We start from the raw sequence: 106,036 nt of genomic DNA on the forward strand, positions 1-106,036 counted from the left end.
TCCGGACCGCACTACCCCTACCCAGCAGCGTGGGGTATATACAAAGAACCGCCCGCCGATGAATTTTTAGTACATAATTTGGAACACGGTGGGGTGATTATTAGCTACAACCCTAAGCAAATTAAAGATCAAGAGTTGACCCAGCTACAGCAGCAGGCGCGATCTTTGAGCTACTTTAATGGACGTATTATCCTGACACCACGGCTGAACCTCGACACAGCAATTGCACTCACCGCTTGGAATTACTTGCAGAAGCTTAACCGTTACAACTCTACAGCAGTAAAGGTCTTTTATGATACGCACATTGTTCGAGGTCCTGAGTGCCAGCAAGGGCTATGTCCGGGCTAATGCTTTGTTCCATGAATGAGGCAGGGCAAACGCATCTAAATATTGACGAGTCACCCTAAGAGTGAAATGAACCAAGACTGTTATCAGATATGACTTTCAGGAAATTAAATATCTCCCTTTCTGGTAATGATAATCATTAGAATAGGGTAGTTTAGAGGCAAGGGTCGGTTGTAAGTCACAAGAAGGTGACTTTTGCCGTGATCTTTTTCTCAAAGAGCGATTGCTTATAATGTCCCATTACCCACCCGGATTTCTCGTAGCCCATTATCATTAAATAAAAATTGTTGATAATTTATAGGAGCTTAAAACCCTTACTATAGCAGTGGTCAGACAGATTAGGACATTGGCAAATCTAAGAGAGCGACTGTCACAGCTATTCATAGCAGACTTGTCCTAACCAAGATGGCAGCGGCTATATCCCGCTTTTGTCACTCTCCGAAAACAAAAATCAAAAGGAATGTTTAAAACTTTGACTGGGACTGGGTTTGTGACTTTATTTCCTAATATGATAAACGTTATCATTGCTTTAGACTGAAACCCTTGTGCAGCAAGTATTTCAGATTTTTATCTATGGAAAGTGACAGAAGAGGGATATTTCTATGATTCCAGACATCATGGCAAAAATCAGGTCAAATAACGCGGTATTTTCAGACAAGCAGCAGCAAAAAGAATAATTACGTTCTGATTTTCCTGTTTATGAAGCTCAAACCGAAAATCACGATTGCTGACCACTTTAGTGTGATAGAAGATCCACGCATAGATCGTACCAAACGACACATGTTAAAGAAGTTATACCTGTTGTGCTGGAGCGAGGCGATCAGTATTTTCGAGAATTATGGACGAGTTTAGCAGATAGCGATGTCTACAACGGGCTACGCCTACGCAATTTACTTCGGCGTTTAATCTCACGGGGAAACTCCCACACAGCAAGACAAAGGCGTTGTCCGCAAACTAACGCGAAAAGAAATCTTGACTCAAGAAGGCAATGCTTTTCAAGTGCCTTTGGTGCAAAAATATGTAGAACAGTTGCTAGAAGAAGAGTAATATAACAGTCCTATTCAAAATTTTCATCGTTATGTGGCAACCGACATCGCTACAGGAACAACGGATGTCACTACAGGAACAACGGATGTCACTACAGGAACAACGGATGTCGCTACAGGGATGACGGATGTCACTACAGGGACGACGGATATCACTACAGAGACGATGGATGTCACTACAGGGATGACGGATATCGCTACAGGGACAACGGATGTCGCTACAGGGATGACGGATATCACTACAGAGACGACGGATGTCACTACAGGGACGACGGATGTTGCTACCGTTGCAGCTTCGTGCTGTAGTAGCTTTTTAAATTAAACTTAACTATGAAATATCACAGCTACTAGAGGCAATAACGCCAAAAGAAAACCATGCCAGGACTGCAATTGAGGTTCTTGGATTGGTTCTGGTGGCGCTAATAGAGCTTCGATTCTCTGTTCTAAGCGATCGCCTGCACCAGAGGAATCCAATGCAGCACAGCAAATTTCCGATAATACTGGGCTGGTACTAACTACTAATAAAAGTGATTCTGCTAACACCAAAGGATCTACCTGCAAAGCTGCATAACTGTCGGCACGGAGTTCGCGCAAAGCTAACAGTTCTTCCCACAAAGGCTCTGTATTCGGCAACCATGCAGTACAGGAACGCACCCAACCCAGCCAAAAAAACCAGAACGTATCCCTATAATAGTGATGCCCTTGCTCATGCGCTAAGACGCTTTCTAAATGATCTGGTGAGAGAGTTTGCAGTAATCCCTGGCTAATCACTAATTCTGGTTGCCAAAAACCAATTTGACCCGCAAACAACGCGTCTGTTTGCAGTAACCTGGCTCGTTTATCCCCCAAATTCACCAGAGGACAGTTATGTGCAGATTCCACAGACTGCCAACCTTGAAAGGCAAGTTTAATGCATAAAATGGCAAAAAATGCCAAATAAATTAATGCCACTACATAGCTGACCGAGCCTGTATACATCCCGCCCATTTCTCCTTGAGGCCCCATAAACAGCACAGCGATCGCGGTCATGAAAATTAGCAAGGGGGGGAAGAGGAACAAAAATAGCGATCGCTGCCACCGCCGACTCCAACTGCCTTGGTGTTGATTCCAAGAGGATCTTAACCACCAGGCAACTGCCAAAGCATTCAAAATCATTATGAGATGCATCATTTTTCCTCTCTGGCTTGGCGTGCAGATTGAATACGTTTGGCGATCGCTGCTATTTGCTCACTAGCTGCTTCATCCAGACTATCGGCGAAGGCAGCAACAACATCGGGGTTTCCCACCGCTAGAAATCGCTGTAACTGCTCGTGAGCTTTGATCACATCTGATTGCTGTTTACTCAGCAAAGGTCGCCAATAGAATGCCCGCTCTTTTTTGTCGCAGGCTAGCCAACCTTTATCAGTAAGGCGACGTAAGACGGTGGTTACTGAAGTATACGCTAATTCGCGGTTGGGATCAGTCAAAATGCGATCGTGTACATCTTTTACTGTGGCTGAACCAAGTTCCCAGATGATATTTAAAATTTCCGCTTCCAACGGGCCTACAGATAGTTGTTTAGGGCGGTAGTCGGGTAAAGGTGCCATAGCGATTTCGATTTGAGATTTGGGATGGGCAAAGTAGAGGTGAAAATTTCGGTTTCTGTTTGACAAGCTTAGTCAGTATGCGAAGTGGTGCTAACTTGGAATGCCAAATACAGCTTTAGAAGGTCTGTTCTTGTTTTAGATTACAGGATAGTGCAGCAAATCTGAAAGTCTAAAAGCATAAAAATGGACTTTTTGAGTATTTATGTATTAAATGGGTTAAATCGGGCATTTTGATGCTACAAAATTCTCTAAGAGCAATTGTAATTATAGTTAGTGACCCCAACTAGGTAGAATGTTATTTGCGGCAGTAGTATTAAAGCAGGTGTATCCAGCGCGTGAAGCTATTCGTATACCACACTCCTGAATTGACTCCAACGGATGAAGCGCCAGAATGTGCGATCGCAGTCGATGTCTTGCGAGCCACCAGCACAATAGCGACAGTTTTGGCAGCTGGAGGCGAAGCTGTACAAGTATTCAGCGATTTAGATCAGTTAATTGAAGTTAGCGAAAAATGGCCCCCTGAAAAACGTCTACGGGCTGGAGAACGCGGCGGCGCGAAAGTAGCTGGCTTTGAGTTGGGTAACTCTCCCCTCGACTGCACACCAGAATTAGTGCAAGGGCGTCGCTTGTTTATCAGTACCACAAATGGTACCCGTGCTTTACAACGGGTGCAAGACTCCCCAAATGTACTAGCAGCAGCCTTGATTAACCGGGCGGCGGTGGTGCAATTTCTCCTGGATAAGCAACCAGAGAGAGTGTGGATTGTCGGTTCCGGTTGGGAAGGCAGTTTTTCCTTAGAGGATACAGTTTGTGCAGGTGCGATCGCTCATAGTCTTTTGGAGCAAACCACGTTGTCGTCAGAAGAACTAGCTGGTAACGATGAAGTAATTAGTGCGATCGCTCTTTACTCTCAATGGCAAGATAACTTATTAGGATTACTTCACCAAGCTAGTCACGGTCAACGATTATTGCGTCTTGACTGTCAAGAAGATTTAAAATATTGTTCCCAAACTGATATTTTAGATGTCTTGCCTATACAACAAGAAACGGGAGTTTTAAAAAGTCAAAGAAAATAGGGAGTAGGTACTGGAGACTGGAGGATGAAGGAGACAAGGGGAATAATCAATGCCCAATGCCCAATGCCCTATGCCCTATTTTCAAATCTGTGAGCATTTGTCGGAGTCTTTGTCGCCAATGGGGAGGATAAGTCCCTAGAATTGCTGAAATTTTTCCATAAGCAAGGACGGAATAGGCAGGGCGACAGGCTGGCGTGGGATATTCGGCGGTTGTAATGGGAACAATACGTTCAACTTTCAAAGGGAAGCCTAGCTGTTGGGCTTCTTCAAAAATGGCGATGGCAAAGTCATACCAACTAGCAACGCCGCTATTAGTGTAGTGATAAGTGCCGCTAATTTCTGCGGTTAACTGGGGAATCATCTGGGCTATGACTGTGGCTATATCTTGCGCCCAAGTCGGGCTACCAATTTGATCAGCGACAACACGGAGTTCTTGGCGTTCTGCACCTAGTCGCAGCATGGTTTTGACAAAGTTACTTTTGCCAAAGGTTCCATAAACCCAAGCAGTGCGGAGGATGAGATGATGGGCGCAGGTTTGTTGAATAGCTTCTTCTCCAGCAAGTTTGGTTTTACCATACACACTTAACGGATTAGTCGCATTGGTTTCCTGGTAAGGGCTACACCCATTCCCACCAAAAACATAATCGGTCGAAATATGAATTAGAAAAGCTCCTAATTTTTGGCTTTCTTGGGCAAGAATTAGGGGTGCAGTAGCATTAATAGCGGTAGCAAGTTCGGCTTCGCTTTCGGCTTTGTCTACACCAGTGTAAGCAGCGGCGTTAATGATGATTTGCGGCTGCTTTGATCTGATAACACTGCACAGAGTATCAGGCTGAGTAAGGTCTACTGTCGGGCGTGCCACTGAGATAATATTGCCGTAGGATGGGAGAATTTGTTGCAGTTCTTTACCCACTTGACCATTGCTACCAATTAGCAGAATTGATTTAGTCATCGTGATTAGTTCTCAATCCTACTTGAAGAGTAAAGTATTTTTGAATCGAGTCGTCATGCGATCCGCTCTGAACTGACCTAGTATTAGAAGTTTAAGTTTTTAGCTCTTAACGCTACAGCTTTAATTAAATTTAATTTGAAAGTACTTAATCAAATATTTCAGCAGTTTTCAAAGGTTTACCAGCTTGGTCTTTAGCTGATAAAATCGGTGGCGCACTCAGAGGCCAATTTATAGCTAAATCTGGATCGTTCCATAGGATTGTGCGATCGCTTTGGGGCACGTAGTAATCTGTAGTTTTGTAGACAACTTCAGCTATTTCTGAAAGCACGAGGAAGCCGTGAGCAAAGCCTGGTGGTATCCACAGTAGGCGCTTGTTTTCAGCACTGAGTTCAGAACCTACCCACTTCCCAAAAGTAGCCGAGCTTTTTCTAATATCTACGGCTACGTCAAAGATGTTACCAACAACAGCACGGATGAGTTTACCTTGAGGTTGTTGGATTTGATAGTGCAATCCACGCAGAACGTTTTGTTTGGAGTAAGAGTGGTTATCTTGAACGAAATTCGTAATAATACCTGTCTGTTGAGCAAATTTTTGATGGTTGTAAGCTTCAAAAAACAAACCGCGATCGTCTGCAAATACTTGGGGTTCAAGTTGTATAACTTCGGGAATTTTGGTATGTACAATGCTCATTAATATTATTTATAGGATGTGCCGCAGTGTTCTGATTGTTAGATGAATTTAGCATTTAGATTTTACAAGCACTGTGCTCAAATTTTGACGATGGCTTGTCCTATTTTTAACAAATGAATCACGTTAGTTCAATTTGACAGTCATCGCCAATCAGAAATCGCAAGGCTTTGGGGCGACGGGGTGCAAGACTCAATTGTGCCCTTTGTCCAATGACACTATCAATAATCCGCTGATGGATTCCGGCAATTTTAGCACCTTCTAAAATAACACTGTGTTCCAAATCGGTATCAATGAGTGTGGCATTGTTAGCGATACTACTATAAGGGCCAATAAAGCAGTTTTCTAAATGACAATTGCTACCAATGACTACTGGCCCCCGAATTGTGCAGTTAATTACTTGAGATTTTGCACCAATTTGGACTCGTCCAATAATCTGACTTTGGGTATCAACTTCGCCGACAACTGATGTTGTTAAATAGGTGTCGAGAATCAATCGGTTAGCTTCTAATAAGTCATCTTTTTTACCAGTATCTAACCACCAACCTTGGAGATTGTAGGCTAAAACTTGCTTTTTCTGATTAATTAGGTATTGAATGGCATCAGTAATTTCTAGTTCGCCTCTGGTGGAAGGTTGGATATTTGCGATCGCATCATAGATGAGGTGAGAAAAGAAATAAACCCCTACCAATGCCAGATTTGAAGGAGGAACTTTGGGTTTTTCAATTAACTCTAATACCCGTCCTGTTTCATCTACCTGAGCCACACCAAAGGTGCTAGGATTGGCAACCGAACGTAAGAGAATCAAAGCATTTGGCTGTTGTTGGCTAAATTGTTGCAGAAAGTAACCTAACTCACCTAGTTGAATCAGATTATCGCCCAAGTACATAACAAAGGAAGAATCACCTAAAAACGGACGGGCCACTTGGACGGCATGAGCAAGTCCAAGTGGCTGGTCTTGTATGATGTAGGTGATGTTCGCTCCAAAGTATTCTCCATTTCCAGTTTTTGCTTGGACTTCTGCCCCAGTTTCCGGGCTGATGATGATGCCAATATCAGTAATACCAGCAGCGACCATTTCTTCAATGCCATACCATAAAACAGGTTTATTAGCAACTGGTACAAGTTGTTTTGCTCCGCTGTAGGTGAGGGGACGTAGGCGTGTACCTTTCCCACCAGAGAGAATTAGTGCTTTCATAGGGATTGAGGATTAGTTATTAGTCATTAGTCAAGATAATCTTAAATCTGGACAAAATCCCAAATCCTTGAACCCAATTCTGGCGTTAGGTTATCTTTTATAAGTCAATACAGTTCAGTTAAGGCTTAACTCTTTATCAAAGTCAATTTTTTTAACGAACCGCCTTCTCTACGAGAGGCTTCCGCCAACGCGCAGCGTCTCGTAGAGAAGGGCGCAAAGAACGCAAAGGAAGAGAAGAAAGAGAAGGAAGAAATGCTTAACTCAACTGTATTGTTTTATAAGTAGCGGGATAAAACTTCGCTGGTTGCCTTTCCTGTTTTTTCCCAACTGAATTGTTGAGAGTGAGTAATACCTTGGCTAGAAAGGCGCGATCGCAACTCCAAATCACTTGCAATGGCCTGCATCGCCTCTGTAATTTCTCCGGTGTTGTAGGGATTGATCAGAATTGCCGCATCACCAGCCACTTCTGGAAGGGAGGAGAGATTGGAGGTAATGACGGGAGTACCACAAGCCATTGCTTCGAGAACAGGTAAACCAAAGCCTTCCCAGAGACTGGGGAAAACCAGAGCGATCGCCTGATTGATGATTTTTGGCAATTCGCCATACGGTACATAGTCAAGGAACTTTACCTGATTAGTTACACCCAATTCTGCAACTTGCACTTTTAAAGTAGGGGTGTAACGCGAATCAATTGGCCCTACTAACCATAGTTCATAGTCTTTGCAGTTAGGTAACGCAGCAAAAGCACTGATGAGTCGCTGGATGTTTTTGTATGGGTCTTGGCGACCAATGTAGAGAAAGTAATTGCGGGTAGCTAGATTGAGAGGACGGAAGTGAGTGCGATCGTGAGCCAGAGGTATAGGAGTAATTTTGCTGGCGGGAATTTTGTAAAAATTGGTGATGTCTTTAGCCGTAGTCTGGGAGATGCAAATAATGTGTTGTGCTTGATTAAGGACTTGGGGAGTGTAGTAGCGGTGGTAGGGTGTGAGTGGTGAGAAGCGTTTAGCAAAGCGCAACGGTATCATGTCAAAAGATGTGACGACAAAACGACAGTTGCTATAAAGGGGTGCTTCGGGTAGCGGGGAGAATAAGAGACTCGATTTGAGCTTTTTATATATTTGTGGTAGTTGAAATTGTGTCCAAAGCAGGCGGTTAAAATGACCTTTTCTGCCGTAGTCTGGTGTTAATTTTGACGGGATTGGATAGCAGTCAAAATCGGGATATTTTTGCGCTACTAATAAAGTGGGTTGGAAAGATTTTAAATAAGGAAAAAGGTTTTGAGCATAGTTGCCTATACCCGTTGGTTGAGACAAGAGAATAGATAAATTAATAATTAATTGTTTGGCAGAGGTATTATCCACTATTTTCATTAAATAATGGTTCTGTAAGCGTTTAATGTTTCTTTTGCCGTTCTTTCCCAAGAAAATAATCTTGCTCTGGCTTTCCCTTTATTAATTAATTCTTGGCGTAACTGGGAATCACTGATTACTTTCAGGATAGCTTCGGCTAGTTGAACAGGATTATTGGGGTCAATCAATATAGCAGCATCTCCTGAAACTTCTGGTATTGACGAAGTGTTAGACGTGACGACTGGAGCGCCTAGCGTCATTGCTTCCAATACAGGCAGACCAAACCCTTCGTAGTGAGATGGATAAACGAAGACATCAGCTTTTGAGTAAAATAATGCTACTAATTCATCAGATAAGTAGTCAAGATGATGAATTTGGCTTTTCCAAGGTGAACTCTCAATGTCAAAAAATATTGGTTTGTAGTTCCAACCTTTTTTTCCAATTAATATTAATTGATGAGCAATCTTATATTGTTTTTTTAATAAATTAAAAGCAGAGATGAGAGCATTAATATTTTTCCTCGGTTCTATTGTACTAACAAAAAGTAGATACGGTTTTGAAAAATCGTAATGAACCTGGTTTTCTAAAACCTGAATATTTTTTTTATCAGATAAATAATTAGGACTGTAGCGACTAGCTAAAGGAGTAACATAGACTTTTTTGGGATCTACTTGTAAATACTCAATAATGTCTTTTCTAGAGCTTTCTGAAATTGTCAAAACTAGGTCTGTCCATTGTAAACATCGTTTAACTTTTTCTGCGTATCTTTTCACAACTGAATTTATATAATTTGGATATTTAATAAAAGTTAAATCATATATATTCATTACCTTTAGACTATTATTATAAGGATAAACAGAGTAATTTGTTCCATGTAATATATTTGGGTAATCAAAACATTGTTCCAAGTATGTTTGAAAATAATATATAAATAAATTTGAAATTTGAGTTGATGTCAATAATAAATCCGAGACTCTGACAGGTATAGGCAGCATATAAATATGAGAATACTCATTCAAACAATTAGGTACAGCTACTTTGCCTACAAGCCAATTTTTAAAGCCTGGTTGATAGGTAATACCCAGTTGAAACTCTTCTTGAAACTGTAAAGCATTAAGTGAGCGAATTAGATTAGCAACATAAAAGCCAACTCCACTAGGTTTTGGAAATACTGGGGTGGCATCAACTACAATTTTTAGCATCAGAATATTTAGGCTCCGTTTTTGCTCAATCTTTTCAGATCATAATCAACCATAACCTCAACCAATTGCTCAAATGAGTACTGAGGCTGCCAACCTAACTCCGTCTTAATTTTATTAATGGAACCAACTAACTGCACTGGTTCATCAGAACGATAAAAAGCGGGATCAATAGAGACATAATCTTGCCAGTTTAGACCAACGCAGTTAAAAGCACACTCAACGAGTTCTCTGACAGAGTGAGTTTCACCACTGGCGATGATATAGTCATCAGGTTGCTCTTGCTGCAACATCAGCCACATAGCGTAAACAGCATCCTTGGCGTAGCACCAGTCACGACAGGCATCTAAGTTACCTAATTTTAGTTCGTTTGCCAAACCTAGTTTAATTTGAGCAGCTGCGGCCGTGATTTTGCGAAATACAAATTCTGTCCCACGTCGAGGCGATTCGTGAGTATAAGTAATACCACAGCAGTTGTAAAGGTTGTATTTTTGCCGATAGTTGACAGTCATCCAATGAGCGTAAGCTTTGGCAACACCATAAGGATTCCGGGGACGAAAGGCAGTGCGTTCGGTTTGGGGCGATTCATCAGGTTGACCAAAAACTTCACTACTAGAGGCTTGATAGAATCTAACATCAGGTTTGCAACGACGAATGGATTCTAAGAGGCGGGAGACACCTAGAGCTGTATATTCAGCAGTGAGAGCAGGTTGTGTCCAAGACAGAGGAACGTAGCTTTGTGAGGCGAGATTATAAATTTCGTCAGGTTGAGCTTCGGCAATCACATCCATTAAAGAGGACTGATCTAAAAGGTCGCCAGATACAATTTGAATTTGATTAAACAAATGGTTGATACGTTCTAGATTGCTGGTGCTGGAACGACGGACTAGGCCGAAAACTTGGTAGCCTTTTGATAGAAGGAGTTCGGCAAGGTAGGAACCGTCCTGTCCTGTTAAACCTGTTATGAAAGCTTTTTTGGTCACAGTAATAACCTTTGAGAAAGCTAATAATATACGGGAATAATTAGTTATAGTGGCATAACACGACTAAAATAGTACAAATTTTAATTAGGTAACTTAAGTTTTATTAAAGCTTTATGCTCTTCCTCTGATGGACCAATTTAGCTGTGTCATGCCATTAGGGTCAGAAAATAAGTTTGATCACCATTGAGATATCCAGTTAAAAGAATAATTTCGACCAGCAGAGCATAAGTTATAATGCAAAAATCAGGCAAAACAAAATTCTTGCTTTTCACTCTTTCAAGATATTACAAAAAGCCTCTTTATGCTACAATTCGGCTTTTGAACCTAAATATAAACGGCGGAATACTTAGTAAGTATAGTTGATTGTAGTTGTTAGATTCGTTCCCATCTAATTGATAGTTCAGCAGGGAATTAATTACTAATAAAGTATATAGCTTCTGCAACTTTTTTTATCTGCATATCCAGTGTTTTGTAATCCATCCAATTACTTAGTTCTTCTCCTATCTTATCTATCAATTTATACGCTACTCCACTACGTCTAAACCTTTGAATCTTTTGTCCAAAGCTCATGATCGCTTGAGCATAAATTTCTGGGTTATGTTGCTTTTGTAAAAGTTGCTGACCATTTTCTCCTATTTTTGTATAGTGTTGGGGATTCGCCAAAAAACTTTTGAGGTGCTGCTGGATATCCTCAATTTCATAATTTGGACGCACAAATGCAACAGTGTCTTCTGATTGTTCTGCATACCAACCAATCTGTGTAACTAGACTGGGGAGTGCGTGACTCCAAATCCGAAGTTGACTCAGTGATGCTTCTCCCATAGTCGGATAGCGTAGATTAATGGCTAAATTAGCATTTGCCAAAGCCAAATCTAACTCAGCATCTGCAACAAAACCATGTAGTTTTACTAGTTTAGTAAGTCCTAATAGTTTAATTTGCTGCTCAATATAACTTTTATTCCAAACTTGCCCATATATATCTAAGAAAAACTGATTTTTTTCATAAAGACTAGATAGTGCATTGAACAAAAAATCTAACCCACGGTTGGCACCAAGATAGCCAAATATGACTAAGCGATAGGGTGCTTTATTATTTTTACTTTGTGAATTTGCTTGCCATTGACTTATATACGGTAGTGGTGCATAGCCGACAAACCATCGCTTTTGTTGCTTAATAGTTTGGAAATCCGCTTTTGTATGTGTGACAACTCCTACTGCATTCTCTAAAGCTAAAAATGTTAGTGGATAGAGTTCAGCCATGTACTCAGTTGAAATATTACCCCTCAAGAATTTCACGACCGCTTGCTCACCCTGAATACCGTAGTATTTTTTCATCTGAAATAAATAAGCATCTACATTCGACTTTTGTTCTCGATGTAGATAGATACTAGCAAAAAAATGCTGTAATTTAACATCATGTAAAACAACTAAACCTGGGCATTGACAACTAACTTGCCATATTGCGAAGTGAAAGTCTGAATTATTGCCTATGTGATATACATTTAAATCAGCTTGGTTAATTTCAATCCAAGGAATATTAGCCAAATCATAATGACGCACTATAGCGTACTTCTCCAAATATGAACTCCAGTGCTGTTGATCTGTCCACAGCACAATTTCAGCATGTTTTTGCAAAGCAGGAATCAATCGAGATGTATACTCAGCAATGCCGGACTTTGCAGGCGATAGTGGGGAAAACCAGTTAATTTTCATGAAACTAGCTTTTGAACAACTATAGACCATGAAATACTGAAGCTATCATAATAATCTCGTGCTGCCTTACCAAGAGCTTGTGCCCAAGAGCGATTTTCCCATAACTGATCCATAGCTGCGGCAAGAGATGTAGAAGTAGGTTCAGCAAATAAACCCGTTTCTTCGTGACGGACAAATTCTAGGGAACCTCCTGAATCTGTACAAGTAATAATTGGTTTAGACGCTAGCATTCCTTCCAGAGTGACATAACCATAGTCTTCGTCCAAAGGTGGGTAAATAACTCCTATACTTTTTGCATAGGTTCTAATTTTTTCTTCTTCACTAATTTGACCTAAAAAAACTACTCTCTTGGCAATATGTAATTCTTTAGCTAAATCCTTTAAGTGTTCACCATAGCTTACTGTATCTGGTTTACCTGCAAAATATACCTTTACAGGATTCTTTGTTTCTGCAAGAGCTTTAATTACAAGTTTCTGTCGTTTAATAGTTGTAAGCCTACTGGGAAAAAACAAATAATCGTTTATATCTTCACAATAAAAAAGCTCTGAATTTTGAGGAGGGTGATAAAGTGGGATAGAATCTACTTGATTAAATATCTTTAATCTTCGAGAAACATTTTCAGCAATAGTAAAAATAGACTTATACTCTTTTAATGCTTGATTATCAGCATTGATAATTGCTTCACGAACCTGTAGTCCATTGGGAAATTCAATTAAATCGCAATAATTTGTATCCCATAAATCATAAGCTGTGCGATGCTGATGCAAAAGCCACATAACTTTATTATGATGAGGTATTAGGTATGCAGGAAACTTTAAACCTATAATTTGGTCTACTGCTTGACCACAATATTCTGAGAGGTCTAATAATCTACAAGCCAACATATGATCCAGAATCCGCTCTGGAGGATACCATTTAAAAGGAATTGCAACTATCTCGGCCTCATGACCGACAGCAGATATAGCTTTGAGCAGACCTTCTGCTAGTATCTCTGCACCTCCTCTAATAAAGGGAACTTGAGTCGTAACTATCAATACTTTCATGGTTTAAATCCTACAACTGCATAATCTTGTGGACCATAAAAGTAATCATTGAAACGTTCAGCTAGTTCTGATCCAGTTAATTTAGGTTGAGTAGTATCAGGATGAAGTTTGATACATCTAACTCTGGATAGACCAAATGATTCTGCCACAAATTTGAGCATAGAACTTGGCAGTGGATTACGATGTGTCGGATCTAAATAGAATGTGTTACTACCCACTAAGACATTATCTGGATTTGGTGTTTCAAAAATAACCAATCCTCCTGTCTTAAGCACTCTCATACTTTCAGTAAATAACTTTAGCAACACTTCAAATGGTAAATGTTCAATGATATGGAAACCAGTTACTGCACCTAAACTGGCATCTGGTAAAGATTGCAAATAACTAATTACATCTCCTTCTATAACCTCTAGTCCTCTAATTCGGCATTGCTCTATCATCACTCTGTTGATGTCCAAACCCCTAGTGATGTATCCTGAATCTTGCAGAAGTTCTAGCCATTCACCCCGCCCACAACCTACATCTAAAATGGGCGATTCTGGCTTACCAGTGTTTGCTTCTGCAATCAATGGCAAATAAACTTTTAACCTATTTAAAATGTCTTCACGACTCCCTCGGAACTGCTCTTCAAAAGCAACATAAAAAGCATCTAAAAAATGCATATCTTCATTAACAAAAGTTTGTAATTGCTCTTGAATAAAAGGCTCTGGTAAACGTTTTTTTGCCTCTTCCAGAAACACTGTTATTAGACGCTTCTGCTGCATTAGATCACTTTTGAGGTAACTATCGTTTCTGATGTAACGCTCATTTATTTCTTGAATCCGAGTATTTGCTGTAATTAAATCCTCACTCACTCTTTCAATACGAGCATCTACAATACTTTTATGTTCATCTATTGCTTGTACTCGATTATTCACAGTATCTAAACCTTCTTGAATGCCAGTTAGCCAGTTGCCAATTAAAGTATCAATAGCATTTAAGCTGTCATCTATTCCTTGGATACTGCTATCCATAGCAAGCAGGCGCTCATCTAGCCCTTGGATGCGATTATCTACAGCAATCAGGCGCTTATCTAATCCTTGGTTCCTGTTATCCAGAGTAACCAAGCGCTCATCCAGCCCTTGGATGCTGTTATCTACTTGCGCTTTTAAAGTTGCAATTTCTTCTATTAGCTGGTGATTAAGGGCTACAGACTCTTTTAGAGAATTAATTATATTGAAATTGACTTCTCGTTGATCTTTAAAGAGAAAATTGATGACTTTTAAAACAAGTTTTTGTAACTTAGCACTGAGATTCAAAGGAAAGAAATTAAGTTTATCTGGCCACTTTGTACGTACAATTGAACGAGATTCTGCATTTTTAAGAAAACTTTCAATATAACTAATACTTAACTTCAGTGTTGATGTGTCTAGATTAGATTGTAAATTTCCTAACTGAGAATGAACTTGACTTTTGCTCACCTGTTCAACAATTTTTTGTATTAATTCATCAATATTGATTTCAGGATCATTAGATTCAATCATTTTTTACCACTTAAAATAAATGAAAATTTGCTGTATATCTTAAATTATTGATTATATTTTTTCCAATCTTGGTACTATGCCATCATATTCTTGGCTACTAAATTTAATTTTAGAGTGCAAGTCTATTAAGCCATCACAAGAGATACTGTTGTTAACTTCAAAAACGATTAATTCATCAATCCAATCATAACTTAAACCTTCTTCAGAATGTATACCTATTGTTACTGTGCACACACCTTTATTCATGTAACAGGGTACTTGAAATATAACTGTTAATTGCTGTCTTTTTTTTAAGTCTGGTAATTTAATATTGAGTAACTGGGTATTGGTTCCATAAATTACCAATCCCATTAAATTTCTAATGGAAATACCTACAATTAAATCTGATAGTTCAGCTTGTGCTTCTAGAAAGACACTAATCTGGAAAGTTTTCCCTGTTTCTAACTTGGTAATTTCTTGACCTTCTAAATCATTAATTTTAACGTGTTTAATAATAGCTAATTTATTTCCATGCCTATGCATAGAATTATCTTCTTTATTTTTGATGAAATCCTCTTCATTGTTGAAAATTTCTATTTCTTCTATATTTTGTTTTTCCATCTCCGGTTCATTTTGCGCTGAACTTAATAAAGCAATATAATGATTTACCACTTCTTTAGGATTACCTATTTCTAGCATTCTTCCATGATTCATGAGTACTGCACTTTCACACAGCATCTTGACGCTTCCAGAATCATGAGAAACAAATAAGATAGTTACGCCTTGTTCTTTCAGCTGACGAATTCTCTTCATACAGCGAGCTTGGAATTTTACATCACCTACAGCTAAAGCTTCATCTACAATTAATATACTGGGTTCCGTATTGGCAACGACTGCAAATGCTAGTCTTAATACCATGCCACTGGAATAAGTTTTCACGGGATGCTCTATAAAATCTCCAATCTCTGCAAAAGCAGCAATATCATCAAATTTAGCTTGTATCTCATCTCGGCTTAACCCTAAAATTCGCCCATTAAAAAATACATTTTGCCTTCCAGTAAATTCGGGATTAAATCCGCTACCTAGTTCAAGTAAAGCTGAAACTCTGCCGTTAATCCTTACTTCTCCTGTAGTTGGTGTCAAGGTTCCAGCAATAATTTGTAGCAATGTACTTTTACCAGAACCATTTTGACCAATAATTCCTAGTGTCTCTCCTTTAGGAATTTCCAAGTTAATATCCCGCAATGCCCAAAACTCTTGAGCGTGGCTCTTACCAGGTAGTAAAATTTCCTTGAGCCTATCTACCGGACGAGCGTAACGCTTATAGCACTTTGAGATATTCTTCAGCGAAATTGCAATCTCCTCACCCATAACACCGCATACTTAAACTACTAAAGAATTTCACACGCTACAACTTTATCAATTAAAAATTAATTACGTCATTAAAATTTTGACTTTTTGTTGAATCATATCGCTATCTACTATACAGTTCACATTAGCATTTGTTTGTATTAAGAGCAGTTGAATAGTGATTGGCTACAACACATCGGCAAAAGCTGGACGCAAACGCTTGTACATTGTAAACCCACAACAAAATATAATTGTTGCTACGACACAAGCAACTCCCCATTCACCCCAATGCTTCACCTCCCCAATTAAAACTATGTCGCGATAAACTTCAGCGATCGCTGCTATTGGATTCAACCAGAATACCAAACTCCGCCATTGCTCTGGAATTGCTGATGCTGGATAGACAAGCGGTGTCGCATAAAACCAAATATTTAAAATTACTCCTAAAGTTTGCGGGATATCTCGCAAAAACACCGTTAGTCCTGCCACTAAATAGCCCAACCCTGCTGTGAGCAATAACTGCGTTAGCCAGACTAAGGGTAATAGCGCCAAGGTAGCATGTAAAGTATGAGCATTTACCGCCACAAAAAAAATCAACGCCATTAAACCAAAGGAACTCTCAATGAATGTTGATAAAATTGGCACGAGCGGTAACAAAGCTAGGGGAAATACAACCTTCTTGACTAAATTCGGCTGTCCTACGACTGAACTAGCAGACTGCATCAACCCCCCGGAAAAAGCAATCCAGGGAAGTAAACCCGCAAATAGCCACAAACCAAAGGTTAAATTATTTTCTGGTAAACTATTAATACTCAACTTCACTCTTAGCACAATTGAAAACACATAGGTGTAAATAAGTAATTGTGATAGCTGATTTAACAAAGGCCACAAATTACCTAAAATAGAACCTTTATACCGCGCTTCTAAATCCCGCCTAACCAAAGTTCTCAACAAGTCAAATTTTGCCCACAACTGTTCATTTATCGGCAGTATGCGCCTTAGCCTTCCCCCTTTACGTACAAATCCTCGCATTCTTCGTAACAATTCCTGCTTCCTGGTTCACTACCTACACACCCAATTTCGCTTTATAAATAAAGCTTAATAGCGATCAAAGTACCCTTGTGTTCTTTGGAAAATACATCATTATTATAAAATCGTACCCCAATTGTCTTGGTGATTATACAATAAATCGGCTATTGCCAAGTGTATTTTTACTACAAATATAACTCCTGTCGGTAACGCTGCTTTGTTTGTGAAGGGAATAAGTTTTTGCTTAACTCAAGCTATCTAAATCAACTCTGTGCGTTCACAAATACTCTGGCAATCGCTCTGCCCATTGATGTTCTTCAGCCCGTTGGCGCTCTGGCTGTGCTTGTTCTGCTCGCGTCGGCACCCAACCCCCTGCGTTATACCAACGCAACCACAAACCTGTTGTCTGCTGATAAGTGCCTTGCCAAAGACCCAATCCTAGTTCTAACTCTTCCAACCATAAGCGGTTCTCTGGTAAAAATAATGCAACGAAGTTTCCATTTCTGGCTGCTCACTTAACAACCGAGTTGCATCGGGCACCTGATGTTCTAGCGGTTGCACTGTGACAAACATTGAGTATATACCTGTTTGGTTGTTGATTTAATTTTAAGCTGTTAGATCAGGAGTTAGAAGTTAAAAGTTTGAAATTTTCTCCCTTATCTTCCCTTACTCCCCTCAAGCCGAGGCACTCGTGAACTCTCCCTGAATCAGTGACCGTTGAGTCACGGATTCCGCTACACTGAGACTTGGTTTATTTGAAATCAGGCATGGAAATCGGACAAAAGGTTAAAGTTTTTCGTTTGCGCGATCGCGTTTCCCCCCCAATTGTAAAAAAACTCGGACAAGTGGGTATCATCCAAGGCTACAAAGTCACCGATGGTGGGATCGGTGTAGTGGTAGCGTTTGACGACAATTCTTCCACTTGGTTTTTTGAAGATGAAATCAAACCTGTGTAGTAGGAAGAACTCAGATCAGGTTTTTCTTTGACTCTGAAGTTGAAAGCACAGGCTGAGATTCTTTATTGAGTGCTAAGTTGGAGTTGAAAAGCTCGGCGGTGAAAAGAGGAATCAAGTAATGGCTCTAATATTGACATTTTTGGGCAAAGGCGGCACCGCTCGTACCAAAATTGCGATCGCCGCCGCCAAATTATTGGCAAGTCAAGGCAAGCGCGTACTTCTAGCAGGACATCCGGAACCAGCATTACCAATTCTGCTGGGTACTCCCATTGCTTCCGAACCCCAGGAAATCGCTCCCAATTTGCAAGCAGTCCAGTTTCAAGCATCTGTACTGCTAGAACGCAACTGGGACGAAGTGAAAAAACTTGAGGCGCAATACCTCCGCACGCCCATCTTCAAAGACGTTTTTGGTCAAGAACTGGTAGTACTACCGGGGATGGACAGCGCCCTGGCCCTGAATGCTATCCGCGAATATGATGCCAGTGGCAAATATGATGCGCTCGTCTATGATGGCACGGATGACTCTTTAACGTTGCGGATGTTGGGTTTACCAGAATCTCTGAGTTGGTATGTCCGGCGATTTCGGCAATTGTTTGTCAACTCAGATTTGGGGAAAACGATTACTGAATCGCCCTTGATTCAACCGCTGATTAGCAGCTTTTTCAATATCAATTGGACAGCAGATAACTTTGCAGGGCCCACTAACCAAGTCAATGATTTCTTAGAAAAGGGGAGAGCCGCTCTTGCTGACCCTAAACGTCTGGCTGCTTTCTTAGTGACTACGGGAGATCCGATTGAGGTAGCAAATGCCCGTTATTTTTGGGGTAGCGCTCAACAAATCGGTTTAACTGTCGGTGGTGTTCTGCTTGTGTCTACTCAGACCAATGTCAACCTATCAGAGGAATTTATACCCCTAACAGTGAGCGTCGTTCCCGACTCGCCAACAGGTGACTGGCAACCCCTAATAGATGCCCTACCCAACTTTGAAGCACAAGCGTTACAGGCTCCTAAACCAATTGAAATAGACATCCACAATCGTCAAGTACGCTTATTCTTGCCAGGATTTGACAAAAAGCAGGTCAAGCTCACCCAATATGGACCAGAAGTCACGATAGAAGCAGGAGACCAGCGACGAAATATTTCCCTACCCCCTGCTTTGAGTGGCAGACCCGTTGCTGGAGCAAAGTTTCAGAATAATTATTTGATAATTTCGTTTTAAGTTAATTAGGAGAGACGCGATTAATCGCGTCTGTACAGGAGTGAGGAGTTAGGAATAAAACAATAATTCATAACTCCTAACCGGAGGCGGAGCGTCTCCGGCTTTGCTCCTAACCTCTCACTTTGAAAAAATACGCCTTATGTCCGAATCAACTCCCATTATTCCAGACCCCAACCCATCTGAGGCACTAGACTCAGTGGTAAACAATCCCAATGAGCAAGCGAAGGCATCTGCCGATCGCAGTGCGAAAACTAGGCAGCTGCTGGGGATGAAAGGTGCAGCGCCTGGAGAAACTTCAATTTGGAAAATTCGTTTGCAGCTAATGAAGCCCATCACCTGGATTCCCCTAATTTGGGGTGTAGTCTGTGGTGCGGCTTCTTCTGGTAACTATACTTGGACACTGGAAAATGTGTTGAAGGTAGCAGCCTGTATGTTACTAGCTGGGCCATTGATGACAGGTTACACCCAAATCCTCAATGATTACTACGATCGCGAAATCGATGCTATCAATGAACCCTATCGCCCCATTCCTTCTGGGGCAATTTCCCTATCCCAGGTAATTATTCAAATTTGGGTATTACTGATTGCTGGCATTAGTTTGGCATTTGTGCTGGATGTGTGGGCTGGTCATGAATTCCCTACAATTACAGCGATCGCGATCATCGGTTCTTTCATCGCCTACATTTATTCTGCACCTCCCTTAAAACTCAAGCAAAACGGCTGGCTAGGCAGTTACGCCTTGGGTGCAAGCTATATCACCTTACCTTGGTGTACAGGACACGCTTTGTTTGGCGATCTCAATTCCACAATTGTGATTTTGACAATGTTCTACAGTTTAGCTGGATTGGGTATTGCGATTGTCAATGACTTTAAGAGTGTGGAAGGCGATCGCCAGCTAGGATTAAATTCACTACCTGTAATTTTTGGCATCACCACTGCGGCTTGGATTTGTGTAGTGACGATTGATGTATTTCAAGGATTGATCGCAGCTTATCTCGTCAGCATTCATGAGAATTTGTATGCAGCAATATTAGTACTGTTAATCATCCCGCAAATAACCTTGCAGGATATGTATTTCCTACGCGACCCCGTGAAAAATGATGTTAAGTACCAAGCCAGCGCTCAACCCTTTCTTGTTCTGGGAATGCTGGTCACTGGTTTAGCGCTCGGTCATGCTGGCGTTTAACTTATACTTTTCTATAGTCAGAAGTTAGGAATTAGGAGCAAAGCCAAAGACGCTCCGCCTTCGGTTAGGAGTTAATATACTTCTAACTCCTAATTTGTATAAGGAAATACTGTGTTAGAACTGATCTCTTTCCTGATTCATGGGATTCAACCTTTTTTAATCCCGATTTGCTTTCTGGTTGCTTGGACTGTAATTATTCTCGTTGTTTTGAGTCTCTGGGCAGCGGCGCGAGATAGTGTAACTACAGCCAAGCAAATGCATCAAATTCCCTGTACTGGTTGTCAATTTTTTACCGACAATTACCGTCTTAAATGTACTGTACGCCCATCTATTGCCAATACAGAAGAAGCGATCAATTGTTCTGACTATCAACCGAAAACGAATCCTTATCTGTATTAGGGAGTGGGGAGTGGGGAGTAGGGAATGGGGAAAATAAGGTAGATGAAGAAAGGATGAATTATCCTAACTCCTAACTACTGACCAATCTCTAACAATATCTTCAAAACACCCCGACTCTGAGCGTGTTCAAAAGCCGCAAGCCCTTCACTCAGGGGGTAAGTGGCATGAATCAGGGGTTGCACGTCAACTTGTCTTGTGGCTAGTAGCTGGAGGGCTGGAGCAAAGGGGCCACAACGAGAGCCGATGAGGGTGATTTCATCTACTACTAAAGAAGAAGCATCAAGGCTGAGGTTGCCAGCATAAGTACTTTTAAGCACTAATGTACCACGGGGACGTAGGGCGCGGCGGGCGATCGCAAATCCTTCTGGGTTGCCAGTACATTCTACTGAAATATCGAAATATCCATCTGTAACAGTGTCGGCTAGACTCGTTTTTATCCCTTGTACATCTAAGTTAGCCAGTTTGTCTCGATGACGCCCCACAGCTAAGAGTTCACAGCCAGTTAAGGCTAATGTCTGGGCTACTAACTGCCCTAGTTTACCATCTCCAACCACTAGCACTCGGTCATTTGGATGCAATGGCACTTGCTGCTGAATTTCCAAAGCTGCTGCTAAAGGTTCAGTAAAAGTTGCTACTTCTGTTGGTACATTATCAGGTACGGGATGCAGGTTCTCTATCGGCAAACAGAGATATTCACCAAAGGCTCCGTGACGGTTGACAATACCCAAAACTGTGCGATTTTCGCAGTGAGTTGGTTGTCCGCTGCGACAAAACCGACAATGCCCACATACAGCGTTGATTTCTCCAACTACGCGCTGGTTCACTAGGTGTTCTGGTCCTTGTTCGACGACACCGACAAATTCATGACCTAAAATACCAGTGTAGGGATAATAACCTCTAAGTAGTTCTAGGTCAGTATTACAAATACCAGCACGCAAGACGCGTACCAACGCTTCTCCCGGTGGCGGTTCAGGTATAGGAATGTCTGTGCGTAATTGCAACTGGTTGTTTTCGAGCCAAAGTCCTTTCATTTTTCTTCACGTCCTTTTACTACAAACTTTTAATTATTTACGCCTACTTACTTAGATATTTCTTTAATTTTAGGAACTTACATCAATTTTGCTTAACCAAGTAACCAGGTCATCTGAGTCAAGTGCTATCTCGCTTCCTAAAGTTTTGATATAAAGAAGTCCATCGCTAATAATTAAATCTCTAATTGGATACCATGAATCTCGTGCCCTGATCAGAAGTTCTAACGGAATCCCTGGTCTTAAAGTATACTTGCGATATTTCCACCAAGCTCGCCATAGAAGCACAGATTTAGTACAGTGCATCCGATAGCCTTTGGGAACTTCGCAATATTGATATTGATAGAAACCCCGACTATTTACTTCTCCTTTGAGGAGATAACTATATTCTGCTAATGCCTGATTTATCAATTCCCACTGGGATGATTTTGGAGAAATCGAGAATTCAGATAGTGTGTTAGATAGTTGGACGCTAGCAATCATACCTTCGGCTTTTGCTGTCAGTTGGTTAGTTTTGTACACTGTTTGCGCTGTCAAAATAGGATTTGACAACAAAACATCTTTTTTCTGGATAGAGTTTTGCACAAACTCTCGAATTAAATCTAGATTAGACAACATAAAATTATTTATACTAAATTAACCAGTGTAATCGAAGCTACAACACTACTTAAATTAGTAACTACACTGGTCTTGCACTAAAATCAGGATTATCACCAGCTTTATTTATACTCAATTCTTTGTTTGACTAGAGTTTTGTTAAGTTTAATATCGGGTATGTCGCCGCCTAATAAGGTTAGTTGACAAAATCACTGTTTCCAGGCACCAAAGCGGCAGCTTAGATTAAATTTTTACGCCTCCAAGAAAAGGTTGAAATACCGGAATCAATTCGGGACGACTGACAACAAGGGTAGAAAAAGAGCGATCGCTATAATCTTCTCCTGGTAATAAAGGAAACGGTTCTGAATTGAGCGATAACCAGACGCCGCCAGCAGCCTGGACAATTACCCAAGCCCCCGCTAAGTCCCAAACTTTGGGTGTCGCCTCAATACCTCCTAGAGTAGCCCCAGTGGCAACTGTCAAAAAGTTATAGCTAGCCACACCCAACATCCGAATTTTGCAGGGAAAGCCGTTTTGAATAACTGCGGTACTACGGGAACAGAGGTTAAAAAAGTGATTATTGCTGGGACTATCAACACTGGTGTAGATCGGGTGATAGTTGAGAAATGCTCCTGTTGGTGTTGCTAAACCAGATGAACCTGCCCAAAAACCATGAAAAGCTTGATTCAATGGTGGTGCGTAAACATAACCAAAAATGGGTATGCCTTGATACAGTAAACCCAGAGAAATTGTCCAGATGGGAATGCCCCGTGTGAAGTTGGTTGTTCCGTCCAGAGGGTCAATTACCCAACACCACTCCGTACCGGGAAATAACTGATCGCTCTCTTCGCTCAAAATGCCGTAACCAGAGAAATTAGAAGCGATCGCATCCCGAATTTCCTGATCTGCCCATTTATCTGCTTGCGTCACCAAACTACCATCAGCTTTCTGGGAAGCCTGTACTTGCCCAAAATCTTGCATAAGCTGCTTGCCCACTCTAGTAGTGGTAATTTGGGCAAAATCAAGAATTGTTGTCCAAAAATCACTCATTGGTTATTAGTCATTTGTCATTTGTCATTTGTCCCATGCCCCATGCCCCATGCCCTATACAGTTTAATCTAAATCGCTTTCTAAAACCGAAGCGATCGCAAGCTTTGTACTTGTTTGAAATTCTGTAATGTTCACCCGATTCAGAAACCAAATCGACAGCACCATTCCCACGGCTTCTAGAACGAATACCAGTCCATAAGCTAGTTCTAGGCTTGGTAGCAGCTTGCGTCCAATATCCAAAACTGTACCTCCGATTACCACCGCGATTCCTCTAGAGAGGGATTGCGCTAACCCCCATGCCCCAATAAACGTACCTGCGGCTTCTGCTGCTGTGAGATCCAACATCAAGCTAATTGCTGCCGTTGTTAAAAAACCTGTGGCTAAACCGAACAATACCAAACCTAGTTTGAGAACTGCTGCGTTAGCTGTAAATCCTGATATACCTAGCAATATTGCACAGAATGCTACTAACATACAGCCTAGACGTGCAGTTCTGCGCTTACCCAAACGTGGGACAATGTAAAAGCCAGTAACCCCGTAGGCAATCAGTAGACCCGTTCCATAAAAAATATTTAATTTGGTACTTTCCGCTAGGGGCATTTTAAACACTTGACCGGCATAAGGTTCCAAAATCGGGTCTTGCATAAACAAACTGATAGTCATCACCAATAAAAAGGTGAAAAATATACCTGTTTGTGGGCTAGCTGTCAATATTTTCCAAGCATTGCCTAGAGTAATGCTGTCTTCCCGGTTCACCAGTGTGGAACGAGTTGAGTATTGGGAGTACTTTTTTTCTACGCCCAACGTCGCTGCGATCGCCAAACCAAATACAATTGCTGGAACGATAGTAAACAACCTGTTGATTGCTGCTTGTAAGGTTTCTACTGTTGTTTCTGGCGTTAACTGTTTCAGCAAGCTGGCACTGATAATTGCCCCAACAATAATCCCCACCATTAGCATCGACCAGACCACACCAACTACTTTGGAACGGTTATCTTCTTCAGATATATCCACCAATAAAGCAGCGAAGGCAGTACTACTAGCAGAAATTCCTAGACCGTATACAGCGAAAACTAAAGCCAAAAGTGCTGTCCAGCCGATTGTTTGGGTTGTCCATACCCAGCCACCTGTATTAGTATCGGCAAGATTCAGCTGCCACATCACTTGTACAGCTAAAAATGCTGTGATCGCAAATATTGCCGCACCCACCCAAACATAAGCTGTGCGGTGGGAACCCCATAACGGCTTGGCATCGGAAATCTGGCCGAACCAGACACGGGAAGGAGCAACAAATAAAGGCAGTGCTAGAACTACTGATACCAGCGTCGCCGGAATTGCTATTTCTTGAATCATGACTCTGTTGAGTACGCCCAGAGTCAAAATGGACATCATGCTCAACCCCATTTGAAATAAACCCAGCCGAAACATGGTCAGTAGGTTTACCCTTGGCACAGATAGGGATTTTGTTTTGGTATCAAATACTTCACCGCTTGCCATAGCTATTTTTCGTATCGTTTATGGAATATAGTCTCTCTTTAAATAACAATAAACTGTTCGATAAAACTTAAACCCACATTCAAAAAAAAACCCCCACTAAGTTAGGGGTATCAATTTTTGGGTTTGGTGATAGAAGCAGATGCTGATGACTTCGCCAGAGTTGGAATTTGGTAGCAGGGGAATCCAGTCCCTCTACACTTTTTCCAAAAACTCCCTAAACGCGGCAGCATAACGTACACAATACTTTTGGGGATACCCTGAAAAAATTTACTCAAAGATCCTGCTATTTGTAACCCATTGTTAGTGACAAGCCTTTCACCTGTGCCATCTGTAAAAACAGCTACTCCTGTAACATTCTGAACATCAATAAAACCATAGTGAATATCCTTATCGGTCAGATTTTCAGTCAAAAAAGTAGTTTGATTTGCAAAATCACCTTTACCTCAAGACCCAATCAATTCCAGATTATTTGCTTTTTAAATAACTATAAAACCATTAGAAACTTTCAACTAAAATAATTAATTTTCATCAATTATTATTATTAGCAATTCATATTTAAATAAATCAAAAGAATATTTTTATTCTCTGACAAATCTTTAATGATTTCAATGGCATATTTGAGAAAACGATTAGCATATTTTTTTCAAGTTCTATGTCTTCTTGTGTATCTTTATCTAATATTTATTGGTTAATATCTTCTATAGATGCTGTAAAACGATTAAGTATCTAACTACAGCACTTGAGCCAAAATGAGACAATCTTGCGCTTCCAGCGCCATCTGCGACAAAAATAGCAGGTCTTGAAATCAATACAGATAATGCTGAATCTTGGCAGGGGATAGGAGGATCGACCCGTAAATGCGAACTTCCAACAACAGCATCAAAGACCCTTCGCCATTTCTTCCAAGCTGTCAATTTCTCTTACTATAAACTCTTCTGACGCAGCTAATGCTTGCGTAATGCTTGCAGGCTATGTGTTTTATGTTTGATTTCTAGCCAGTTGCGGCGAAGTGGTGACAATCGCGCTATGAAGATACTGCATCAACCATTCAAGGTTATTCTACAGGACGGGCGTTAGTATCTGGCAATTAATTGGGTAGAAGTTCTGAAATTATGGTATTGCGCTGTAACTTTATCAGACGCAATCAAGTCATATAAAAACATCAATGTGAAAATGTGGTTTTAACTACGCTATTGCATTGAATTAGTAAGATAAACTTGCCGTATGTATGTCATCAAACTACTTACCTTCATCTAGTTAAAAAAAGGCATAAGCAATGAGTAAAGAATCAGTCAAAGTAATATTATGGGAAGAAAATCAAAAAGATTTTCTAAAAAAGTTCTATGATCTCCAATTTACTCCCAGAGTAGGAGAGGAAGTCTACCTAAAAAAGGAAAGATGGAAAGTAACCAGGGTTGAGCATGATGTAGAAATTAGTGAGATTAATGTCTATATGGAATTAATCAAAAAAGCCAAACAGGATAAATCATCTAGTTCATAAATACAAGTAAATACACTCAATTATTAGAAAAGGGAGGTTATTAGCCTCCTTTAATTCTGAGAATAGTAGATTCTCAGGTGTAATTTGTAAATCTTTATGCAAGCCGCGATGTCTACGACGGGCTACGCCTACACACAACAAAAGTTACGGCAAAGTGGTGATGATCACACCGTAAAGACTACATCAACTTCTCCACACCCAATCTTGTCTGTAACGATACACTATAAAAGTAAAGAAATGTAAATAAATTAAATTTTGTAACCGTGGAAACCATCACGTTGGGGCAAAATGGCCCGGCTGTTACACCTTTATGCATAGGCACTTGGGCTTGGGGTGATAAACTATTTTGGAATTATGGCAATGCCTATGGCCCAGAACAGTTACAAGAAGCCTTTACAGCAGCCTTAGAGGCTGGTGTTACCTTCTTTGATAGTGCCGAAGTCTACGGAATGGGACTATCAGAGAAATTTTTGGGACAATTTTTGCAACAGACACAACAACCTATACAAATCGCCACAAAATTTGGTCCCTTACCGTGGCGATTTACAGCCCAATCCGTCTCTGATGCTTTAACTCAAAGCCTCAAACGCTTACAATTAGAACGAATCGCCCTGTACCAAGTGCATTGGCCTTTTGCCTTCTTTTTAAGCCAAGAAACTTTGATGAATGCCCTAGCGGATGAAGTGAAGCGAGGCAGAATTGCCGCAGTTGGTGTGAGTAATTACTCAGCAGAGCAAATGCGAGACGCGCATCAAATATTGGCAGCCCGTGGAGTTCCTTTGGCTGTAAACCAAGTACGCTATTCTTTACTCAGTCGCCAAATTGAAAGCAAAGGTATTATCACAACTGCGCGTGATTTGGGTGTGACTATCTTGGCTTATAGTCCTCTAGCACAAGGATTACTTACAGGCAAGTACAGTATTGATAGTGCTGAAACCCCCACTGGTCCGAGGAAAATAGACCCGCGATTTAAAAAAGAAGGTCTGCAAAAAATTGCCCCAGTCATATCTTTGCTACGCAACTTCGGGGAAAAATATGATCGCACCCCTGCCCAAGTTGCTCTCAACTGGTTAATTGCTCAGGGGAACGTTATTCCCATTGCTGGGGTGAAGACAGCCGAACAGGTGCGTCAGAATGCTGGTGCTTTGGGCTGGAGATTGAGCGACGATGAAATTGGAGAGTTAGAACAAGTTAGTCGTCCTTGGCTGTAGTATTTTTGAACTACTCAAACACAGGAGGCCAAATTTCTGACACTACTACCTCCCAACCTGGTAATAAGTCTGGTAGTGTCAGTTTGTCGTTATCCTGCAAAACTATTGGTTCTTGATTGAGTCGATAAACGGTGAGCGTTAATTTGTCAGGATCAATCAAGACACCAACCGTAGACCCAAGTTGTAAGAATAGCTGAATCTTTTCTACCAGTGGTTTGATCCGGTCTGACTTAGATTTGACCTCAACCATCAAGTCAGGCACCAGTTCCACAAAGTCGCGCTTACTTGTTTTTAGTCTATCAGCCCGAACAAAAGATACATCAGGAGCGCGGAGATTTCGTTTTTCGTTATCAGCTTCTTTTCCGTTTTCAGTTTCTAGTGTAGGCAAAATGAAACCCGCGCTAGAACCAGTTACCCGTCCTAGACGCTGTGGGCGCACCCAGTTGCCGAGTAATCTAACTAACTCAGCACTTATTTCCTCTGACTCATAATCTGATGGGCCCATAACAACTATATTTCCGTCTACTAGCTCCATCTGCCATTCTGGATGCTCTGCTTGTAGTTGCTCTAAGTCTGGGATAGTGAACATAAAACCACGAAGAATGCATCTTTAATTTATCTTTCTACAAACTGGTAGAAAAAGTTACCCAAAAAGCCAAAAAGTCAAGAGCCAAAGTCAAAATCTTGACCGGAGGCGGAGCGTCTCCGGCTCCGCTCTTAACTCTCAACTCTCCCATTTTAGATTTGGATTTCGGATTGAAGAAAAAATCTAAAATCTAAAATCCAAAATTGATTAACTTCTAACTATTGACTAAGAAGCTGATTCCCTAGCTGTGGGTGAACCTAGCTTTTGATTGGTAGTAGGTGAAACAGAAGAATCACGACGGCTTGTCCGCAGTTTGGGCTTGGGAGAAGCATTTTTTTCTTCTTCCCCAGTACTACTATCTGATTTCCATGCAGAACGGGGGCGATCGCTGGAAGATTCACGACGTTTGCCGAGTCTGGGTTTGGGAGTGGGGCTTTCCTCTTGAGGAATTTCCACGTCTGAGTTCAACCAAGCGGGACGAGTTTGATCGTAAGCAATTTGCAGTGCAGCTGCGGCGATCGCCTGAGGATCGTATTCTTCAATCAGTTCGCTGACAATCGGTAAGAATGAAGCCAAACGCTCACCTGTTAAAGCTTCTCGCACCTGTTCTTGCAATTTCAGGATGTGTCGCGCTTCAATCTGTGCCTTTGTGGGAATTGTCAGCACTTGCCAAGTTTGGCGGTTATGACGTTCAAATGTTTGCTGCTTGCGCCGCTCAAATGGCTGTACTAAAGAAATTGCTGTTCCTTCTTTACCAGCACGACCAGTACGACCAATGCGATGGACGTAAGTTTCTACGCTATCGGGTAAGTCGTAGTTGATCACATGGGAGAGTTGATCAACATCTAACCCTCGTGCCGCAATATCAGTTGCTACCACCCAGCGGACTTGACGATTACGGAATCGGCTCAATAAACGTTCCCGTGCTTGTTGGGACAAGTCACCGTGGTATTCATCGACACTGTGACCAGCCCCTTGCAACTGACTGGTGAGTTCTGCGGCTGTGCGTCTGGTGCGGACAAAGATTAAAGCTGTTTCTGGATCTTCCATTTCCAGAATCGGCTGTAAAGCTTTGGCTTTTGTCCAGTGGCGGGGGATCAGGTAAGCTACCTGATTTATCTTGTTGGGAGCGGCTTTTGGTTGCTCAACGGTGACAGTCGCAGGCGATCGCAAAAACTTGTTCACCAACATCCGAATCGATGGTGGCATTGTTGCTGAGAATAAAGCTGTTTGGCGATCTACAGGCGCTTGGGAAAGAATTTTCACCACATCGTCGATAAAGCCCATGCTCAACATTTCATCGGCTTCATCTAACACAAACCACTTTACTTGATCGAGCTTTAAACAGCCGCGCTCCAGCAAATCTATCACCCGTCCTGGGGTGCCCACTACCATGTGAACACCACGTTTGAGTTGTAACATTTGACGGTCAATTGATTGACCACCGTAGATTGCTAACACCCGCAATCCTTCATTGCCGATGAACTGAGCGATCGCATCATGAACTTGCATCGCTAATTCACGAGTTGGAGTTAAAACTATAGCTTGTACGGCTTTTTGATTAATATCTAGCCGCTCTAAAATGGGCAGTGAAAATGCTGCTGTTTTCCCTGTTCCAGTTTGAGATTGACCTACGACATCACGACCGGCAAGCAATTGGGGAATTGCTTGCACTTGAATGTTAGTTGGTTCGGTAAAACCGATTTTTTCTAGTTGTTCGACACGTTCTTGGGAAATGCCTAATTCTTGAAACGAAAGAGTCATTAATTCTCCTAAATTTTATCTAAGGATTTTTGGATTAGTCATTAGTCATTAATTATTAGTCATTAGTCATTGGTTATTGGCTATTAGTGAGCCAAGGGCGATAGCGGAGCCTCAACTCTTGGAGAGGCTATGCCAACGAGTCCGCGTTCGCGTAGCGTCTCGTAGAGAGCGTCTCAGGAAACTCCCATGAAAACTGCCATTAATGCAGCGTTGACCTCAGGATAAGGGCGAATCCGTAAGGGTCATTTAACAAAGGACAAAGGACAAAAAACAAATGACAATTTAGTTATTGACTACTTGACCATAGAGGTCATATGTATCAGCGTGGTGAATCGCTGTTGGTACGATGGTTCCTAACTTTGCCTGACCTTTGACATACACCAGACCATCAACCTCGGGGGAAAATCTACCTGAACGACCGATTAATTCACCACTTTCAGGATTTTCTTGCTCAATCAGGACATCAACTATTTTGCCTACTTCCTGTTGATTTTTCTTTTGAGAAATCGGTTGCTGGAGTTCCATAAGTTGGTATCGGCGCTCGTCCATCACCAATTGGGGCAACTGATTTGGTAACTTGTAAGCTGGGGTTCCTTCCTCAGAGGAAAAGGTGAAGACACCAACATGGTCGAATTCATGCCGCTGGACGAACTCTAATAGATGCTCAAAATGCTCGCTTGTTTCTCCTGGAAAACCAACAATAAATGTTGTCCGCAGTACGGCTGTTGGTAGCGCCGTTTTGATGCGATCTATAATCCCATCATTTACACGTCCTTGCCAAGGACGGTTCATGGCGCGGAGAATCTCTGGATGAGAATGCTGCAAGGGCAAATCCAGGTAAGGCAAGACGTTGGGTGTTTCTTGGATCGCCACGATCACATCTGGGGTTAGTCCCGTGGGATAAGCGTAGTGCATTCTGATCCACGGTATATCTACTTTCCCCAAAGCGCGAAGTAACTCGGCTAATTTTGGCTGACCGTAAATATCTAGACCGTAGTTAGTGGTGATTTGGGAAATTAAAATAATTTCCTTTACCCCTTGACTAACTAATTGCTCCGCTTCGGCGACTATAGATTCAATAGTACGCGATCGCTGGTTCCCTCGAAGATGAGGAATTATACAAAATGCACAACGATAATCACATCCTTCCGCAACCCGTAGGTAAGCTATCCCCTCAGTTGTAGTGCGATAGCGCGGTGTAGTTTCGTCGGCAATGTAGGTTGGCTCAATACTAACCTGTTTGACCCGCTCGCCTTGTTCTACACGCTCAATTACATTTACAATTTTGTGATAATCGCCTGTGCCTACAACAGCTACTGCTTCGGGTAACTCCTCCAAAAGTTGTTCTTGGAAGTGTTGCGCCATACAGCCAGTGATTACGATCTTTTTATTTGCCTCTGCCAGTTCTACTAAAGTTCTGACAGATTCTTGTCTAGCTGCTTCAATAAAACTACAGGTATTAACAATAACGTAATCTGCTAACTCTTCATTTGTATCTACACCGTAGCCTGCTTCCACGAGCATTCCCAGCATATGTTCTGTGTCAATTCGATTTTTCTCGCACCCCAAGTGAGAAATCGCAATTGTTGGCTTGTCACCCATATTTTGAAAAAATCTTCATTTTTTTTTCCAGTAGTCAAACATTCCGGCGCTAACTTTGCTTTTTTGCTATCAACATCCTCATGAAAACAGTACAGTGGCAAATTCTCACTGTCAGCAACTGTCCGTGGAACTATCACCCTATTAATAATAAAAATAGAGGTCATGTTATGATATTCCTATCAATCTGTTCCCCAGGGAAAATTGAAGTGCCTTTGAGTCCATTTGACACTTGTAATCTTTTTTAACAATTCGCCTATTGGTATTTTACATTACCGCAGCCTGTGCGTTGTTAATTTACCCATCGGGAAGCCGCCCAAAGGGCTTGTTGTGAGAAGTCGCTACCCTCAGGGAAATCGACGAAAGCGACTACGCCTATAAAGCAGTAATGCTAGCCTGGCGATTGGCAAGTCCTACGACTGTGCGCGGACGAGATGCCTAAACCACGGAAAGCTGCCTCGCGTCTAGTGAGTGGCAAACTCCTCTTGTAGCCAAGTTTTATCTTAACATATCTTATGAGAGGTTTGAAGCCAATTTCCATCTGACGAAGGAAGCAGTAAACCGACTATCATAAAACACATTTGACTAGTTAATGAAAAGTCAAGAGTCAAGGGTCAAGAGGAGCGAGTCACGTGCGTATTTTCCTCCGTTGAAGAGACACCACCGTGCGGTGAGGCAGTCCGGTCTTCTCCCAAAAGGAGACGCTTTAGCGCATAGGGAGCCGACGCGCTAAACAAGGGGTTTCGACGCTACTTCCTTCTCCTGTCAAAGACGCTGCGCGAACACCGGAGGGAAAATACGCAACGGAGTAGCTCCCCATTAGCGACTGGCGTCCGGCTCTGCCGACAGCCAAGCAAGTTGCGTGGTTTCCCCGATGAAGAACTGCCTTACCCGTTCGCGTAGGTCTTTGCCAGGAGAAGGGAAGTTCCTCCCTTAAGGGAGTAGCGTTGAACTGGCGTTCAATAGTCAAAAAATTCTGGACTCTGGACTTTGCCAGGCGGATTAAAGACGTGGAATTATATCAGATATTTAAAACTCGCTCACCGATTATTGGCGTGGTTCACCTGCTACCACTGCCTACCTCACCCCGTTGGGGAGGTAGCCTCAAAGCGGTAATTGACCGCGCCGAACAAGAAGCTGCAGCCTTGGCAAGTGGAGGGGTTGACGGCATGATTGTGGAGAATTTTTTCGACGCGCCGTTTACCAAAAACCAAGTCGATCCAGTGGTTGTGAGTGCCATGACCATTGTGGTGCAGCGGATACAGAATTTGGTGACTTTGCCTGTGGGCTTAAATGTTTTGCGAAACGATGCCAAAAGTGCAATGGCGATCGCTAGCTGTGTACAGGCACAATTCATCCGCGTCAACGTTCTCACAGGGGTAATGGCAACCGACCAGGGATTAATTGAGGGAGAAGCCCATCAACTACTCCGCTATCGACGGGAGTTAGGCTGTGATGTTAAAATCCTGGCCGATGTGTTGGTGAAGCACGCCCGTCCTTTGAGTTCTCCAAATCTCACAGTCGCCGTGAAAGACACCATTGAAAGGGGTTTAGCAGACGGAGTTATTTTGTCTGGTTGGGCTACTGGTAGCCCTCCTAACTTAGAAGATTTGGAAATAGCTTGTGGTGCAGCAAATGGTACACCAGTGTTCATCGGTAGTGGGGCCAATTGGGAGAATATTGATACATTGATGCAGGCAGCAAATGGTGTAATAGTTTCCAGTTCCCTAAAACGTCACGGACGAATAGAGCAACCAATTGACCCAATTCGCGTCAGTCAATTTGTGGAAGCTACACGTCGCAATTGGAACTCCAAAGTTGAAAGCAAATCAGCAGAACAAGTGAAGTTACATTCTTAAATGGAGCATGGAGAGAAATAAATAATACTCAATACCCAATTATCAATCCCCAATCTCCAATGGGGAGAAATAACTAATCCCCAATCCCCATTGCCCCTTATCCTCAGAGGGGGCCCCGAGTTACCCAATGCCCATTAATCAATAGCAGTTTATGATTCGCCGCCGTTCTACTCCTTGGATTCATAGATGGTCACGTCCATTGATTGCCGCGATCGCTGGATGTGGTGCCCTGACAACAGGTTATCTTGCCATAGAAAAGTTAACAGGAGGCAGTGCAGCTTGTGTGGCACAGGCTGGTGTCAAGGGCTGTAATGATGTGTTTTCCAGTCCTTGGGCAACGGTTTTTGGTCAGCCATTAGCTTTGTTTGGATTTTTGGCATACACCAGTATGGTGATATTTGCTTTGGCTCCCTTGGTATTCAACTCAGGGCAAAACAATAGCCGCAAACAATTGGAAAATTGGACGTGGTTGCTGCTGCTGGCCGGAGCGATCGCGATGTCTGTCTTTAGTGGCTACTTAATGTACCTGCTGGCATCTCAAATTAGAGCTATTTGTCCTTACTGTATTGGTTCAGCTTTCTTCTCCCTCAGTCTTTTGGTACTGACGATTATCGGTCGGACTTGGGAGGATATTGGACAAATCTTCTTTACCGCCATTATTGTGGGGATGGTGACGCTGATTGGCACTTTAGGCGTATATGCTGGCGTGAACAAATCAGATGTTACATCGGGAACTCCTGGACAACCCGTAAAAATTACCTTCACTCCCAAGGCAGACCCTAACCCAGCATTTGGTTGGGAAGTTACCACTACTTCTGGTGAGGCAGAAATAGCCTTAGCACGCCAGCTGGCGAAGGTAGGCGCGAAGGAATACACTGCTTACTGGTGTCCTCACTGTCATGAACAAAAGCTGCTTTTTGGTAAAGAAGCCGAGGAAATAATTAATAATGATATTAAGGTAGAGTGCGCTCCTGATGGACTTAAAGCTCAAACACAATTGTGTAAAGCCGCAAAAATTGAAGGCTTCCCCACTTGGATCATCAATGGTAAAAGCTATAGCGGAGTCCAAAGCTTAGAGGAACTAGCGAAAGTTTCTGGTTACACGGGTCCTCGTAACTTCAAGTATTTCAAGTAATTGACTTGAGTCAGTCTTAGCGACGCTTTTCATTAATTGGGTAGGCTACACCGACCTAGCCGTACGGTGTAGTTCACACCCCATAGTCAATCAATTTTGGATTTTGGATTGACGATTTTGGATTTGTTCCGCCCACTAGTAGTCTGTCAATAAAAATTTGAGAGATGAATTAATTTTTCAATTTCTCTTCCTTGGCGTTCTTCTCTACCAGACGCTGCGCGTAGCTTGCTTCTCCGTAGGAGTATGCGTCCTTCCTGGTTCGTTCCTTTACCCCTCAAAACTAAGTTGACAGACTAATAGGGACGGGGCATGAACCAAAAAAATCTAAAATTGGTACGGTCAACTGCATGAATGCAGCAAAGTCTGTTTCCAGTTAGCTTTTTTGTTTTTGGTAATAGATAATAGGTATTTTCCAATAGGCTTTTTCCCAATTTTCCTGCGGCTTTTATCCGCAAATATCTCAAGCAAAAGAAAATCAATTAAGCATAGTTACTGATATAAAATGTATAATTTAATTGATTTTTTAGAGCACTTGGAAGCTACCTTAGGATGTAATAATGTCAGCGCCGAATCAAGACAATAGTGGAGATTTCCACCAATGAGATGTTTGTACAAGTGTGTGAACTTGCCAATTTGGGTCTGGCTGAGGATAATCTAAACGGTAGTGTCCGCCTCGGCTTTCGGTTCTAAAAGCAGCACTTTTGAGAATTAAATCAGCCACATCTAATAAATTGCGGGTTTCTGCCCAAAGTCCCAATTGCCGTTCAACATTTGGTAGGTCAAAACTAGCTGGTTCTGTGGGATGTAAAGCAAGTAAGAATTGACTTAAAGGCAATCGGGCGAAATCTTGCTGCCAAGATTCAACAGTAGCGATCGCACTTTCTAACCTTGATTGCTCCCGACAAATACCAGCACTTTCCCACACTAAACGTGGTAACTTCTCTCTGAGTGCTTCTAGCTGTGCTTGCTGGATGTGCCATTCACTCGCATCAGCACTAAATTTCCGTAATGGCAGCACTGCTATTTCTGACGGCAGCCCAATATTTTCCAACTCAATATTAGCCATCTGGGCCCCAAACACAATACATTCCAGCAGGGAATTACTGGCAAGGCGATTTGCGCCATGCACCCCGGTACTAGCGGTTTCACCCACCGCATACAAACTCTTAATATTTGTGCGATTCATCAGATCCGCAACAATCCCACCCATCCAGTAATGGGCAGCAGGGGCCACAGGAATTGGTTCATGGAAGACATCAACGCCCCAATGCTGACAAACTTTGATGATGTTGGGAAAGCGGTTACGAATCTTGTCGGCGGGGATGGGGCGCATATCCAACCACACATGGGCAGTTGCCAGATCAAGGGCGGTATGTTGTAAATGGCTGAAAATTGCTCTACTGACTACATCTCTGGGTGCGAGTTCACCCGCAGGATGGTAGTCAAAGGCAAAACGCCGCCCTTCGTTATCGACAAGGTGTGCCCCCTCGCCGCGTACAGCTTCGCTAATTAGAAAGCGATCAGCACCAGGTTTAGTCAGGGCAGTGGGGTGAAATTGCACAAATTCCAAATCGCGGAGGATAGCCCCAGCCCGAGCTGCGATCGCTACCCCATCACCCGTACTCACAGCCGGGTTAGTGGTTTGGGCAAATACCTGACCGCCGCCGCCAGTTGCCAAAACCACAGCACCAGCTCTTACCCATGTGATTTCACCTTGATAAAACAGGCTTATTCCCTGACAGCGACCACTTTCAGGTTCAATCCATAAACTCAAAGCCAAAGCTTGCTGAATGACTTGAATATTCTGGCGACGTAATACTTGGGTGGTGAGGGTAGTGGTAACTTCCCTTCCTGTGGTATCAGCGGCGTGGAGAACGCGGTTGCGAGAATGGGCAGCTTCTAAAGTTAAAGCCAAGGCTTGACCATGACGGTCAAAAGCAACCCCCAAGTTAACTAAAGATTGAATACAGTTAGGGGCAAGTTGGGCGAGAAATTCTACAGCGGTGCGATCACATAAACCCGCACCTGCCCGGATTGTATCTTCAATATGCAGCTTGGGAGAATCTTCCGGGGAAACGGCTGCGGCAATGCCACCTTGCGCCCAATCACTGGCGGACAAAGCAACAGTTTCTTTGGTAATCAAGCCGACTCGCAAGGACTCTGGTAGACACAAGGCTGTGTATAGTCCAGCCGCACCAGCGCCGACTACTAAAACATCAAATTGGCTAGGAATATCTATCTGAGGCAAGGTAATGGGGGAGAGAAGTGAGGAGTTAGAAGTGAGGAGTTAGGAGTTTTGAATTTTTAACTCATAACTCCTAACTCATAACTCATAATCGTATCCCACTCCCTAGAATCAGGAGCGGGCTGCTATTTGCTACATTGACTGTAAGGTGCAGTTATCTGTAGATGCCATTGTTAAAGCGATCGTCTCCCTCGTTGAAGGCAGGCTCTAGGTCTGTCACGGTAAATTTATCGAAGTTGGCTTGCAGGGTTTCTTTTTGGCGATCGCTCAATCCTGGAAGATCCAATACATCCTCTACATTTTTGTAGGGAGCATTCGTGATGATTTTCTTAGCCAGGGTGGGATAAAGCCCTGGAAACTGTTGAAAAGCTCGGACGTTGGTATTATTTAAATCAATTTTTTTACCAAATTCCGTTCCTAGTTTAGCGTCTGCCCGATTCTGCCGCTCAATTGCCAGAACTGGGATTTGAGGAAAAGCAAAACTGTTGAAACTAGCAGCTTGGGCTATCTGAGTTGTTCCCAACCATCCCCAGCAACTAAGTAACAAACTAAACACTGTTAATAAACGCACCAATCCTTTCACGATTTTCTACCTCTTTCCATCAAACAGAAATAAAAGTTTTAAGCTAACAGCCGTCATTAGTCATTGGTCATTGGTCATTCGTTAGAGGACAAAGGACAAAGGACAAAAGACGAAGGACAAAACCTGATAGCTTAATCAACACAGCAGTCATCAGAAACTAATATACAGCGTATTAATATCCACAATATTTGCCGTTACTGGGTTTGACTCTACTTTTGCCAAAAATTTTCATAGTGGTAAGAGTGCCTGCATCAGCCTGGTAGCATTCCCAGCTAGACGAAATCTTTTCGGAGTGGCTGATTCTACCTCCCAAGCAGACATGAAACCATGCGATGTCTAATACCGAAAACCTAGCAAGAAGATTTGATGCCGATGGATTGTTATGTAATATTTCTTAACTAATTAATCATCTACACCATCATTCTTGATGTAACCTAGACTGGGCTGGAAAAAGTTTCAGTTTTGACATTACACAATTTTTTAATATTTAGGCTGCGATCGCAGCTAATAAAAATAGGCTGTCTACCAAAATTGTGCTTAAAACTGCGCCACCAAAGGCATACCAGTGTCTTTGCTTTCTAGCTAAAGGTAAAATCCCAACTATTGACAGCACTAGGGCGAGAATTATTGCCCAAGTTTGTCCCCAAGGTGCTTGTACTTGCATTAAAGCATTTTGTAAGATTTGTGGTGCTAGATCTGCATCTACTATCATAATTTGCCGCCAATAAGGCATTAAATCTACTAGATAAAAATATACATCTGTTAAAACTGTACCGAGTAAAGAACCTAAATAAAACCAGCTACCCACCTTACCCCAATTCTTCGCCAGACACCAGCAAGCAAACGGTAATCCTATACATTCCACTGGCAGATGCCATAGAGGTTCCCAACGTAACCAGCCCCAGTAAATCGCTCCTGCTAACCAACTCCAGCTAAATCCTAAGAACAAATCTCCCCAGACATAAGTTGCAGTTCGTGACATTAAAGTAAAACTTAGCCACACCCAAAATGCTGTCAGCGCTAAACTTAGACTTGGTAGCGATCGCACTATTGGCGCTTCTACAAATACTGGCACTGATACCAAAAATACCGCCGCCGCAAACACTAACCAAGTTTGTTGGGAAGAGATAGCCACGGGGAGCGGGAAAGGGGCAGATGAAGAGAGTATTGACTCTAATTCTTGGATATTCGTCTGTGCCACTTTAGCTGAAGACGATTCGGTATCAATTGAGGAGGTAGAACCGGTGTAGGAGAACAATGTATTATTAAGCAAAGTTTTTAAGATTTGTTACTAAACTTTATTTTATTTAAGATATCACATTTGAAAATCCCCCCATAGGGCATTTTGGTTTGACTGGAATTTTCTCTGGCTTGGATGTCACTTAGATAGTAACTGGGGCTTTTGGGGAAGCAGCAGTGATAAATTAGTGACGCGCCTTTGTGGGGATGAACAAAAAACCGATGTTTTTTTCAACTCTCATCCTGGTAAGTTCCCCAGGCAGTTGTTTGTGTAATTAGTTGAAACAACAGCGATCGCAGGTAAACTGATGACTCTATCAAAACGTCAATGGTTCGGGCTTTTAAGCGCAGCATCTGTAACTTTTTCGGTGGTTGCATTTGATCTCAAAGTTCTCGGCACCCAGCCGAATGTCGGGGAAAATGGGGTGCAACAGATGAACATTTTGCAGGCCATTGTTTTAGGCTTTGTGCAAGGAATGACAGAATTCCTGCCGATTAGTAGCACGGCGCATTTAAAAGTCGTGCCTGTAGTTCTTGGGTGGGGCGATCCGGGAGTCGCTTTTACCGCTATTATTCAGCTCGGTAGTATAGCAGCCGTGCTGTGGTACTTCTGGAGGGATTTGACGCGAATTTTTAAAGGAGCGTTCAAAGCAATCACCCACAAAGATTATGATGACTACGACTTTCGCTTGTTCTTAGGGATTATTTTGGGAACTCTGCCGATCATCTTCTTTGGACTTTTGATTAAGAAATTTATCCCAGACTTTGATAATTCACCGATTAGAAGTTTAGGAGCGATCGCAATTGCCTCCATAGTCATGTCGCTGTTGCTGGGGTTAGCAGAACGATTAGGTAAGCGTCAACGCGACTTTGAACACCTGTCGATGCAAGATGGGGTTTTGATGGGTTTAGCCCAAACTTTGGCATTAATTCCTGGTGTTTCTCGTTCGGGTTCCACCCTAACATCAGGGCTATTTATGGGATTAAAACGGGAAACGGCTGCGAGATTTTCCTTTTTGCTGGGCATTCCTGCCATTACTCTAGCGGGGTTAGTCGAGTTAAAAGATGTTATCGGAGCAGGATTAACCAGTGCAGCAATAGTTCCTATAGTCGTAGGAGTAATTTCTGCCGCAATCTTCTCATATATATCGATCGTTGGATTGTTACGCTTCCTCAAAACCCAAACCACTTGGGTATTTATTTGGTATAGGCTGGCATTTGGTGTAGCAATACTGACGGCAATTGGAACTGGGGTGCTAAAAAATAGTTAGTAACTGTAAGTTGTCAATAACCCAATACGCTTCAGTTAAAAGTATAGGACTTACGCAAAAACCTTCTCAAACTCTCGTTTCTCCGTGACCTCTGTGTTCTCTGTGGTAGCCTGTCTTGAAAAGTTCAGATGCCTGCGGCGGGCTGCGCCAACGGCGGGAAACGACGCGATACACTTTTCGCTGCGGCAAGCCGAGGAAGCGTCTACGTTTTCCGTTAACTGTGCGTAAGTCCTAAAGTAATAGCTGTACAGCAAAGATGAAAATTGAGAAGATCAATTTGTTGTCATGTTCTTGTGTCCTAACAACAACTTGAACGTTTATAACTACAACTCTAGCAACTATAATCACAACTTAAGTCGTAGTAACTACAGCTTAAGCGTTACTTATGACAACTTGAACGTTTATAACTACAGCTTCAGCAACCATAATCACAGCTTAAGTCTAGTAACTAAAACTTAAGCGTTACTTATAAAAGTTGGAACATTCATAACTACAGCTTCAGCCGTAGTAACTACAACTTAAGGGTTACTTATGAAACTTTGAACGTTTATAACTACAGCTTTAATTTTTTGAGTGACAGCGTTTAGTGTAGTGAGAACTGATGAGCCAATATTAACGGTACTTACTTATGAAATCGCCATAGTGCAACCTGATTCTTAACCAATACGGCAATTGTGCGATCGCGTGGATGTTGCCGAGGCTTGCTGCTAACGCACCATGTTATCTAGCGGTGCGTGATAGCAAAGCGTAACACAATGACAGTTATGATGCCTGCGGCAGGATGCACCCTAAGCGTAGCTATGTCGCAGGCTTTACGCCAAAAGTCGGCGCTCATCCTGCCTTCCCTACTTAAGATTTACTTTATAAATAGTCTGTTATGAGTGTATTAGCTATTAATCCTGCCCGAATTACCAAAGTATTACCTGATTCCATAGCCGCAGAAATTGGCTTTGAGGCGGGGGATGCGATCGTTGCTATAAATGGTACACGTCCCCGCGATTTAATTGATTATCAGTTTTTGTGTGCTGATGAAGTCTTGGAATTAGAAGTTTTAGATGCTGCTGGTAAAACTCATAGCCTGGAAATCGAAAAAGACTACGACGAAGACTTGGGGCTAGAATTTGAAACTGCCTTATTTGATGGCTTAATTCAGTGCAATAACCGTTGCCCATTTTGCTTTATCGACCAACAACCACCAGGTAAGCGTTCCAGTTTGTACTTGAAAGACGACGATTACCGCCTGAGCTTTTTGTACGGTTCTTACCTTACCCTGACAAATCTACCAAAAAGAGAATGGCAGCGGATTGAACAAATGCGCTTGTCTCCGTTGTATGTTTCTGTTCATGCTACGGAGCCGGAAGTGAGAATTAGACTGCTAAAAAATCCGCGTGCGGGACAAATCTTGCAACAGCTCAAGTGGTTTCAACAAAGACGACTACAAATTCATGCTCAAGTAGTTGTTTGTCCTGGTATAAATGATGGCGAACATCTGGAACAAACTCTCAACGATTTAGCGTCTTTTCATACTGGTGAAATACCTGCTGTGGCATCGGTGGCAGTTGTGCCAGTTGGGTTGACACGGTTTCGGCCTCCAGAAGACGAACTTACACCTGTAACTACGGAAAAAGCCCAAGAAGTGATTTCTCAAGTACGATTGCTCTCGCGGCAATTTCGCCAAAAGTTTGCTTCCAGCGTTGTTTGGTTAGCCGATGAGTGGTTTTTGATTGCAGGTGAGGAATTACCCAGCGAATCTGAATATGAAGAATATCCCCAAATTGATAACGGAGTTGGTTCGATTCAATTATTTCTCAAACAATTTGCCACCGTTGCGGCAGAATTACTACCGCCAAAAGTTTATCCTCAGAGAAAGTTGACTTGGGTAGTAGGCAACGCTGTAGAAAAAGCATTTCAACCCATTTTGGAACGCTTAAATTTTGTTGAAGGTTTAGAAGTCAATATGCGTGCTTTATGTAGTGATTACTGGGGACAAAATATTAGTGTAACTGGATTATTAACTGGTCATGATTTGCTTTTAAACTTAGAAGGGCAAGATTTAGGTGACGGGATTTTGCTACCGAATGTCATGTTAAAAAATGGTGAATTAGTATTTTTAGATGATATGAGTATTGAGGAATTAGCTGGCAGACTTAACACAAAAATTTTTCAAGTTGCAGGAATTGAAGATTTAATCAATACCTGTATTGCTAATTTTATGAATGCTTAATGAAAAAACATCAGTTGTTTTTCGGAGGTAATTTATTGTTATGCTAGATGATAAATAAGAAGTAATGCCTAATAATTAATCCACTAAGGAGCAAGTAGTGAAGAATCGGGAAGACTATCATAAAAAGGTAAATTTACAAATAAAAAAAGCCGGATTCTTCATTTTAAGTTTTAATTTTTTAATTTTAAATAGTTTTAATATTTTGCCAGTAACGGCGGCAACTGAAGAACCTGTATTGAGCGTAGTGCAGAGCCCAGAAAATGCGAATCAATGGATAGGGATAACTGACCGCTTACAGGCAATAGGGGTGAAATATTGTGTAATTCCCCTAACAGATGTCAAGAGTGGGGCAGATTGGGGCGATCGCCGGATATTATTTTTGCCAAATGTCGAGACATTAACGCCAACCCAAGCGATCGCCTTAGAAGATTGGATGAGTAAAGGAGGGCGCTTAATTGCCAGTGGGCCTGTAGGCAGTCTCTCAGCGCCGGGAGTGCGCCAATTATTGCGATCGCTTTTGGGAGGTTATTGGGGATTCAGCCTCAGTGACATAGAACAGATCAAACCCACAAAAACCAATATCTCAGAATGGGCAAATCAAACTGAACTCTTTGGCAAAGTGCGCGGCGGCGTTGTGATTCCTAATGATATAGGCACTCAATCTGCTGCTGTTTGGAATTCTAAAGATAATCCTGCCGCAGTAGTGACAACTGAGCGTTCCACCCTTTTGGGCTGGCGCTGGGGAACAAATGCAGCAACAGCTGCCGAGTTAGATAATGCCTGGTTAAAAGCTGCTGTCAATCACTATTTGACAGCGCTACCGCCATCGAGTCGGATGAAAAAAATAGCAGGAGGTTCGCAAAACTGCTCAACAACGGTGGCGGCTGTGTCAAGGGAGCAGGGGGGCAGAGGGGCAGAGGGGCAGGGGAGCAGGGAGGCAGAGGGGCAGAGGGGTAGTTCATCTCCCTCATCTTTTCCTGCTAAAACTGCCACTGCTCCCATATCTAGACCGCTAACTATAGTCAAACCCCCGAGTTCCCAAGAGGCTATTGACCAACTGGAACAAGCGGTGCGTCTAAATGTTGCACCTAACTCCAATGAGCCGATTGACAACAACCAAGCGATTGCTCTCCAGCAAGAGCTAGAAAATCTGATTGGTAGGGTGGAAAGTGCTAATTTAGCGGTATCAGCCGATGCAGCTAATCAAGGCGTTGGGATATCTGAGGAAAAGCAGTCCTCTAGGCATCTGGACACTTATACCCCCCAATTTGTCAAGGAGCAGACGACGCAATTGGCCTCAACTCAATTGGGGGGGCTAGTCATAAGTAAAGACCAAGCCTTGGCACAGGTAAGGGTAATTGCCAAAAACTTACCCCAATTGATTGCACAAAAAAACTACGCTCTGGCTCGTCAGCAGTGGCTGGCAGCGAAGACGATTTTGTGGCAGCAATTTCCTGTTGATCGGAGACTGGCTCAACCAGAAATTCGGGCAGTTTGGTTAGATCGGGGGACAATTGTTCGTTCTGGTAACAAGGCGGGATTAGCCCAGATTTTTGATCGCCTAGCCCAAGCTGGGATTAATACCGTCTTCTTTGAAACTGTTAACGCTGGCTATACCATTTATCCGAGCCAAGTCGCAAAAGAGCAAAACCCATTAATTCGTGGGTGGGACCCACTGGCAGATGCAGTGAAATTAGCCCATGAGCGAGACATGGAATTACACGCTTGGGTTTGGACTTTTGCTGCTGGTAACCAACGCCACAATGAAATTATCAACGTTAATCCTGATTATCCAGGCCCAGTACTGGCGGCTCATCCCGATTGGGCAAACTACGATAACCTTGGCAAGATGATTCCCGTTGGGCAGACTAAGCCATTCTTCGACCCAGCCAACCCGGAAGTAAGGCAGTACTTGCTCAAGCTGTACGACGAAATCGTCACTCGCTATGAGGTGGATGGTCTACAGTTAGACTACATTCGCTACCCCTTTCAAGACCCATCAGCAGGTCGAACCTATGGCTATGGCAAAGCTGCAAGAGCGCAGTTTCAGCAACTTACTGGTGTAGATCCGATAAATATTTCCCCCAGCCAACCAGAACTGTGGCAAAAGTGGACGACATTTCGCACCGCGCAAATTGATAGCTTTGTTGCCCAAGTTTCACAGCAGTTGCGACAAAAACGACCGAATTTGATTTTGTCGGTTGCAGTATTTCCTCTGCCAGAACTAGAGCGGATTCAGAAAATTCAACAAAACTGGGAAAATTGGGCAAGGCGGGGAGATGTAGATTTAATCGTTCCTATGACTTATGCTCTGGAGACATCTGGCTTCCAACGACTAGCCCAACCCTGGATTGCCTCTAAACAATTGGGAGCTACATTGTTAGTGCCGGGAATTCGCTTACTTTCTTTGCCAACAGTTGGAGCATTCGATCAACTCCAGTTGGTAAGGGACTTGCCAGTTAGTGGTTACGCACTTTTTGCCGCAGAGAATTTTAACAACGAGCTACAAAAACTCTTTATTAGCACCCAAGGTAGGGTTCAATCCACAACAAGTGAACCGATTCCTCACCGCCAGCCTTTTCAAACTGCCGCCATCCGTTACACGGCGCTGCAACGGGAATGGAAATTTGTTTTCCAAAATTACCAACTACAAAAGCCTGCTCAGACAATATCAGATTTTAACAACCAGGCAGAAGTTTTACGCAGTGCTTTAAATGAGCTTGCTGCTTCCCCTTCTCCTAGTAAGTTATTAGTGGCAAGAGCCTCACTAACTCGGTTCCAGTCTCAATTTCGGGTATTGATGAGCCAAGAGCTTAAGTCAAATTCCTATCAAGTCAAAGTTTGGGAAAATCGGCTTGTAACTATAGAAAGGTTATTACGTTACGGCGAACGGCGGGTGCAGTTCCGTCCTTAGTGAAGAGGCAGGAGAGCAGGGGAGGCAGGGAAAGAAAAAAAGCTTAACCCAAGCGTATTGCCCCATATCCGATTTCCAATTAGCTGGATATAAGCTGCTTTGTATTTCTTAACACAATTTTTGCTCTATTTATAACCCAAATTATTACTACTTGTTTGGCGTCAAAATATTGGAAAATGCTTAAGTAAGAAGTTTTAGATAACTATTTTTTTATAATAGCTATCAAAAAAATCTATATAAGCCTTACTTCAGCTTCTAAGGCTATAAAGCTTAGAATCAATAATTAACCGTTCGCTGCTGATGGTTGTGCCGTAAACATCACTATTAGATGCGATCGCACTGATGACAGCACAGGGCAAGAGTGTCTTAGTTTTTTATCTTCGCAGTTAGCGTGGTGCGTCTACCAAACTGATATGGTAATGCTTGTAGCTTCAGGAACTAGCTTGAAACAGCCAATATTTTTGAAGTTATGCATACCTCGTTCACGATATTCAATATGTCATAATTATTAAATTATTTATCAGTGTTTTTACAGTTAAAATAGCAGTTGTATCTACCGCCAGTTGTAAATAACCAATATCAAGTTGTTGGTCTTGTCAACCTGAAAGTATTTGTCAAGCACTAGCATAATAAAACAGAGAAAACTAGAGGTAACGCTAGTGTTTGTTCCTTTGAGGTAGCACATTAGATTCTCCTTGAGAGACAATTATCTGAGTACAAATGGTTACTAGCACACGCTATAGTACTGACAGACACAACAAACTAGCTCGTCTTACTGGAGTTTCTGTGGATAGTACCTCTTCTGTACAAGCAGAAGTATCATTGCATGAGAATGAAAGACAATTCCGCGCTATCTTCAACGGCATCTTCGAGTTTATTGAGTTGCTGACAACAGAGGGTATAGCGCTAGAAGTTAACCAAACAGGACTCGACTTTAGGCAATTACAGCCACAAAATGTAGTTGGACTTCCATATTGGGAAATATGGTGGACGATTTGTGAAGAAACACAACGTCAATTAAAAGCAGCAATAGCACTTGCTGCTAGAGGTGAATTTGTCCGTTACGAAGTTGATGTAATTAGTGCACAGCAAACATTAAGAATCATAGACTTTTCTTTGAAACCGTTTACAGACGAAACTGGCAAAGTCGTGCTGCTGATTTTTGAAAGACTCGACATTACTGGTCTTAAGCAGCAATATACTAGCCACTGGTTTAGGAATAGCAATTTTAAAAAAGTGTATAGATATCCAAAGCAAGCGCATCTTGTCAATAAAAAAGCCCCAATCTCAATAAACACCTAAATAATCGCATTAAGCCCTGCTTATTGATAATGAAATAGGTGATCACTATTAACCTGTAGAAATCAACCGAACCATAAATCCCTATTCTCTCGTCCATTCATTGAATGTAAGTTTTGTCAATCCCATTTGAGATGCGTTTACTCTGTATAGATATCTAACAAGATAAAATATTTCTCACAATTGCGTTGGAATTTTGGACAAACTTTGTTGTCATTTTTTCATAAATAATCAAATATAAATTGAGGAAAATTATGCCGAAAGTTTTAATAATAGAAGATGAAGAAGCCGTTCGTGAAAATATTTTAGATCTGCTAGAAGCTGAGGATTTTGAAACTCTTGCTGCGGCTAATGGCAGAATCGGGGTACATTTGGCTATCTGCGAAGTTCCCGATTTAATTCTCTGTGATATGATGATGCCAGAAATTGACGGTTATGGCGTGCTAACAGCGTTACGCCAAGATCCATCAACGGCAACAATTCCTTTCATTTTTCTCACTGCAAAATCTGCTAAATCTGACTTCCGTCAAGGTATGGATATGGGTGCCGATGATTATATAACTAAGCCATTCACTCGGTCTGAGTTATTAAGTGCGATCATCAACAGGTTGGAAAAGCACGCTACCTTAAAAAGGTATTTATCTCCTCCGACTGTAATTAACAACTTGTCTCCAAAAATGCAGCTATTAGAAATTAGCTTACACCGGGCTATCAAACAACATAATTTTCAAGAATTTGAAATTTATTATCAACCAATAATCGATATTTATTCTGGTAAGATAGTAGCTGCTGAAAGTTTATTGCGCTGGCAAAGTCCGGAATTAGGGATGATTTACCCAACAGAATTTATTCCGTTAGCAGAGTCTACAGGTTTAATTGTGCCAATTGGTAAATGGGTATTAAAGAGGGTCTGTAAACAAATAAAAAGCTGGCGTGATGCTGGAATTAATTCCTTGATTTTTACTGTAAATCTGTCAGTAATAGAATTTAATCAACCAGATTTTATTCAGAAAATAGTCAATTTTATAAATATCAATAATTTGGAACCAAATTACTTAAAGCTAGAACTCACTGAAAGTATGATTATGCAAGATGTAAATAGGGCGATCGCTACTATGAACAAATTGCGTTCTTTGGGTGTGAAAATTGCGATCGATGATTTTGGTGCGGGCTTCTCTTCTTTAATTTATCTGAAAAACTTACCCATTAACACATTAAAAATTGACCGTTATTTTATCCACAATGTTGCTAATGATAAACAGAAATCAGCTATTACTAAACCATTAATTCAAATGGCTCACAATCTCAATCTAGATGTAATTGCTGAAGGTGTAGAGACAGAGGCAGAACTGGCTTTTTTGCGCCAACACAACTGTAATTATATGCAAGGCTTTCTATTTAGTCATCCATTGCCGGCAGCAGAATTTGAAAAAATTTTGTTAACTAATAAATAGCTTATATATGTCAATATTTGACTAATACTAATATTGGGCATTGGGAAGAGAATTTAGTCCTCAGTCCGTAATCCCCAGTACCTTAGTAGTTTAACTAACCAAGAAAAATCAAACTTTAGACTGGCGACAATTATTAAGTCTCAAGTCTAGAGTAAAAAATTGTGTATAGTGTCTATCGCCATGAAAGTCCCTGCGCGTTTCTTGCTGCCAGTTTTTTTACTGACCTTGATAGCAGCCTGTAACCAGACTCGCGCTTCCTCAGATAATCCCATACCACAAACATCTGTACATTCTGCTAAACTGACACAGAATCCTACACAGCCAAAAGATATCGTCCGGACTGAAACACTTTCACCCAAACCCATCCGGATCAATCTGAAAAATTTACCAGCACCCTTCGCAACAGAAAGTGCCTCCAAGCGACCTGAGGTTGTGCCCATTCCGCAAAATCCGGTGCTGCGCGTACCACCAGGCTTTACAGTTAACGTATTTGCCGAAGGTCTAGATGCCCCACGTTGGCTAGCTTTAACCCCCAGTGGTGATATCCTAGTAACTGAAACCGAACAAAATCGGATTCGTCTGTTGCGTGATAGCAACGGTGACGGCGTAGCTGATGTTCGAGAAACCTTTGCTAGTGGGAACAACGGACTCAATAGACCCTTTGGGATGGCTTTTGTAGGTAATTCCTTTTTTCTAGGGAACACAGATGCTGTGGTGCGTTTTCCCTATACTCAAGGTCAAAATAAGATTACGGGTAAGGGGAAAAAAATCGCCGACTTGCCTGCTAAAGGTTATAACAACCACTGGACGCGCAATGTCGTTGTCTCACCTGATGGCAAGAAATTATATGTTTCAGTTGGTTCAGGAACCAATGTGGATGAAGAACCTCTACCACGGGCTTCGATACAGGTGATGAATTTGGATGGTTCCCAGCAGCAGACTTTTGCTTCCGGCTTGCGTAACCCTGTTGGATTGGACTTTCACCCTATTACTAAACAACTTTACGCCACTGTTAACGAACGGGATGGAATCGGTGATGACTTGGTTCCTGACTATTTGACACGTGTTCAGCAGGGGAAGTTCTACGGCTGGCCCTATGCTTACCTAACGCCAAATAACCTTGATCCTCGTCAAAAGACTAATGGCAAAAGTAAACGTCCCGATTTAGTAGCCCGTACCCAAACGCCAGATGTGCTGTTTCAGGCGCATTCAGCAGCATTGGGTTTGCAGTTTTATGATGGTAAAACGTTTCCAGAAAAATACCGGAACGGTGCTTTTGCTGCTTTTCGTGGTTCTTGGAACCGCGATCGCGGCACTGGTTATAAAATTGTATTTGTTCCCTTTGATGCTAAAGGGCGATCACAAGGCTACTACGAAGACTTTCTCACAGGATTTTTGCTAAATTCTTCTGTACCAACCACTTGGGGACGACCTGTTGGTTTACTTGTGTTGCCAGATGGTAGTTTACTACTAACAGAAGAAGCCAATAATCGTATTTATAGGATTCAGTATACGGGAAGGTGAACAATTTAAAATTCACGCATTCAAAATTAAGAAATTCAGAGATAGAATCTGTTACCTGGGGTCAAGTTAAAGCAGTTGTCATCAATAAAGATATTATAACCATCTTTGTCTCCAGGTTTATTGGGTTTAAGCTTAGATTACTAGGATTTACGCAAAACTAAACCCGCTCTGAGGCAATTTATAAATTGCTCCTACCTGAAAATCCTTCTTTTCGGTTATTGTTTGCGTAAGTCCTGATTACTTAAAAATACTGATAATCATCTGGTTGAAAAATTAGTTATGGCTCCGAATGACAATAATACTCAGTCGAATATCAACGAATTGTCTGCACATTCAGGTACACGATATTGGGGTGAGGTGGAAGTGATTGAGGAGGGAGAAACCTATAGAATTAGTCGTGTTGAAATCAAGCCCAGGCACGGCATTAAACCACAAATCCATTATCACCGCAATGAACATTGGGTCGTAGTCTCCGGTGTGGCGAAGGTGACTTGTGGCGATGCGGAAATATTACTGAATCGAAACCAATCAACTTATGTCCCCGCAGCAACATTACATAAGGTAGAAAATCCTGGACATATCCCGCTAATTATTCTAGAAATTCAAAATGGTGAATATTTGGGTGAAGATGATACTGAGCGTCCTTATGACTTAAATTTGCTCAAACCTGTAGCTGAAGGACAGTAATAATTTTAGATTTTAGATTTTGCGGAAAGTCTGAGCGGAGGTTTCCGACGCTCTCTACCAGACGCTCTTGCTAGCTAGCTTCCCCGAAGGGGTACGCGGACTCGCTCTAAGCGAACGCGTTAGCGTCTCTTCGAGAAGCTATGCCGTTGGCGTTCGCGAACAGCGTGTTGCAGACAAGCCTCTCGTTCGCTGTCTTCGTCTCTGAAAGAGAAGAGAAGGCTTTACGCTGCGCTATCCGTTGGCACAGCCCGCCGTAGGCATCAGAACTTTCCAAGACGGATTAAAGAATTGAAATTTAATCCAAAATTGAATTGCCCAATGCTTAAATCAAAACCACCCTTCTTGTTCCAGGGTTTCAATCAACTGCAAGCCACGGGGATCACCTACTCCTAACAGTGAGGCTTTGGCGTCTTCCCGTACTCCCAAATCTTGGTCTTCGGCAAAGGCTTGAATTAGGGCGTCGATCGCTGTGGCATAAACTACATTAGAAGGCAGTTCGCGGCACAGTTGACCAATTGCCCAAGCACTGTTACTCCGCACTGCTGCCACGGGATCTTGGACTAAGGCTTCAATTAATGGTGGTATTGCTCCTATAACTGCTTCGTAACCCACTTCTGCCATCTGTGCTAAGGCGCTAGCAGCCCACAAACGCACTGCGGAAATGTCGGTTCTTAAAGCGTCTGCCAAAGGTGCTAAAGAACGGCGATCGCGACAGTTTCCTAAAGCCCAAACAACACCTTTACGCACATAGCCATTCCAATCACTGTTTAGTTGAGTAATTAATGGACTCACTGCTTCTGAACTGGGATTGCGTCCGATGCCATAGGCTGCACTCACCCGTACTAAGGGACAGGTATCAGTTAATAGGCGAATCAGATGGGGGGTAGCACGCGCATCTTCAATATCACAAAAAGCACGCGCTGCTAACATTCTTTGCTGGGGCTGGGGATTTTCCAGCAAGGCTAGCATCACTTCTGGATCAGGCTTCGCCACATCTGATTCGGCAGCTAGCGGCTCTATTTTATCTAAGGGGCTTTCTAGCTCCTCCTCAATATCGAGTAGGCTTAGATCGTCTTCGTCATACATAATTTCATTTCAATCCCTTTTCGGGATTAACACATAATCCCCCGCGCCAATAAGTTAAAGCTTTATATATACTTTATATATATTAGTTGGGTTCTTATACATTTTCCCTTCTTCCTCGTTGAGTTTTATCCAAACGAGAACCGCCATAACTCAGACGTTACAGTATGTTACCGCTATCCTCTAGTTTATTTTTCTGCACTCAGGAATTTTACCATCCACAGGGATTGGGTTTGATAACCTAACTGATTGTAAAGATTTAATGCGGGTTTGTTGGATTGAAACACTTGCAGTCCAATCTGGCGATCGCCTCTTTGAATAGCCCAATTTTCCACATATTGCATCAAGGCTCTACCAATACCCCGTCGCCGATGTTCTGGCACAACGTAGAGGATAAAGATGTGAGCATGACGGTTACTCTGCACTTGATCTATAGCATTGCCCACCCAGAGGCAGGCTATGGGAGGATGGAGGGATGGGGGAGCAGAAGGGATGGGGGGAAAGAATTGCTCCTCTGCCCCCCCGTCCCGCGTTAGGGATTTTTGCTCTAGACCTCTGCCCCTCTGTCCCCATGCCTCTTCTTCGATCCACCACAAGGGCGTATCGCTGGAAAAGTATTGTTTAACTGTTTGTTCTAGGTGAGAAAAATCATCATTGGGAAAAAGATCCTGGTAAGTTCGCTGCATGAATTTAAGCAGCAGCGCCCGATCCAATGTGGAACCACGGCGAATAATATACCCCGGTAGTAGTTGCTCAGACACTTCTGACGTTTATTGATTTAGCTAGCTGAGTTATACGAAATTGGGGAAGGATGTCTTGTTTGACTCCCACAGGATAACGGATTGGAAACCGCTTCTATCAAGCATTTTTCTGTGTGTCCTAATTAGGAATTAGGTGGCTTGCTTCTCGCCATTCGCGTAGCGTCTCGTAGAGAAAGCGAGTATTACGAATTAGTATGTACTACTAGTAGTAAATCAGTTGGAGTCGGTTGATAACTTACCTCTACCTCTTCAATTGGTGCGGGTGCTGCCATATCGGAGGGTAAAAAGATGCGGGCACTGACTGCCACTAGCGCCAAAACAAATACTAATACTGCAAGCAAGGGGGCGATGTACTGACGAAAAATAGCCATATTTTAGATTGCAAACAAGCTCGGAACTTTTATGAGAACTTAGCTGAAGATTTGTGAACTATTCTGGAATTATTTTAGCGATTTTCTGTGCATGGGAATGGGAAATGGGGCATTGGGCATTTTTATTCTTCTTTTACTCCTCTGCCCCTTTGCTTGTGCAGTATTATTGGGGATCGCGCTCCAAATCATCAAGCACTCTCTCGCAATACCAATTCTCCGGCATCCCAGGATAAGTCTCCTTTGCCTGTTCAATTAACCGTTCAGCAGCGGCAGCGTCACCGGATAACTTAGCGATTAGCCTGTTTTTGAGATAGCTATCAGATACACCATCCTCTACCTGGTTTGGTATCCTTTCATTTATAGTTGATGGCCGGGACTGCTCTCTCCGCAACTGCCAAAATAAAACGTAATAAAGTGTACCAAAAATTAATATTAGGCTGAGTGTTCCGAAAAAAGTTAGGAGGTTAAATGGTAGAAATCCCAGAACTAACTGTGAGAGAACATACCCAAGTAATAAACCAACGAGTAAGAGAATAAATGTGCCGACAGCAATAACTACTTGATTCCCCATATATCCTCTTCTTCGTTCTCCAATCCTGGTCTGGATAATACTACCACTGGCTTTTGATTCCAAGGGGCAAAGAATGGCAATAATAGTAATCCCGGTAAAGCAGCTATTGCTGTCAGTAGAAAGAATGTAGACCAACCAGTGGCTTGTGCCCATGTACCTGCTGGAGCCGTAAGAATATCTCTACTAAAAGCCTGCAAACTCGAAAGTAAGGCGTACTGTGTAGCTGAAAAGCTTTGGTTACAAAGACTCATCAAAAATGCAACAAAAGCAGCGGTTTCTAAACCAGCACAGAATTGTTCTATATTAACGGCAGCTAACATTAGAGAAAAGTTTTTACCGACTACTGCCAACGCGAAGAAAGCCAAGTTGCCGACAGCTTGCAATATGGCGAATATCCAGAGCGAGCGATTAACACCAATTTTGGTCATTACCGCTCCTGCTGCCAAAGTGCCAACAATAGTGGCGAAAATTCCTAGCGCACCAGGAAATGCGATGTCGGTTTGAGTGAAATGTAAGCCTTTATCTAACAAAAATGGGGTGGATACATTCTTTAGTAAAGAATCCCCCAACTTGTAGATCACAATGAATATTAGGATTAAAAGTCCTTGTAGCCGGCCACGACGCTGAAAAAATTCAATAAAGGGTAATTTGACTGCGGCAGATAAAGTCTGAGGTGGGCGATCGCGTAGGACTGGTTCTGGTGCAAAAATAGAAGTTACCAAGCCTAAGAGCATTAACAGCGACATCAATAAGTAAACAGCTTGCCAAGGGATTCTATCTGCTAAAAATAGGGTAACGTAACCAGTTACGAGAATGGCAACGCGATAACCCAATAAATAAATAGATGCTCCAGCACCTCTTTCTTCTACTTCCACTACATCAGTGCGGTAAGCATCAACTAAAATGTCTTGGCTGGCGCTCAAAAAGGCAACGATAACAGCAGCAATTCTTAAAGATTGTAACCCTTGGGATGGGTGTTGTAGAGCCATTGCAGCTATACTTAACAGTAATGCTACTTGTGTAATTACCAGCCAACCTCGACGCCGCCCCAAAAAAGGCGGTACAAATTTATCTAGTAAAGGCGACCAGAGAAATTTTAAAGAATAGGGCAGCTTGACTAAACTAAAAGCGGTAATCGCTGCCAAGCTGATTCCTTCTTTAGTCAACCATGCTTGTAATGTTTGACTGGTTAAATATAACGGCAACCCTGATGAAAAGCCAAGAAATAACAAAGCTCCCATCTTTGGACTGCTAAAAATTTGTAGCAGCGATTTATTTACTTGCACAATCTTAAAGATTCCTTTTTATTTAATTGAATTGCAGTTATCTTGCCATAACTACTGTCTAATTTCGTGTAAGCACACAAATCTGCTAAGATTTACTTTATTTAAGATACATATCAGCAATACTCTAACAGTGTGATTATTCCTTAATTTTCCTTAATTAAATAAATCTGATGTGCCCTGATTTCTACCCCGTGGGCAGCAAGGCATTTTTTCCAACCTTCACGAGTGCCAATGTCGCTTTTTTGGTTCAGCAGCCCTAATTCCAGTTCTTTTTGGGTGAGTTTAGCAAATTCTTCGTAGCGTGGGTAGTTGCTAGTAACAAATGTTTCCTTACGGTGTAAAATCGGCGGATTTGCCCTAGTTTCGTAGTCTCGATGAGTTATGAAGAGGGTTTTTAAATCAATACCGATACTAGCTTTTAATGCCGGATGGGGATCAGTGTCGAATTCTGGGTAAGACAGATAGGATATTTGCGGCTTATCAGTGTGATATTTGATCAATGTGGCTTCATCGACACGCCCAATGGTACGGCTAGCGCAACCTTCACAAATTCGGAGTATGGGGTCAAGTGCAGCAAGTGCGGAAACATGGACGTACAGCGCACCGCGTGTATGTTTACCAACTTTACTTTTTTCGCACGCAGTTTGAATCACCCCAAGTTTACCTAAGCTGAAAAGCTTTTGGTCGGCTACTTGACAAGCTTCTTCATAGCAACTAAAAAAGGCTTTGATATCGTGACGCATTTCTGGCGCTAGCTTTTGCCATGCAGGACGTTTATCAAAGTGAGTGAGGGCGAGATAAACTTGGATATCTAGAGAACGACGGTAAGCGATCGCATCCCATTCTGCTTCATCAGTGGCTTGCAAAACTACACCAAAGGCCCGGCGGAAGTTACCAAATTCGCTCAGTAATTCCTGTTCATTTTCTAATTCGCCTTTCACAGGTAGTCTACCGCGTTTGGTAAAAAAAGCCATTAATGGTTGCAGTTGTTCTTGATAGTCTTCAAACCGTTTAATGGGGATGCGGACTCGCGGTATAGAAGTTGCAGAAAAGAAGCGGATTGCTTTGTAACTTTCTTTTTCAGCTTCATCTCGAAAAACAAAGTAGACACCTAAAGCGATTGGTACTGCATCGACATTTAGCACCTGATCAATATAAGTTTTGAGTTCTTCTTGTTCGTAATATTTCTGAAAAGTATTGCGGCGCGTCACAATGCCATCATTGTAAGCAAGTTGAGTTTTGCTGGGAGCGTTAATCAGTATTTGAGCAGCGACAATTAAAACTTTCCCGGTGAGTTCCCAGGCTTGACGAAGGCTTTGACGGCGTTCTTCTGGGTCTTCAATAACGTTGAGGACGTAACCCAGATTGACCACATCAGCGGCGGTGAGTGGGACATCAGGATGGTAGTAAGGGTCCCAGCCTGCACTGGTGTAGCCTAAGTTGCCTACTCGCTGCACATCACCACCATAGCCACAACCGTAGTCAAAAAAAGTGGTGTCTTGATTTAGGATTGCCCATTCTATTGCCAATCGCACGGGGCGAGATAAATCAGTCCGAGCGATCGCAGCTCTGTGACGCTCGATTTCTAGCGCTTCAGGCATAATACTAATTCGTAATTCGTAATTAAGACACCAGTAACTAATATTCTTTCAAGGTTTAATCGCCAGTTCAATTAAATCTTCAATTTTCTTGATATTTGGATCGCCTGCTAAGTAGCCAATACCGCGATGCAAATGTAAGCGAAATTGAGTGGCGAGGGTTTCTTTGTCGGTGGGATAGCCGTCATTGTGACAGCGTTGCTTGAGGGCGAGGAGGAGAATATCGGACATTTCGCCGCCAAAGACGCGCCAAGTCATTTCGACGTTGCTATCCTGGGGAATTGGAACGGGGGAGGGTGCGGCTGCTTCTGCTAGGGAACGACAAAACGCCCAACGGCATAAAATATTCCATTGGTCGATTTTGGTACTGCGTCTGAGTTTGGTAAGTTGGTCTTTGGCTGTTTGGGAAAGTTTTATTCTTTCGATTGGGGATTCCATGATTAAAGGTTATTTGAACGAGAAAATGGGACTTGCTGGCGTGCTGAGGCTAAAGGCAGACGCGTTACAAGAATAACTAAATCATTTGGCGGGCGGCTATCCCTCTCTATCCACTCTTAGGTAGAGTTTACCGCCGACTTTTTATGAAACCGAACTGGTACGTATAGCTCAACAACCATAACCATTTCAGGTGAAACTATTTATCTTCCAAAATGATAGTTATGTCATCTATTTCGGGAGTATAAATAATTCTCTTCACTCGCCATGTTTTGTTTTTTAATTGTACTTCTTCACCTATTCTCGGAATACATTGTAAGTTATAATACTTCCCTAAAAATTATTCTGCATTCCCTTTCCAAAAAATTGTTCTTGTCAGTTCACCAGTTTTGTTACTCATTTTTCTTCTTCCTCATATTATTTATTTATTGCAGTTTGTTCGTACTATGAAAAACTGTTTAAGCAGTTTCACTCAATAATCGCAGAATAAATTTGAGTGGAATTTCTACCCAATCAGAGCGATTATTTAGTTCATTGCCTAGTGCATCAATCGCTTGCTCTAGAAGATAGGCAAAAAGCAGCACATCTAGTTCTTGTGTTGTCTTTGGCAGGAAAGATTCTTGACTAGCAGTTTCTAAATAAGAATTGAGAAAGCTAGTACTAACCCAGATATACCAAAACTGTCCCCATTGTTCTATAAGGGGTAAATTTTCCGGCAGGATCATCCCAGATTCTTTTTGATAGACCAGAGCTTCGTTAACTGCATAGTTGAAAGATAGCAACATTCCTGCTACATCTCGTAGAGGCGATCGCTTTATGCGTCGTTCGCTTAAACTACGATCTACTTCGCCTTCAAAATCAGGAAGAATAAAGTCTTTTCCTGTATAAAATACTTGCGATAAATGGTAGTTTCCATGATGACGAGTACGCAATGCAGTAATTTTTTGCCCAACAATTAACTGAAAGCGTTCTAAGACTTTCTGTTGGCTATTAAAAACTTCTAATGCTAATGGTTGAGTATCGGTTGGCAAGTATTTTACTCGTTCTTTTAACAACCGAAATACTTGTCCAGTTAAGTTACGTGCATTTTGATATATCGAACGTTGATAAAGTGATGAAAAAGATTCTGGAGCAAAGTCTGAGCTATCTATATTTGTAGCCAGCGCTATATGGAATTCAGCTGTGGATTTACCCAATAGTTCAACACTTTGCAGGTAAGAAGTGATAGTTGCAATTGCAAATTCTGGAATCTCAATTCTCTGTAAATCTAACAATGAACCTGATGGCAGAGGCACTTCGGTAATAGTGGCGTGTTCTGTGGTCACTAAATCAAAGTACTTTTGCAAACTATCAAGGGTGTAGTCCCAGCCACTGCGGATATCGGAAATAAACTCTTGTAATATGCCTATAGTCGTAGGTAAGGCAGTTTTATTACCTGTTTTATTTGCACGGCGGTACTCTAAAGCACCAGCTAGGAAAACTGAGTGTTGCAAGCGTTTTTTCTGGTATAGGAAACGCCGGATTTCTAAATCTGGGTGCAAACCCTCCTCGATTTTGCGGAAGAGTTTCAACAACAAGCGATCGCCATAAATTATATAAGTATTGGTTTCTTCTTCTTTATTCAGAATAGTCGGCTCACTATTAGTTAACTGTTGGCGCAATTCGGAGAATGAATCAGTAGTAGTGCCAAATAATTCTCCGGTTATCCCTTTATAAGAGTAATGATTAGCGATCGCATCATCTAGCAGTGAGGTGAGAAAGTTCTTGTCTGCTAAAGCATCAAATAAAATTCCACCTTCTTGAGTATTGGGTGGAAGAGTGTCTATTTTGCCTTGCACCTCAAGCCGTGCAATCACAGCTTGCGGCATTTCTGCTAAAAGATTTGTTGCTTGCTCACCTTCTGCATAGGCGAGAAATAACAGATAAGTTTCGTGGTTTCCCTGGCTATAATCTACCTGCAACCAAACAATTTCAGCTATCTGCTGGTTATAGGGTAAAGAAATCGCTTCAATGATTTGTACTGATTGTACAGTCTGAGTTTTGCCGCCAAACCAACTACAGGTATAGAGATAATCCCGCAGTGATGATTCTAGAATGCTTTGTGACTCTCGTTGCCGAATCACATTCTGCCATGAACCATTTACCAACAGATAGCTCAAGTCTGCTTGGGGTTTAGGCTCTTGAGTTGAGCTAAATTTACGTTGTAAGGTGAACCAGTAAAACCCGTAAGGACTTAAGCTGAGGAAATAAGGCGATTCTGTAATCAGTGGGAACTCAGTGGAACCAAAAATTTCTACTGGTGTTAGCCCATTGAAGGTTGATAAATCTAATGCCACCGTTTGCACGTAACGAGATAAATTTGCTACTACCAAGACATCTTCTTCAGAGGTAATCCGGCTGAAGGCAAAAACTTTGCGATTATTAGACTGTACCAATTCAAAACGTCCTTCACCCAATGCCGCAAACCGTTTGCGAGTAGCAATTAAACGTTTCATCCAATACCAAAGAGAATTGCTATTAGTCCGTTGTGCCTCGACGTTGAGTGCTTCGTAGTGATATTCTGAGTCAACGATGACGGGTAGATACAAGCGTTGCGGGTTAGCGCGACTAAAACCAGCGTTGCGGTCAGAACTCCACTGCATAGGTGTGCGAACACCATTGCGATCGCCTAGATAAACATTATCTCCCATGCCAATTTCATCACCGTAGTAAAGTACGGGGGTTCCTGGCAAAGATAACAGTAAGCTATTAAGTAATTCAATTTGGCGGCGGTCATTGCCTAAAAGCGGCGCTAATCTGCGGCGGATGCCTAAATTTACCCGCATTACTGGGTCTTGTGCATAGACCCCATACATAAAATCGCGGTCTTCATCTGTCACCATTTCTAAAGTCAGTTCGTCATGGTTGCGGAGGAACAATGCCCACTGACAGTTATCAGGAATCGATGGAGTTTGCTGGAGAATATCTACAATCGGGAAATTATCTTCCATCCGCACTGCCATAAACAAACGCGGCATTAGGGGAAAATGAAAGTTCATGTGACACTCATCCCCTGCACCGTAATATTGCGCTGCATCTTCAGGCCATTGGTTGGCCTCAGCTAGTAACATCCGGTTAGGAAATTTCGCGTCAATGTGCGATCGCAACTCCTTCAAAAACCCATGAGTTTCGGATAAGTTTTCGCAGTTCGTTCCTTCCCGTTCGTAGAGATAAGGTACAGCATCCATGCGTAGTCCATCTACACCCATCTCCAACCAAAAATCTAGAACATCAAATACTGCCTCGCGCACCAAGGGATTGTCATAATTCAAATCCGGCTGATGGGAATAGAAACGATGCCAGCAATAAGCTTGGGCAACTGAATCCCAAGTCCAGTTAGATGTCTCAAAATCTTGGAAAATAATTCGCGCTTCTCGGTATTTCTCAGGAGTATCACTCCAAACATAAAAATCTCGCTCCTGACTTCCTTTTGGGGCGCGACGTGCTCTTTGAAACCAAGGATGTTGGTCAGAGGTATGGTTAATAATTAACTCAATAATTACACGAATACCGCGCTGATGAGCAGCGCTCAAAAACGCTTTAAAGTCTTCCAACGTGCCATAGATAGGATTGACACTAGTGTAATCGGCAATATCGTAACCATCATCCCTGAGTGGCGAAGGGAAAAAAGGTAACAACCATATAGCAGTAATACCTAAATCTTGTAAATAATCTAGTTTATCTGTCAGCCCTGGAAAATCACCAATACCATCACCATTACTGTCAGCAAATGTGCGAACACCTAGTTCGTAGATAATTGCATTTTTGAACCATAATGAGTCATCTTTCAAGCTGGAGTTTGGCATTATTTTAAAAAGATATGCGATCGCATATCTAATAGAACTATATTTTTACTTGATACAATCCCTGAGATTATCAGCTTATTTATCTTACACGAGTAATGTTTAAACTTTCGTACTTAAGTAATGAAACTACCAAACGAGCTATATTTAGTGATAAATAATCATACCAACTGCGTATATACATATAATTTTTTGCAGATGGATGCCATCCTATAATAAAACTTATTGTAAACTATCTCTTTAGTTAGTGGTAAGGTCGTTAGATATATTGTATAATTTGGAGTTAAAAAATTGCGATAGACGCGTAGCGGTAAGGGGGTCGCAGTCTTCTCTACGAGACGCTGCGCGAACGCTTAGAGCGACGAAGGAGCGTCACCCCCGAACCCAGAGGGCTTGTCGTTAGACATCGCTTAATTTTTATAACAAATGATATCTCCTACCAAAAATACCCTGGTTGGATAGTTGTTTGGCGGCTGGCAGAGTCGTATTTGAGAAGATATTCGCGGGCGATCGCTTCGTTTTCTCGCAGTGTTTCTACTTCTTTGTTTCCAATCTCGGTATCGGTAGATAACAAAATTACTTGATGACTGGCGGATGGAAAGTAACGTTCAACTAAGTTGCTGCGGTGGGAGGAGTCTAGCCTCCCTAGTGGTGTATCGATGGCTACTGGTAGGCGGTGTCCAGAGACTTTTGCTAGTCCCCAGAGAAAGGCGATCGCTAGTAGTTGTTTTTCGCCAGCCGAGAGGCGATGTTTAGGGACTAGTTTACCATTGAAATCATACAAGTAAAGTCCAAAAGTATTGCTATCAATGCCGATGCGATGCACTAAATCTGATTTGTGGAGGAGATAAAGGAAGCAATTTTTAACTTCTTCCTCTAATTTATTGAGCTTTCTAAGGGTTAGTTTTTCCCGAAAAATCTTGAGCGTTTCTTGAACTTTCGCCGCAGAGGTAATAATATGATCTTTATTTTTACGTTCAATATTTTCTACAGTATATTCTTGTAATTCTTTTTTGGTCTTATCAAGGGTAGTTGCTAACTCAGCTAACTTCTGGCGAGTTATCTCATAATTTACTTTAGCTTTAGAAACTTGATTTTGTGCTTCTTCCACAGCTTCGCGCAGCTTTTTATAAGCTTCTGGTTCTGCTGCTGTTTGCACTTGTCTTGCTAAATTGATAATTTCTTCTTCTAAATTTTTGAGAATATTTAATTTTTCTTTTGCAGTATTTAAAGCATTTTGCAAATAATATCTAATATTATCTAATTGACTCAAACTTTCCTCATCAGCTAATAACCAAGGTGATTCCGATTGGGAATAGCTTGTATATAAACTATCAATATCTTTAGCTAAAAAAGAGTTAATTTTATCAACTTTGTCAGAAGCGATCGCTAATTCACTTAGCCAGTTGAGTAAGCGTTTATCTCGTTCAAGTAAAACATCTTTAGCTAACTGTACTTGTTGATAGCGAAATTCATTTGCTCCCTGTGCTTGTACCTGACTGAGTAAATTAGAAATTAGCTCTAAAGGTAACACATCAGCAGCTAATTCACACATTGACTGCCGAATGTTTTCTGCTGCGGCAGTTTTATCTTTTTCTTGTTGTTCTAGTTGATTGCGTTCGGCAGCGATTTTACCCCCTTCCAAAACGAATTTATCTAACACTTCTTGCTGTATGGTTTCTAATTCTTCAAGTTGATTTTTGAAATGGGCTAATTTTTCTTCTATAACTAGGTAATCTTCTTGCTGCTGCGTTAACCTTTTTTCAATTTCTTCTATGTTAGCTAAATCTTTAGTGTCAGCCATTTCCTTACGTTTGCGGTTGACTAAAATCTCCAAATCAACTGCTAAACGGTCAGATAATTCTAGCCCTAAAAGTCCGCGAATAGCTTCAATTACAATTAGTGGTGGTGATTCTTGTTCTGCAAGGTTTCTTACTTGTTCACCATCAAAGAGAAATAAATTAGAAATTCCTAATGGCAGCAGATTTTCTATATAGTCATCCCAAGTATTCACCAAAGATTCAACAGGCCAAGTATCATCATCGCCTAAAATTCCCAAAGAATCTTTACCATCTTTAGGATTTTTTTCCCAAGTTCTGACAATCCGATATTTTACTGGTTTATCATCTTCGATGTGTTCAAAAACTAATTCAATCCGCGTTTTTTCAGCAGGGCTAGCTTTACTATTAACACATTGGTTTAGAAAATCGTTATAACTCAAATTACCACGGGTAGAACATTGAGCGCGATGACCATAAAGCGCAAGGCGTATGGCATCCATCAGCGTAGTTTTTCCCCCGCCATTCATCCCACCTAATAAAATAATTGGACGCGGATTTTCATCTTTTCTTGGATCAAGATTGATTACTTGTCTTCCAGAATAAGGGCCAAAGTTTTGTAGTACAAGTTCAAGAAATATCATTGATATTTAAAAAGAAAATATATGGCGAATGGAATTCACCCGGTATTGTCCCGTTATTTTTGTAGGGTGTGCATTGCCCACCCTATCATATTTTTTACTAATCGAATTAAAGTCAAGTGGTCAGAATGTACCTAGTTAAGATACTCATGACTTCTCCAGGGTTGGGACTAGGTAATAAAGGACTCCATTCATTAACTTGAGCAAAACCCAGCTTGTAAAGGGTCAAAATTGTGTTGTTAACACCTGTTTTAGAACCATAAATTACTACTTTTACAAATTCTCTCCCTGGTGTTGTTTGTTGAGATTCATTGGCGGAAACAAGCGGCAAGATGGTTGGAAAGGTATCTGCCAAAAAGCTTTTAGTCATTGGAACTCACATATTTTTCTAGAGATATTTATGTCCCGTATACGGGACATAAATATCTTACACCTTTTGTCGCTTATACGGGACATTTACTTGGTTAAAAGCCTTTGACACAATCAAAAGCATGGGAAAAGCAGGAAAAGCGCTGAAACAGGTATTAGAGACACATGGCATTAGCCAAAATAAGTTAGCAGTGACAATGGGAACTGGACGCTCAAATGTTAATCGCTGGGTAAATGAGATAATGGACCCTGTAGCGGAGGGGGTGCTAGAAATTCGGGATGCACTGAAAAAAATTAATCCAGCCGCAGCAGAAGAGTTTATCAGGCTATACTTGGGAAATGGTGACAAAGATGAACAGCAAACTTAAAGCGTCGTCTCTCTATTTTTAAATTTTATATTTGCCCAAGTTTTAGCCTCATCAGCAGATTGTGTAGCATTGGTTACGTCAGCTTGTGCATTCGTGACGACAAAATCTGCTAAAGTTAGCTGCTTGACCTTTTCAATATCACCTTGTTCAACTGCTGTTTTCAAATCCCGTTTCAAATGAGCATTTTTCACCGCTTCATCTTTAGAACGCGAACTAGTAGTAAAGCATTTTTCTAATGTGTCATAGATTCCCACGCGCCGCGACATTTTACGAAATTGACGTTCTGTGTCTAACAATTTCGCCATGAGTTCCAAGTGCATCGCATCACCTTCACAGATTTCTTCTAATACTATCCATTCATCACGACCTAGTAGGCTATAGTCAGCACCAGGACGGGGATCTTGAAATTCTTCACCAGTCACTTCTTGATAAATCCGGGGTAAACTATCATCAAATTCGTGTTTGTCTTCTAGCCAAATGCGACGAATTTCGCTCATTTCTTCTATAGTAATTAGGGTGATGTCGCGCATATTTTCTGGCGCTGTGCGACGGGTTTTTGTTTGGGCTTCTAATAATCGTCTGAGCCAATGTTCCCGCCAATATTTGGTATAGGGGCCAGGTATTGGTACAACAGTTGTTTCTCCATCTTTATTGCGCTCAAATAGTTGGACATCTCCCCAAATCCTTCTAAAGTCTCTTTTATCCCAGTCTTCTTTAATGTCTAATTCATTGCGAATATCCAATAGAGGCTGCATCCATTCTTTCTCTTCATCATTTTGGATCATCGCTTCCATTGATTTATCCTGACTCACCAGCGTGCAAACCCAGCAGCCAAATCGAGAATCACCACAACTAGGAGTAGAAGTATCAACAACTAGAGGACATTCATTATCTGCTGTTGCACCTCGATACAGAGTGAATAAGTCTTTGTTGTTTCCTCCCCAAGGGTTATGCCATTGCATTAAGTAAAGCCATACTTCATCATTACGCCAGTCTTCGATAGGAGTATAAACGAGGGAGTTAATCAAACTCGATCTAGGACTAAGGCGATCGCGCACCCGTCCTTCTTCGTGCTTTTCCATGACAGTCGCACGTTTGGTGCTTTCTGCCTTACGCATACCTAAAACAAGAATTACCTCACCATTATCTCGAACCATGTTACGGATAAAGGTATTCGCAGGCTGTATTTTCAGCCGTTCGGTACACCACCGAAATCGCATACGCGGCGCAGGATAGCCTTTACCAATTAAGTTTACCCAAAAGGTATCTTTGACTGCGGGATAAAGCAGATGAGTTTCAATTGGCATCCCTTTTTCTTTTGCAGCAGATGCGAGCTGCTGCATGGATGTACGAACCCAAGCAGAAACAATTGGATTTTCTACTTGAGTATCTGTTGTAATAACATGGATTGTTTTAGTTCTTTTTTTTGGAGCAAGAGCAGCGATCGCATTCCAAACAAGTTGCAATATTGCACTAGAATCTTTTCCCCAGGACACGCCTAAAACCCAAGGTATTTGGTCTAAACAATACAATTCTTGAATTTCAGTAGTGAGAGCTTGGATAGAGTCTACTAACTCTGCTACAGTACGTATCTGCTGACCTTGATTTTCTGGTTGTTGTGCTGTAGTCATTTCTCCCTACCTCTAGAAATACTGGCGTAATATCCAGGCGAATAGAATTCGCGGCTATACAGACAAAACCCACTTCCGTGGGGCAAAAAAAGTTTTTAAAAACTTTACTACTAATATCCATTTTTTTGGATAATTAAACTACATGATACTATTCTGTTTTTAAAATTTAACATGAAAGATAGTGCATCTGACCCCACTGCTGACATAGCTAGAGAATATCTAGAACGGGAAAACAAGGAAAAACAGGTACTAGCTTTACTCCTGGAGAAGTTTTTAGGGAGAAAAGATCAGATTCTCGTTCAAAAAACCGAGATGGGTGGTACTGAGGCTTATGTTAGCTCTGTTACCTTGGAATGGTTTGCAGGTCGGGTTCACTTTGCCTCTGGCTTACCTCTGTTTCAAAAAAAGTATAATCCAGACACTGATAATGTCGAGATTGACGCGGATAGTATTGATGAAATTCAGCAGCGTCCCCTTGATTGGTCACGTCAAGCGCCGCTAGTGCAGTATTTAGCAGCTCGACACAACCATAAGTTTCCGCCAGTGCTGGTAGTAATAAATCAACTGTGGGTGGATAATCCCAAAGCTACTGAGTGGGATAGTGAAGGACGCGCCACAAAATCTACTACTGATTTCATCCCCCTAGATAAAGACGGTAAGGTAGGTCTGCTAAATATTTCTGAGGATGATGTGACTATTTATGCCTTAGATGGTCAACACCGATTAATTGGTGTACAAGGGTTGATGGAGTTAATCAAAACTCGTAAGCTTCAGCGCTATAAAAAAGATAAAGGTGCTGATGACAGTTTTATTACAGTAAATGATTTGATAGAAAAGTACCAAGTAGACCTTGCTTACTTGCAAAATTTACCCAAGGAAAAAATTGGTATTGAGTTCATCTGTGCGGTAGCGGCTGGGGAAACTCGCACCCAGGCGAGACGGAGGGTGAGATCGATTTTTGTTCATGTCAACTTGATGGCTGCACCATTGACTAAAGGGCAACTAACACAGTTGAATGAGGATGATGGTTTTGCGATCGTTGCTAGAAAAATTGCAGTTACACATCCACTATTAGAACAACGACAAGAGCGTAATCCTCGCGTCAATTGGAATAGTGCAACAGTGGCTTCCAATTCTACAGTTTTAACGACTTTGCAAGCTCTGCAAGATATGTCTGAGCGATATTTGGCTCAAAAGTTCCCCCACTGGAAACCTTTGGAGAAAGGTCTAATTCCCATGCGTCCAGAGGATGAAGAACTTGAGCAGGGAATTGAGGAATTTAGAAAGCTATTTGATTGTTTGGCTAGTCTTTCCAGTTATAAAATTTTAGAACATGAGGATACACCAGCTTTACGGCGCTTCAGCTTTGAGAAGGATGGAGGTGAAGGAAATATGCTTTTCCGTCCGGTTGCTCAAGTTGCATTAGCGCAAGCTATCGGAATTTTGGTATTTAAAAAAGGTTTCTCTCTGTTCGCTATTTTTAAGAAGCTGAGGAAGTTTGACCAGCAAGGTGGTTTTAGTGGTATGGAATATCCGCAATCTATTTGGTATGGGGTTTTGTTTGACCCAAATAAAAAGCGGGTGCAGGTTGCTGGACGAGATTTGGCGGCGAAGTTATTGATTTACATTTTGGGTGGAGTTCAGGATCACATGGAATCTGCTGAACTTCGTAAGGTTTTGGCAGATGCTAGAACTGTGGAAGATAAAACAATAGGTTTTGATGGCGAGTTTGTTGATCCAAAGGGCGTAGGGCTTCCGCCTATTCTTTAAATCTGAAGTTAATGAATACTGAGAACCTATAAAGTTTTCCAAAACCGAGCTTTAAAAATAGAAATACTAGTTATTAACGAACTTGCTTTGCAATTGTACTACTTACAAAACGATTTGAGTCTAAAGGATCGTGATCGGGACATATAACACGTAGATTAGTTGGATTTATTGCACCTTCAGGATGTCTAGGAAATACAGTCAATTGCCCATTTTCTACAGTCTGATGACAGCCACCTTCATATTCACAGGATCTACGTACAGACAATAGTCGAACAATCCAAAAGGGGTGGGGAATACTCTGTTTTCCTAATTTTGGATGAATTAATGTACGTGGTTTAAGAGAGACATCATACAAAGATACTCGATTACTTTTATGAGAATTACACCATCTACAAGCTAACCGGAGATTATCCTCTTCGTTACCGCCTTTTGAAAAGGGAACAGCGTGATCAACTTCAACACAAATATGACGTTCTTTCAGACCATGTAATGTCATATAGTCAACGAACAGAGGAAGAGGAGCTTCATTATAGTTTGTATAACCTAAGAACTTATTTTCAGCCCACTTAGTAAATTTATATCCACAAATCCAACAACGTTGTTCAGGGCCGTAGATATCCCATAATAATTTCTTATCATCTAGGCTTGGAGAAATACGTTTTCTAGTCTTTCTACGCTGGATTTCTTTATCAACCAATCTTGCAATATATGTTGAAATTTTATTTCTTTCTTCTTCAGTAATCCCAGAGAAAATAACAGGTACTCTTCTTTGAACTGTTGTAAATATGTGAGCATATCCTTGGTTAGAATCAGCAAATAAATCTGGATCACAGATTGATTCGATAAACCACTGCGTCCAGAGTATATGGATATCAGCTCTCAACAAAGTCCCTCGACCACTCATTACAAAATCAGGAACTCTTTGATTGGCTATATTGCTTAAGCATTTAATATCCCAAAACTCTTCCAGTTTATCTGCTGTAGTATTTAGAAAAGAGCTAATTTCTGCAAATTCCATAGTTATATATAAAAAGTCTAAGTACCAAGTGGATCGCGATATTGATTTGATCTTGGTAATCTCTGTGGGTCTTTTCTATACTCTACCCAAAGCTTTGACCATCTTTTTTTGATACCAGGAACATCTTTTTTAACCCCTTTTAGGTTCCAGTCACGGTTAAAATAGTTAGGATCAACGCCTTTCAACCATTGCTCCACAAGAGAGTGGATATCATTTGCACTATCGATGCCAATCTCTCGATCACCGAGAAACTGGAAGAAATCTGCCGCAAGGATAGTCAAAGATGTTTGATTAAAAATATTAGAGCGGGTTGGAGAACCCCAGTAATGGTAAGCTTCATCGTTATTTTGTACTGCTAATTTATCACGTACTGAAGTCCAGAAGGAGATAAATACATCTCTCCAACACCCATCAAGTTTATGCCAATAATCAAAAGCACTTTCACATCCTTCAATTTCCCAATTTTCAACAATTTTTGAATCAGGTAAGAACTCACGTCTCCATTTGTCAGCATAATCAACACTTTCGTGGAAAAGTTTACCTCCTTTTAAATCACGGAAAATTTTTACTATAGATGAAAGGACATTCCATTTCAGCAGGTCTTTCCTATTATTATTAATTCCTCTATCAACCAAATCATAAAATGGACTTATTGGATATCTGGTAATAAATGTTACTGCTCTCGACTCTTCAAGCTTAATACCAGCAGCTTCAAGTCTATCTGATACTCTAGTCAATTCTTCGTTAGAAAGACTAGTCGATATAATAGTTCCCAATAGAGAATTTTTTATGGGTGTTGCCTTTTGATTAACTACTACAAATTGAAAAACTTGCTCTGCTGGATCATTATTCATCAGGAGTGAAACTGGAAGTTTACGTGCTACATCAGCTTCTATTCTTCTTTGAGCATCTTCTGGTTCAAATTGTTTATCTATAATCAATTTTTCTAGTGCATCTTTGTATATATCTTGGTTAACTATTTCTTTGGCTGAGTCAATTGCTGCTCGAAGTCTGTGTTGTCCATCAACAACTACTATAGGACGAAGAAAGGCAATCATTGCATCTTTGGAATAGTCTAAAAACTTGTCATTATCAAAAGTATCTTTTATTTCTTCCAGTACATAGATATAAGCTGCAATCTCTTGCCAAAAATCTAAAATATGAGACTCATCATTTAATGAAAGTCCTAAATTGCTATCATCATCTGTTTCCTCAAGAGTCTCTTCTTCATTTTCATCAAATGTATCTTGATTATTACGAGCAATTTGTGTAATTTGTGCACGTTGTTTCAGTTCTTTTTTCATCTTTTCGGGAACTAGTTGATTGGCAAGATCAGGCACTCTCACTTCTAAATCTGCTTTTACTCTTTTAAGTAATTCCAGTAAACTCAATTTCTCTAATAACTCAGCGTTGATGATTAAAAATCCTTGCTGAATACTCTCACTATCATTACTATGTGTTTCGCTAGCTTCAAATTTAATAAGCGATTCATTAGGTTGACGCAACGCACACAGTAAAGGATTCTGAATTATATTTTTTTCATTACGATAAAATTCACTTATTTCTTTAATACGTTTACTGTTTTCTTCTCTTTGGAAACCAGTAGTTTCCTTAGATTGTGCCCCAACTTTCTTTTTCTGCGGTACTCCTGCCCAAAGATCAATCTCTATTGCAGAAGCGGCAAAAAGTACCAACCAATCACCAGAATTTGTTTGTTTTATACGAACGGCTTTATATTTAAAATCATGCATATTTTTTCCTAATTATATAAAACGGCTTAAGTCAAAATTTGTTTCTTCTTGTAGCGTTTCATTGAATCTTTCAGCCATCAAAATTAGAAGCAGCCTTTCTGAATAGTCTACTGCACCTCTTAACTCATTTTGTAATATTTCAAGTCCACCATTAGCATATTCTTCAAACATACGAAGGCGTTGATTTTCATATTTTTCGTTTTCATAAGATAAAATATTAAGTTCTTTAGCTTCAACAATTGCTAGTAGTTTGATTACCAAATCATATCCCTTAATTAAGAAATGTTCTTGTCCAATCGGCGACGGTTCTCTTTTAGAAATTTCCCCCAAAGCCACCCGCTTTTTATGCTTGACACCTAAAGCCGCTGCAAACACAATCACATCAGCATAGGTTTGAAACGGCCCTGTTCCACCATCTGAAGACGTTAATGTTAAGTCCTTGACTAACTCAGCTTTATCTTTAGCTACCCTGATTCTGCCAGTTTCCGCCATTGTTTTAATATTTAATGTGTAGCTATCTTAACCGAAAATTAAAAGCGAGCAACCTTTTATTTGTATTATTTTATACTAGCATATAAGCGATCGCTAAACAAACAAATTACCCACTAACATAGTCCATCCTGTGACTGCGGGTTCAGCTTCAGCCACCTCATCACGTCCATAGACTTGCGGTTTTTCAGAATTACTAGCACGATACACTCTGATAACTTCCTCTTTAAGTACATCTACATCCCAAACTACCAACGTACCAGCCGCAAAATAATCACGGCGTTTAATAACCATATCTTTCTCAGCCTTATCACCGTAATCATTTTCACTTCGCACCTCAGTAGCAAACACAGGCGCACCATTAAGAAACTTCCCGCCTGTAGGTTTGCCAGTATAAAATGCGGCATCAGGACTTAAAGAACGACGATTAGGGAGATTGACAATAAAACCGACATTATCAGGTAAAGCGTAACCACTTTTTGTCAGACGTTCATAATCCCGTAGACTTGCATAAATTTCACCACCTGCACGTCCTGGTAAAAATCCAGTTGGAGACATCAGCACCAATTTTCCATTGACAATCTCTGCTTTACAATTGTCAGGTAAGACAGAACTTCAACAATTAAACAAGGATATTGGAGAAATTGAATAGCTTGTTTATCCCGTTCATCGCAACTCACCACAACATCGGGATAATGAAAAGTCCCGTTTTCAGATACACCTACTTTCCCATCCGCCATATTCACACGACACCCACTTCCTCGCAGGTGACTTTTTAACGCCAAAGCTAAGTTTAAAGCAATATCATTATGGGGAAGAGTACCCCCAGTCATGGCGAAAACTTCACCATCAATATATTCATATTTAATTTCTTGGCCTTGTTCCCATTCCAGGTATTCGTGGGGAGACATATAATTTCTGTTTGGACTGGCAACCATAACCTGATTCCTTCTCAAAAGTCACTTTTCTCAACTTTAACTAAAATTAGACTTACGCACAGTAATGGAAAATTTAACCACAGAGGGACAGAGAACACAAAAAATAAGAGTTTGAGAGCAATACACTTGGGTTAAGAATTTCTTCCTTCTCTTTGCGTCCTTTGCGTCCTTGGCGGTTCGTTAAAAAAGTTGACTTGAAGAAAGAGTTTTAGCCTTAACCCAAGCGTATTGAGTTTGAGAGGTATTTTCCGTCAGTTCTGTAAAAAACCTTTGCGCCTACTCTACAAGAACGCCTAACGGCGAATGCGCGAAATCATAAGATTCCTTGCAAAAGTCTTTCTCTACGTCTATGCGTGATAATTACCTATCCCGTTTAACTTCCATAATTTCCGTATATTCAAACTCGTTCGGACTTTGTTTCACCAAAGGATATCTTTCTCCACCCAACTCAATATAATCTTGTTCGCAATCCGGCTTAGATGAATAATACGTAAGCACATATTCTCTACCAATTCTGTCTGTCATTTCTACTTCTACTTCACCCCGCCACTGAGTCTTAGTAACTAAAACTATCAACTGATTCGCTAATTGGGGAATTGTTTTAGCAATGTGTCGCCGCGAATTTTCATCCAAACTACCAAAGGGTGAATCCATGACAATTGGGAAAGTACTACTATCGGGAATCATCATCATTTTCCGCTTTTCACTCCATTCCCGTACTTTGTCAATGATGCTGGCAATAAAAGATAAACTGAGAATCTGATTTTCCCCAGTGGATGCTGCAACTGGTGCTTCTATCCCTGTAGTATTTTCTACTAATGTCAGTTCATATTTCTCGCTAATTCTAGGAATGTATGGAGTTACAGAAATCTCTGTGAATATTTCTTGTACTCGCTTTTCTAGTTGTAGGCGAAATTGTTGCTCTTGACGATTTCGGACTTCTGTTAACCGTTCGATTGCATCTTGAGTGGCGTTAATCCGTCGCTGTGCTAAAGTTTGCTTGTCTTCATTCAGCTTTTGTTTAGCAATTTGTTTATTAAAACCTTCAATTTCAGTTGTGAGTTGAGCAATTTGTTGCTGATTTGCACCCTGTTCTCGATTCAATTCATCAATTTTACTTTCAATTTCATCTAACCGTTTTTGCAAACTGCTAATTTCTTCATTAGCATCTTTTCGCAACCGTTCTTGAATATTGTCTAAATCGGCTTCAATTTGGGATATGCTTTGCCTTAACTGATTAATCCTAGTTTGTTCTCTATCAACTTCTTCCCAAAATCCTATCGCTTGCTTATCAATTTCATCTACTTGAGCACTCATGCGAATTGCAGTTTCTTCTACCGCTGAGGAACCTGCTCTATTTAACCAAGTACTCACATGAGTATGAAAATGATTACCCTCGTGTAATTCTGCGCCACAAATACAGCGTTGAGAATTGAGTAAATCATTCACAAATTCCCGCGATATTCCTGATGTTAACTCGCCGCGCTGCTTCAAATCATTGATAATTCCTCGGAACTGTGCTGTAGTTTCTGACAATAAAACGGTATAACCCCGCGCGGAAATAACTTTTTTCAGCGCTTCCTTAGTTTTTTTATATTCTTCTTGATTCGCAGTTTTCTGAGATTCTAAATTTTGCCATCTTTCTTGTAATTCTTTAGCAGCACTAAGTTCTCGCAACCGATTACTTGTTTCTTTTTTAAAAGTTTGTTGATATTCTAACTCTTCTTTAATTTCTGTTTGCCGTTTGGTAATGCGTTCACGCTCTCGCTCTATCTTTTCTTGCTGTCGTAATAGTTGTTTAGTTTCGGAATCACCGATAGCTTTTAACTCATTTTCTAGAGTTTTTTTAGCATCTCCCAAATGTCTGATGGAACGGTTGATTACCTCCACACCCAAGAAAATTTTTGTAGCTTCAGCAATTTCAGCTTTTTTGTCAGAACGGACTATTTCTTCAATTCGTTCTCCGTCAAAGAAAAAATATTGATGCAAACTAGCCGGTAAAATTTGATTAATTATATCGTCTGGTTGCTGATTTGGTATATTCCATTTACCATCGTCCCCACCAACCCACATGGTTAATTGAGTTTTGCCAGCATCAAAGTCACTTTCGTTTTTGTAACCCCGACAGGCGCGTTTAACTCGATAGCGTTTACCTTCATGTTCCCAGCCAATTTCTACCCAACATTCTACAGCTTGACCTTTTTGAGTTTCGGCGATCGCCCGCTTATTTACCAACTGCTCTATCGATGCAAATGCCGCACTAAATTTATCATACAATACCCACGTAAAGGCATTCAGCAAGCTAGTTTTACCAGAGCCATTATTGCCATGAATAATTGTCGTATTTTGAGCATCTCCCCCAGCCAGGATCATTTCTGGTGTCGTACCATAAAAGGAGCGAAAGTTGCATAGCTTGATTGAAGTCAGCTTCATCGCACCTCTTCCTTAATAATGTCCAAAATATTATCATTTATATGGCTGTTAATCTTCTTATCTAGCCTGCCTTTTTCCAGCTTCCATACCCGCTCAATAATTTGCCGTACTTCCGGCGGTGCGGTGGTTATTGGCTCCTGAACATCATCAATATTTGGTTCTAGTGACATCTTGGTTGTCAAAGACGTTTTTTTTATTTTAACTGTCTTGAACGCTGGAATAGCATCCGTAAAGCCACTGTCAGTCTTATCTTTAATTTTCTGCAAATTGTCGGTGGAAATTTGAGAACTTTCTTGAAAATAAAGCTTTATTTTTAGGCAACTTTCTGATATTATTGTCTCAGGTAATATAATGGAATATTAATGGTTTTCAAAATTTTATTTCCACTCCATTATATTAAAATTATATTATCTTCCCACATCAGATGACCCAATTCTCATAATTATAAAAGTTTTTACAAAAAGAAATGATCAGAAATTTAGAACCGCCAATGAACGCTGATCAAGAATCAGGTTTATCGGCGGTTGATCATCAAATATCTAATAACCCATATCGCTTTTGTAAATCTAGTAACTTCATTCTTGCTTCCCCAGCGTTATCAGCCAAATCAGCAAACTCTACAAAGCGACGCAATTCCTTTTTCAACAGATTGCGCTCAACATCTATAGTTTCTCTATCTAAATCTGGTGGTAAAACAATCATGTCAAATATTGTCGCGCGTTCCTTAGCAGGATGAGGACGCAAAACTCGCCCTCGTCGCTGGATAAACTGGCGGGGATTACCAGAACTTGATAAAATCACCGCAGTTTGAATTGCCGGAATATCGACACCTTCATCTAAACAACGAATTGCAACTAAACCCTGCAACTCTCCGCTTTCAAATTGACAGCGCAAAATTTCCCTTTCTTGTAAAGTTGTTTGAGCCGTATAAGTGCTTACCTTGTACCCTAAATCCACTCCCAAGATTTTAGCAACAGCTTTAAGTTGACGTAGGGATGAACGTTGTCCCGCATCTTGTGAACCATCGCTACAATAAAAAAGAGTGTGAGTAGTTTCGCGGCGAGTTGCCATTAATTCATGCAAAGCGGTTAATTTATTTTCCGCTGCACCAATTAATCTTGCTCTTTGCATCAACAATGGCTTTAAATCTTCATTATCTTCAAATCCCGATTCGCCATTTTCTCGATCCCGATACAGTAGCGATCGCCCAATTCTTTTAGTTAACTTTAAATAGGCAATGCTTTCTGCTTCGGTTAACTCTACCAACACCGGATAATACAGATAATGTACCAAAGCACCTTGAGCGATCGCATCCCTCAAAGTAAATTCTGGCTGGAGAACAGGCCCAAAATAATCAAATATAGATTGCGTACCAAAATCATCAAAATACCTCTCCGGTGTGGCAGATAAAGCCAGTCTCAACCCAACGCAACGCGGTAAACTTTCTTCTAACTTGGGTGCGCCTAAATTATGCGCCTCATCCCCAATAATTAAAGTTTTGGCGGGAAAATATTTGAGTTGAGACCCAAACCCATCTCCAATTAATGTAGAGTTCGTAGTAATCACCGTCACAAACCGTTGAGAACCAGAACGCAGATTATAAATTTGCGTAGAAAGTTGACTTTGCCAAGTGCGTAAATTCTCAAAGGCTAAAATGGGTTGCAAATTAAATTTTTCACATTCTCGCGCCCATTGGGTGACAAGATGGCGATAGGGACACACCACCAACAAAACTTGTAAATTAATCTGCTGATATAATTCACAAGCGATCGCTAGTGCAGTAATCGTTTTACCACTACCAGTAGCCATTTTCAGCGTCCCTCTGCCATTGTTGGTAAACCAGCTAGTGATCGCTTCTCGCTGATATTGCCGCAATTGCAGAGATGGAGGCATTTTTGGGCATCCTGGTAATGGTTGCCAAGTGTGATAACTGCCCTTACTTTCCCTTACAAATGGTAATTTTAATCGAAATGCGTCACGGGGAGTATCCCCGTGGTCACTTTCGCGGAAAGTGGACAGTTGCTGCACTGGATTTTGCGTCAGGTACATATGTTAAGCACAAAATTGGTAATGAACCCTAGTAATAAGTTGGGGTTAGGAGTTAGGAGTTGGGAGTTGGAAGTTAGTAATTTAAAACTCATCACTCATCACTCATCACTTTCTTATTACTCAGTTGTAACCACGCCAAACACCAATGAGTGAACCTTGTACCTGCACTTGTATGGCGCTGACTTCAATGGGGTTGTATTTAGAATTAGCTGGTTTGAGGGTAACGCGATCGCCTTGGCGATAAAAACGTTTTAATGTTGTACCGAATCCATCAACTCTGGCGGCAACGATCGTGCCATTTTTTAAATGATTTGGTTCTGCTACTGGACGCAGGAATACTACATCGCCATCAGCAATTAAATCTTCAATCATGCTATCGCCAGCTACCCGCAAAGCATAGGTTTGGGGAGGTAATGAGAAATTAGAAAAGTCTAGATGATCTACAGCATCAGTAAATGGTTCTATTAAACCACCAGCAGCGATCGTCCCCAAAATTGGTATACCTTGCTTAACAGGACGCAAAATCCGAATCGTTCGTGCTTGACCTTCAGTCCATTCTATATATCCTTTAGTGCGTAAATGTTCTAGGCGACTTTGAATTGGTGCTGGTGACTTCAAATTCATCGCTTGCATCATTTGCCGAATTGAAGGCGAATGCTGGTGCGATCGGATGTATTCTGCCAACCATTCGTAAAGTTCTTGTTGAGCTTCCGTTAGACGTTCCATAAATTTGCGGGAAGTAATTATAAATGTCTCTAGAACATTAGTACTACAAAAAACTCCCTATAACAAGAGAAAAGTAAAAATATGAAAGGCAAAAGAAAGAATATTCTCTTTTTTTTTACCCATTTATTTGGGATTTTTGACCAGGAAGTTGTCAGGAGCCAATCCACACTTACTATTCTGACTCCTAACTCCTGTACAGACGCGATTAATCGCGTCTCTCTTAACTCCTAACTCCTTTCATTCTGCTCCTAAGATACTGGCAAGCAAAGCTTGTTGGACGTGCAAACGATTTTCTGCCTGTTCCCAAACTCGTGATTGGGAACCTTCAATAACAGATCCGGTAATTTCTTCACCACGATGGGCTGGTAAGCAGTGTAAAACAATTGCTTGTGGGTCAGCAAGGCTCAATAGCTGCTCTGAAATTTGGTAAGGCTGGAAAATTGGCAGGCGATCGCCTGCTTCTGCTTCTTGCCCCATACTCGCCCAAACATCAGTATAAAGTACAGCGGCTCCCTTAGCGGCTAATTCTGGATCACAAGTGAGGAGGACTTCAGTTTTGTGATTAGCGATCGCTCTTGCTTGTTCTACAATTTGAGAATCTGGCTCATATCCGCTAGGGGTAGCAATTTTAACATTCATCCCCACCAAAGCACAGCCCAACATCAAAGAATTAGCCACATTATTCCCATCACCCACGTAGGTTAAAGTTAACCCAGCAAGAGTGCCAAAAACTTCCTGAATCGTTAATAAATCCGCTAATACCTGACAGGGATGTTCTGCATCAGTAAGCGCATTAATCACTGGAATCTTGGCGTAGTGAGCAAAAGTTTCCAACTCCTGCTGTGCAAAAGTGCGAATTGCCAAAATATCCAGATATCGATCTAATACCCTCGCCGTATCTTGCAAAGGTTCCCCGCGACTAACTTGAGTGACATTGGGGTTAAGATCGATTACCTGTCCACCCAGTTGGTACATCGCCACAGTAAAACTTACCCGCGTGCGAGTTGAAGCTTTGGAGAACAACAACCCCAAAACTTTATTACACTGCAACTTCAACTGTTGTGATTTAAGTTGAGTTGCCAATTGCAGGAGTTCTTGAAGTTCCGTTGGACTGATGTCCGCCAAACTTAATAAATCTCGTCCGATCAACGCTGCCATGCTTGTGATGTGTAAAGAACAATTATATATTTCTGTTGCTTTACCAGCTATGTCAAAAAAGTACAGTTTTAGAAAAGTACCAGATATTTTTGCGTCCAGCTCAGGATTTGACTTAGCTTTTGATATAAATATTAATTTATTAACTTTATCAGTGATCAGAATCACTGATTTTTTTCGGTTTGATCACAATTACTACGCAGCTTAAACCATCTAGACGCACGAAAGCAGCGATATTGCCAAAATCTCTGGTCTTTTAGCCTAATTTAGGAAGATGAAGATATTTTTTAGGAATTACAGCTAGACAAATAAGTTGATTATGGTACAATAATAAATTGTGATTGCTATTTGAGAGCGATACCTACGGTGGGCTACGCCTACGCTAAACTCGCCAGCATAGCACAGTGGTAGTGCATCCGACTTGTAATCGGAAGGTCGCGAGTTCAAATCCCGCTGCTGGCTTTCACAAATGTCGAGTAAAACATTATTTGTGGTCACAAACGATAAACAGTGATTTTTTCGTTAATACATAAACTATATTTTTTGTCAAGTCTAATTTAAATGCGCTTACCCTGAGGGACAGCGTAAGAGATTGCGATCGCATCCTTAAACTAAGTTAAAAGAATTTATTTCCGTGTGATTAGACAAAAATTACCAAGGTTAAAATCACAACTTACTAAGTAAGCCAATAAGTATCCTATTAAAGCTTGACTGTGGCGAGCAATCGCAGCCAGGAGATAGGGAAATATTTTTTACCGGGGAGTAAGTATTTTGTTGAGTGAGGAATACACTGAAGACGGTAAACTTAATGAAGCTGATTTAATCACTATAACAATGGAAAAGATTTACGTTAAATAGTGTCAAAAGAATAATCATAAACGGGTTGAAAGCTATGCGTTTAAATGTACTGATAAAGGAGGTAAACAGGAATTAATACCTGATTTTCGTGGAAGTTCGCGCACTCATTTTATTGCCACAACGGTTGACCAAAGGTGAACTGGGGGTGCGCTGAAGGTTTTGGGTAAGCCAGGTGATGTGTTGCGGGAATTAAGGAGAGAAGATTTGCAGCATTATAGAGATTATTGGGGATAAAAAGATGAACCAAGCTATTAGACAAAAGGCGCTTGTTAAACCAGGTGGAGTCATTAATATTCAGTCATCATAATTACCTGTTGGTACTGAGGTTGATATAATTGTAATTGTGGAGACGGCAGTGAAAAAGAAACAATCATTACGTAGTATCATTGGTACTGGTAAAGGCTGTTTTGCTACACAGCAGGAAGCTGATGATTTTATTAGTAGGGAGCGGGATGCTTGGTCGTTGTAAATGCTATTCGGGGGGGAAATAGTTTATTTAGATACTAATATTTTTATCTATGCGATAGAAGGTTATGCTGATTTTATTGATGAATTAAATCAGCTTTTCGATAATATCGATGCTGGGAATTTAAGAGCTTTTACCAGTGAACTGACTTTAGCGGAGGTGCTAGTTAGACCTTTGGTGGATGGAAATCTAGAAATACAGTCTGTTTATCAACAAGCTTTGCAAAGTTCAGAAGTGCTGGAAGTTGTTGCGGTCAGTCGGGATATATTGATTGAAGCTGCAAGATTGCGGGCTATTACTAATCTGAGATTACCAAATGCGATTCACGGTGCTACTGCAATTTTGAGTGGTTGTGAAACCTTTTTAACTAATGATAGGCGGTTAACTGCGTTATCTAGTATTGAAGTAGTTGTGCTGTCTGAGGTGATGGGTAATTAAGAAGGCTTTGGGAGATTAAAAAGAGGGTTTTTGTCGGGTGACAAAGAAGGAAGAAATTAGTAGTGAAAGGGTGTGAAATAGCGGATATTTTGGCGAGGTTAAGGACAAGGAAACATTAATTTCTGAAGACGATATTTAATTAGTTAGCCGACACCTATTGTTTCATATTAAGGACTTCTACAAATTTGTAATTCTTAATTAAGAATTACGAATTAGTACAAGTCCTGTCGTTCATGAATTCGCAACTTGTCGGAAGCGTTCTTGAACTTCTTGAATCGAAAACAAAGTTTCAAACTTCAACCCAGCTGACTGGTATAACTCGCCTCCTCCTTGCTGGCGGTCTACCAGTGCAATTACTCGATTTACGGTATAACCTGCTTCTTTAAGACGCTTAACTGCTTTCAAAGCAGATTGCCCAGTAGTAACGACATCTTCCAAAACTACTACTTTTGCACCTTCTGGTAAACTGGGGCCTTCTATATAAGCTCTCGTCCCATAACCCTTGGCTTCCTTGCGAATAATCAGCGCTGGTATCGGTCGGTTTTCATAAACAGAAACTAGACTCACTGCTGTTACAATTGGGTCAGCCCCCAATGTTAAACCACCCACAGCCTGTGTATCTACAGGTAGCAAAGGAAACACTAAACGACCAACTGCCAAAGCGCCTTGAGGATGGAGTGTTACCTGTGTTTTATTCACGTAATAAGAACTACGCAGCCCAGAAGAGAGGAGAAAATCACCTTCTTGATAAGCAAGTTGGCAAAATAAATCTAGTAACTTGTGGCGCAAAGTGGTCACATCAGCAGTGGTTGCCCAAATATCTGAATGGGTAAGAGTTTCAGTAGGATACGTCATTACAAAACATTAAAAGTTGTGCTACACCAAAGGTTGAACTCATCAGAGTTCTGAAATTAAGCATAAATTAAGATTGCCCAAAAATTGAGGAGTCAGAAACGTGCGTATAAAATTAAAAACCTTTGGTGGTTTATTGGTGCTGCTTGCTGCTGGTGTTGCTTTTCCTTCTATTGCATCTGCCCAAACGCAAACACCCAATTATCAAACTACGAATGATGTATTTGAACAAGCTTATTTCCGTCACGATCGCAATTTCTACGAAAATGGCAGCCTCAAGCGTCAGCTAGACTCATTTCTCGGATCTGGTTCCAGTTTTGGTGGTTCCTTCCCAGAAAATGAAATTGCCCGCGATGCTGAGTTGGTTAACACTTTATATCATGATGTCCTGACTCAGCAAGTTGGCAATGATCCTTATATTCGCACTCCTGATTTACCAAATCCTTATAACACATCGCTGATGATGTCTCCTTTTTTTAATAGCAATAAACTCAAAGTCGGAACTGAATTTAGGTTTGAAACTTTACCACCTCCCTAACAGTCCTACCTATGGAGTCATTAGTCCTTAGTTCCTTGTCATTTGTCAGCAACTAGTGACTAATGGCTAAATTACTAAATCCTGACTAGAGGAGTTTAACAAGCATGTCAATACTTAATATAATCTAGTATTACTCATGTCCCAATCATCTTTGAAGGTCTGGTAACATAAGACAATACTGCTTCTTAATGATTCAGTGCGCCCTGCTGGAATCGAACCAGCCTGAAGACGAATTATGAGTTCGTTGCCTCCCCAATCGGCCAAAGGCGCTTGTTTTGCTGGGTTTCGGGTTACTAGGAGTCAATGACTTCAACTCTTAGGTCAACCTCATTTGCTAATTTTAGACTCAGGAAAATACCTCAAGCACTGAGTTTAGCCAATTGCGTAATTATAGCATAAATTTCCCACCTTTGAATATTGGACAATAGTTTACCAGATTTTTATACTACATAATTTGATCATGAAATAGTGCAAACTAATATTGATTAAGTTCCTTTAAGGATTGAGGTCAAAAGCTTCACTATTCTTAAATAGACCAGCATTCTTTGGTGATAGCTTGTCAGCGATGAAAATAAATTCTACTGTACTTCTTACTTTGATTTTGTTAATCCTAATGTTGGGAGCAGGTTCTGTGAGCGCGTTTTTGGGGTTCGATCTAGGGAGTTCAGCACTTAAAGGCGTTACCACACCAGATGGGCGTCCCACAACCAAATTTGCCAGCAATAAGACAAATAACTCCCAACAGGGAGGGCTAGTGTTATTAAAAGAGGAAGAGATTCTGAAAATTGTCAAGGCGCGAATTGAGGGTAAGACCAAGGCTGCTAAATCAGAAAAGCTAGAGGAAGATGATGAAGAAACCAATAGCAGCAAGCAGAAGCCAGAGGAAAAACCCCCAGAAGTGGTTGAAGAAAAACCCCAGCCAGGTTTTCCGGTTACTGCCCAGAGTGAGGGTGTAACCATGTCTGTACAATCTGTCCGCTACTCTGGTGGTGATTTGCTACTGAAAGTGAAAATGCAGAACAAAGGTAAGGATTCTGTGCGTTTCCTGTATAGTTTTTTAGATGTTACCGATGATAAAGGACGAACCCTGAGTGCTAGTACAGAGGGTTTACCAACAGAATTGCCTGCAAATGGACCAACATTTTCCGGTACAGTGAGCATTCCCACAGCTTCACTTGATGATGTCAAGAAGATATCACTCGCTCTGACTGATTATCCCGCTCAAGAATTGAAGCTACAGGCATCAAATATTCCTGTAGAAAGGTAGGAGAGGACTGGGAACTGGGGACTGGGGACTGGGGACTGGGGACTGGGAACTGAATTCTTCCCAATACCCATTCCCCAATCCCCCTAAATGGAGGGCGTGAGTTTTACACGAGCTTTGGCAGTGAGTGGTTTTCCTAATTTAATTTGGACAGACGTGGCGCTGCGGTTGTTGTCAGTGCTAGTGCTGATTGCCATAAATGCCTTTTTTGTGACGGCGGAATTTTCGATGGTGAGCCTGCGGCGATCGCGTATTCACCAGCTAGTTAAGGCTGGGGATATTCCAGCGATGGCTGTGGATATGCTACAACGTAGTATTGAGCGACTGCTATCTACTACCCAGTTAGGCATTACTCTCTCTAGTTTGGCACTGGGATGGATTGGAGAAAGTACGATTGTCGTGCTGGTAAATGCATGGTTAAAATCCTGGCCTTTACCCACTGTGATGACTACCTTCATCGCCCATTCCCTATCAATTCCCATCACCTTTTTCTTGATTGCCTATTTGCAAATTGTGATCGGAGAACTATGTCCTAAATCCTTAGCCATGCTGTACTCAGAACAGTTAGCTAGATTTTTAGGGCCTTCGGTAAAAGCGATCGTGCGTTTTTTTGGCCCCTTCATCTGGATTCTTAACCAATCAACTCGTTGCTTGTTGCGTATTTTTGGCATCCAATACACAGGTCAAGGCTGGAAACCGCCTGTGACTCCCGAAGAATTGCAACTGATTATCTCTACAGAATGGGGGTCTACTGGTTTACAGCGTGCGGAGCGAGAACTGCTCAATAATGTCTTCGAGTTTGGGGATGTCATGGCCCAAGATGTGATGATCCCCCGTACCAGTATTGTCACACTCCCAAAAGATGCTACCTTCCAGACATTACTCAAGGAAATGGCTTCTACTGGTTACTCTCGCTATCCCGTGATTGGTGAATCTTTGGACGATGTTCGCGGCATCGTTTATTTTAAGGATTTGGCACAACCTTTGGCTGTAGGAAAGCTAAGTTTAGAGACACAAATCCAACCTTGGATGCGTCCCGTCCGGTTTGTTCCAGAACACACGTCCTTGAGTGAACTTTTGCCAATGATGCAGCAAGAGAAACCAGCTATGGTCATGGTAGTAAATGAATTTGGCGCTACTGTAGGACTAGTGACAATCAAAGATGTCATTGCCGAAATCATTGGCGACGCCAGCGAACCTGAAAACAGCGACGACTTATTGATTGAGATGTTAGATGAGCAAAAATTTCTAGTGCAGGCACAGATCAACCTCGAAGACCTCAATGAAGTTTTGCATCTGAATTTGCCTTTGACAAGAGACTACCAAACACTAGGGGGCTTTTTGCTGTATCAGTTACAGAAAATTCCTGCCAAAGGCGAAACCTTCTGTTATCAAAATCTCGAATTTACTGTGGTATCAATTGTTGGCCCACGCCTGCATCAAATTCAACTGCGACGGTTAGAAGAGTTAGGAGTTGAAAGTTAGGAGTTAGGAGTTATGAATTTTAACTCCTCACTCATAACTCAAGAAGCATATGGTAGTGGATCAACGAGTCCCAATTCAGCAAAAGCTGCTAGCCGCAAGCGACAAGAATCACATACACCGCAGGCGATATCTCCATCGGCATAGCAAGACCAAGTTAGCTCCCAAGGAACTCCCAATTGGTTACCTAGTTGAATGATTTCAGTTTTTTTCAAGTTGATTAGGGGTGCAACAATATTAATTGGTTGTCCCTCACGTCCTTGTTTGGTTCCCAGGCGAAATACTTCCTGCATTGCCTGGATATAGTCGGGGCGACAGTCAGGATATCCAGAGTAATCTAAAGCATTGACGCCGATATAGACACGTTCTGCTGCGATCGCTTCGGCGTAACTAAGAGCAAAGCTTAAGAAGATGGTATTACGAGCCGGAACATAAGTTACAGGAATATTTTGAGACATTTCATCCAGAGAACGCTCTTGGGGTAAATCAATGGCGTCATCAGTAAGTGCTGAACCCCCCCATTGTCGTAAGTCAAAATTAACCACCTGATGTTTCACGATCCCAGCTTTTTGAGCGACGGTAAGGGCTGACTGTAACTCTCGTCGGTGTCGCTGCTGGTAATCAAAGGAAATAGCATGACATTCACAGCCATCAGCCTTAGCTTTATACAGAATTGTGGAAGAGTCCAATCCCCCAGATAACAGAATTAAAGCTTTCATCTCAGTTGCAAATTTTGGATTTCAAATCGCCAAATCACACCTTAACAACATGCCAGGAAGCAATGCCAAAAATACTTCTGAACCCCTGTTAATTATGGCAAACAACGGCGCACCCTACATATTCTAAAGAAACAACCCATACCAGTTTCTCTCAAAAAGCGGTGCGATGTCTTCTCTTCTCTACCTTGGGCTGCGCCAATGAGACGCTGCACGTAGCTTGCTTAAAAGAAGGGGTGACAAGCCACTTCTCTACCAGACGCTTTGCGTAGCTTGATTCTTTGCAGGAGTACGTGTCTACGACAGATGCTGCAAATAATCATACAAAAATCGTTTCAGATAATCAGTGACTGGAATTCCCAATAGCATTTTTTTGAAAAAAAAGCACAAGTGTTATTGTTTGATTATTTTGTAATTTTAGTGGTGTAAATTGGATATTGCTCTCGGTAATTAATTGCTTAACTGTCACCCAGAAGGAAGTCCGAAGAGAGGAAACTGATCTTTATAACTTTGGATAATTTACACTTATGTCTTACTGAATTTTTTAAAGTTGATAAAAAGACATATATTTTTTGTAGAAAGTGCAAAAGACAAAGCAAACCCGAACTATCTATACAAAAGATATCTGGATTACGGGAACCGATCACAAACTTTGAAATTCTTCATAAACATAGGCTCTATGTTACCATCTGGATGGTTTTAGACGGATCGTAACTGGCTTTCGAGTATAAACGCCAACGGCCGTAGCGTCTCTAAATTTGGTGGTTGAGGAGAGAATAATAGTGCAAAATAGCATGTCAGTGGCAGAACCGAATCCATATACACAGCGCAACCAGCCACGACCGATCCGCATAGGCGTGATTGGAGTGGGTAACATGGGACAACACCACGCTCGCGTGCTGAGTTCAATGAAAGATGTTGAACTAGTGGGAGTGGCAGATATTAACGTCGAGCGAGGGTTAGAAACAGCCAGCAAGTACAAGGTGCGTTTTTTTGAAGATTACTGTGACCTGCTACCCCTTGTGGAAGCAGTTTGTGTAGCTGTTCCCACCCGCCTGCACTACGCCGTGGGCATCAACTGTCTTCTCGCGGGAATTCATGTTTTGATTGAAAAACCGATCGCAGCCAGTATTTCTGAGGCAGAGTCTTTAGTAAATGCCGCCGCTGAGTCTGGGTGTATCTTGCAAGTAGGTCATATTGAGCGTTTCAATCCAGCTTTTAAAGAACTGAGCCAAGTGCTGAAAACAGAGGAATTGCTGGCGCTAGAAGCCCACAGAATGAGTCCTTACTCGGATCGGGCAAATGATGTTTCGGTTGTGCTAGATTTAATGATCCATGACATCGACCTACTTTTGGAATTAGCTGCTTCCCCAGTCACGAAATTGACTGCTAGCGGTACTCGCGCCTTGGACTCTGGTTATTTAGATTACGTAACCGCCACCTTGGGGTTTGCCAATGGTATTGTTGCTACTCTGACTGCCAGTAAAGTCACCCACCGAAAAATTCGCCGGATTGTCGCCCATTGCAAAAATTCATTTACTGAGGCAGATTTTCTCAAGAATGAAATTTTGATTCACCGACAAACGACTGCCAATTCTCTCACCGACCACCGACAAGTACTTTACAGGCAAGATGGTGTGATTGAAAAAGTCTACACCAGCAATATTCAACCCTTGAGTGCAGAATTAGAACATTTTGTCAACTGTGTACACGGTGGTAATCAACCCTCAGTAGGTGGAGAACAAGCTCTCAAAGCCCTGAGACTGGCAAGTTTGATTGAGCAGATGGCGCTGGAAGATCGAGTTTGGAATCCATTAGACTGGCAAGCGGAACCAAGAGTACAATCATTGACCCCGACAGCGTAAAACAAGAAGAGGGGCACAGGGGAATAAGGGGATGAGGGGGACAAGGAGGACAAGGTAACATTTACTCCATTCTTTCCCCCTGCTGCCTTATCTCCCCCACAGCATCAACCTCAGAAGAAAACCTGAGAGTATGTTTTTAAATTTACTATCAAATCTTTAGATTCTACTTAGTCATTTTAAAAAACCGACTAAGGAGGATCTAAAAAATTAGAAAACAAAACCTAGTGGTTGGTTTCATTAATTTTATGAGGTTCGTAGTGAGCGATTTATTGCTCAATTTCAAAAGCTAGAGCTACTGACCCTTCTCCTGACAGAGACGCGCAAGGACGGGTGACGCTCGATAACTCGCTAACGCTGCGTTCGCGGAGTGTCTGGTAGAGAAAACAGTTAGTCGTTCATGGGGAGCCACTCCGTTGTCCGGGTTAAAAGGCTTGAAGGAAGTAGCGTGGAAACCCCTAGACGCTCGAATACTCGCTCTAAGCGTTGGCGCAGCCTAAGAAAAAAAGCTATGCCGTAAAGCCTGCGGCATAGCTACGCTTAGGGCGCAGCCCAAGGTAGAGAAGGCTTTACGCTACGCTATGCGCGGCATTGTCTCCCCTTGTCCCCAAAAGAGAGGTAGCGCTCCCCGTAGGATACCCGTTCGCGGAGCGTCTCGTAGAGAAGGGCTGTAGGGAAAAGACCGCGCCAACTCACTACAAACTTTTATAACCCTCAAAATTAATCAAACAGACCCCTAGTTTTCACTTGTCTTACTCTGTTTCTCAATTGCGATGCCAACTTTTAGTACAGCCAAGTTACCTTGACTCTAGCAAGCGGGGATAATTACCTTCTAAAAAAGCTAAGGCTGAATTTAGTAACAAGACTAGTGCAGCAATTTCAGGAATTGACTCAATGCTTGAATGGATAACTAATACTATCAACTATTTTGGCTATTGGGGAATCGCCCTACTAATGTTCCTAGAGAACCTTTTTCCCCCCATTCCTTCAGAATTGATCATGCCAGTGGCTGGATTTACAGCAAGTCCATATCAACCAGGAGGGGCAAAGCTGAATATCATTGGTGTGTTTTTCGCAGGACTTTTGGGTTCTGTATTGGGTGCACTTATTTGGTATTATCCGGGTAAGCTTTTAGGCGAAACCCGTTTGAAAGCTTGGGCTGACAAGTATGGCAAATGGCTGGCTATATCTAGTAAAGATATTAACAAGGCCGAAGAGTGGTTTGACCGACAAGGTAGAAAAGCAGTGTTAATTGGTCGCCTTGTACCGGGAATCCGCACCTTGATTTCTGTTCCCGCAGGTATGAGCAATATGCCCTTGCAATCATTTTTGTTTTACACAACCTTAGGTAGCGCTGCTTGGGTGGGTTTGCTAACATACTCAGGATACGCGTTGGGTAGTCAGTATGAACTTGTGGATAAGTACCTCGCTCCTATATCCAAAATCGTACTTGGCGGTCTGGTTTTGGTATTTGTTTTCTGGATATTCAAGCGCCAGTTCAGACGTACTAGAAGATGAAACACGGACGCTTTTGGTTTGAAAGCAGTGAAAGCAGGGGTTACATCTGGCTAAAATTCGCCTACACTATGCCAAATAATACTAGATGTGCGTTGGCAAAGCCCATCGGAGGTATCACCGGAATTAATTTTTGGCGTATTTCTAGCTACACTTGACGCAACCTAGAATTTCTGGTTGCTCGCATTTTTGTAAGATGAGCATGACAACTTTTTACAGTTAAGTTTGAACTAGGAGCTTTCATGACAGACCAACCTTCTGCCGCTACCCCAATCAATGCCGCTGCTATACCCATGAATAGAGTGTCGGCATCCACTCCCATAAATGCTGTTAATAATCCCATCCCAAACACAAACAACCCTCCGGGAAAAACTATTCTCAGTGTTGATTTAGGCAGAACTTCCACAAAAACTTGTGTAAGTCGCGAACCCGGTAATGTAGTGTTCGTACCTGCCAACGTCAAGCAGATGTCAATAGAACAAGTACGTGGCGGTGTTTTTGAAGCCAGGGCTACTGACCCCTTAATGGATTTGTGGTTAGAGTATCAAGGCAATGGATATGCTGTTGGTCAACTGGCAGCAGATTTTGGGGCGAATCTAGGAGTCGGCCAATCTAAGGTAGAGGCTGCACTGGTAAAAGTGTTAGCAAGTGCTGGCTACTTCAAACTCAAAAATGATATCTCAGTCGTACTGGGTCTGCCTTTTCTTTCCTTAGAGCAATTTGAAAAGGAAAAAGCACAGTTGATTAGCCAAGTAGGTGGCCCTCATGTGTTGAACTTCCGAGGCGAATCTGTGTCGCTGAACGTCAGTAAAGTCTGGGTAATGCCAGAGGGTTATGGCAGTCTGCTGTGGTCTGAAGCTCAACCGAAAAAAAGCCCTGGCAGTCCCGATTTTACAAAAATATCGGTGGCGATCGTCGATATTGGACATCAAACCGTCGATCTTTTGATGGTAGATAACTTCCGTTTTGCCAGAGGTGCTTCTAAGAGCGAAGACTTCGGTATGAATAAGTTTTATGAATTGGTGTCCGCCGAAATCGAGGGAGCAGATAGTCAATCTCTAGCGCTGATTTCTGCTGTGAACAAACCCAGAGGTGAACGCTATTACCGTCCTAAAGGCGCTAGCAAGCCCACCAACCTAGACGATTTTCTTCCTAACCTCACAGAGATGTTTTCGCGCGAAATCTGTAGCCGTGTGCTAGCCTGGTTGCCAGAACGCGTCACCGATGTGATTCTGACTGGAGGGGGTGGTGAGTTCTTCTGGGACGACGTTCAACGTCTGCTCAAAGAAGCAAAGATTAATGCTCATTTAGCAGCACCTTCCCGACAGGCGAATGCTTTGGGGCAGTATATTTATGGAGAGGCACAATTATCCTCCAATCGCGCTGCTAGGGCATAAAGCTGATGTTCCAATGGTCAAAAAAGGTAGTTAAATCCGTCACGTTCAACCCAGAGCTTGCTGATGAAAGCTTGTTAGCGCAAGTAGAAAGTTATTTGGAAAAACAACCAGACAAGACTTTCAGCGACCTCTGTAAAGAAGCCTTGTGGCAATCTTTATGTGTACCGGCTGTACAACCTGCTCCACAAACAGCAGCAACAACACCGATTGAACAACAAATTGGTGAACTGCAACGTCAAGTGGCTGGACTTGAGGAACGTTTTTTTGCCAAGGGATCTAATCGTTTGGAGGCGATGGAACATCATCTCCTGCAACTTTCTCAACAAGTTGCACAATTGGCGCTCATAGTCAATGATCGATCATTCATTCAGTCTCCAACTCAATTAGAAGTAGTAAATAATACTTCTTATACTGTTGCTACCCCTCCTCAAGAGGTTGACCCCGTAATCAGTCGCCTTAGTCAGTTTCTTGATGATTTTTAAGGAAAAATCAGGTTTATGAGCAAAAAATGCTCATGTTAACAATCCTTAATAGTATTAACTATTAAGGATTATTAATGTTTATTCATATTTTTTAAAAAATAGTACATAGCTCAGAACAGGCTAGAGAGTGACTTAAGGAGTATAAAAAACAGAAAAAATATTACTCAGGGAAGAAAAACCCCGTACCTTTAAAAACTATTATCAACAGTAACTGTATTAAGTCATGATTATTAAGTTGAAAATGGCTGAGTAGATGATTGGCGATCGCCTGTTGAAATTCAGTTCCTGAGTAGACTTAGCATTTTTTGGAGATACAGCGTTTTTTAGGTAAATGAAGTACACGGGTAAGGGCATAACATTGTTCATTGGTGTCAACTTAACGTAAGACTGCTGTTTTACAAGGAACTTCAGTTCCAAGCTAATAGCAAAAGTCATCTCAAAGATGACTAAATATCTCCAGCAATCTTGAGTCTACTTCAGTTAACTTGAGCTATTAGCTTGGAAATTAATTCCCTGGCGGGTGATGAAGCCAACAATGAAGCTATTTTTAGCTTAAGTTGACACCAATGAACATTATTGTGTCCTTACAATGCTGTGTACTTCACTTCTTTGCAATCTGCTGTATCTAGTAGGTAATATAAAAATGGTTTTACCTCTGTTGATAAATACTTGCGATCCAAAAGCAGAAGAAGGAGCAGGAGATGCACGTGCAGCTTATAGATTACATCAGGGACTACTTAAGTTAGGAATTAATTCCCAGATGTTAGTCCAAGATAAGAAAATTGACGATCCAACTGTAATCGCTTACCCCAAAAAATTAGGTCAAATAATATCGAAAGTTCGTCCTTCTTTGGATGCTTTACCGCTAAAACTTTATGGTCATAGCAAACGCAATCCTATATATATGCGCTTACAGTGGCTCCCCAATAATCTTACCTCGCAGATTGCTACTCTTAATCCAGATATTATTAATCTCCATTGGATATGTGACGGATTTGTGCCAATTGAAGCTCTGGCAAGATTTAATAAGCCTATTGTTTGGACATTCCATGATTTGTGGTCATTCACTGGGGGATGCTGCTATAGCAAAGGGTGCGATCGCTATACAAAATCTTGTGGAAATTGTCCTCTACTCGGTAGTAACCAAGCTTTTGATTTATCGAGTTGGGTTTGGAAGCGCAAAGCTAAAGCATGGCAAAATCTCAAACTGACGATTGTCACCCCTAGCAAGTGGCTTGCTGAATGTGCTCAGTCAAGTTCACTATTTCAAAATAGTCAGATCAAAGTTATTCCCAACGGGTTAGATATTGGTATATATAAACCAATTGAGCGTCAAACAGCAAGAAACTTACTTAACCTACCGCAAAATAAGCAACTGCTTTTATTCGGAGCGCTCAACGCAACTGGTAACAAAAGAAAGGGATTCCATCTACTGCAAGCAGCATTGCAAAAGTTAAGCTCTAGTGAGTGGAAAGACAAGATAGAACTCATTGTTTTTGGTGCATCTCAACCGGAAAATCCAGTCGATCTTGGTTTTAAAGTATATTACCAAGGCAAAATCTTTGATGAGAAGAAACTAGTACTTCTCTATTGTGCAGCAGATGTGATGATTGTGCCATCAATTGAAGAAGCTTTTGGACAAACGGCTTCTGAATCTCTAGCTTGTGGTACACCTGTAGTTTCTTTTGATTCGACAGGTTTAAAAGATATTGTCGATCACCAAAAGAATGGCTATCGAGCTAAGTGTTTTAGTGATCAGGACTTAGCGAATGGAATTATTTGGGTGATTGAGAACAAACAACGGCATAAAAAACTCTGCTCGAGCGCTCGTGAGAAAGCCGAACAAAAATTTAATTTAGAACTAATTACACGTTCTTACTTGTCTGTGTATGAACAAGCACGCACGCAATTTAATAGGGATCGTGCAATTTAAAAGTATAATAGCTTAGATGTTAATACTATATTCTTTTTTTACTTTCTACACTGTATAAATGCTAGAATCCTCAAGTAGACAGTTAGGATACCTAGATGCCAGTTGTAGCTAACTCAATCAAGTTTGGTACAGACGGCTGGCGGGGCGTAATTGGAGATGAGTTCACCTTTGAACGCCTAGCCCTGGTCGCGCCAGTCGCCGCAAAAGTATTATATGATACATATTTTTCTACAGTGGGTAGCCGGACAATAATTGTCGGTTATGATCGCCGATTCATGGCGGAAGATTTTGCTCGTGCTGTCGCCGATGCTGTCACCGCTGTCGGATTTGATGTTTTACTCAGTGAAACCTACGCTCCAACCCCAGCTTTTAGTTGGGCAGCAAAACAACTCAATGCCTTAGGAGCACTAGTAATTACAGCCAGTCATAATCCGGGAGCATATTTAGGTTTAAAAGTCAAGGGATATTTTGGTGGTTCGGTGTCGCCAGAAGTCACAAAGGAGATAGAAGCACTGTTGCTCGAAGGAGTACCACCCGCAGCTACCCCAGGCAAGCAAGAGAAATTCGATCCCTGGCCCAGTTATACCCAAGCCCTAGAAGGTAAAGTTGATATCGCCAAAATTCGAGAAGCGATCGCCTCTGGCAAATTGACCTTATTTGCTGATGTCATGCATGGCGCTGCTGCTGGCGGATTGGCGAAGCTATTAGGCAATCAGGTCAAAGAAATCAATAGCGAACGTGATCCCCTATTTGGTGGCGGCGCACCGGAACCTTTGCCTAAATACCTTTCGCAGCTATTTGAAGTCATCAAAGCTCACCGAGAAACTGATAAATCAGGTTTAATTGTAGGGTTGGTATTTGATGGAGACTGCGATCGCATTGCAGCGGTGGATGGAGAAGCCAACTTCCTAAGTTCCCAAGTATTAATCCCGATATTAATCGACCACTTAACCCTGCGACGCGGCTTTACTGGTGAAATAGTCAAAACTGTTAGTGGTTCTGACTTGATGCCCCTTGTAGCAGCACTACATAACCTGTCAGTATTTGAGACAGCAGTTGGTTATAAATACATCGCTGACAGAATGTTAGCAGCAAAGGTGTTGCTGGGTGGTGAAGAGTCGGGAGGAATTGGCTATGGCAGCCATATTCCCGAACGCGATGCACTGCTGTCAGCATTGTACGTTCTAGAAGCGATCGTAGAATCTGGTTTGGATTTAAGTGAATATTATCGCTACTTGCAGAAACAAGCAGGGTTTAGTTCAGCATATGATCGCATTGATTTACCCTTAGCAAGTATGGAAGTGCGATCGCGTCTTTTGCAACAACTACAAACCCAACCCTTAACAGAAATTGCCGGGTTAGCAGTAATTGATTGTCAGACAATTGACGGCTACAAATATCGCCTCGCTGATAAAAGCTGGTTAATGATTCGCTTTAGCGGGACTGAACCAGTTTTACGTCTGTACTGCGAAGCCCCGACAATTGAACAAGTGCATCAAACTCTTGCTTGGGCGAAACAGTGGGCAGAGTAAAATTAATCATTAGTCATTTGTCTTTTATCCTTTGTCCTTGGTAAATGACTAATGACCAATAACAAATAACCAATGACCAATGACCAATGACTAATGACCAAATTACTTGTAGTAGCCACAGGAAATCCAGGTAAGTTGCGGGAAATGCAAGCTTACCTGACAAATTCTGGTTGGGAATTAACCCTCAAACCTGAAGAATTGGAAATTGAAGAGACAGGCGAAACCTTTGCCGCCAACGCTTGTTTGAAAGCGTCACAAATTGCTAAAACCACAGGAAACTGGGCAATTGCTGATGATTCGGGCTTGGAAGTAGATGCCCTAAATGGCGCACCAGGGGTGTATTCTGCACGTTACGCCAAAACTGACTCAGAACGCATTGCTAGGGTATTGACGGAATTAGGCAACGAGGTAAATCGGCAAGCTCAATTTGTTTGTGCAGTAGCGATCGCTCGTCCTGATGGTGCGATCGTATTACAATCTGAAGGTATTTGTCGCGGCGAAATTCTCTACGCACCTCGTGGTGATAGTGGTTTCGGCTACGATCCAATTTTTTATGTGCAAGAGTTGCAATTAACCTTTGCTGAGATGACACAGGAATTGAAAGGGTCAATTAGCCATCGAGGCAAGGCTTTTGCTGCTTTACTTCCCCAACTAGACACATTGTCTAGTCCTCAGTCCTGAGTTAGGATAAAAAACTGATTTAAGAAATGAAAAGCTATCTGAAAATTAGTAGTTTTGGCGTTACTGAATAGTCAGACTAAAATATAGCAATTAAGGAAAATATAACAAAGGCTTGTGGTATCAAAGCTAAAAGTGATTTTCCACAAGTTTTTGAAGTATAAATGCTGTTTACCTTTATTGTGCGGTTAAGCAATTATCTCCTTAAGTTTTTGAAGAGTCGCTTCAGACCATTTATTTATGTAGCTGGTTTTTCCAGCAGGAATACAGATATAGTAAATTGGATTGTTACGTAAATTTAAGATTTTTATTCTCTGAAGAACATCATGGTTCCGTATATTTAAAACTTCGGCTAGATGAGTACATGTATAGGGATAATGTTCTTCTTTAGGAAGGCTAATCGCACTCAAAGCAATATTTGTATTATCGAGATTAGTTGTGACTCTTAAAGCAGCATCTTCAGAGCTTCCATTTCGTACAGCCTCAAACTGGCTTACCACTCTGTTAATACTGTTCTCCAATCGAGTCAGCTTTTGCGTTAATTAATCACTAACAACTGAAGATAATATATCTCTGAGCCTATTCTCTGACACCTCAATCATAGGGCTAATACCCTTACGATTGAGGCGTGCTTGGCTTAACGGAGTTACATTATTAGCTTCTGAGTTTGGCTCAGATGACATAAACAAATCCTTACGCTACATTGGAATGTTGGAATTTTTGTTGAAGACAATCCAAAATATCATTTTCGGTTTTTTGCACGATTTCTTCAATTTCTTCCTGCGATAATATGTTACCCAACTCTTCCTGCAAAATTGCTATTAATTTTTCATAACTAATATGAGCTTGAGTTTTAGCCAAATATTTAGCTAAATTTTGACCTAAATCTAGCCCCGCAGCCACATCACAATCTACTTCATCTTCAAGTTGAACCGCCCACTGTAACCAAGAATTACTAGATAAATACTGCATTGCCCTATCCCTTCCTGACTATCCACAACCAAGTTAACCAGCTAACTAGATTGGCTGAGTATTTTCTCAGCTTAGTCTGATGAAATCTCAAAGTATCTTAGTCCTTGTTTATTGGAATCATATCCCAAATCAACCATTCCAAATTTTGCGTAAAAATTTTCTGCGCCAGGTAAGGAGTGTAAACCAATCCTACCTTTGTAATCTAAATCAAAGCTATGTTCTATAGCGAACTTTAGTAAACTACTTCCAACACCTTTATACATTGGTGGATTTTCTATAGAGCGCCGATTCCAAGGAGCTATAGTTAAGTAATCTACATAAACGAGATTCTTAGTAGATGCTAAAAGGGAACGATAGCAATATAACTCCAGAATCATAAGTCCTTGAGTAATCGCTTCGCATTCTAATGCGAGCCTTTCATAAGTTTTTGTCGTAGCTTGTAGCCAGTAGGACATGGGAATATGCCTATATGTGACTTATTAAGTCATATATAGGCATATAGTTCAGAAGCTTATCAGCACTCAAACTGCTTCTGTGTTCTTTTCCCCGGTACGAATCCGAATCACTTGCTCAACAGGCGAGATGAAAATTTTACCATCGCCGATTTCACCAGTGCGGGCAGCAGCAATAATTTTGTCCACCACCATATCAACCTGATTGTCGTCAACCACGATTTCCACTTTCAGTTTTTGCAGAAACTCAACAGTATACTCAGAACCGCGATACCGTTCAGTTTGACCTTTCTGGCGTCCGAACCCCCGGACTTCAGAAACAGTCATGCCGACAATACCAGCGTTAACTAAGGCAATTTTCACCTCATCTAGTTTAAATGGGCGGATAATAGCTTCTACTTTTTTCATCTTCTTGACTCCTGACTTTTACTAGCTTCGTTTATATATCTAACCAGATCCGCTGTCTGAAGCTGTAACTAGCAGTGCTTTTCCTAAAACATATGTAATAATTACCACTTTTTAAAATGTAGATGCTTTGCCTGAGGGTTCGGGACATGAGAAGTGGCAAGGATTTATTAATTGGATAGTCTTTAAGGTTCTAACATAGAGAAGTTGCTGTAAATTTAGCATTTTATGTAGCTTTTATAACCTAAAAATAGATCAACTCCGCCGTTTAGCGGATTTGTTCGGATATTTAGAGAGTGATTGCAGACAAATTGCTCAGTAGCCCGAAAGCCTGCTGCTGAATGTGAGAGTCTCAACTAACGTTTCTGATGTTCAAACAAAGGACGGACAACGAAATATCCAGCACTAAAGGCAGTAAGCATGATTAACAAGATAGTGATAATTAACCACCAACCACTGACTTCCTTGGCATCTGGCTCAGTAGTCGAATAATAACTTACTTGTTGCTCTTCTATAAAAACTGGTTCTGGTATCGGGAAATTCATTTCCATTACAGGTGTAGAAAAGTCTTGGCGGCGGCTTTTTTCGGGGGGCGCTTTGGGCACAACAGGTGGACGCGAACGAGAAACCTGCTGAGGTGGACGCGCTTGAGTTACTGACTGTTTGGCGGCACTTTTAACATCGCCAGAAGCTTGGGTAGCTTGGTGATAACTAGGTGTAGCATGGGAATCCACAAACTTTTGCAAGTGAGAAAAAGACTTAACGACTTTGGTAATTTCTTGACGTAGTAATTGATTTTCTTGTGCTAATTGCTGATTTTGGGTGGTGAGTGCATTTAGCCTTGCCTGTACTGCTTGCAACTCTGTTGACAATTCCCTATATACAGATAGTGGTACAGAGGGAGGGTAGGCTTGAGTAGTCGGTGTTGGCGAATTCCTGTGAACAGAACCTATGGTTGTTCGCATCGGGGGCTTGGTATTAAAAATCAAGGTAATTAGATTGTACAGAGATGCTAACAGAGATAGTCAGCCCTGAAACTATGCCCAAGAATAATAGAAAAATGCCGAAAGGGCAAAGATTTCTGATTAAGGATTAGGGATTGGGGATTAGGGATTGGGAATTAGGTTAAAACCCTGCTTCTGGTGGGCGGATTTCTTCAATCTTAAAGAAGGTTAAAACACCGCCTCTAGTGGGCAGATTTCTTCCCCAGTCCCCTTGATAACTGACCACGAGGTTAATTTGCAGGACTTACGCACTAACAACTTGAAACCTCGTTCGCGTAGCGTGCGCGAAGCGCACTCCCCCCTAACCCACGCCAGTCGCTCTACTTGAGGAGACCCCAGATGCTCGCGGACTCGCTAACGCTACGCTATCGCCCTACAGCCCTACGGGCATCCTACGGCGGGCGTCTCCCCTTCTCCCAAAGGGAGAGGCTAACGCCAAGGGAGAAGACCGTGTTGGCTCTCCGATAAATTGGGGAGAAACTCAAAAGCCCCCAATTTCGCGGGTTGGGGATCTCTTGTGCGTAAGTCCTAATTTGGTAACAATGAGAAGAAATGTCCTACAGGACCTTGCCCTTCGCCAATATCTAGGGCGTAAGTGAGTGCAGTAGTCACATACTCTTTTGCCTGTTGTACTGCCTGCCACAAATCTTTTCCCTTAGCCAGATTAGCAGCGATCGCAGCCGATAGTGTACAACCAGTACCGTGGGTATTTTTTGTCTCTACTTGCTGGCAAGTCAAAACTTCCAACTTGTTCCCATCAAACCAGATATCAACGCCACGCATATCTGTGTGCATACCTCCGCCCTTGACTAAAACAGCCTTTGTCCGTAAAGTCTTGTGAATAATTTCAGCAGCAGCTTGCATATCTTCCAAGGAATTGATTTGTAAACCGCTCAAAATCTGGGCTTCATAGCGATTGGGCGTGATGATAACCGCCTTGGGAATCAGGGCATGGCAAAGAGTCTTCACAGCATCATCATCAATCAATTGTGCCCCAGTACGTGACACCATTACTGGATCAACTACTAGATTATCGATTTGTAAAGCTTCCACCTGTTGGGCAACAGCTAAAATAATTTCCTGATTGAGCAACATTCCGGTTTTGGCAGCTTGTACACCAATATCCTCAACTACTGCCTGAATTTGCGCCACAACAGCCTCTCTTGGCATAGCATCAACCCTCCTCACCTCTAGAGTATTTTGTGCCGTGACGCAGGTTATAGCGCTAGTACCGTGGACACAGTGAAAAGCAAAGGTGCGTAAATCAGCTTGAATTCCTGCACCGCCACCACTATCTGAACCAGCAATGGTTAAAGCAACGGGTGTTCTGGAGTTTATTTCAGTGTTCATATATGAAGATTAAGTAAGTTGGCCTCATCAAACCAAACTATCTCAAAGATTGATCAACTAGGCTAAAACCCTCTTTCCTCGTGCCTGATCGCAACAACAAAGATTTACGGCAACCTTTTTACTGGCGAGATGGTCGTTACTTGGCGACACCGAATAGCCCGCTGTACCCTTCCCTACGGATGCTTTGCGAACGGGAAGCAAGCTATGCGTAGCCGACGCATCACAAGGCATGGCTTCTTTAAAAATTTTTAGAGAAACTTCATTAAATCCTTGCACAAAGCGCTCTCCATTCCCATATCACTCTGGCAATTAACAGGACTCTACCACGACAGTTGCATATTTTCTTAGATTTTTTTGTAAAAAAAACTACCTTAATCAGGGTATTCACCGATTTAAATCTCCTTTTTTAAGGTTAGTTTTAATACATGAATTTCCCAGACTCAGTTACACCTGCCCTATCAACGGTTGGCAGGAGAAAAAATTTTCAGTTTGACAACAGCGTTTTTACAACCGATGCGATTTCAAGTCGCGATCGGACAGCTGTGACTGTGCTGAAAAGTCCAGACAGATGACCCATTTAAATAACTACTTAGCAACTGAGGAAAGTTGCTGAGAGTGTACTACCAATTCCCCTTACACACATTCGGAGTAAACCTATGGCTGGCAAAACATACTACGTTTCTGGAACAGGTAATGATAAAAATAATGGCTTGAAAGAGGATCAAGCATTTCGCACCCTTCAAGCAGCTGCCAACTTGGTGCAGGCAGGTGATACCGTCTACGTCATGAATGGTACTTATGAGGAGAAACAATACCCTACCAAATCAATCCTTAGTATCGATCAAAAACACGGCACAGAGGCGGCACCAATCACATTCACTGCCTATCCTGGTCACAATCCCGTACTCAAATCGGCCAATTTCAATGCTATCAGTATCACAGGCTCTTCCTACATCGTCATCGAAGGTCTGACACTTATTGGAGCTAACGATCAAGTTACTCTAGCGTATGCACAATCCCAGAAGGATAACCCAGACTGTGTACTGACAAATGGAAACGGCATTTACGCAACAACTGACTCTTCGGGTGAGCATTCCACTCACCTTGTTTTTCGAGGTAATAATATCTCCAAGTTCTCCGGCGGAGGAATCGCAGCAGTAGAAGCAGATTATACCACTGTTGAGAACAACATCGTATCTGAATGTGGGTGGTATTCCTTGTATGGGACGCAAGGAATTTCGTTACTTAAAAACTATAATTCAGATAACAATACGAGCATTTATAAAAATATTATTCGAGGAAACATTACGTACAACAATTACAATTACATTCCTTGGGTTGGAGCGGGAGCAGTCACCGAAGGACATGGCATTATGATTGATAACGGAAATGTTCCAGGTTTAGATGGAGAGGCTTATACTGGGAAAACATTAATTACTAATAACATATCCTACAAGAATGGTGGAGCGGGTATCCAGGTATTTAACAGTGCTAATGTCGATGTGGTCAACAACACAACTTATCAAAATTCACAACACCCTGATTTACAAGGTACTGGTGAGATTTTTATCAATAAAGCAACTAACACACAAGTGTTTAATAACATCATGTACGCCAAAGAAGATGGTGCTTCATATGTTGTGACTTCTTCGTCAAAAGAAACCAAAGCTGATCATAATTTGATTTATAACACTGATCAGTACAGCAAAACAGGAACTAATTTTATTTTGGGTAAAGATCCCTTGTTTGTTAATGCCGCAAATAATGACTTTAGGCTCAAACTTGGAAGTCCTGCGATCGATACTGGTTCCGATGCCTTCAATAGCATTACTAAGAATATTCCCCAGGATGGTGATGGTAATGGCACCGCAGTGATTGATATTGGTGCATACGAAGCGTCCCGCAGCCTCATCCCTACTCCAGAAATTCAAGTTCTTGATGGTACAGTTGACATTGCAGATGACAGCACTACCCCGATTAACTTTGGCGACACCACTGTTGGTAACACCCTGACCAAAACTTTTACTATTAAGAACACCGGTCTAGCCACACTCAACCTAAGTAATCTCAAACTTCCCGACGGATTTAGTTTGGTCGGAACTCTTCCGACGAGCGTGGCTGTTAATGCTTCCACCACCATATCGGTGGCACTCTATACCACTACAGCCGGCACTTATAGTGGTAGCTTCAGTTTAAATAACAACGATAGTAACGAAAGCCCCTTTAACTTTGCGATTAGTGGCACAGTTAAACCCGCTCCGGCTCCAGAAATCCAGGTTCTCAATGGCACATATAACATTGCAGATGGCACCACCACCGCCATTAGCTTTGGCAACACCAGTGCTGGTAACACTCTGACTAAAACCTTTACTATTAAGAACACCGGTACAGCCGCACTTAACTTGAATAATCTCAAACTTCCCGACGGATTTAGTTTGGTCGGAACTCTTCCGAAGAGCGTGGCTGCTAATGATTCCACCACCATATCGGTGGCACTCGATACCATTACACCTGGCGACTATGGTGGTAGCCTCATTTTAGACAACAACGATAGTAACGAAAGCTCCTTTGACTTTGCTATTAAGGGCACAATTAGACCCGCTCCTGCCATCGTCGGTACTTCAGGAAATGACCAACTTTCCGGAGGCGACCCGGATGATCGGCTTTACGGACAAGATGGTAATGACCGACTTTACGGCAATAATGGCAATGACCAGCTTTGGGGTAATAACGGTAACGATACCCTGTTCGGCGGTCTTGGCAATGACCAACTCTACGGGGGTGAAGGCAACGACTGGCTTTACGGTGGTAAAGGCAACGATGTGCTTACCGGAAACTATGGTGTTGACACCTTTGTATTAGCTTCTGGTGAGGGTACAGACTCTATTACTGACTTTGAAATGGGTAAGGACAAGCTTGCGTTATCAGGTGGTCTCCGGTTTGGTCAATTGTCGATATACAACCAAGGAAGTCAAGCCTTGATTGTGGATAGTTCTGATAATCAAGTGTTGGCGAAGTTGGATGGGGTTAGTGCGTCAACGCTCTTGGCTCAGGCTTCTACGACTTTTATAACTATTTGATTGTGTTTTCCGATGACCAAGCCTCGTCACAGCAAGTATAGGTGTATAGGGGAATAACTAGAGAAAAGATTTGGTATTGAGCAACTAAATTTATTTTATCGGGTTTCTCTACACTTTAATCCCTATCAAGGTGACCGCAACTTCTATTCATTCGATCAGAGAACTCGAAACTTCAGGCTTAGAACTTGAAACTTCCAGATAAAAACTTGGAATTTTAAGAATTCGCCAACCAGTCCCGTCCTAACAATTTCCGGGGAATTTATTCTTCAGCTAATAGCAGAAAACTTCAAAGAGGACTGATGGCATCGGATGTGAGTTAGAAACCAATGCCTACAAAAAAATTTACGCAAGCAACTTGTTTCACCGGACTGATAGTAGCAAAATTGGCCTCATCTGTTATTGTCCGGCTTGGAGAAACGGATTTGCTTCTGGAGATCGCAGATATGACGACAGGGACAGCCATTCAAACTGCTAACACCCATGATCGCACACATGGTACTCCAAACCATACAGGTTCTTCATTGATGATCGCTCCACTAGAAACGCTCATTTCCCTTTAAGTCACTTTTAAATCGCTTCATAACTTATCAAGGCAATACATGCTTGAGTCACAGTGTAGCTCAAATTAACTGATGAACCAAAAGTAAAGATTTCCAATGCCGTGCCCCATGACTGTCTAATTAATATTTTCAAGAATGAAGGATATTGCTTTTGAGGCAAGGGAAGAAAAAAGTTATTGAACAATAATTCTTTCTCAAGAAAGCTCCTTTACTCCCTCTGCTGAAGAAAGCTCCTTTGGAATAAGCGATATAACAATTAAGACAGTCAGAGTGCCGTGCCCCTACACAGTTGGTTAAAAGAACTTCCAAATAAAAAAACATCCTATCGCCAAGGAACAAGGAGGAGGAAGTCGCGTTAAGTGCATAGAGAAAGATAATTTATTTTTTGGAGCTCCCAAATAACTACTGATTTTGTTTTGTTCGCAAGTCTTGTAATACAGAGAGCAAAAACTTACCCCATTCTGCTGCCAAAGGGATTTCTGTAAACGGAACCCGCACTGAACTAGTAGATTCGGAAAATAGAAATTCTAACTCTATAGAACCACCTTTATCCGGAATATCTTCTAAATCTACTTGCTTGTCATCTACCAAAAGATATATTTGCTTAACATCAAGCAAAGAGAATGTTTCGAGTTGAATTAGCCCTTTAGGCGTGGGTTTTCCCCAAGTTAGATTGTTGCCTTTTTGACCTAATACTGAATAAATATCGTACTTAGCCCGTTCAAATTGCTCTGCCCAGGTGCGATAAGCTTCAACTTTTTGATACTCCTTCGAGCCTTGCCAAGCCAACCAGAAAAACATTACTAATAGGGGCAACCACAAAAGACCACGTTCCATCGTTTAAAAAATCCTGAGTCCTGAGTGAAACTTGTAACTAAAAGTGCCAAATCCCCCAATAAAGGATGGAGATAAGTTATGGTAGTGAGCAAACTGACAAAAAGCGGTGATGAGTTAATATGAGAAAACTTATATTATTGTGCTTGTTTGTCATTGGGCTGGGATCTGCCATATTTGGTTTCCTGAATTTCCAGGGATTGGCAGCTAAAGGAGAGTTTGAAACGATTTTGCTTGATTTTCGGGAAGATATTCCATCACTTGTGGTGGAACAGAATTTGCAAGCGATCGCCAAACAATACAACGTTACACCCCAATTAGACAACAAGTTTTCCAAAAAAGATAATGTGTATATTGTCAAAGGCGATCGCCAGCGACTCCAAGAACTGAAAAAATCTCAGTTTGCCCAAACTACAGAATTCATTGAACCAAATTACATCTACAGGAAGATCCCACAACCCGGTCAAGCAGCTTGGCTGGCAGAATTTTTGAGACCCCAAGAAGATGAAGCAAACCCCTCATTAACTGGTCCCAATGACCAATATTACAGCAAGCAGTGGAACTTGCACAAAATCGGCATTGAAGGCGCATGGAGTCAAACCAAAGGCAGTGGCATTACAGTTGCAGTGATTGACACCGGGATTACCAAGGTGCGGGACTTGTATGAGACAAAATTCGTCAAAGGCTATGATTTTGTTAACGACCGAGAAGAAGCCAAAGACGATAATGGTCACGGTACCCATGTTGCCGGAACTATTGCCCAAGCCACAAATAACAAATATGGCGTAGCTGGAATTGCCTACGAAGCCAGTTTGATGCCGCTGAAAGTACTCAGTTCATATGGTGGCGGTACTGTTGCCGATATTGCCGAAGCGATTAAATTTGCTGCTGATAAAGGCGCAGATGTGATTAATATGAGCTTGGGCGGTGGCGGTGAAAGCAAGTTGATGAAAGAAGCGATCGAGTATGCCCATAGAAAAGGTGTAGTTATTATTGCCGCAGCCGGAAATGAAAACGCCAATGGGGCAAGCTATCCAGCCCGCTATCCCTATGTAATCGGCGTTTCGGCAATTGGCCCAGATGGCGAAAAAGCACCCTATTCTAACTTTGGTGCTGGGGTAGATATCTCTGCTCCTGGTGGTAGTGAAGCTGGTAAGATTCTCCAAGAAACTATTGACGAAAAGGGCGAAGGGGTATTTCTGGGCTTCCAGGGTACAAGCATGGCTTCTCCGCACGTTGCTGGTGTTGCGGCATTAATCAAAGCTGCTGGCATCAAAGAACCAGATGAAGTGTTAAAAGTCCTTAAGCAGTCGGCACGAGTTATCCAGGATGATGGTTTGAACTATTATGGTGCTGGACAACTCAATGCCGAAGCAGCAGTAAAACTAGCCTTTGCCGGACAAATCAGTTTTACAGATTTCTTCCGGTGGTTACGGGATAACGGCTATCTTAACCCCGGCTTTTGGATTGATGGTGGTGCGATCGCACTCTTACCCAAGATTTTAATGGTAGTTGGTTCCTATCTGCTGGCTTGGTTTTTACGGGTTTACTTCCCCTTCACTTGGAGTTGGTCTTTATCTAGTGGCTTAATTGCCGGCAGTTCTGGGTTATTCTTCCTCAAGGGAATCTATATTTTTGATCTTCCCCAATGGCCTTTCCGGGTTTTAGGCAGTTCAATTCCCGAACTAGGCAATACCCTCCAGGGAACTGATGCTTTTAATCCCCTGTTTGCTAGCGTACTGATTCCCATTGTGTTAATGGCATTGCTGCTGGGACATCCTAGTTGGAAATGGTTTGCCATTGGTTCAACTTTAGGTGTAGCAGCGTGCTTGACGATAAGTGCATTTCTCGATCCGGCAGTTTGGGGCTTGGGAAGTGGTCACTTAGCACGCCTCTTCCTGATCGCCAATGCCCTAATCTGTTATGGACTAGCTCGTTTAGCATTGAAAAACGAAGAAAAAACAGCATAAATGGGGAATTGGGCATGGTGCATGGGGGAAGAATTCTTAATAACTCCTAACTCCCTACTCTCCTACTCAGCACGGGCTAAACCATAGCTATCTGCTAACAGCACTTACAACTCAGCATTGTTTATGAGCATTACACTTAAAGGTACAATCGAACGCCGTGATATTGGCACAGGCGCATGGGCGTTAGTCACAGAAGAGGGCGTTACTTACGAAATCCTCAGAGGGGCTGACAAAGACTTACTCAAAGCCGGACAAAAAGCAAAAGTTAAAGGACAGGTGCGTGAAGATATCATGACAACTGCCATGATTGGCCCTGTCCTAGAGGTCAAATCTTTTGAGGTAATTAGTTCTGATTAGCTGTGGAATTTAGAACCTCTTGAAGACGGCTTCTAAACTCCCCTTTGGGATGACCTCCTTTTACCTCACCCACAATCTGAAATTCCCCTTCTGGAGAATTGCAGATGATGTAAGTAGGCCATCCCATTTCTGATTTATCGGGATACTGAGTTAATAGAATCTTGCGATACTTGCGGTAAGCAGCCGTATCCTGCATTTTTACATCGATAAATTCTAAACCCAGTTCTTCAGCCACCTTTTTGTCATAAAAAGACATTTTGTGGCAGATGCCGCACTCTTCTGAAGAGAACTTAATTACAGCTAAACTCATGGGTTGGCGACTCTTTGATTCTAGGCAAAGTTTTTTAACATAATGCCATGAAATATTACCATATAGCTGGTCATTAGTGTCAACTTCAGGCTGAAACCCTGAGCCAGTATCTTTTCCTCCTTCCTTGCTTCTAGCAGGGAAGGCAATTTTTTGGAGGCTCTGCCTCCAGTACTGCATTCCCAGGCTGAACCTGGGAACGAGAAATTATGATGTCTGAAGTTGACAGCATGATTGCTGGCAGACAAAGAATTAGGGGTTAAAATGTAGAAAAAAAATTAAGAATATGATTAAATATCATAGCAATCATTTTGAAATGGGATCTTTAGCTGAGAATAAAAAGAAAGCGATTCAAGGATTGCGTGAGCAGGTTATGCTGTATCCTGGCAACAGGAACTCAAGTCTACTAGCAGTAGCAACAAGAGTAGTCGTGTACTTCAGTTGTGTAGACAGTAAATGCTAGGGCGATGTCTAACGACAAGCCCTCCGGGTTCGGGGGTGACGCTCCATCGTCGCTCTAAGCGTACCCCTGCGGGGAAGCAAGCTACGCGTTAGCGTCTTGTAGAGAAGCTATGCCGTAGGCTTTACGCTGCGCTAACGCAATCGACGGGAACCGCCTTTCCTTCTCTGCGAGAGGCTGCGCCAACGGAACGCTATACGAACGTGCAGCGTCTGGTAGAGAAGACTGCGACCCACTCACCGCTACGCGTCTACGCATAAAAAAACCCCCAGCAAGTGTTAGCCAACCAGGGGAGTTAGTTATCAGGGTGCATCTACCAATTAAATGTTCTCAGGTTGAACACCATACTCCGGATAAATTTGTACAAAGGTCAGTTATTTTTTTAAATAAAAAAACCCCAGTTGGTGTTACCCTACTAGGGGAGTGAGTTATCAGGGTGCATCTACCAGTAATCTTTTCTAGGGGCAGCCAGTATCTTCAGGAGAAAATGGTCAAAATTAGGGTTGATAGCGATGTCTACGACGGGCGTAGCTGCGGCAACTAGAAAAAACCCCTAGTGGGTCTTAGCCAACCAGGGGAGTGAGTTATCAGGGTGCATCTACCAATAATCTTTTCTCAAGCAAATGGGTAGCTACCGGATGAATTAGCAGAGGTTGAAGTTGTTACTGTTTGTTTATCAGAGAAAAACCTCAGAGGGGTTAGTTATCAGGACAGACCTGCCAATTAAATGACTGGTGCACTACCTTAAAAAATGGGTGTGTCAGGGATGATTGCTGTTTTAGGATTTATGCACAAGAGATCCCCAAACCCCTGAAAAAGTTGGCTCTTAGAGTTCCCCTTTTCCAGGGGAGGCAGTGCCTTGCTGTTAGCGTAGTGATCGCAACGTAGGAACGCGCAGGGTAGGAACTACTGAAAGGGTTTCCAGACTCTTAAAGCTTGCTAGCAAGAGCGTTTTTGAACCAGAGAATCAACTGGCGTAGGCTTATTCAGATATAGGTTTGGTGGTTTTCAGTGCTTAAGTTTTGTACTTATACCAATTCTCCATGAAGATGCACTTAATCTTGAAAAACGAACCGCCAAGAACGCCAAGAACGCCAAGGAAGATAGAGGTAACTATTTAGTG

The 106,036-nt window shown here is 41.8% G+C and carries 92 protein-coding genes, 2 tRNA genes and 3 pseudogenes; 37 read left to right on the top strand and 60 right to left on the bottom strand.

The genetic code is table 11. The features are described from left to right. Together V7L29_RS00005 and V7L29_RS00010 are read left to right on the top strand one after the other, a co-directional pair. Window positions 1-348 (top strand): DUF3105 domain-containing protein (locus V7L29_RS00005; RefSeq protein WP_334734110.1); only part of this gene is annotated, 348 nt, incomplete at its 5' end. A 1,077-nt stretch (window positions 349-1,425) separates the two neighbouring features. Next, the gene (locus V7L29_RS00010) at window positions 1,426-1,713 is read left to right on the top strand and encodes a hypothetical protein (RefSeq protein WP_334734111.1); all 288 of its coding nucleotides are present in this window, start codon (window positions 1,426-1,428) and stop codon (window positions 1,711-1,713) included. Window positions 1,714-1,715: 2 nt separating this feature from the next. On the opposite strand, the gene V7L29_RS00015 is transcribed toward V7L29_RS00010, so the two are convergent. Both V7L29_RS00015 and V7L29_RS00020 read right to left on the bottom strand, forming a co-directional pair. Continuing rightward, complete coding sequence (locus tag V7L29_RS00015; RefSeq protein ID WP_334734170.1) at window positions 1,716-2,558, bottom strand: M56 family metallopeptidase; 843 nt, start codon at window positions 2,556-2,558, stop codon at window positions 1,716-1,718. Next, window positions 2,558-2,977 carry a BlaI/MecI/CopY family transcriptional regulator gene (locus tag V7L29_RS00020; RefSeq protein WP_334688109.1) on the bottom strand — a complete coding sequence of 140 codons (420 nt, stop codon included), beginning with the start codon at window positions 2,975-2,977 and terminating at the stop codon, window positions 2,558-2,560. Before V7L29_RS00020 ends, V7L29_RS00015 begins: the two co-directional genes overlap by 1 nt. Before the next feature lie 335 nt (window positions 2,978-3,312). Between V7L29_RS00020 and V7L29_RS00025 the strand changes: the two genes are divergently transcribed. Next, window positions 3,313-4,053, top strand: coding sequence for a 2-phosphosulfolactate phosphatase family protein (locus V7L29_RS00025; protein WP_334688108.1), 741 nt, complete (start codon window positions 3,313-3,315; stop codon window positions 4,051-4,053). Between the two features lie 46 nt (window positions 4,054-4,099). Here the strand turns inward: V7L29_RS00025 and rfbD are convergent, their stop codons facing one another. From rfbD to V7L29_RS00090, 13 genes and pseudogenes are all read right to left on the bottom strand, one after another. Further along, window positions 4,100-5,005 carry a dTDP-4-dehydrorhamnose reductase gene (rfbD, locus tag V7L29_RS00030; protein ID WP_334734112.1) on the bottom strand — a complete coding sequence of 302 codons (906 nt, stop codon included), beginning with the start codon at window positions 5,003-5,005 and terminating at the stop codon, window positions 4,100-4,102. A 145-nt stretch (window positions 5,006-5,150) separates the two neighbouring features. Continuing rightward, window positions 5,151-5,696, bottom strand: coding sequence for a dTDP-4-dehydrorhamnose 3,5-epimerase (rfbC, locus tag V7L29_RS00035; RefSeq protein ID WP_334734113.1), 546 nt, complete (start codon window positions 5,694-5,696; stop codon window positions 5,151-5,153). Between the two features lie 118 nt (window positions 5,697-5,814). Continuing rightward, complete coding sequence (locus tag V7L29_RS00040; protein ID WP_334688105.1) at window positions 5,815-6,891, bottom strand: glucose-1-phosphate thymidylyltransferase; 1,077 nt, start codon at window positions 6,889-6,891, stop codon at window positions 5,815-5,817. A 275-nt stretch (window positions 6,892-7,166) separates the two neighbouring features. After that, complete coding sequence (locus V7L29_RS00045; protein ID WP_334734114.1) at window positions 7,167-8,261, bottom strand: glycosyltransferase family 4 protein; 1,095 nt, start codon at window positions 8,259-8,261, stop codon at window positions 7,167-7,169. Further along, complete coding sequence (locus V7L29_RS00050) at window positions 8,261-9,442, bottom strand: glycosyltransferase family 4 protein (protein ID WP_334734115.1); 1,182 nt, start codon at window positions 9,440-9,442, stop codon at window positions 8,261-8,263. The genes V7L29_RS00045 and V7L29_RS00050 overlap by 1 nt, the downstream gene beginning before the upstream one ends. 8 nt (window positions 9,443-9,450) lie before the next feature. Then, a complete protein-coding gene (locus V7L29_RS00055; RefSeq protein WP_334688102.1) occupies window positions 9,451-10,422 on the bottom strand; it encodes a GDP-mannose 4,6-dehydratase in 972 nt (323 codons plus the stop codon). Window positions 10,423-10,833: 411 nt separating this feature from the next. Further along, window positions 10,834-12,135 carry a glycosyltransferase gene (locus tag V7L29_RS00060; RefSeq protein ID WP_334734116.1) on the bottom strand — a complete coding sequence of 434 codons (1,302 nt, stop codon included), beginning with the start codon at window positions 12,133-12,135 and terminating at the stop codon, window positions 10,834-10,836. Next, window positions 12,132-13,178 carry a glycosyltransferase family 4 protein gene (locus V7L29_RS00065; protein ID WP_334734117.1) on the bottom strand — a complete coding sequence of 349 codons (1,047 nt, stop codon included), beginning with the start codon at window positions 13,176-13,178 and terminating at the stop codon, window positions 12,132-12,134. Before V7L29_RS00065 ends, V7L29_RS00060 begins: the two co-directional genes overlap by 4 nt. Beyond that, complete coding sequence (locus V7L29_RS00070) at window positions 13,175-14,701, bottom strand: class I SAM-dependent methyltransferase (protein WP_334734118.1); 1,527 nt, start codon at window positions 14,699-14,701, stop codon at window positions 13,175-13,177. Before V7L29_RS00070 ends, V7L29_RS00065 begins: the two co-directional genes overlap by 4 nt. Before the next feature lie 51 nt (window positions 14,702-14,752). Beyond that, window positions 14,753-16,051, bottom strand: coding sequence for an ABC transporter ATP-binding protein (locus tag V7L29_RS00075; protein ID WP_334734119.1), 1,299 nt, complete (start codon window positions 16,049-16,051; stop codon window positions 14,753-14,755). 165 nt (window positions 16,052-16,216) lie between these two features. Further along, window positions 16,217-17,062, bottom strand: coding sequence for an ABC transporter permease (locus V7L29_RS00080; RefSeq protein WP_334688097.1), 846 nt, complete (start codon window positions 17,060-17,062; stop codon window positions 16,217-16,219). A 274-nt stretch (window positions 17,063-17,336) separates the two neighbouring features. Then, window positions 17,337-17,552, bottom strand: a pseudogene (locus V7L29_RS00085) (hypothetical protein); the annotation flags it as partial. Beyond that, window positions 17,504-17,632: a hypothetical protein gene (locus V7L29_RS00090; protein WP_334734121.1), complete on the bottom strand. Its 129-nt coding sequence runs from the start codon at window positions 17,630-17,632 to the stop codon at window positions 17,504-17,506. The pseudogene V7L29_RS00085 and the gene V7L29_RS00090, both read right to left, overlap by 49 nt. Before the next feature lie 194 nt (window positions 17,633-17,826). Between V7L29_RS00090 and petP the strand changes: the two genes are divergently transcribed. The 4 genes from petP to V7L29_RS00110 all read left to right on the top strand — a co-directional run bounded on the left by petP (window position 17,827) and on the right by V7L29_RS00110 (window position 20,819). Next, entirely contained in the window at window positions 17,827-18,015 is a 189-nt protein-coding gene (gene petP, locus V7L29_RS00095; RefSeq protein ID WP_334688095.1) for a cytochrome b6f subunit PetP, read from the top strand. Window positions 18,016-18,133: 118 nt separating this feature from the next. After that, window positions 18,134-19,234 (top strand): Get3/ArsA fold putative tail anchor-mediating ATPase NosAFP, encoded by a 1,101-nt coding sequence (locus V7L29_RS00100; protein ID WP_334734122.1) that lies wholly within the window; start codon window positions 18,134-18,136, stop codon window positions 19,232-19,234. A 139-nt stretch (window positions 19,235-19,373) separates the two neighbouring features. Continuing rightward, window positions 19,374-20,420: a chlorophyll synthase ChlG gene (chlG, locus tag V7L29_RS00105; protein ID WP_334734123.1), complete on the top strand. Its 1,047-nt coding sequence runs from the start codon at window positions 19,374-19,376 to the stop codon at window positions 20,418-20,420. Window positions 20,421-20,531: 111 nt separating this feature from the next. Next, window positions 20,532-20,819 (top strand): hypothetical protein, encoded by a 288-nt coding sequence (locus V7L29_RS00110; protein WP_334688092.1) that lies wholly within the window; start codon window positions 20,532-20,534, stop codon window positions 20,817-20,819. Between the two features lie 74 nt (window positions 20,820-20,893). Here V7L29_RS00110 and V7L29_RS00115 read toward each other — a convergent pair whose 3' ends face one another. From V7L29_RS00115 to V7L29_RS35330, 6 genes and pseudogenes are all read right to left on the bottom strand, one after another. Continuing rightward, complete coding sequence (locus tag V7L29_RS00115; RefSeq protein WP_334734124.1) at window positions 20,894-21,850, bottom strand: MDR/zinc-dependent alcohol dehydrogenase-like family protein; 957 nt, start codon at window positions 21,848-21,850, stop codon at window positions 20,894-20,896. Between the two features lie 69 nt (window positions 21,851-21,919). Next, a complete protein-coding gene (locus V7L29_RS00120) occupies window positions 21,920-22,465 on the bottom strand; it encodes a hypothetical protein (RefSeq protein ID WP_334688090.1) in 546 nt (181 codons plus the stop codon). A gap of 222 nt (window positions 22,466-22,687) precedes the next feature. Next, window positions 22,688-23,494: an inositol monophosphatase family protein gene (locus tag V7L29_RS00125; RefSeq protein ID WP_334688089.1), complete on the bottom strand. Its 807-nt coding sequence runs from the start codon at window positions 23,492-23,494 to the stop codon at window positions 22,688-22,690. Window positions 23,495-23,557: 63 nt separating this feature from the next. After that, on the bottom strand, window positions 23,558-24,991 hold the full coding sequence (locus V7L29_RS00130; RefSeq protein ID WP_334734125.1) for a BCD family MFS transporter: 1,434 nt from the start codon (window positions 24,989-24,991) through the stop codon (window positions 23,558-23,560). A 110-nt stretch (window positions 24,992-25,101) separates the two neighbouring features. Continuing rightward, a pseudogene (locus V7L29_RS00135) lies at window positions 25,102-25,419 on the bottom strand (hypothetical protein); the annotation flags it as partial. Window positions 25,420-25,689: 270 nt separating this feature from the next. Further along, on the bottom strand, window positions 25,690-25,905 hold the full coding sequence (locus tag V7L29_RS35330; RefSeq protein WP_442944097.1) for a protein phosphatase 2C domain-containing protein: 216 nt from the start codon (window positions 25,903-25,905) through the stop codon (window positions 25,690-25,692). A 362-nt stretch (window positions 25,906-26,267) separates the two neighbouring features. Here V7L29_RS35330 and V7L29_RS00140 point away from each other — a divergent pair, with 362 nt between their 5' ends. Together V7L29_RS00140 and V7L29_RS00145 are read left to right on the top strand one after the other, a co-directional pair. Beyond that, window positions 26,268-26,492 (top strand): hypothetical protein, encoded by a 225-nt coding sequence (locus V7L29_RS00140; protein WP_334688087.1) that lies wholly within the window; start codon window positions 26,268-26,270, stop codon window positions 26,490-26,492. A 263-nt stretch (window positions 26,493-26,755) separates the two neighbouring features. After that, entirely contained in the window at window positions 26,756-27,703 is a 948-nt protein-coding gene (locus V7L29_RS00145; protein WP_334688086.1) for an aldo/keto reductase, read from the top strand. A gap of 10 nt (window positions 27,704-27,713) precedes the next feature. Here V7L29_RS00145 and V7L29_RS00150 read toward each other — a convergent pair whose 3' ends face one another. The 3 genes from V7L29_RS00150 to rimO all read right to left on the bottom strand — a co-directional run bounded on the left by V7L29_RS00150 (window position 27,714) and on the right by rimO (window position 31,655). Next, a complete protein-coding gene (locus V7L29_RS00150; protein WP_334734126.1) occupies window positions 27,714-28,292 on the bottom strand; it encodes a Uma2 family endonuclease in 579 nt (192 codons plus the stop codon). A gap of 222 nt (window positions 28,293-28,514) precedes the next feature. Beyond that, the gene (locus tag V7L29_RS00155) at window positions 28,515-30,053 is read right to left on the bottom strand and encodes a DEAD/DEAH box helicase (RefSeq protein WP_334688085.1); all 1,539 of its coding nucleotides are present in this window, start codon (window positions 30,051-30,053) and stop codon (window positions 28,515-28,517) included. A 282-nt stretch (window positions 30,054-30,335) separates the two neighbouring features. Further along, window positions 30,336-31,655: a 30S ribosomal protein S12 methylthiotransferase RimO gene (rimO, locus tag V7L29_RS00160; RefSeq protein WP_334734127.1), complete on the bottom strand. Its 1,320-nt coding sequence runs from the start codon at window positions 31,653-31,655 to the stop codon at window positions 30,336-30,338. A gap of 1,007 nt (window positions 31,656-32,662) precedes the next feature. On the opposite strand from rimO, the gene btpA reads away from it, so the two are divergent. Further along, on the top strand, window positions 32,663-33,511 hold the full coding sequence (gene btpA / locus V7L29_RS00165) for a photosystem I biogenesis protein BtpA (protein WP_334688113.1): 849 nt from the start codon (window positions 32,663-32,665) through the stop codon (window positions 33,509-33,511). Window positions 33,512-33,662: 151 nt separating this feature from the next. Continuing rightward, complete coding sequence (locus V7L29_RS00170) at window positions 33,663-34,646, top strand: vitamin K epoxide reductase family protein (protein ID WP_334734128.1); 984 nt, start codon at window positions 33,663-33,665, stop codon at window positions 34,644-34,646. A 571-nt stretch (window positions 34,647-35,217) separates the two neighbouring features. On the opposite strand, the gene nadB is transcribed toward V7L29_RS00170, so the two are convergent. From nadB to V7L29_RS00185, 3 genes are all read right to left on the bottom strand, one after another. Next, window positions 35,218-36,894: an L-aspartate oxidase gene (gene nadB, locus V7L29_RS00175; RefSeq protein ID WP_334734129.1), complete on the bottom strand. Its 1,677-nt coding sequence runs from the start codon at window positions 36,892-36,894 to the stop codon at window positions 35,218-35,220. A gap of 151 nt (window positions 36,895-37,045) precedes the next feature. Beyond that, a complete protein-coding gene (psbU, locus tag V7L29_RS00180; protein ID WP_334734130.1) occupies window positions 37,046-37,474 on the bottom strand; it encodes a photosystem II complex extrinsic protein PsbU in 429 nt (142 codons plus the stop codon). A 487-nt stretch (window positions 37,475-37,961) separates the two neighbouring features. Beyond that, window positions 37,962-38,747, bottom strand: a complete 786-nt coding sequence (locus V7L29_RS00185; protein ID WP_334734131.1) for a DUF3120 domain-containing protein — start codon at window positions 38,745-38,747, stop codon at window positions 37,962-37,964. Between the two features lie 274 nt (window positions 38,748-39,021). Between V7L29_RS00185 and V7L29_RS00190 the strand changes: the two genes are divergently transcribed. The 7 genes from V7L29_RS00190 (at window position 39,022) to V7L29_RS00220 (ending at window position 50,086) form a co-directional block, all read left to right on the top strand. Beyond that, on the top strand, window positions 39,022-39,984 hold the full coding sequence (locus V7L29_RS00190; RefSeq protein WP_334688079.1) for an undecaprenyl-diphosphate phosphatase: 963 nt from the start codon (window positions 39,022-39,024) through the stop codon (window positions 39,982-39,984). 877 nt (window positions 39,985-40,861) lie between these two features. Then, a complete protein-coding gene (locus tag V7L29_RS00195; protein ID WP_334734132.1) occupies window positions 40,862-42,208 on the top strand; it encodes a TIGR03279 family radical SAM protein in 1,347 nt (448 codons plus the stop codon). Between the two features lie 97 nt (window positions 42,209-42,305). Then, window positions 42,306-45,122: a glycoside hydrolase family 10 protein gene (locus V7L29_RS00200; RefSeq protein WP_334734133.1), complete on the top strand. Its 2,817-nt coding sequence runs from the start codon at window positions 42,306-42,308 to the stop codon at window positions 45,120-45,122. A gap of 720 nt (window positions 45,123-45,842) precedes the next feature. Further along, window positions 45,843-46,424: a PAS domain-containing protein gene (locus tag V7L29_RS00205; RefSeq protein WP_334734134.1), complete on the top strand. Its 582-nt coding sequence runs from the start codon at window positions 45,843-45,845 to the stop codon at window positions 46,422-46,424. A 251-nt stretch (window positions 46,425-46,675) separates the two neighbouring features. Continuing rightward, window positions 46,676-47,875, top strand: a complete 1,200-nt coding sequence (locus V7L29_RS00210; protein ID WP_334734135.1) for an EAL domain-containing response regulator — start codon at window positions 46,676-46,678, stop codon at window positions 47,873-47,875. A gap of 180 nt (window positions 47,876-48,055) precedes the next feature. Further along, window positions 48,056-49,399: a PQQ-dependent sugar dehydrogenase gene (locus V7L29_RS00215; protein WP_334734136.1), complete on the top strand. Its 1,344-nt coding sequence runs from the start codon at window positions 48,056-48,058 to the stop codon at window positions 49,397-49,399. Between the two features lie 279 nt (window positions 49,400-49,678). Continuing rightward, entirely contained in the window at window positions 49,679-50,086 is a 408-nt protein-coding gene (locus V7L29_RS00220) for a phosphomannose isomerase type II C-terminal cupin domain (protein ID WP_334688074.1), read from the top strand. Window positions 50,087-50,413: 327 nt separating this feature from the next. Here V7L29_RS00220 and V7L29_RS00225 read toward each other — a convergent pair whose 3' ends face one another. The 10 genes from V7L29_RS00225 to V7L29_RS00270 all read right to left on the bottom strand — a co-directional run bounded on the left by V7L29_RS00225 (window position 50,414) and on the right by V7L29_RS00270 (window position 62,822). Beyond that, window positions 50,414-51,172, bottom strand: a complete 759-nt coding sequence (locus tag V7L29_RS00225; protein WP_334734137.1) for a HEAT repeat domain-containing protein — start codon at window positions 51,170-51,172, stop codon at window positions 50,414-50,416. A gap of 185 nt (window positions 51,173-51,357) precedes the next feature. Then, on the bottom strand, window positions 51,358-51,930 hold the full coding sequence (locus V7L29_RS00230) for a GNAT family N-acetyltransferase (protein WP_334734138.1): 573 nt from the start codon (window positions 51,928-51,930) through the stop codon (window positions 51,358-51,360). A gap of 182 nt (window positions 51,931-52,112) precedes the next feature. Then, entirely contained in the window at window positions 52,113-52,301 is a 189-nt protein-coding gene (locus V7L29_RS00235) for a hypothetical protein (protein ID WP_334734139.1), read from the bottom strand. A gap of 163 nt (window positions 52,302-52,464) precedes the next feature. After that, window positions 52,465-52,872, bottom strand: a complete 408-nt coding sequence (locus V7L29_RS00240; RefSeq protein ID WP_334734140.1) for an ABC transporter permease — start codon at window positions 52,870-52,872, stop codon at window positions 52,465-52,467. Beyond that, window positions 52,857-54,158: an AmpG family muropeptide MFS transporter gene (locus V7L29_RS00245; protein ID WP_334734141.1), complete on the bottom strand. Its 1,302-nt coding sequence runs from the start codon at window positions 54,156-54,158 to the stop codon at window positions 52,857-52,859. The genes V7L29_RS00240 and V7L29_RS00245 overlap by 16 nt, the downstream gene beginning before the upstream one ends. 143 nt (window positions 54,159-54,301) lie before the next feature. Further along, entirely contained in the window at window positions 54,302-55,759 is a 1,458-nt protein-coding gene (locus V7L29_RS00250; RefSeq protein WP_334688068.1) for a DNA phosphorothioation-associated putative methyltransferase, read from the bottom strand. 48 nt (window positions 55,760-55,807) lie between these two features. Further along, window positions 55,808-56,194: a DNA sulfur modification protein DndE gene (gene dndE, locus V7L29_RS00255; RefSeq protein WP_334688067.1), complete on the bottom strand. Its 387-nt coding sequence runs from the start codon at window positions 56,192-56,194 to the stop codon at window positions 55,808-55,810. Window positions 56,195-56,649: 455 nt separating this feature from the next. Then, window positions 56,650-60,036, bottom strand: coding sequence for a maltose alpha-D-glucosyltransferase (treS, locus tag V7L29_RS00260; RefSeq protein ID WP_334734142.1), 3,387 nt, complete (start codon window positions 60,034-60,036; stop codon window positions 56,650-56,652). Between the two features lie 433 nt (window positions 60,037-60,469). Further along, window positions 60,470-62,455 (bottom strand): DNA sulfur modification protein DndD, encoded by a 1,986-nt coding sequence (gene dndD / locus V7L29_RS00265; protein ID WP_334734143.1) that lies wholly within the window; start codon window positions 62,453-62,455, stop codon window positions 60,470-60,472. Window positions 62,456-62,567: 112 nt separating this feature from the next. Beyond that, window positions 62,568-62,822 carry a hypothetical protein gene (locus V7L29_RS00270; protein WP_334734144.1) on the bottom strand — a complete coding sequence of 85 codons (255 nt, stop codon included), beginning with the start codon at window positions 62,820-62,822 and terminating at the stop codon, window positions 62,568-62,570. A gap of 121 nt (window positions 62,823-62,943) precedes the next feature. On the opposite strand from V7L29_RS00270, the gene V7L29_RS00275 reads away from it, so the two are divergent. Then, window positions 62,944-63,189 carry a helix-turn-helix domain-containing protein gene (locus V7L29_RS00275; RefSeq protein ID WP_334734145.1) on the top strand — a complete coding sequence of 82 codons (246 nt, stop codon included), beginning with the start codon at window positions 62,944-62,946 and terminating at the stop codon, window positions 63,187-63,189. On the opposite strand, the gene dndC is transcribed toward V7L29_RS00275, so the two are convergent. Next, a complete protein-coding gene (gene dndC, locus V7L29_RS00280; RefSeq protein ID WP_334734146.1) occupies window positions 63,186-64,820 on the bottom strand; it encodes a DNA phosphorothioation system sulfurtransferase DndC in 1,635 nt (544 codons plus the stop codon). The genes V7L29_RS00275 and dndC overlap by 4 nt on opposite strands. A 171-nt stretch (window positions 64,821-64,991) precedes the next feature. Here dndC and V7L29_RS00285 point away from each other — a divergent pair, with 171 nt between their 5' ends. Beyond that, complete coding sequence (locus V7L29_RS00285) at window positions 64,992-66,590, top strand: DGQHR domain-containing protein (protein WP_334734147.1); 1,599 nt, start codon at window positions 64,992-64,994, stop codon at window positions 66,588-66,590. A gap of 73 nt (window positions 66,591-66,663) precedes the next feature. On the opposite strand, the gene V7L29_RS00290 is transcribed toward V7L29_RS00285, so the two are convergent. The 10 genes and pseudogenes from V7L29_RS00290 to argF all read right to left on the bottom strand — a co-directional run bounded on the left by V7L29_RS00290 (window position 66,664) and on the right by argF (window position 77,152). After that, window positions 66,664-67,608 carry an HNH endonuclease gene (locus V7L29_RS00290; RefSeq protein ID WP_334734148.1) on the bottom strand — a complete coding sequence of 315 codons (945 nt, stop codon included), beginning with the start codon at window positions 67,606-67,608 and terminating at the stop codon, window positions 66,664-66,666. Between the two features lie 17 nt (window positions 67,609-67,625). Continuing rightward, the gene (locus V7L29_RS00295; protein ID WP_334734149.1) at window positions 67,626-69,359 is read right to left on the bottom strand and encodes a hypothetical protein; all 1,734 of its coding nucleotides are present in this window, start codon (window positions 69,357-69,359) and stop codon (window positions 67,626-67,628) included. A 12-nt stretch (window positions 69,360-69,371) separates the two neighbouring features. Next, window positions 69,372-69,851: a DNA phosphorothioation-associated protein 4 gene (locus tag V7L29_RS00300; protein ID WP_334734150.1), complete on the bottom strand. Its 480-nt coding sequence runs from the start codon at window positions 69,849-69,851 to the stop codon at window positions 69,372-69,374. A 93-nt stretch (window positions 69,852-69,944) separates the two neighbouring features. After that, entirely contained in the window at window positions 69,945-70,406 is a 462-nt protein-coding gene (locus V7L29_RS00305; RefSeq protein ID WP_334734151.1) for a Uma2 family endonuclease, read from the bottom strand. A gap of 47 nt (window positions 70,407-70,453) precedes the next feature. After that, window positions 70,454-70,786: pseudogene (locus tag V7L29_RS00310) on the bottom strand (Uma2 family endonuclease); the annotation flags it as partial. Window positions 70,787-71,146: 360 nt separating this feature from the next. Beyond that, window positions 71,147-73,219 (bottom strand): AAA family ATPase, encoded by a 2,073-nt coding sequence (locus V7L29_RS00315; RefSeq protein WP_334734152.1) that lies wholly within the window; start codon window positions 73,217-73,219, stop codon window positions 71,147-71,149. Next, window positions 73,216-73,389, bottom strand: coding sequence for a hypothetical protein (locus tag V7L29_RS00320; RefSeq protein WP_334734153.1), 174 nt, complete (start codon window positions 73,387-73,389; stop codon window positions 73,216-73,218). Before V7L29_RS00320 ends, V7L29_RS00315 begins: the two co-directional genes overlap by 4 nt. Window positions 73,390-73,750: 361 nt before the next feature. Next, window positions 73,751-75,268, bottom strand: coding sequence for a DNA phosphorothioation system restriction enzyme (locus V7L29_RS00325; protein WP_334734154.1), 1,518 nt, complete (start codon window positions 75,266-75,268; stop codon window positions 73,751-73,753). A gap of 120 nt (window positions 75,269-75,388) precedes the next feature. Next, window positions 75,389-75,994: a transcriptional repressor LexA gene (gene lexA, locus V7L29_RS00330; protein ID WP_334689367.1), complete on the bottom strand. Its 606-nt coding sequence runs from the start codon at window positions 75,992-75,994 to the stop codon at window positions 75,389-75,391. Between the two features lie 237 nt (window positions 75,995-76,231). After that, entirely contained in the window at window positions 76,232-77,152 is a 921-nt protein-coding gene (gene argF / locus V7L29_RS00335; protein ID WP_334689375.1) for an ornithine carbamoyltransferase, read from the bottom strand. Between the two features lie 387 nt (window positions 77,153-77,539). On the opposite strand from argF, the gene V7L29_RS00340 reads away from it, so the two are divergent. Both V7L29_RS00340 and V7L29_RS00345 read left to right on the top strand, forming a co-directional pair. Beyond that, window positions 77,540-77,611 (top strand) — tRNA-Thr (locus tag V7L29_RS00340). An 865-nt stretch (window positions 77,612-78,476) separates the two neighbouring features. Then, on the top strand, window positions 78,477-78,911 hold the full coding sequence (locus tag V7L29_RS00345) for a type II toxin-antitoxin system VapC family toxin (protein ID WP_334689368.1): 435 nt from the start codon (window positions 78,477-78,479) through the stop codon (window positions 78,909-78,911). Between the two features lie 231 nt (window positions 78,912-79,142). Here V7L29_RS00345 and pyrE read toward each other — a convergent pair whose 3' ends face one another. Further along, window positions 79,143-79,766, bottom strand: coding sequence for an orotate phosphoribosyltransferase (gene pyrE / locus V7L29_RS00350; protein WP_334689369.1), 624 nt, complete (start codon window positions 79,764-79,766; stop codon window positions 79,143-79,145). 100 nt (window positions 79,767-79,866) lie between these two features. Here pyrE and V7L29_RS00355 point away from each other — a divergent pair, with 100 nt between their 5' ends. Continuing rightward, window positions 79,867-80,301, top strand: coding sequence for a hypothetical protein (locus tag V7L29_RS00355; protein ID WP_334689370.1), 435 nt, complete (start codon window positions 79,867-79,869; stop codon window positions 80,299-80,301). 197 nt (window positions 80,302-80,498) lie between these two features. Here the strand turns inward: V7L29_RS00355 and V7L29_RS00360 are convergent. Further along, window positions 80,499-80,571: transfer RNA gene (locus tag V7L29_RS00360), tRNA-Ile, on the bottom strand. A gap of 295 nt (window positions 80,572-80,866) precedes the next feature. On the opposite strand from V7L29_RS00360, the gene V7L29_RS00365 reads away from it, so the two are divergent. Then, window positions 80,867-81,568, top strand: a complete 702-nt coding sequence (locus V7L29_RS00365; RefSeq protein ID WP_334734155.1) for a hypothetical protein — start codon at window positions 80,867-80,869, stop codon at window positions 81,566-81,568. Window positions 81,569-81,655: 87 nt separating this feature from the next. Beyond that, complete coding sequence (locus V7L29_RS00370) at window positions 81,656-83,050, top strand: hemolysin family protein (protein WP_334734156.1); 1,395 nt, start codon at window positions 81,656-81,658, stop codon at window positions 83,048-83,050. Between the two features lie 38 nt (window positions 83,051-83,088). Here the strand turns inward: V7L29_RS00370 and queC are convergent, their stop codons facing one another. Continuing rightward, window positions 83,089-83,766 (bottom strand): 7-cyano-7-deazaguanine synthase QueC, encoded by a 678-nt coding sequence (gene queC, locus V7L29_RS00375; RefSeq protein WP_334734157.1) that lies wholly within the window; start codon window positions 83,764-83,766, stop codon window positions 83,089-83,091. Between the two features lie 779 nt (window positions 83,767-84,545). On the opposite strand from queC, the gene V7L29_RS00380 reads away from it, so the two are divergent. The 7 genes from V7L29_RS00380 to rdgB all read left to right on the top strand — a co-directional run bounded on the left by V7L29_RS00380 (window position 84,546) and on the right by rdgB (window position 93,165). After that, the gene (locus tag V7L29_RS00380) at window positions 84,546-85,628 is read left to right on the top strand and encodes a Gfo/Idh/MocA family oxidoreductase (RefSeq protein ID WP_334734158.1); all 1,083 of its coding nucleotides are present in this window, start codon (window positions 84,546-84,548) and stop codon (window positions 85,626-85,628) included. An 891-nt stretch (window positions 85,629-86,519) separates the two neighbouring features. Continuing rightward, window positions 86,520-87,143 (top strand): DedA family protein, encoded by a 624-nt coding sequence (locus tag V7L29_RS00385; RefSeq protein ID WP_334734159.1) that lies wholly within the window; start codon window positions 86,520-86,522, stop codon window positions 87,141-87,143. Window positions 87,144-87,382: 239 nt separating this feature from the next. Further along, the gene (locus V7L29_RS00390; RefSeq protein ID WP_334689542.1) at window positions 87,383-88,537 is read left to right on the top strand and encodes a ParM/StbA family protein; all 1,155 of its coding nucleotides are present in this window, start codon (window positions 87,383-87,385) and stop codon (window positions 88,535-88,537) included. Window positions 88,538-88,542: 5 nt separating this feature from the next. Continuing rightward, window positions 88,543-89,019 (top strand): plasmid segregation centromere-binding protein ParR, encoded by a 477-nt coding sequence (locus tag V7L29_RS00395; protein ID WP_334734160.1) that lies wholly within the window; start codon window positions 88,543-88,545, stop codon window positions 89,017-89,019. A gap of 643 nt (window positions 89,020-89,662) precedes the next feature. Continuing rightward, window positions 89,663-90,952: a glycosyltransferase family 4 protein gene (locus tag V7L29_RS00400; protein ID WP_334734161.1), complete on the top strand. Its 1,290-nt coding sequence runs from the start codon at window positions 89,663-89,665 to the stop codon at window positions 90,950-90,952. Between the two features lie 95 nt (window positions 90,953-91,047). Then, window positions 91,048-92,484 (top strand): phosphoglucomutase/phosphomannomutase family protein, encoded by a 1,437-nt coding sequence (locus V7L29_RS00405; protein ID WP_334689539.1) that lies wholly within the window; start codon window positions 91,048-91,050, stop codon window positions 92,482-92,484. A gap of 93 nt (window positions 92,485-92,577) precedes the next feature. Further along, on the top strand, window positions 92,578-93,165 hold the full coding sequence (rdgB, locus tag V7L29_RS00410) for an RdgB/HAM1 family non-canonical purine NTP pyrophosphatase (RefSeq protein WP_334689538.1): 588 nt from the start codon (window positions 92,578-92,580) through the stop codon (window positions 93,163-93,165). 185 nt (window positions 93,166-93,350) lie between these two features. On the opposite strand, the gene V7L29_RS00415 is transcribed toward rdgB, so the two are convergent. The 6 genes from V7L29_RS00415 to thiD form a co-directional block, all read right to left on the bottom strand. Then, complete coding sequence (locus V7L29_RS00415; RefSeq protein ID WP_334734162.1) at window positions 93,351-93,662, bottom strand: hypothetical protein; 312 nt, start codon at window positions 93,660-93,662, stop codon at window positions 93,351-93,353. Between the two features lie 193 nt (window positions 93,663-93,855). Beyond that, entirely contained in the window at window positions 93,856-94,134 is a 279-nt protein-coding gene (locus tag V7L29_RS00420) for a hypothetical protein (RefSeq protein WP_229462136.1), read from the bottom strand. 71 nt (window positions 94,135-94,205) lie between these two features. Continuing rightward, a complete protein-coding gene (locus V7L29_RS00425; protein WP_334734163.1) occupies window positions 94,206-94,589 on the bottom strand; it encodes a GNAT family N-acetyltransferase in 384 nt (127 codons plus the stop codon). 66 nt (window positions 94,590-94,655) lie between these two features. Further along, a complete protein-coding gene (locus V7L29_RS00430) occupies window positions 94,656-94,994 on the bottom strand; it encodes a P-II family nitrogen regulator (protein ID WP_012410794.1) in 339 nt (112 codons plus the stop codon). 353 nt (window positions 94,995-95,347) lie between these two features. Beyond that, complete coding sequence (locus V7L29_RS00435; RefSeq protein ID WP_334734164.1) at window positions 95,348-95,956, bottom strand: cell division protein ZapB; 609 nt, start codon at window positions 95,954-95,956, stop codon at window positions 95,348-95,350. A 567-nt stretch (window positions 95,957-96,523) separates the two neighbouring features. Further along, on the bottom strand, window positions 96,524-97,345 hold the full coding sequence (gene thiD / locus V7L29_RS00440; protein ID WP_334689533.1) for a bifunctional hydroxymethylpyrimidine kinase/phosphomethylpyrimidine kinase: 822 nt from the start codon (window positions 97,343-97,345) through the stop codon (window positions 96,524-96,526). 80 nt (window positions 97,346-97,425) lie between these two features. Between thiD and V7L29_RS00445 the strand changes: the two genes are divergently transcribed. From V7L29_RS00445 to V7L29_RS00455, 3 genes are all read left to right on the top strand, one after another. Next, window positions 97,426-97,557 (top strand): hypothetical protein, encoded by a 132-nt coding sequence (locus V7L29_RS00445; RefSeq protein ID WP_334734165.1) that lies wholly within the window; start codon window positions 97,426-97,428, stop codon window positions 97,555-97,557. A 444-nt stretch (window positions 97,558-98,001) separates the two neighbouring features. Beyond that, window positions 98,002-100,425: a choice-of-anchor D domain-containing protein gene (locus V7L29_RS00450; RefSeq protein WP_334734166.1), complete on the top strand. Its 2,424-nt coding sequence runs from the start codon at window positions 98,002-98,004 to the stop codon at window positions 100,423-100,425. A 326-nt stretch (window positions 100,426-100,751) separates the two neighbouring features. Further along, window positions 100,752-100,985 carry a hypothetical protein gene (locus V7L29_RS00455; RefSeq protein ID WP_334689531.1) on the top strand — a complete coding sequence of 78 codons (234 nt, stop codon included), beginning with the start codon at window positions 100,752-100,754 and terminating at the stop codon, window positions 100,983-100,985. A 402-nt stretch (window positions 100,986-101,387) separates the two neighbouring features. Here the strand turns inward: V7L29_RS00455 and V7L29_RS00460 are convergent, their stop codons facing one another. Then, a complete protein-coding gene (locus tag V7L29_RS00460) occupies window positions 101,388-101,822 on the bottom strand; it encodes a hypothetical protein (RefSeq protein WP_334734167.1) in 435 nt (144 codons plus the stop codon). Between the two features lie 119 nt (window positions 101,823-101,941). Between V7L29_RS00460 and V7L29_RS00465 the strand changes: the two genes are divergently transcribed. Beyond that, the gene (locus V7L29_RS00465) at window positions 101,942-103,789 is read left to right on the top strand and encodes a S8 family peptidase (RefSeq protein WP_334734168.1); all 1,848 of its coding nucleotides are present in this window, start codon (window positions 101,942-101,944) and stop codon (window positions 103,787-103,789) included. A gap of 123 nt (window positions 103,790-103,912) precedes the next feature. Then, window positions 103,913-104,146, top strand: a complete 234-nt coding sequence (locus tag V7L29_RS00470; protein ID WP_334689528.1) for a hypothetical protein — start codon at window positions 103,913-103,915, stop codon at window positions 104,144-104,146. On the opposite strand, the gene V7L29_RS00475 is transcribed toward V7L29_RS00470, so the two are convergent. Both V7L29_RS00475 and V7L29_RS00480 read right to left on the bottom strand, forming a co-directional pair. Continuing rightward, a complete protein-coding gene (locus V7L29_RS00475; RefSeq protein ID WP_190727634.1) occupies window positions 104,133-104,456 on the bottom strand; it encodes a thioredoxin family protein in 324 nt (107 codons plus the stop codon). The genes V7L29_RS00470 and V7L29_RS00475 overlap by 14 nt on opposite strands. A 541-nt stretch (window positions 104,457-104,997) precedes the next feature. Continuing rightward, window positions 104,998-105,171, bottom strand: coding sequence for a hypothetical protein (locus V7L29_RS00480; protein WP_334734169.1), 174 nt, complete (start codon window positions 105,169-105,171; stop codon window positions 104,998-105,000). Window positions 105,172-106,036: the final 865 nt, after the last annotated feature.

The sequence above is a fragment of the Nostoc sp. genome, from assembly GCF_036916575.1.
Lineage (GTDB): Bacteria > Cyanobacteriota > Cyanobacteriia > Cyanobacteriales > Nostocaceae > Nostoc.

Excerpts from the sequence above, each read along its gene's own strand:
- V7L29_RS00015 (WP_334734170.1), bottom strand. The coding sequence starts at position 2,558 with ATGCATCTCATAATGATTTTGAATGCTTTGGCAGTTGCCTGGTGGTTA.
- V7L29_RS00020 (WP_334688109.1), bottom strand. The coding sequence starts at position 2,977 with ATGGCACCTTTACCCGACTACCGCCCTAAACAACTATCTGTAGGCCCG.
- rfbD (WP_334734112.1), bottom strand. The coding sequence starts at position 5,005 with ATGACTAAATCAATTCTGCTAATTGGTAGCAATGGTCAAGTGGGTAAA.
- rfbC (WP_334734113.1), bottom strand. The coding sequence starts at position 5,696 with ATGAGCATTGTACATACCAAAATTCCCGAAGTTATACAACTTGAACCC.
- V7L29_RS00040 (WP_334688105.1), bottom strand. The coding sequence starts at position 6,891 with ATGAAAGCACTAATTCTCTCTGGTGGGAAAGGTACACGCCTACGTCCC.
- V7L29_RS00045 (WP_334734114.1), bottom strand. The coding sequence starts at position 8,261 with ATGAAAATAGTGGATAATACCTCTGCCAAACAATTAATTATTAATTTA.
- V7L29_RS00050 (WP_334734115.1), bottom strand. The coding sequence starts at position 9,442 with ATGCTAAAAATTGTAGTTGATGCCACCCCAGTATTTCCAAAACCTAGT.
- V7L29_RS00060 (WP_334734116.1), bottom strand. The coding sequence starts at position 12,135 with ATGAAAATTAACTGGTTTTCCCCACTATCGCCTGCAAAGTCCGGCATT.
- V7L29_RS00065 (WP_334734117.1), bottom strand. The coding sequence starts at position 13,178 with ATGAAAGTATTGATAGTTACGACTCAAGTTCCCTTTATTAGAGGAGGT.
- V7L29_RS00070 (WP_334734118.1), bottom strand. The coding sequence starts at position 14,701 with ATGATTGAATCTAATGATCCTGAAATCAATATTGATGAATTAATACAA.
- V7L29_RS00075 (WP_334734119.1), bottom strand. The coding sequence starts at position 16,051 with ATGGGTGAGGAGATTGCAATTTCGCTGAAGAATATCTCAAAGTGCTAT.
- V7L29_RS00080 (WP_334688097.1), bottom strand. The coding sequence starts at position 17,062 with ATGCGAGGATTTGTACGTAAAGGGGGAAGGCTAAGGCGCATACTGCCG.
- V7L29_RS00090 (WP_334734121.1), bottom strand. The coding sequence starts at position 17,632 with ATGTTTGTCACAGTGCAACCGCTAGAACATCAGGTGCCCGATGCAACT.
- petP (WP_334688095.1), top strand. The coding sequence starts at position 17,827 with ATGGAAATCGGACAAAAGGTTAAAGTTTTTCGTTTGCGCGATCGCGTT.
- V7L29_RS00100 (WP_334734122.1), top strand. The coding sequence starts at position 18,134 with ATGGCTCTAATATTGACATTTTTGGGCAAAGGCGGCACCGCTCGTACC.
- chlG (WP_334734123.1), top strand. The coding sequence starts at position 19,374 with ATGTCCGAATCAACTCCCATTATTCCAGACCCCAACCCATCTGAGGCA.
- V7L29_RS00115 (WP_334734124.1), bottom strand. The coding sequence starts at position 21,850 with ATGAAAGGACTTTGGCTCGAAAACAACCAGTTGCAATTACGCACAGAC.
- V7L29_RS00120 (WP_334688090.1), bottom strand. The coding sequence starts at position 22,465 with ATGTTGTCTAATCTAGATTTAATTCGAGAGTTTGTGCAAAACTCTATC.
- V7L29_RS00125 (WP_334688089.1), bottom strand. The coding sequence starts at position 23,494 with ATGAGTGATTTTTGGACAACAATTCTTGATTTTGCCCAAATTACCACT.
- V7L29_RS00130 (WP_334734125.1), bottom strand. The coding sequence starts at position 24,991 with ATGGCAAGCGGTGAAGTATTTGATACCAAAACAAAATCCCTATCTGTG.
- V7L29_RS00140 (WP_334688087.1), top strand. The coding sequence starts at position 26,268 with ATGAGTAAAGAATCAGTCAAAGTAATATTATGGGAAGAAAATCAAAAA.
- V7L29_RS00150 (WP_334734126.1), bottom strand. The coding sequence starts at position 28,292 with ATGTTCACTATCCCAGACTTAGAGCAACTACAAGCAGAGCATCCAGAA.
- V7L29_RS00155 (WP_334688085.1), bottom strand. The coding sequence starts at position 30,053 with ATGACTCTTTCGTTTCAAGAATTAGGCATTTCCCAAGAACGTGTCGAA.
- rimO (WP_334734127.1), bottom strand. The coding sequence starts at position 31,655 with ATGGGTGACAAGCCAACAATTGCGATTTCTCACTTGGGGTGCGAGAAA.
- V7L29_RS00170 (WP_334734128.1), top strand. The coding sequence starts at position 33,663 with ATGATTCGCCGCCGTTCTACTCCTTGGATTCATAGATGGTCACGTCCA.
- V7L29_RS00190 (WP_334688079.1), top strand. The coding sequence starts at position 39,022 with ATGACTCTATCAAAACGTCAATGGTTCGGGCTTTTAAGCGCAGCATCT.
- V7L29_RS00195 (WP_334734132.1), top strand. The coding sequence starts at position 40,862 with ATGAGTGTATTAGCTATTAATCCTGCCCGAATTACCAAAGTATTACCT.
- V7L29_RS00205 (WP_334734134.1), top strand. The coding sequence starts at position 45,843 with ATGGTTACTAGCACACGCTATAGTACTGACAGACACAACAAACTAGCT.
- V7L29_RS00210 (WP_334734135.1), top strand. The coding sequence starts at position 46,676 with ATGCCGAAAGTTTTAATAATAGAAGATGAAGAAGCCGTTCGTGAAAAT.
- V7L29_RS00215 (WP_334734136.1), top strand. The coding sequence starts at position 48,056 with ATGAAAGTCCCTGCGCGTTTCTTGCTGCCAGTTTTTTTACTGACCTTG.
- V7L29_RS00220 (WP_334688074.1), top strand. The coding sequence starts at position 49,679 with ATGGCTCCGAATGACAATAATACTCAGTCGAATATCAACGAATTGTCT.
- V7L29_RS00225 (WP_334734137.1), bottom strand. The coding sequence starts at position 51,172 with ATGTATGACGAAGACGATCTAAGCCTACTCGATATTGAGGAGGAGCTA.
- V7L29_RS00235 (WP_334734139.1), bottom strand. The coding sequence starts at position 52,301 with ATGGCTATTTTTCGTCAGTACATCGCCCCCTTGCTTGCAGTATTAGTA.
- V7L29_RS00240 (WP_334734140.1), bottom strand. The coding sequence starts at position 52,872 with ATGGGGAATCAAGTAGTTATTGCTGTCGGCACATTTATTCTCTTACTC.
- V7L29_RS00250 (WP_334688068.1), bottom strand. The coding sequence starts at position 55,759 with ATGCCTGAAGCGCTAGAAATCGAGCGTCACAGAGCTGCGATCGCTCGG.
- dndE (WP_334688067.1), bottom strand. The coding sequence starts at position 56,194 with ATGGAATCCCCAATCGAAAGAATAAAACTTTCCCAAACAGCCAAAGAC.
- treS (WP_334734142.1), bottom strand. The coding sequence starts at position 60,036 with ATGCCAAACTCCAGCTTGAAAGATGACTCATTATGGTTCAAAAATGCA.
- dndD (WP_334734143.1), bottom strand. The coding sequence starts at position 62,455 with ATGATATTTCTTGAACTTGTACTACAAAACTTTGGCCCTTATTCTGGA.
- V7L29_RS00270 (WP_334734144.1), bottom strand. The coding sequence starts at position 62,822 with ATGACTAAAAGCTTTTTGGCAGATACCTTTCCAACCATCTTGCCGCTT.
- V7L29_RS00275 (WP_334734145.1), top strand. The coding sequence starts at position 62,944 with ATGGGAAAAGCAGGAAAAGCGCTGAAACAGGTATTAGAGACACATGGC.
- dndC (WP_334734146.1), bottom strand. The coding sequence starts at position 64,820 with ATGACTACAGCACAACAACCAGAAAATCAAGGTCAGCAGATACGTACT.
- V7L29_RS00285 (WP_334734147.1), top strand. The coding sequence starts at position 64,992 with ATGAAAGATAGTGCATCTGACCCCACTGCTGACATAGCTAGAGAATAT.
- V7L29_RS00290 (WP_334734148.1), bottom strand. The coding sequence starts at position 67,608 with ATGGAATTTGCAGAAATTAGCTCTTTTCTAAATACTACAGCAGATAAA.
- V7L29_RS00295 (WP_334734149.1), bottom strand. The coding sequence starts at position 69,359 with ATGCATGATTTTAAATATAAAGCCGTTCGTATAAAACAAACAAATTCT.
- V7L29_RS00300 (WP_334734150.1), bottom strand. The coding sequence starts at position 69,851 with ATGGCGGAAACTGGCAGAATCAGGGTAGCTAAAGATAAAGCTGAGTTA.
- V7L29_RS00305 (WP_334734151.1), bottom strand. The coding sequence starts at position 70,406 with ATGTCTCCAACTGGATTTTTACCAGGACGTGCAGGTGGTGAAATTTAT.
- V7L29_RS00315 (WP_334734152.1), bottom strand. The coding sequence starts at position 73,219 with ATGAAGCTGACTTCAATCAAGCTATGCAACTTTCGCTCCTTTTATGGT.
- V7L29_RS00320 (WP_334734153.1), bottom strand. The coding sequence starts at position 73,389 with ATGTCACTAGAACCAAATATTGATGATGTTCAGGAGCCAATAACCACC.
- V7L29_RS00325 (WP_334734154.1), bottom strand. The coding sequence starts at position 75,268 with ATGTACCTGACGCAAAATCCAGTGCAGCAACTGTCCACTTTCCGCGAA.
- lexA (WP_334689367.1), bottom strand. The coding sequence starts at position 75,994 with ATGGAACGTCTAACGGAAGCTCAACAAGAACTTTACGAATGGTTGGCA.
- argF (WP_334689375.1), bottom strand. The coding sequence starts at position 77,152 with ATGGCAGCGTTGATCGGACGAGATTTATTAAGTTTGGCGGACATCAGT.
- V7L29_RS00345 (WP_334689368.1), top strand. The coding sequence starts at position 78,477 with ATGCTATTCGGGGGGGAAATAGTTTATTTAGATACTAATATTTTTATC.
- pyrE (WP_334689369.1), bottom strand. The coding sequence starts at position 79,766 with ATGACGTATCCTACTGAAACTCTTACCCATTCAGATATTTGGGCAACC.
- V7L29_RS00365 (WP_334734155.1), top strand. The coding sequence starts at position 80,867 with ATGAAAATAAATTCTACTGTACTTCTTACTTTGATTTTGTTAATCCTA.
- V7L29_RS00370 (WP_334734156.1), top strand. The coding sequence starts at position 81,656 with ATGGAGGGCGTGAGTTTTACACGAGCTTTGGCAGTGAGTGGTTTTCCT.
- queC (WP_334734157.1), bottom strand. The coding sequence starts at position 83,766 with ATGAAAGCTTTAATTCTGTTATCTGGGGGATTGGACTCTTCCACAATT.
- V7L29_RS00385 (WP_334734159.1), top strand. The coding sequence starts at position 86,520 with ATGCTTGAATGGATAACTAATACTATCAACTATTTTGGCTATTGGGGA.
- V7L29_RS00390 (WP_334689542.1), top strand. The coding sequence starts at position 87,383 with ATGACAGACCAACCTTCTGCCGCTACCCCAATCAATGCCGCTGCTATA.
- V7L29_RS00395 (WP_334734160.1), top strand. The coding sequence starts at position 88,543 with ATGTTCCAATGGTCAAAAAAGGTAGTTAAATCCGTCACGTTCAACCCA.
- V7L29_RS00400 (WP_334734161.1), top strand. The coding sequence starts at position 89,663 with ATGGTTTTACCTCTGTTGATAAATACTTGCGATCCAAAAGCAGAAGAA.
- V7L29_RS00405 (WP_334689539.1), top strand. The coding sequence starts at position 91,048 with ATGCCAGTTGTAGCTAACTCAATCAAGTTTGGTACAGACGGCTGGCGG.
- rdgB (WP_334689538.1), top strand. The coding sequence starts at position 92,578 with ATGACCAAATTACTTGTAGTAGCCACAGGAAATCCAGGTAAGTTGCGG.
- V7L29_RS00420 (WP_229462136.1), bottom strand. The coding sequence starts at position 94,134 with ATGCAGTATTTATCTAGTAATTCTTGGTTACAGTGGGCGGTTCAACTT.
- V7L29_RS00425 (WP_334734163.1), bottom strand. The coding sequence starts at position 94,589 with ATGTCCTACTGGCTACAAGCTACGACAAAAACTTATGAAAGGCTCGCA.
- V7L29_RS00430 (WP_012410794.1), bottom strand. The coding sequence starts at position 94,994 with ATGAAAAAAGTAGAAGCTATTATCCGCCCATTTAAACTAGATGAGGTG.
- V7L29_RS00435 (WP_334734164.1), bottom strand. The coding sequence starts at position 95,956 with ATGCGAACAACCATAGGTTCTGTTCACAGGAATTCGCCAACACCGACT.
- thiD (WP_334689533.1), bottom strand. The coding sequence starts at position 97,345 with ATGAACACTGAAATAAACTCCAGAACACCCGTTGCTTTAACCATTGCT.
- V7L29_RS00450 (WP_334734166.1), top strand. The coding sequence starts at position 98,002 with ATGGCTGGCAAAACATACTACGTTTCTGGAACAGGTAATGATAAAAAT.
- V7L29_RS00455 (WP_334689531.1), top strand. The coding sequence starts at position 100,752 with ATGCCTACAAAAAAATTTACGCAAGCAACTTGTTTCACCGGACTGATA.
- V7L29_RS00460 (WP_334734167.1), bottom strand. The coding sequence starts at position 101,822 with ATGGAACGTGGTCTTTTGTGGTTGCCCCTATTAGTAATGTTTTTCTGG.
- V7L29_RS00465 (WP_334734168.1), top strand. The coding sequence starts at position 101,942 with ATGAGAAAACTTATATTATTGTGCTTGTTTGTCATTGGGCTGGGATCT.
- V7L29_RS00470 (WP_334689528.1), top strand. The coding sequence starts at position 103,913 with ATGAGCATTACACTTAAAGGTACAATCGAACGCCGTGATATTGGCACA.
- V7L29_RS00475 (WP_190727634.1), bottom strand. The coding sequence starts at position 104,456 with ATGAGTTTAGCTGTAATTAAGTTCTCTTCAGAAGAGTGCGGCATCTGC.
- V7L29_RS00480 (WP_334734169.1), bottom strand. The coding sequence starts at position 105,171 with ATGCGTAGACGCGTAGCGGTGAGTGGGTCGCAGTCTTCTCTACCAGAC.